The organism is Chitinophaga solisilvae (assembly GCF_009928525.1).
Classification (GTDB): domain Bacteria; phylum Bacteroidota; class Bacteroidia; order Chitinophagales; family Chitinophagaceae; genus Chitinophaga; species Chitinophaga solisilvae.
Genome location: NZ_JAABOK010000003.1, coordinates 576715 through 692057, shown reverse-complemented (window position 1 = coordinate 692057; position 115343 = coordinate 576715). Strand labels below are relative to the sequence as shown.

The 115343-nt window shown below is 47.4% G+C and carries 98 protein-coding genes (1 of these 98 running past the window's edge); 44 read left to right on the top strand and 54 right to left on the bottom strand.

Features of this window, described 5'->3' with window-relative positions:
• A protein-coding gene (locus tag GWG06_RS08745; RefSeq protein ID WP_127042820.1) for a cell division ATP-binding protein FtsE crosses the window boundary here: on the bottom strand, positions 1–606 show its 5' portion. The gene continues 90 nt to the left of window position 1, outside the view; the window shows 606 of its 696 coding nt (coding positions 1–606); the start codon lies at positions 604–606; its stop codon lies off the left edge, out of view.
• A 171-nt stretch (positions 607–777) separates the two neighbouring features.
• Between GWG06_RS08745 and GWG06_RS08740 the strand changes: the two genes are divergently transcribed.
• Together GWG06_RS08740 and GWG06_RS08735 are read left to right on the top strand one after the other, a co-directional pair.
• Positions 778–1143: a BlaI/MecI/CopY family transcriptional regulator gene (locus GWG06_RS08740; RefSeq protein ID WP_127042818.1), complete on the top strand. Its 366-nt coding sequence runs from the start codon at positions 778–780 to the stop codon at positions 1141–1143.
• 3 nt (positions 1144–1146) lie between these two features.
• A complete protein-coding gene (locus tag GWG06_RS08735) occupies positions 1147–2832 on the top strand; it encodes a M56 family metallopeptidase (protein WP_160712599.1) in 1686 nt (561 codons plus the stop codon).
• A gap of 120 nt (positions 2833–2952) precedes the next feature.
• On the opposite strand, the gene GWG06_RS08730 is transcribed toward GWG06_RS08735, so the two are convergent.
• On the bottom strand, positions 2953–4131 hold the full coding sequence (locus tag GWG06_RS08730) for an AIR synthase related protein (RefSeq protein WP_127042813.1): 1179 nt from the start codon (positions 4129–4131) through the stop codon (positions 2953–2955).
• 136 nt (positions 4132–4267) lie between these two features.
• Between GWG06_RS08730 and GWG06_RS08725 the strand changes: the two genes are divergently transcribed.
• Entirely contained in the window at positions 4268–5200 is a 933-nt protein-coding gene (locus tag GWG06_RS08725) for a bifunctional riboflavin kinase/FAD synthetase (protein WP_160712597.1), read from the top strand.
• Positions 5201–5203: 3 nt separating this feature from the next.
• On the opposite strand, the gene GWG06_RS08720 is transcribed toward GWG06_RS08725, so the two are convergent.
• From GWG06_RS08720 to GWG06_RS08705, 4 genes are read right to left on the bottom strand one after another with little or no spacing between them, the layout of a single operon-like run.
• Positions 5204–5695: a hypothetical protein gene (locus tag GWG06_RS08720; protein WP_160712595.1), complete on the bottom strand. Its 492-nt coding sequence runs from the start codon at positions 5693–5695 to the stop codon at positions 5204–5206.
• A 25-nt stretch (positions 5696–5720) separates the two neighbouring features.
• Entirely contained in the window at positions 5721–6248 is a 528-nt protein-coding gene (locus GWG06_RS08715) for a hypothetical protein (RefSeq protein WP_160712593.1), read from the bottom strand.
• A 30-nt stretch (positions 6249–6278) separates the two neighbouring features.
• Positions 6279–7274: a DNA polymerase III subunit delta gene (gene holA, locus GWG06_RS08710; protein ID WP_160712591.1), complete on the bottom strand. Its 996-nt coding sequence runs from the start codon at positions 7272–7274 to the stop codon at positions 6279–6281.
• Positions 7275–7290: 16 nt separating this feature from the next.
• Positions 7291–8016 (bottom strand): ribonuclease H-like domain-containing protein, encoded by a 726-nt coding sequence (locus GWG06_RS08705; RefSeq protein ID WP_160712589.1) that lies wholly within the window; start codon positions 8014–8016, stop codon positions 7291–7293.
• 96 nt (positions 8017–8112) lie between these two features.
• Here GWG06_RS08705 and GWG06_RS08700 point away from each other — a divergent pair, with 96 nt between their 5' ends.
• Positions 8113–9075, top strand: coding sequence for a coiled-coil domain-containing protein (locus tag GWG06_RS08700; RefSeq protein WP_127044111.1), 963 nt, complete (start codon positions 8113–8115; stop codon positions 9073–9075).
• Positions 9076–9583: 508 nt separating this feature from the next.
• Entirely contained in the window at positions 9584–9970 is a 387-nt protein-coding gene (locus tag GWG06_RS08695; RefSeq protein WP_158631667.1) for a response regulator, read from the top strand.
• Positions 9971–10199: 229 nt separating this feature from the next.
• Here the strand turns inward: GWG06_RS08695 and GWG06_RS08690 are convergent, their stop codons facing one another.
• Positions 10200–11843, bottom strand: coding sequence for an ABC-F family ATP-binding cassette domain-containing protein (locus tag GWG06_RS08690; RefSeq protein WP_127044109.1), 1644 nt, complete (start codon positions 11841–11843; stop codon positions 10200–10202).
• A 155-nt stretch (positions 11844–11998) separates the two neighbouring features.
• Between GWG06_RS08690 and GWG06_RS08685 the strand changes: the two genes are divergently transcribed.
• On the top strand, positions 11999–12664 hold the full coding sequence (locus GWG06_RS08685; protein ID WP_160712587.1) for a carbonic anhydrase: 666 nt from the start codon (positions 11999–12001) through the stop codon (positions 12662–12664).
• A 7-nt stretch (positions 12665–12671) separates the two neighbouring features.
• Positions 12672–13502 (top strand): glutamate racemase, encoded by an 831-nt coding sequence (gene murI / locus GWG06_RS08680; RefSeq protein ID WP_160712585.1) that lies wholly within the window; start codon positions 12672–12674, stop codon positions 13500–13502.
• A 161-nt stretch (positions 13503–13663) separates the two neighbouring features.
• Here the strand turns inward: murI and GWG06_RS08675 are convergent, their stop codons facing one another.
• The gene (locus GWG06_RS08675; RefSeq protein ID WP_235938234.1) at positions 13664–15709 is read right to left on the bottom strand and encodes a S9 family peptidase; all 2046 of its coding nucleotides are present in this window, start codon (positions 15707–15709) and stop codon (positions 13664–13666) included.
• A gap of 112 nt (positions 15710–15821) precedes the next feature.
• On the bottom strand, positions 15822–17207 hold the full coding sequence (locus GWG06_RS08670; protein ID WP_160712581.1) for a Gfo/Idh/MocA family protein: 1386 nt from the start codon (positions 17205–17207) through the stop codon (positions 15822–15824).
• Positions 17208–17414: 207 nt separating this feature from the next.
• On the opposite strand from GWG06_RS08670, the gene GWG06_RS08665 reads away from it, so the two are divergent.
• The 3 genes from GWG06_RS08665 to GWG06_RS08655 are packed head-to-tail and all read left to right on the top strand — an operon-like array spanning position 17415 to position 22626.
• Entirely contained in the window at positions 17415–20186 is a 2772-nt protein-coding gene (locus GWG06_RS08665) for a TonB-dependent receptor domain-containing protein (RefSeq protein WP_127039257.1), read from the top strand.
• Between the two features lie 12 nt (positions 20187–20198).
• Positions 20199–21566 (top strand): hypothetical protein, encoded by a 1368-nt coding sequence (locus GWG06_RS08660; RefSeq protein ID WP_160712579.1) that lies wholly within the window; start codon positions 20199–20201, stop codon positions 21564–21566.
• Between the two features lie 19 nt (positions 21567–21585).
• Positions 21586–22626: a phytase gene (locus GWG06_RS08655; RefSeq protein WP_160712577.1), complete on the top strand. Its 1041-nt coding sequence runs from the start codon at positions 21586–21588 to the stop codon at positions 22624–22626.
• Between the two features lie 99 nt (positions 22627–22725).
• Here the strand turns inward: GWG06_RS08655 and GWG06_RS08650 are convergent, their stop codons facing one another.
• From GWG06_RS08650 to GWG06_RS08610, 9 genes are all read right to left on the bottom strand, one after another.
• Complete coding sequence (locus GWG06_RS08650) at positions 22726–23145, bottom strand: LIC_13387 family protein (RefSeq protein WP_160712575.1); 420 nt, start codon at positions 23143–23145, stop codon at positions 22726–22728.
• A gap of 9 nt (positions 23146–23154) precedes the next feature.
• On the bottom strand, positions 23155–23847 hold the full coding sequence (locus GWG06_RS08645; protein ID WP_160712573.1) for a class I SAM-dependent methyltransferase: 693 nt from the start codon (positions 23845–23847) through the stop codon (positions 23155–23157).
• Between the two features lie 57 nt (positions 23848–23904).
• The gene (locus tag GWG06_RS08640; protein ID WP_127039244.1) at positions 23905–24474 is read right to left on the bottom strand and encodes a Crp/Fnr family transcriptional regulator; all 570 of its coding nucleotides are present in this window, start codon (positions 24472–24474) and stop codon (positions 23905–23907) included.
• Between the two features lie 155 nt (positions 24475–24629).
• Positions 24630–25394, bottom strand: a complete 765-nt coding sequence (locus GWG06_RS08635) for a succinate dehydrogenase/fumarate reductase iron-sulfur subunit (protein WP_127039241.1) — start codon at positions 25392–25394, stop codon at positions 24630–24632.
• A 62-nt stretch (positions 25395–25456) separates the two neighbouring features.
• Positions 25457–27430 carry a fumarate reductase/succinate dehydrogenase flavoprotein subunit gene (locus tag GWG06_RS08630; RefSeq protein ID WP_160712571.1) on the bottom strand — a complete coding sequence of 658 codons (1974 nt, stop codon included), beginning with the start codon at positions 27428–27430 and terminating at the stop codon, positions 25457–25459.
• Between the two features lie 20 nt (positions 27431–27450).
• The gene (locus tag GWG06_RS08625) at positions 27451–28137 is read right to left on the bottom strand and encodes a succinate dehydrogenase cytochrome b subunit (RefSeq protein WP_127039235.1); all 687 of its coding nucleotides are present in this window, start codon (positions 28135–28137) and stop codon (positions 27451–27453) included.
• Between the two features lie 190 nt (positions 28138–28327).
• The gene (locus GWG06_RS08620) at positions 28328–28891 is read right to left on the bottom strand and encodes a hypothetical protein (RefSeq protein WP_127039232.1); all 564 of its coding nucleotides are present in this window, start codon (positions 28889–28891) and stop codon (positions 28328–28330) included.
• Positions 28892–28924: 33 nt separating this feature from the next.
• A complete protein-coding gene (gene murQ, locus GWG06_RS08615) occupies positions 28925–29743 on the bottom strand; it encodes an N-acetylmuramic acid 6-phosphate etherase (RefSeq protein WP_127039229.1) in 819 nt (272 codons plus the stop codon).
• An 18-nt stretch (positions 29744–29761) separates the two neighbouring features.
• Positions 29762–30610 (bottom strand): N-acetylglucosamine kinase, encoded by an 849-nt coding sequence (locus GWG06_RS08610; RefSeq protein ID WP_127039226.1) that lies wholly within the window; start codon positions 30608–30610, stop codon positions 29762–29764.
• Positions 30611–30820: 210 nt separating this feature from the next.
• On the opposite strand from GWG06_RS08610, the gene GWG06_RS08605 reads away from it, so the two are divergent.
• Positions 30821–32422 (top strand): S41 family peptidase, encoded by a 1602-nt coding sequence (locus tag GWG06_RS08605; RefSeq protein ID WP_160712569.1) that lies wholly within the window; start codon positions 30821–30823, stop codon positions 32420–32422.
• 308 nt (positions 32423–32730) lie between these two features.
• Here the strand turns inward: GWG06_RS08605 and GWG06_RS08600 are convergent, their stop codons facing one another.
• Together GWG06_RS08600 and GWG06_RS08595 are read right to left on the bottom strand one after the other, a co-directional pair.
• Entirely contained in the window at positions 32731–34845 is a 2115-nt protein-coding gene (locus GWG06_RS08600; RefSeq protein WP_160712567.1) for a carboxy terminal-processing peptidase, read from the bottom strand.
• Positions 34846–35069: 224 nt separating this feature from the next.
• Entirely contained in the window at positions 35070–36299 is a 1230-nt protein-coding gene (locus tag GWG06_RS08595; protein WP_160712565.1) for a PQQ-dependent sugar dehydrogenase, read from the bottom strand.
• 118 nt (positions 36300–36417) lie between these two features.
• Between GWG06_RS08595 and GWG06_RS08590 the strand changes: the two genes are divergently transcribed.
• Positions 36418–37674 carry an MFS transporter gene (locus GWG06_RS08590; RefSeq protein ID WP_127039214.1) on the top strand — a complete coding sequence of 419 codons (1257 nt, stop codon included), beginning with the start codon at positions 36418–36420 and terminating at the stop codon, positions 37672–37674.
• Positions 37675–37824: 150 nt separating this feature from the next.
• On the opposite strand, the gene GWG06_RS08585 is transcribed toward GWG06_RS08590, so the two are convergent.
• Entirely contained in the window at positions 37825–38319 is a 495-nt protein-coding gene (locus GWG06_RS08585) for a YkgJ family cysteine cluster protein (RefSeq protein ID WP_127039211.1), read from the bottom strand.
• A gap of 205 nt (positions 38320–38524) precedes the next feature.
• Here GWG06_RS08585 and gcvP point away from each other — a divergent pair, with 205 nt between their 5' ends.
• Entirely contained in the window at positions 38525–41356 is a 2832-nt protein-coding gene (gcvP, locus tag GWG06_RS08580; RefSeq protein ID WP_235938232.1) for an aminomethyl-transferring glycine dehydrogenase, read from the top strand.
• Positions 41357–41499: 143 nt separating this feature from the next.
• On the opposite strand, the gene GWG06_RS08575 is transcribed toward gcvP, so the two are convergent.
• Positions 41500–42750 (bottom strand): alkaline phosphatase family protein, encoded by a 1251-nt coding sequence (locus GWG06_RS08575; RefSeq protein ID WP_235938230.1) that lies wholly within the window; start codon positions 42748–42750, stop codon positions 41500–41502.
• 320 nt (positions 42751–43070) lie between these two features.
• On the opposite strand from GWG06_RS08575, the gene GWG06_RS08570 reads away from it, so the two are divergent.
• The 9 genes from GWG06_RS08570 (at position 43071) to GWG06_RS08530 (ending at position 51838) form a co-directional block, all read left to right on the top strand.
• Positions 43071–43583, top strand: a complete 513-nt coding sequence (locus GWG06_RS08570; RefSeq protein WP_127039455.1) for a hypothetical protein — start codon at positions 43071–43073, stop codon at positions 43581–43583.
• Between the two features lie 97 nt (positions 43584–43680).
• Positions 43681–44631 (top strand): hypothetical protein, encoded by a 951-nt coding sequence (locus GWG06_RS08565; protein WP_160712559.1) that lies wholly within the window; start codon positions 43681–43683, stop codon positions 44629–44631.
• 245 nt (positions 44632–44876) lie between these two features.
• Positions 44877–45770 (top strand): hypothetical protein, encoded by an 894-nt coding sequence (locus GWG06_RS08560; protein ID WP_160712557.1) that lies wholly within the window; start codon positions 44877–44879, stop codon positions 45768–45770.
• Between the two features lie 7 nt (positions 45771–45777).
• The gene (locus GWG06_RS08555; RefSeq protein ID WP_160712555.1) at positions 45778–46698 is read left to right on the top strand and encodes a hypothetical protein; all 921 of its coding nucleotides are present in this window, start codon (positions 45778–45780) and stop codon (positions 46696–46698) included.
• 7 nt (positions 46699–46705) lie between these two features.
• On the top strand, positions 46706–47608 hold the full coding sequence (locus tag GWG06_RS08550) for a hypothetical protein (RefSeq protein ID WP_160712553.1): 903 nt from the start codon (positions 46706–46708) through the stop codon (positions 47606–47608).
• A gap of 7 nt (positions 47609–47615) precedes the next feature.
• Positions 47616–48512, top strand: a complete 897-nt coding sequence (locus GWG06_RS08545) for a hypothetical protein (protein WP_160712551.1) — start codon at positions 47616–47618, stop codon at positions 48510–48512.
• A 114-nt stretch (positions 48513–48626) separates the two neighbouring features.
• A complete protein-coding gene (locus GWG06_RS08540; RefSeq protein WP_127039437.1) occupies positions 48627–48977 on the top strand; it encodes an MmcQ/YjbR family DNA-binding protein in 351 nt (116 codons plus the stop codon).
• A gap of 75 nt (positions 48978–49052) precedes the next feature.
• Positions 49053–50945 carry a CocE/NonD family hydrolase gene (locus tag GWG06_RS08535; protein ID WP_160712549.1) on the top strand — a complete coding sequence of 631 codons (1893 nt, stop codon included), beginning with the start codon at positions 49053–49055 and terminating at the stop codon, positions 50943–50945.
• Between the two features lie 158 nt (positions 50946–51103).
• Positions 51104–51838, top strand: coding sequence for a BamJ family beta-barrel-assembly machinery protein (locus GWG06_RS08530; protein WP_127039431.1), 735 nt, complete (start codon positions 51104–51106; stop codon positions 51836–51838).
• Between the two features lie 117 nt (positions 51839–51955).
• Here the strand turns inward: GWG06_RS08530 and GWG06_RS08525 are convergent, their stop codons facing one another.
• Positions 51956–52300, bottom strand: coding sequence for a winged helix-turn-helix transcriptional regulator (locus GWG06_RS08525; RefSeq protein WP_202182976.1), 345 nt, complete (start codon positions 52298–52300; stop codon positions 51956–51958).
• Between the two features lie 120 nt (positions 52301–52420).
• Between GWG06_RS08525 and GWG06_RS08520 the strand changes: the two genes are divergently transcribed.
• The 6 genes from GWG06_RS08520 (at position 52421) to GWG06_RS08495 (ending at position 59248) form a co-directional block, all read left to right on the top strand.
• Positions 52421–53428 carry a zinc-dependent alcohol dehydrogenase family protein gene (locus tag GWG06_RS08520; RefSeq protein WP_160712545.1) on the top strand — a complete coding sequence of 336 codons (1008 nt, stop codon included), beginning with the start codon at positions 52421–52423 and terminating at the stop codon, positions 53426–53428.
• A gap of 361 nt (positions 53429–53789) precedes the next feature.
• Positions 53790–55166, top strand: a complete 1377-nt coding sequence (locus GWG06_RS08515) for a cytochrome ubiquinol oxidase subunit I (protein ID WP_160712543.1) — start codon at positions 53790–53792, stop codon at positions 55164–55166.
• 11 nt (positions 55167–55177) lie between these two features.
• Positions 55178–56212, top strand: a complete 1035-nt coding sequence (cydB, locus tag GWG06_RS08510; protein ID WP_127036094.1) for a cytochrome d ubiquinol oxidase subunit II — start codon at positions 55178–55180, stop codon at positions 56210–56212.
• Between the two features lie 260 nt (positions 56213–56472).
• Positions 56473–57432 (top strand): helix-turn-helix transcriptional regulator, encoded by a 960-nt coding sequence (locus GWG06_RS08505; RefSeq protein WP_127036096.1) that lies wholly within the window; start codon positions 56473–56475, stop codon positions 57430–57432.
• An 86-nt stretch (positions 57433–57518) separates the two neighbouring features.
• Positions 57519–58556, top strand: coding sequence for a DJ-1/PfpI family protein (locus tag GWG06_RS08500; RefSeq protein WP_160712541.1), 1038 nt, complete (start codon positions 57519–57521; stop codon positions 58554–58556).
• A gap of 2 nt (positions 58557–58558) precedes the next feature.
• On the top strand, positions 58559–59248 hold the full coding sequence (locus tag GWG06_RS08495; protein ID WP_235938227.1) for a GyrI-like domain-containing protein: 690 nt from the start codon (positions 58559–58561) through the stop codon (positions 59246–59248).
• Here the strand turns inward: GWG06_RS08495 and rnc are convergent.
• From rnc to GWG06_RS08480, 3 genes are all read right to left on the bottom strand, one after another.
• The gene (rnc, locus tag GWG06_RS08490; protein WP_235938225.1) at positions 59238–59906 is read right to left on the bottom strand and encodes a ribonuclease III; all 669 of its coding nucleotides are present in this window, start codon (positions 59904–59906) and stop codon (positions 59238–59240) included. The two genes, GWG06_RS08495 and rnc, sit on opposite strands and share 11 nt — an antisense overlap.
• A gap of 61 nt (positions 59907–59967) precedes the next feature.
• Complete coding sequence (fabF, locus tag GWG06_RS08485; RefSeq protein WP_127036102.1) at positions 59968–61221, bottom strand: beta-ketoacyl-ACP synthase II; 1254 nt, start codon at positions 61219–61221, stop codon at positions 59968–59970.
• A gap of 23 nt (positions 61222–61244) precedes the next feature.
• Positions 61245–61481 carry an acyl carrier protein gene (locus GWG06_RS08480; RefSeq protein ID WP_012788038.1) on the bottom strand — a complete coding sequence of 79 codons (237 nt, stop codon included), beginning with the start codon at positions 61479–61481 and terminating at the stop codon, positions 61245–61247.
• Between the two features lie 640 nt (positions 61482–62121).
• Here GWG06_RS08480 and GWG06_RS08475 point away from each other — a divergent pair.
• The 5 genes from GWG06_RS08475 to GWG06_RS08455 all read left to right on the top strand — a co-directional run bounded on the left by GWG06_RS08475 (position 62122) and on the right by GWG06_RS08455 (position 69951).
• On the top strand, positions 62122–63210 hold the full coding sequence (locus tag GWG06_RS08475; RefSeq protein WP_160712539.1) for an efflux RND transporter periplasmic adaptor subunit: 1089 nt from the start codon (positions 62122–62124) through the stop codon (positions 63208–63210).
• Positions 63211–63354: 144 nt separating this feature from the next.
• Positions 63355–66486: an efflux RND transporter permease subunit gene (locus GWG06_RS08470; RefSeq protein WP_127036106.1), complete on the top strand. Its 3132-nt coding sequence runs from the start codon at positions 63355–63357 to the stop codon at positions 66484–66486.
• Between the two features lie 24 nt (positions 66487–66510).
• The gene (locus tag GWG06_RS08465; protein WP_127036108.1) at positions 66511–67845 is read left to right on the top strand and encodes a TolC family protein; all 1335 of its coding nucleotides are present in this window, start codon (positions 66511–66513) and stop codon (positions 67843–67845) included.
• 214 nt (positions 67846–68059) lie between these two features.
• On the top strand, positions 68060–68593 hold the full coding sequence (locus GWG06_RS08460; protein ID WP_158631369.1) for a sigma-70 family RNA polymerase sigma factor: 534 nt from the start codon (positions 68060–68062) through the stop codon (positions 68591–68593).
• Positions 68594–68595: 2 nt separating this feature from the next.
• Complete coding sequence (locus GWG06_RS08455) at positions 68596–69951, top strand: S41 family peptidase (RefSeq protein ID WP_160712537.1); 1356 nt, start codon at positions 68596–68598, stop codon at positions 69949–69951.
• Between the two features lie 133 nt (positions 69952–70084).
• Here GWG06_RS08455 and GWG06_RS08450 read toward each other — a convergent pair whose 3' ends face one another.
• The 7 genes from GWG06_RS08450 to GWG06_RS08420 all read right to left on the bottom strand — a co-directional run bounded on the left by GWG06_RS08450 (position 70085) and on the right by GWG06_RS08420 (position 79766).
• Entirely contained in the window at positions 70085–70735 is a 651-nt protein-coding gene (locus GWG06_RS08450) for a hypothetical protein (protein WP_160712535.1), read from the bottom strand.
• Between the two features lie 47 nt (positions 70736–70782).
• The gene (locus GWG06_RS08445; RefSeq protein WP_160712533.1) at positions 70783–72177 is read right to left on the bottom strand and encodes a hypothetical protein; all 1395 of its coding nucleotides are present in this window, start codon (positions 72175–72177) and stop codon (positions 70783–70785) included.
• Positions 72178–72343: 166 nt separating this feature from the next.
• Entirely contained in the window at positions 72344–73009 is a 666-nt protein-coding gene (locus tag GWG06_RS08440; protein WP_127036117.1) for a hypothetical protein, read from the bottom strand.
• A 166-nt stretch (positions 73010–73175) separates the two neighbouring features.
• The gene (locus GWG06_RS08435; RefSeq protein ID WP_160712531.1) at positions 73176–74564 is read right to left on the bottom strand and encodes a hypothetical protein; all 1389 of its coding nucleotides are present in this window, start codon (positions 74562–74564) and stop codon (positions 73176–73178) included.
• Between the two features lie 77 nt (positions 74565–74641).
• On the bottom strand, positions 74642–77827 hold the full coding sequence (locus tag GWG06_RS08430) for a TonB-dependent receptor (RefSeq protein ID WP_160712631.1): 3186 nt from the start codon (positions 77825–77827) through the stop codon (positions 74642–74644).
• 77 nt (positions 77828–77904) lie between these two features.
• Entirely contained in the window at positions 77905–78819 is a 915-nt protein-coding gene (locus tag GWG06_RS08425) for a FecR family protein (RefSeq protein ID WP_160712529.1), read from the bottom strand.
• Positions 78820–79031: 212 nt separating this feature from the next.
• Positions 79032–79766 (bottom strand): carboxypeptidase-like regulatory domain-containing protein, encoded by a 735-nt coding sequence (locus GWG06_RS08420; RefSeq protein WP_127036125.1) that lies wholly within the window; start codon positions 79764–79766, stop codon positions 79032–79034.
• Positions 79767–79906: 140 nt separating this feature from the next.
• On the opposite strand from GWG06_RS08420, the gene GWG06_RS08415 reads away from it, so the two are divergent.
• The 5 genes from GWG06_RS08415 (at position 79907) to GWG06_RS08395 (ending at position 87730) form a co-directional block, all read left to right on the top strand.
• The gene (locus GWG06_RS08415) at positions 79907–80836 is read left to right on the top strand and encodes a ribose-phosphate diphosphokinase (RefSeq protein ID WP_127036127.1); all 930 of its coding nucleotides are present in this window, start codon (positions 79907–79909) and stop codon (positions 80834–80836) included.
• A 206-nt stretch (positions 80837–81042) separates the two neighbouring features.
• Positions 81043–81489: a GNAT family N-acetyltransferase gene (locus GWG06_RS08410; protein WP_127036129.1), complete on the top strand. Its 447-nt coding sequence runs from the start codon at positions 81043–81045 to the stop codon at positions 81487–81489.
• Positions 81490–81742: 253 nt separating this feature from the next.
• Positions 81743–85258 carry a SusC/RagA family TonB-linked outer membrane protein gene (locus GWG06_RS08405; protein WP_160712527.1) on the top strand — a complete coding sequence of 1172 codons (3516 nt, stop codon included), beginning with the start codon at positions 81743–81745 and terminating at the stop codon, positions 85256–85258.
• Positions 85259–85271: 13 nt separating this feature from the next.
• Positions 85272–86765 (top strand): SusD/RagB family nutrient-binding outer membrane lipoprotein, encoded by a 1494-nt coding sequence (locus GWG06_RS08400; protein ID WP_160712525.1) that lies wholly within the window; start codon positions 85272–85274, stop codon positions 86763–86765.
• A gap of 251 nt (positions 86766–87016) precedes the next feature.
• Complete coding sequence (locus GWG06_RS08395; protein ID WP_127044280.1) at positions 87017–87730, top strand: DUF2490 domain-containing protein; 714 nt, start codon at positions 87017–87019, stop codon at positions 87728–87730.
• Between the two features lie 197 nt (positions 87731–87927).
• Here the strand turns inward: GWG06_RS08395 and GWG06_RS08390 are convergent, their stop codons facing one another.
• The 3 genes from GWG06_RS08390 to GWG06_RS08380 all read right to left on the bottom strand — a co-directional run bounded on the left by GWG06_RS08390 (position 87928) and on the right by GWG06_RS08380 (position 92799).
• Entirely contained in the window at positions 87928–88407 is a 480-nt protein-coding gene (locus tag GWG06_RS08390; protein WP_160712523.1) for a YcxB family protein, read from the bottom strand.
• 20 nt (positions 88408–88427) lie between these two features.
• Entirely contained in the window at positions 88428–88934 is a 507-nt protein-coding gene (locus tag GWG06_RS08385; RefSeq protein WP_160712521.1) for a hypothetical protein, read from the bottom strand.
• A gap of 550 nt (positions 88935–89484) precedes the next feature.
• On the bottom strand, positions 89485–92799 hold the full coding sequence (locus tag GWG06_RS08380; protein ID WP_160712519.1) for a vitamin B12-dependent ribonucleotide reductase: 3315 nt from the start codon (positions 92797–92799) through the stop codon (positions 89485–89487).
• A 334-nt stretch (positions 92800–93133) separates the two neighbouring features.
• Between GWG06_RS08380 and GWG06_RS08375 the strand changes: the two genes are divergently transcribed.
• Positions 93134–93895 (top strand): phosphoglycerol geranylgeranyltransferase, encoded by a 762-nt coding sequence (locus tag GWG06_RS08375; protein ID WP_127034904.1) that lies wholly within the window; start codon positions 93134–93136, stop codon positions 93893–93895.
• Between the two features lie 29 nt (positions 93896–93924).
• Here the strand turns inward: GWG06_RS08375 and GWG06_RS08370 are convergent, their stop codons facing one another.
• Positions 93925–94653 carry a LytR/AlgR family response regulator transcription factor gene (locus GWG06_RS08370; protein WP_127034906.1) on the bottom strand — a complete coding sequence of 243 codons (729 nt, stop codon included), beginning with the start codon at positions 94651–94653 and terminating at the stop codon, positions 93925–93927.
• Positions 94654–94750: 97 nt separating this feature from the next.
• Complete coding sequence (locus tag GWG06_RS08365) at positions 94751–95689, bottom strand: sensor histidine kinase (RefSeq protein WP_235938224.1); 939 nt, start codon at positions 95687–95689, stop codon at positions 94751–94753.
• Between the two features lie 329 nt (positions 95690–96018).
• On the opposite strand from GWG06_RS08365, the gene dxs reads away from it, so the two are divergent.
• The 3 genes from dxs (at position 96019) to GWG06_RS08350 (ending at position 100366) form a co-directional block, all read left to right on the top strand.
• Positions 96019–97944 (top strand): 1-deoxy-D-xylulose-5-phosphate synthase, encoded by a 1926-nt coding sequence (gene dxs, locus GWG06_RS08360; protein ID WP_160712515.1) that lies wholly within the window; start codon positions 96019–96021, stop codon positions 97942–97944.
• Between the two features lie 134 nt (positions 97945–98078).
• Complete coding sequence (locus GWG06_RS08355) at positions 98079–99125, top strand: ferredoxin--NADP reductase (protein WP_160712513.1); 1047 nt, start codon at positions 98079–98081, stop codon at positions 99123–99125.
• 125 nt (positions 99126–99250) lie between these two features.
• Positions 99251–100366: a PAS domain-containing protein gene (locus GWG06_RS08350; protein ID WP_158631323.1), complete on the top strand. Its 1116-nt coding sequence runs from the start codon at positions 99251–99253 to the stop codon at positions 100364–100366.
• A gap of 6 nt (positions 100367–100372) precedes the next feature.
• Here GWG06_RS08350 and GWG06_RS08345 read toward each other — a convergent pair whose 3' ends face one another.
• The 12 genes from GWG06_RS08345 to GWG06_RS08290 all read right to left on the bottom strand — a co-directional run bounded on the left by GWG06_RS08345 (position 100373) and on the right by GWG06_RS08290 (position 109536).
• Positions 100373–100744, bottom strand: a complete 372-nt coding sequence (locus GWG06_RS08345; RefSeq protein ID WP_160712511.1) for a hypothetical protein — start codon at positions 100742–100744, stop codon at positions 100373–100375.
• Between the two features lie 173 nt (positions 100745–100917).
• The gene (locus tag GWG06_RS08340; RefSeq protein WP_160712509.1) at positions 100918–101631 is read right to left on the bottom strand and encodes an HAD-IIB family hydrolase; all 714 of its coding nucleotides are present in this window, start codon (positions 101629–101631) and stop codon (positions 100918–100920) included.
• A 144-nt stretch (positions 101632–101775) separates the two neighbouring features.
• Entirely contained in the window at positions 101776–102489 is a 714-nt protein-coding gene (locus tag GWG06_RS08335) for a pirin family protein (protein WP_160712507.1), read from the bottom strand.
• 138 nt (positions 102490–102627) lie between these two features.
• Positions 102628–103038, bottom strand: a complete 411-nt coding sequence (locus GWG06_RS08330; RefSeq protein ID WP_127034922.1) for an OsmC family protein — start codon at positions 103036–103038, stop codon at positions 102628–102630.
• A gap of 218 nt (positions 103039–103256) precedes the next feature.
• Entirely contained in the window at positions 103257–103886 is a 630-nt protein-coding gene (locus GWG06_RS08325) for an NAD(P)H-dependent oxidoreductase (RefSeq protein WP_160712505.1), read from the bottom strand.
• Between the two features lie 34 nt (positions 103887–103920).
• Entirely contained in the window at positions 103921–104445 is a 525-nt protein-coding gene (locus GWG06_RS08320; protein ID WP_127034926.1) for a YceI family protein, read from the bottom strand.
• A gap of 31 nt (positions 104446–104476) precedes the next feature.
• Positions 104477–105352 (bottom strand): pirin family protein, encoded by an 876-nt coding sequence (locus tag GWG06_RS08315; protein WP_127034928.1) that lies wholly within the window; start codon positions 105350–105352, stop codon positions 104477–104479.
• Between the two features lie 99 nt (positions 105353–105451).
• Positions 105452–106357, bottom strand: a complete 906-nt coding sequence (locus GWG06_RS08310; RefSeq protein WP_127034930.1) for a helix-turn-helix domain-containing protein — start codon at positions 106355–106357, stop codon at positions 105452–105454.
• The gene (locus tag GWG06_RS08305; protein WP_127034932.1) at positions 106350–107144 is read right to left on the bottom strand and encodes a segregation and condensation protein A; all 795 of its coding nucleotides are present in this window, start codon (positions 107142–107144) and stop codon (positions 106350–106352) included. Before GWG06_RS08305 ends, GWG06_RS08310 begins: the two co-directional genes overlap by 8 nt.
• 112 nt (positions 107145–107256) lie before the next feature.
• Complete coding sequence (locus GWG06_RS08300; protein ID WP_127034934.1) at positions 107257–108201, bottom strand: DUF3078 domain-containing protein; 945 nt, start codon at positions 108199–108201, stop codon at positions 107257–107259.
• An 84-nt stretch (positions 108202–108285) separates the two neighbouring features.
• Positions 108286–108711, bottom strand: coding sequence for a large conductance mechanosensitive channel protein MscL (gene mscL / locus GWG06_RS08295; RefSeq protein WP_127034936.1), 426 nt, complete (start codon positions 108709–108711; stop codon positions 108286–108288).
• A 78-nt stretch (positions 108712–108789) separates the two neighbouring features.
• Positions 108790–109536, bottom strand: a complete 747-nt coding sequence (locus GWG06_RS08290) for a PPK2 family polyphosphate kinase (protein ID WP_127034938.1) — start codon at positions 109534–109536, stop codon at positions 108790–108792.
• A gap of 121 nt (positions 109537–109657) precedes the next feature.
• On the opposite strand from GWG06_RS08290, the gene GWG06_RS08285 reads away from it, so the two are divergent.
• Positions 109658–110536: a DMT family transporter gene (locus GWG06_RS08285; protein ID WP_127034940.1), complete on the top strand. Its 879-nt coding sequence runs from the start codon at positions 109658–109660 to the stop codon at positions 110534–110536.
• 80 nt (positions 110537–110616) lie between these two features.
• Here the strand turns inward: GWG06_RS08285 and frr are convergent, their stop codons facing one another.
• Both frr and GWG06_RS08275 read right to left on the bottom strand, forming a co-directional pair.
• Positions 110617–111180, bottom strand: a complete 564-nt coding sequence (gene frr, locus GWG06_RS08280) for a ribosome recycling factor (protein WP_127034942.1) — start codon at positions 111178–111180, stop codon at positions 110617–110619.
• A gap of 139 nt (positions 111181–111319) precedes the next feature.
• Positions 111320–112456 carry a glycosyltransferase family 4 protein gene (locus GWG06_RS08275; RefSeq protein ID WP_127034944.1) on the bottom strand — a complete coding sequence of 379 codons (1137 nt, stop codon included), beginning with the start codon at positions 112454–112456 and terminating at the stop codon, positions 111320–111322.
• Positions 112457–112618: 162 nt separating this feature from the next.
• Between GWG06_RS08275 and GWG06_RS08270 the strand changes: the two genes are divergently transcribed.
• Positions 112619–113455 carry a transketolase gene (locus GWG06_RS08270; protein ID WP_127034946.1) on the top strand — a complete coding sequence of 279 codons (837 nt, stop codon included), beginning with the start codon at positions 112619–112621 and terminating at the stop codon, positions 113453–113455.
• Between the two features lie 110 nt (positions 113456–113565).
• Here GWG06_RS08270 and GWG06_RS08265 read toward each other — a convergent pair whose 3' ends face one another.
• Together GWG06_RS08265 and rbfA are read right to left on the bottom strand one after the other, a co-directional pair.
• Positions 113566–114789, bottom strand: a complete 1224-nt coding sequence (locus tag GWG06_RS08265) for an FtsX-like permease family protein (RefSeq protein ID WP_160712503.1) — start codon at positions 114787–114789, stop codon at positions 113566–113568.
• Between the two features lie 153 nt (positions 114790–114942).
• Positions 114943–115323 (bottom strand): 30S ribosome-binding factor RbfA, encoded by a 381-nt coding sequence (rbfA, locus tag GWG06_RS08260; protein WP_127034950.1) that lies wholly within the window; start codon positions 115321–115323, stop codon positions 114943–114945.
• Positions 115324–115343: the final 20 nt, after the last annotated feature.

The following is a 115343-nucleotide window of genomic DNA, read 5'->3' as shown; positions in this document are numbered from 1 at the left end:
ATCATGGGTAGCCATTACAATCGCTGTTCCTTCGCGGCATATGCGGAACAGGAGCTGCATAATACCATCGGATGTTTCCGGATCCAGGTTACCGGTAGGCTCATCGGCCAGAATCAGCTTCGGGGAGTTGAGCATGGCCCGGGCAATGTCTACACGCTGCTGCTCACCGCCGGATAATTCATACGGCATCTTGAAACCCTTGGTACCCAGTCCGACCTTATCCAGTACATCCGCAATTTTATCTTCCATCTCCTTATTGTTGTCCCAGCCGGTAGCGCGCAGGGCAAACTTCAGGTTGTCGTGCACGTTACGGTCTGTCAGCAGCTGAAAATCCTGAAACACCACGCCCAGATTACGGCGCAGATAAGGCACCTTCTTCCAGTCCATCTTCTTCAGATCAAAGGTCACCACCTGACCGGAACCCTCCCTTAACGGCAGATCACCATACAGTGTTTTCAATAAACTGGATTTACCAGTACCTGTTTTTCCAATAAGATACACAAACTCTCCCTTGTTCACCGTGATATTTACATCAGATAAAATCAATGAATTTCCCTGGTATATACTGGCATTCGTTAATTGGATGATAGGTTGTTCAGGCGTCATGTCCTAGTTTCTGTTTAATGTAAGCTGAGTTCTTCCGGCAAAAATAACCAATTAAAAAATAACTCGTTGTGTACAGTATCATAAAAATTCTGCTCTCCTGATCTAAAAACTAAAAAAATAGTTGTTCAACTAAAAAATTAGTTATAGATTAGCTGATATAAATGAAATGCTATGAAACAGCTTACCAAAGCGGAAGAACAGGTGATGCAGGCGCTATGGCAAACGGGGCCGGCTTTTGTAAAAGATATTATAGAAGCCATGCCTGAGCCGAAGCCTCATTACAACACCGTATCCACCCTGGTGAAGATTTTAATGGAGAAAGGCTTCATTGACTTCAAAGCCTATGGCAAGTCGCACCAGTATTTCCCGCTGATTACCAAGGACGCCTACAGCCACAAAACGGTCAACAATCTCGTAAAAGGCTACTTCGGTGGGTCTTTCAGCAACCTGGTATCCTTCTTCGTAAAAGAAAAGGAACTCAGTGTCTCCGACCTGGAAAAACTGCTGCAGAAAATCAAGGACACCCAAAAAAAGTAGGTTATGATGCCTTTAGCCGCCTATCTGTCAAAAATGATACTCTGCAGCGCCGTGCTGTACCTGTATTATCACATCGCGCTCCGTAACAACCGTTTTCACCAGTGGAACCGGTACTACCTGGTACTGATTACGCTGCTGTCGCTGGTTACGCCCCTGCTGCACATCCCGCTGCCGGCCATACAGGAGGAGCCTTCGGTGATGATGACCTACACCACCCGCATTATCACGCTGCGGGAGTCCGTAACACCGGCCGCTACACCCGCCGACTATCTTCGTACAGGGGTTATCGTTATATACAGCCTGGTAGCGTTACTGCTGACGGGCCGCCTGCTCATCAGCATCATCAAGATACGCCGGCTGATCCGCCACAGCCAGGTAACGGAAATACCGCCCTACCGTTTTGCCCGGCACAACGCCATCCAGGCGCCCTTCTCTTTTTTCCGCTACATATTCTGGGATACACATACGCCGATGGACACGCCGGCAGGCAAACAGATACTGCGGCACGAGCTGGTTCACATCCGTGAAAAACATAGTACCGACAAGCTTTTCATGGAATTTATCAGCGCCATTGGCTGGATCAATCCTTTTTTCCTGCTGATAAAAAGAGAACTGGCACTGATTCATGAATTTATTGCAGATAAAAATGCCGCCGGAGAAGAAGTATCTGATTATGCGCAAACCATTCTGCAGATGACGTTTCAGAGCAAACAGTTTGCTATTACCAATGATTTTTTTCATCCGCCAATAAAACGAAGAATCCTTATGCTCACACATTTTTATCAACCGCGATTCAGTTACCTGCGCAGAATACTGGTACTACCCGTAGCAGCGCTGATCTTCTGCTCTCTAGCCTTTGCAGCCGACAAGCATCCCTCCGCCATTCGGATGCATGTGGCAGCAGGCAACAGGGCCATCACCGTTACACCGGTCGCAGACACCAGTACACCGGTGAAGAAAAAACAGGTCAATACTCCCAAAGCAGCAAAAGAAACAAAGAAAGTAGATGAAGTAAATGAGGTATTCACTTTTGTAGAAATACCCCCCGCCTTTATTGGCGGAGAAAACGAGCTGGTGAAATATCTTTCCGCCAACATTAAGTACCCGAAAGCGGCTCAGGAAAAAGGTACAGGAGGCACCGTATTCGCCCAGTTCATTGTTACCAGGGAAGGCTACATCACAGATGTACGCACAGTAGGCGCCAGGAAAGGCGATGGCCTGGAAGAAGAAGCCATCAGAGTAGTTAAGGCCATGCCCAGGTGGCAGCCAGGTGTTCAGAACGGCCATCAGGTTGCCGTACTCTTCAACCTGCCCATCCGCTTTTCAATAACAGAAGAAAAAGCAGCTGCCGCATTACCTTCCTCCTCACGCGAAATCTTCACTTTCGTGGAGCAACCGCCGGTATTTCCTGGCGGAGAAGAAGCCCTGGCACGTTATCTCAGTAAAAATCTCCAATACCCGGCAGCTGCAGTTCAGCAAAAAGCAGGAGGTACCGTTTTCGTGCAGTTCCTGGTGGAAGCTGATGGTGCAATAAATGCTGTTACAACAGTAGGTGCAAAAAAAGGAATGGGACTGGAAGACGAAGCCATCAGAGTAGTGAAAGCAATGCCCAAATGGAAGCCAGGTAAGCAGAATGGCAGAGAGGTGACGGTGCAGTTTAATTTGCCGGTAAGATTCCAGATGCAGTAGTTACGAATTACGAATGATGAATGGCGAGTGAGGACGAAGATATAAGCGAAGAAGTAAATTTTTATCCGCTTATATCTTCGTCCTCACTCGCCATTCATCATTCGTAATTCGTAATTATATTTAGTGGTATATAAACTCGCCTGCCGCCGCTTTCACCGTTACCTGCTTTTGCTCCGCGGCCTCTACTCTTCCGATGATCTGCGCATCGATATTAAAGCTTTTGGAGATAGCGATGATATCTGCTGCAATGGCTTCCGGCACATATAATTCCATGCGGTGGCCCATATTGAATACCTGGTACATTTCTTTCCACGGTGTACCGGATTGTTCCTGGATCAGGGTAAACAGCGGTGGTACCGGGAACAGATTATCCTTGATGACGTGCAGTTTTTCTATAAAGTGCAGCACCTTTGTCTGGGCGCCGCCGCTGCAATGCACCATACCATGGATCTGCGGGCGGAACTGTTCCAGTACTTTTTTGATTACCGGCGCATAGGTGCGTGTAGGTGAGAGTACCAGTTTACCAGCATCTATTGTACCGAAACCGGGTATTTCCACTTTGTCGGTTAATGCTTTCTTTCCGCTGAAGATCAGTTCAGAAGGGATATTGGGATCAAAGCTTTCGGGGTATTTCCCGGCGATTGCCTTGTTAAATACATCATGACGGGCGCTGGTAAGGCCGTTGCTGCCCATACCGCCGTTGTAGGCAGATTCGTAGGTTGCCTGTCCGTAAGACGCGAGGCCCACTACTACGTCGCCTGCCTGGATACGGTCATTGGAGATAACGTCTGCACGCTTCATTCTGGCTGTCACCGTAGAGTCCACGATGATGGTACGTACCAGGTCGCCAACATCCGCGGTTTCGCCGCCGGTAGAGTAAATGCTGATCCCGTGTTTACGCAGTTCTTCCAGTATTTCTTCGGTGCCGTTGATGATGGCGGCAATTACTTCTCCCGGTACCAGCTGCTTGTTACGGCCGATGGTAGAGGAAAGCAGGATATTATCAGTAGCGCCGATGCAGAGCAGGTCATCCATGTTCATGATGATGGCATCCTGTGCAATACCTTTCCACACACTGATATCACCGGTTTCTTTCCAGTAAATGTAAGCCAGTGAAGACTTGGTGCCGGCGCCATCTGCATGCATGATATTACAGTAAGCCTCATCGCCGCCCAGCATATCAGGAACTATCTTGCAGAATGCTTTCGGAAACAACCCTTTGTCAATATTTTTAATGGCATTGTGTACATCTTCCTTGCCTGCCGAAACACCACGTTTGGCGTAAATATTATTATCCACCGGAAATAAATAAATAATTAAATGAAGAAATAATTCAATAAATATGCACTTCTGGCTGCAAAAGTAACAGATTCCGTGCATAATGCCCGCCGAATGTGTTACTTTTGCACCGCATTTTTGATTGTTATTGAGTTATATGCAGGTTCACAGGGACTTAAACCATTTACCGGAATTCCGTAATGCGGTTGTCACCATTGGTACATTTGACGGAGTACATACCGGCCATCGCTTCATTATTCAACAACTGGAGCAGGCTGCGGCAGACTGTGACGGAGAAACGGTGATTGTTACCTTCGATCCGCATCCGCGGGAAGTACTGATGCCCAAACCCAATAACATCCGGCTGCTGACCACCCTGCCCGAAAAAATTGCCCTGCTGGAACAGGCAGGTATTGACCACCTGGTGGTCGTTCCTTTCACTAAAGCCTTTTCTGAACTTTCTGCCCGCGAATACCTGGAAGACTTCCTGGTAGCACGTTTCAAGCCTAACACCATCATCATCGGATATGACCACCGCTTTGGCCATAACCGGGAAGGCGGGCTGGAACTGCTGGAAGCAGAACAGCAGGTATACGGCTTCCGCCTGATAGAGATCCCGCAGCAGGTAGTGAACGACCTGACCGTAAGCTCCACTAAAATCAGGAAGAGCCTGCAGGAAGGACAGGTACAGCTGGCCAACGAACTGCTGGGCTATCCCTATTTCCTGACAGGAGAAGTTATTCACGGCGATAAAATGGGGCGGCAGCTGGGATACCCTACTGCCAACCTGCAACTGCCGGACGAAAGAAAACTGATTCCTGCTGAAGGCATCTATGCCGTGCGCGTACAGCTGGCCGGCCACAGCAACCTGTTACCGGCCGTAATGAGCATAGGTTTCCGCCCTACCTTTAACGGTACGGATCTTCGCCTGGAAGTACACCTGTTTGACTTCAACGAGGACCTTTACGGTAAATTACTCACCGTGTATTTTATCGCCTACATCAGATCTAACCAGAAGTTTGATAATATCGACGACCTGGTTGTTCAGATGGATAAGGACTCTGCGCAGTCCAGAGCTATATTGGGATAGTACTCAGAATTCTTCTCCCAGCAACTCTATACGCTTACGTACTTTTCCGGGCCTGGTAAAACGGAAGCCCAGCCACAGCAATGTTGCTCCTGTCAGCAACAGGAAAGTTCCGCTGATGGTCATTATCTGCGTGAAATCTTCTGGAGCAGCTCTCCCTGCCGCCTTATCATTCATCCCCACAAATGCCATCAGGCCCGCCAGTAAAAGGAAAGCGCCCAGCAACATGAAAATAACAGCCAGGGTAATTCTGACAGGCGTATTTTTTTCTGCACGTACCATTATATCTGAAGTATCTCTTCTTCCGGATCTGAATATATACATACCTGTTCCTGCCATGGCCAGGCACAGGACGGTAATAGCCGTAAATCCGCCGGCTTCGCTCAGGAAGAGCTGTTCAAAGCTCACGAAGTTCAAAACGATCAGCCATAGCAGTATTCCGCTGATAAGGATTATCATCCCGGCGGTTCGCCGGATAGCACTGTTTTTCTTTGTCATAGGGATATAAGGGATGATTTTGTAATCAGTTATTTTTTATGCCGGCGCTGCGTTGCTTTCTGCCGGCGCCTCTGACCAGATAAAACCCCAGCCAGATAAATACAGCTGTTAATCCGAATACTAGTAAAAGGGAAATCATCAGCACCACGGGCGTTACTTCCTCATGTCCCGGCTCAGCTGCATTGATACAGATAGCAATACCTACCAGCCCTGTTATAGCGCTTAAAATAAAAAGTACTGCGCCCAGTATGGTTTTAACGATGCTGAATTTTGTTGTTGCGAGGTTAAATTCTTCTCCCAGCAGCTCCATGCTTTCCGTAGCATTTACCGGGGGTTTGTAAAACCGTATTCCCAGCCAGATGAGTACGCCGCCAACAAGCAGGCAGAGACTGATGCCTATCAGATAGGGACGCACCGAGGATTCATTGTCGAGTCCGAGATCCGGGAATAGCGTGCCTGCCAGTACCAGCAGCCCTACCAATGCAATACCTGCGCCGGCGATCATAAAAATGACAGCCAGGATAATACGACCTATGTTGTTTACATTTTTCATAAGTGGTAATAAATAGTATATGCGGCAACGTTAGTACAGTATTTTATACATCAGTTCTTTCATCAGCTCGCCGTCTTCCACCCCGCTGTCGTTGATACCAATACTGCGCAGGTTATACTGATGCAGCAGGAGTATCGCCTTTTCGGTGCCTTCCGGGCCGTATTGCCGGGCAGCGCCCATATAATCCTTTACAAAAAAGGGATGCACACCGAGGGCGGAGGCTATTTCCTTCTCCCCTCCCTTTACACCGAAGATCAGGTTCACCTTGGCGAAGAAGTTGTATAACGCCGGCAGGGTCATTTGTATAGGTGCGGCCTTGGGGTTGGCAGCGAAATAACCGATGATGCGGAATATTTTCTCTGTATTCTTTTGTCCGAGGGCGTTCTGCAGTTCAAAAACATTATACTCCTTGCTGATGCCCACATACTTTTCAATATCGCCTTCATCGATTTTCTTCTGTGCAGGCAGGTTTACCAGCAGTTTATCAATTTCGTTGGCAATACGGGAAAGGTCGTTTCCGATATGGTCTACCAGCAGGATGGCCGCCTTTTGTGTGATGGCCAGTCCGCGGCTGCTGACATAGCCTTCCACCCATGCCGGCAGCTGGTTATCGTACATTTTTTTGGTAGACAGCAATACACCTTTGTCTTTAATCAGTTTGGCGAGTTTGCTGCGCCCGTCTATTTTTCCCTGCTTATGGGCCACCACAAATACGGTAGATGACAGGGGGTTATCGATATAGGCTTCGAGTTTAAGCAGATCGCGCATAGCCTGGGCTTCCTTGAGCACCACTACCTGTCTTTCCGCAAACATGGGATACCGGCGGCAGGCGTTGATTACGGTGCTCCAGTCGGTATCTTTTCCATATAAAACGGTAAGGTTAAATCCTTTCTCTGCTTCTGTGAGGAGATCATGTTCCGCATAGGCGGTTACCTGGTCAATAAAAAAATCTTCCTCTCCTTCCAGCCAGTAAAGCGGGCGGAACTTCAGTTGTTTCCAGTCTCTGATGATATCCTGGTATTCCATGCGTATCTGTTATCGTCTATTTAATTATTTTGTATTCGTTGTCTTTCAGCAGTGGCATGCGCTTAAAGCGCAGCAGCAGCTGTGCCACAGCAATCACATCTTTCTGGCAGTAGGCGGCAATCCTTTCCAGGTCATGATCCTGCCAGTATACTTTTCCTACCATGCTGCCGTCGATATCATCTTTGGAAGAAGGGATACCGAGAACGGCTGTCAGCAGTTTCAGGGAAATATAGTGTTTGAAATCGCCGAAACGCCAGAGCTGGAGGGTATCAAGCATGGGTACTTCCCAGGGTTTGAAGCCATGCAGCTGTAAAGGCTGCGGCAAAGATAACTGATGAATCACAGACCTTCTGCAAATAAAGGGGATATCAAATTCTTTGATGTTATGTCCGGCGAACTGGAAGCGGGGATATTTCGCATAAAATTTATCTATCAATTCTAAAAAACTGCTGAGTACAACGGCTTCATCATCATGGTAAAACGATTTGAGCCGTAGCTGGTAGGTATTATTCTCCAGGGTGAAGAATCCTGCGGTGATACAAACTATTTTCCCGAATTCAGCGAAGATGCCTGCCCTGCCCGCATATACCTCTTCTTCATTTTCAGAATCTGGCGCAGTTTTTGCAATTTTGTCCAGCCAGAGCCGTTGCATTTCTGCCGGCAGGCGTTCGAATGCCGGAGCGCCAGGAGTGGTTTCTATGTCCAACAACAACAATTGATCCAATGCAATATTTGGTAACACGTAAGGAAAACAGTTTTATATATTTATAAAATAATATTATTTATTTTTGAATAACGATTTTTAACCATATAACTTACAAACATAAAACAAACAACTATGACTGAGAACACTTTTAACACACCTGCACCGGGATCTCCCGGACCAGAAAAACCGCGCAGCCGTAATGGTCTAATTTACGGTATTTTAATTGCTGCGCTGGCAGGTACCTGGATTTATATGTTGTATGACAAAAATAAATCCAGCGAGCAAATCGTACAAAAGAACGTACAGATAGACTCTATCTCTTCTTCCCGTGATGCTTTACAGCAGGAATATAATGCAGCCAACGCCCGTCTGGATGATCTGATTTCACAGAACACCCGTATGGATAGTCTGGTTAAAACCAAGGATAAGGAAATACAGGATATGAAAGCCAGAATTTCCAGCATCCTGACCAACAAAAACGCAACACAGTCGCAGCTGGCTGAGGCACGCCGCCTGATTGAACAGCTGAAATCCAGCATTGAAGGTTATCAGCAGACCATCGAGCGCCTGGAAGGCGAGAAAATTGTGCTGGCTGGCGAAAGAGACGTAGCCCGCAAGGAAAGGGATTCTGTTTCTACTGTTAAGGACAGCCTGAACAAAAAAGTAGATCTGGGTTCTGTACTGCATGCCTCCAATATTCACCTGCTGCCGCTCCGTGTTAAAAACAACGGTAAGGAAATTGAAACCAGCAAAGCCAAACGTGCTGATATGATGCGCGTAACCTTTGATCTGGACGATAACAGAATTGCTCCTACCGGTGATAAGGAAATCTTTGTAGCCATCACTGCGCCGGACAACTCCCCGCTGGCAGTAGAAGCACTCGGCTCCGGCAGGTTCACCCTGGAAGACGGTACTGAAAAATTATATACTGCCAAGAAAACCGTAGCCTATGTTACCGGTCAGAAACAAAGCATTTCTATGGACTGGAAACAAAATTCCGATTTCAAGGTAGGCGATTACTCCGTTGAAATTTATCATAACGGTTATAAAATCGGCCAGGGCAAAGTTACCCTGAAAAAAGGCGGTCTGTTCTAAGCTGACCAGTAAAAAATACAATTACCGGCTGATCCCGGTTCATATAAAAGCAAGGACCTGAGCATATTTTCTGCTGCTCAGGTCCTTGCTTTTTTTAGGTATATAGGGGCTTTTGCGCGATTTTATACCATATATCTGATATTTTTTTCACTTACATGAATTGTTAATGATTAGTTATTGGTAAAAAGTTATATATAAAAATAAAATTAAATTAACGTTCTTTGTCTTCATAATTACAAATAGCCAGTAACCCAAACACAACCGGTCAGAGAATTGAAACCAATGCTTGACCAGAACAATGTGACCGGATAAAAATGTAACAGCATAGGCCGTATATGTTGTAAAGGATGACCGATTTTTCAGGAGATGTTAAACCCTGCACGTGGTACCCGTTATAACTGATACAGCGCCATACTGCTACAACCCGGAACCCTGTTTCCTGCAATGGAATTTACTGGCTATTCCGGAACAGTTCAGAAGCCCAATTTTAAACATAAGCATGGAAGATATGAGTAAAATAGTGTACGTTGTTGATGACGACGAAATTTTTCATTTCATTATCAAAAAGATGTTGGGGCAACAGGACGATAATCTTGTTATTACATCATTCCTGTGTGCAGAAGAAGCCCTGGAACAGCTTTCCAGCAATCCGCAACCCACATTGCCTTCCCTTATTATTCTGGATATGAATATGCAAAGAATGAACGGATGGGATTTTATTGAAGCATACCGCGGTCTTAAATCATCCCTCAGCAATCATATCCCGATTATTATGTGTTCTTCTTCCGTAGATGTAAGAGATATGCAGAAAGTACAACATACTCCTGAACTGATGGCGTATATTACCAAGCCACTGGATAAAAATAAGATGAAGGTGATAGAGGAATACCTTTAATCAGGAATTACGAATTTTTAATTACGAATTACGAATGATGAATGGCGAGTGAGGAGCGAGGATAAGAGAGAATTAATTACGAATTACGAATTGCGAATTACGAATGTAACTCGAAGATAAAAGCGAAGACCGAAGCAAATACTTAAAAGTATATCGCTTCGGTCTTCGCTTTTATCTTCGAGTTACATTCGTAATTCGCAATTCGTAATTCGTAATTACATTATTCACATTATGCCAAAACAGCATTCCCATACATCTCCTCTCTGAGGTTTTTTACGCGCTCATCTGCGAGGTATTCGTCGAAGGTCATCATGCGGTCGATGATACCTTTCGGGGTGATTTCGATGATACGGTTGGCTACTGACTGCATAAAGGTATGGTCATGTGTGGTGAACAGCACGATGCCTTTGTAGTTAATCATGCTTTCGTTGAAGGACTGGATGGATTCCAGATCCAGGTGGTTGGTAGGCTCATCCAGGATCAGTACGTTAGGATCCTGCAGCATCATACGGCTGGTCATGCAGCGTACTTTTTCACCACCGCTCAGTACGGAAGTCTTCTTCATGATTTCATCACCGCCAAAAAGCATTTTACCCAGGAATCCGCGGAGGAACGGTTCATCTACGTCTGTCACGTGTGCCGGTACAAACTGACGGAGCCAGTCCAGCAGGTTTACATCCATATCTTTAAAGAAAGCGGCGTTATCGTTGGGAAGGTATGCTTTGGTAACGGTAGAACCCCATTCAAATTTACCGTTGTCGGCCTGTGCTTCCTCGTTGATAACCTGGAAGAAGGTAGTCAGCGCCATGTGGTCTTTTGACAGGAAGGCAATTTTATCTCCTTTATTTACAGAGAAGGATACATCAGTGAAGAGCTTACGGCCTTCCACTGCTTTTTCCAGTTTCTCTACGTTAAGGATCTGGTTACCAACTTCGCGCAGCTGTTTGAAGATGATACCGGGGTATTTACGGTTGGAAGGCTGGATATCTTCGATAACCAGTTTTTCCAGCGCTTTCTTACGGGAAGTAGCCTGTTTACTTTTGGAGGCGTTGGCGCTGAATCGGGCGATAAAGTCCATGAGGTCTTTACGCTTATCTTCCATTTTCTTGTTCTTATCTGCGATCTGGCGGGCCATCAGCTGGGATGACTCGTACCAGAAGGTGTAGTTACCGCTGAAAATCTGGATTTTGGCGCGGTCAACATCCGCTACGTGCGTACATACGGCATCGAGGAAGTGACGGTCGTGGGAAACTACGATCACGATGTTTTCGTAGTCAGCCAGGAAGTTTTCCAGCCATCCGATCGTTTCCACGTCCAGGTGGTTGGTAGGCTCATCCAGCAGCAAGATGTCAGGATTACCGAACAGCGCCTGTGCCAGCAGCACACGCACTTTAAGGCTACCCGGAATATCTTTCATCAGTATGCTGTGCATTTCTTCCTTTACACCCAGGTCGCCCAGCAATACGCCCGCATCACTTTCTGCCGTATAACCGCCCATTTCGCCGTATTCAGCTTCCAGTTCGCCTGCGCGCATACCGTCTTCTTCGGTAAAGTCCGCTTTCGCATATATGGAATCGCGCTCATGGGCAATTTCCCAGAGCTTTTTATTACCCATTAATACTGCATTCAGCACCGTAACTTCATCAAACTCAAAGTGGTTCTGTTTCAAAACACTCATGCGCTCGCCGGGAGTGATTTCCACGGTGCCCTTGTTCGGCTCTATTTCGCCGGACAAAATTTTCAGGAAGGTAGACTTACCTGCTCCATTGGCCCCAATCACACCATAACAGTTCCCTTTTGTGAAATTGAGGTTTACTTCGTCAAACAATACTCTCTTACCAAAAGAGAGCGTTACGTTTTTAACACTGATCATGCTGGCTATGTAAATTTTGAAGGTGCAAAGGTACGAATAGTATACGGGCTTTCCAAGTTAACAACGATGTTGGCCGCTTGCTATAAACAGCCTGATTTTAAACAGATTGTACGCATGTAAATAATCAATACGTATCTTTAACAAAATATTACGGTATGACGGATTATAATCAGGTATTCGAGAATAACAAACGGTGGGTAGCTTCCAAACTATCCAGTGATGCTGAATTCTTCCAGAAAATGGCAGATTCCCAGCAGCCGAATTATCTGTACATTGGCTGCAGCGACAGCCGTGTACCCGCCAATGAAATCATGGGCCTGGATGCCGGTGAGGTATTTGTTCACCGCAACATTGCCAACCTTGTACCCAACACCGACCTCAATGTCATGGCTGTCATCAATTATGCCGTACAGCACCTGGGGGTAAAACACATCATCGTATGCGGGCATTACAACTGCGGCGGCGTTAAAGCAGCCATGCAACCGCTGGATCTCGGACTGCTCAATCCATGGCTCCGTAATATCCGCGACGTATACCGCCTGCATATGGATGAGCTGAATGCCATTCAGGATGAACACGAACGCTACAACCGCCTGGTAGAACTGAATGTACAGGAGCAATGCATCAACGTAATCAAAACTGCAGTTGTACAGCGGCAGTACCTGGAAAAAGGCTTCCCTACGGTACATGGCTGGGTGTATGACCTGAAAAACGGATTCCTGAAAGATCTGAACATCGACTTTGAAGGTATCCTGCATGAAATACAGAAGATCTACGACCTCACCGGATCAGGTCTGATGCAGAAAGATAACAATCAATAAATTTTACATGGGTCCGATAGGCGTTTTTGATTCAGGGTACGGCGGCCTCACCGTACTCAAGGAAATTATTGCTGAATTACCGCAGTACGATTATATCTACCTCGGCGATAATGCCCGCGCGCCCTATGGCAACCGCGGCTTTGATACCATACACGCCTATACGCTGGAATGTGTTCAGCAACTGTTTGACATGGGCTGCCCCCTGGTAATACTGGCCTGCAATACGGCTTCCGCCAAGGCGCTGCGCACCATCCAGCAGAAAGACCTGCCAACTGTAGCCCCGGACCGCCGTGTACTGGGCGTTATCCGCCCTACCACCGAAATGGTAGGCACCATCACCCAAACCGGCGAAGTAGGTATACTGGCCACCAACGGCACCATCGCCTCTGAATCGTACCCGATTGAAATACACAAATTTTTCCCTCATGTGAAAACCTATCAGCTGGCCTGCCCTATGTGGGTACCGTTGGTAGAAAACAATGAACATGAAGGCGCCGGCGCCGATTTCTTCGTAAAGGAATACCTGGATAAAATACTGTCCCAATCCACCAACATCGATACGCTGGTATTAGGGTGTACCCACTATCCCCTGCTGATGAAAAAAATCCGGCAATACCTGCCCGGAGGCGTCACCGTATTAGCCCAGGGAAAAGTTGTTGCCCACAGCCTCAAAGACTACCTGAAGCGCCATCCCGAAATGGAAACCCGCCTCAGCAAAGGCCAGACACAACAATTTTACACCACCGACGATCCCGCCATATTCGACCGGATGGCAGAGATATTTTTTGGCAAATCAATCATGTCTGAATTTGTTTCTGTTGAAAGAAATAAAGATTAGGCGGGAATTACGAATGGCGGGTTATTTTTTTATTTAGTTATTTGAGATTTTGTGCCTGATCGCGATTTTCTCTGCAGCCTGTAAGCCCAGGGAGCATCACGATCAGGCACAAAATCTCAAATAACTAAATAAAAAAATAACCCGCCATTCGTAATTCGTAATTACTTATCCAGCATAAGCAAAAACGCGTACTCCATCGCTATTTCCTTCAGGGCGGCAAAACGGCCGGATGCGCCGCCATGGCCCGTTTCCATATCTGTATGGAGGAGCAGCAAGTTGTTGTCTGTTTTGAGTTCACGGAGCTTTGCCACCCATTTGGCAGGCTCCCAGTATTGTACCTGGGAATCATGCAGTCCTGTGGTAACAAGCAGGTTGGGATATGCTTTGGCTGTTACGTTATCGTACGGGGAATAAGATTTCATGTACTCGTAGGAGTCTTTATTTTTTGGATTGCCCCATTCATCAAATTCGCCTGTTGTTAACGGAATACTTTCATCCAGCATGGTGGTAACTACGTCAACAAAAGGTACCTGCGCTACTACGCCATGGAACAGCTCAGGACGCATGTTGATGACAGCGCCCATCAGCAGGCCGCCGGCGCTGCCGCCCATGGCGTACAGGTGCTGACTGCTGGTGTAGTCATGTTTAATGAGGTAGTCAGCGCAATCAATAAAGTCCGTAAACGTATTTTTCTTTTTAAACATCTTCCCGTCTTCATACCATTGACGGCCCATTTCCTGGCCGCCGCGGATATGTGCGATGGCATATGCAAAGCCACGATCCAGGAGGCTGATACGGTTGGAGTTAAACGCCGCATCCAGGCTGTTGCCGTAAGACCCGTAACCATACAGCAGCAGCGGGCCTTTACCATTCTTATTAAATGTTTTTTTGTAAACAACAGAGATCGGAATTTTAGTACCATCGGCAGCGGTAGCAAATACTCTTTCGGAAGCGTAATCTTTCGGATCATAGCCTCCCAGCACTTCCTGCTGCCGTTTCAGCTCCCGCTTGCCGGTTTCCATGTTGTAGTCATACACGGAGTTGGGCGTAATCATCGACGTGTAATGAAAGCGCAGCTCTTTGCTGTCCATCTCCGGGTTGATGCCTACATACGCATCATAGGCCGGCTCGTCAAAGGCCAGGTATTTATCTTCCTTCGTTTTATCATTGATGATACGTACCTGTGTAAGCCCGTTCTTTCTTTCTTCCAGCACCATAAAATCCTTAAACAGTGTGAGGCCGGACAGCAGCACATCTGTACGGTGTGGTATCTTTTCCTGCCAGTGTTCACGGGAAGTTTTGTCCAGCGGAGATTCCATGAGGCGGAAGTTCAACGCGTTCCAGTTGGTGACGATGTAGAATTTGTTATCACGGTGATCCACTTCATACAGCATATCCTTCTGGCGGGGCTGGAAGATGCGGAAATCTTCATCCGGACGGGATGCATCCAGAATACGGCATTCGGAAGACAGGGTGCTGCTGCTGTGAATAACGATGTAACTACCTGACTTGGTTTTACCGACACTCACATTAAAGGTTTCATCTTTTTCATGAAACACTTCCTTGTCTGCCGTACTGCCGAGTTTATGCTTCATAATGCGGTCTGCGCGCAGTGTAACCGTATCCTTGCGGGTATAGAATAAGGTTTTGTTATCGCTGGCCCAGCTGGCGGAGGCGGTTGTTTCCGGGATGGCGTCCGGCAGTATTTCGCCGGTTTCCAGGTTCTTGATATGAATGGTATAACGGCGACGGCTGACCGTATCTACGCCGTAGGCCACCAGTCTGGTATCCGGGCTTACGCTGATAGCGCCCAGATGATAGTAGGCATAACCTTTCGCCATCTCGTTCACGTTGAGCATCACCTGTTCTTCCGCTTCCAGGCTGCCTTTCTTACGGCAATAGATGGGGTATTCCTGTCCTTTTTCAAAACGGCTGTAATAGTAATAACCGTTTTTCAGATAAGGCACGCTCATATCTGTTTCTTTGATACGGCCTTTCATTTCATCGAACAGCTTTTCCCGCAGCGCTTTCTCCGGCGCCATAATGGTGTCCAGGTAAGCATTTTCTGCATTCAGCCAGCTGATGACTTTCGGGTCTTCCCGGTCGTTCATCCAGTAGTAGTTATCTATGCGTGTATCGCCATGGATAGTCAGTTCTCTGGCTATCTTTTCTGCCACAGGAGGTTTGATGGTATCCTGATTGTTCATTTTCCTTTTCTTTTCGTTACAAGACAATAACACAATTCCTACAAGCAAATAAATTCTCTGCATAGAAATGGTTTTACTCAATTTAAGAAAGAATTCCAAAGTAATAACCTGCTTAGATAACTTTCATGTTGAGCGGGTCCCACTGGATTAATTTTTTTCCGAAGTAACTGAGGTTGGTGGCCAGTGCAGGCCCTGCGGCGCGCAGGCCGAAGGTGGCGTCTTCCACTACCGGCTGGCCGGTACGCATGGCTGCGAAGAAATTTTTAAAGTGATCCAGCCGGTCATCATAACCTGCCGGTGCGGCATAGGCAGAAGAAGTTTCGGCAGCCTTTTCCCTTGCTGCTCCGTATTTCCCCTGATATTGCTGTACGAAACGTTCCTGTTCTGCCTTTGTAAAGGTGTTATAGGTATCCCAGCCGCCATAGCCGGGGGCTGCGGAGAGTTTATGTTTTTTAATCCGGAAATCGTTCCAGCCCATTTCCATCACGCCATCGGTACCTATCAGGCGGGTGTATTCGCCGCCGCCACTGCCATCCGCGAAGTTGACACGCAGTGTCATCTGGAATGCAGGATGCTCCTTCGTTGCAGGGTAGTCGAAAATAGCGACTACTACATCCGGCACATCGCGGCCATCCTTCCACTGTACCAGGTTGCCGCTGGCATAGATAGCCGAAGGGCCTATTGCACCGGTGATGTAATGTACGCCGGATATCAGGTGTACAAAGAGATCGCCGGGTACGCCGGTGCCATATGCCTGGTAATTGCGCCAGCGGAAGAAACGCACCGGATCGAAAGGCAGGCTGGCAGTATCTTTCAGGAAGGTGTCGAAATCTATTGTTTTGGGAGAGGCGTCTGTAGGAATGGAATATTGCCATGCGCCCAGTGCGCTGTGGCGGTCCATACGCGCTTCCACTACGTTCAGCTGACCAATATCTCCGGCGAGATAACGCTTACGCGCCTCCGCCATGGCGATGCTGCTCACCCGCTGGCTACCAACCTGGAACACGGCTTTGGTACGCTGCTGGGTGGCTATCACCCGGTGGCCTTCTTCAATCTGCTGTACCATCGGCTTCTCGCAGTATACGGCCTTTCCGGCTTCCATGGCGTCAATAGAAATAGTGTCGTGCCAGTGATCCGGGGTAGCTACAATGATGGCATCTATATCTTTCCGGTGCAACAATTCCCGGTAATCGCGGGTGGTGAATACCTGGTTACCATATACTTCCTTTACTTTAGCAAGATGTCCGTCGTATAAGTCTGCCGCCGCCACGAACTCCACACCCTGTACCTTCAGCGCGCAGCTGACATCTCCGAAACCCATGATTCCCATGCCTACGCAGGCAAGGCGAATCTTATCATTTGCAGTATACAACTTCTCCGGTTGTATCAGTTGCACCTGTTCCCGCTCTTTGCCCATGGCGGCCAGCTGGCCTATTCCCAATAAAGCGGCAGTACTGCTGAGGTGCTTAATAAACTTTCTACGGGATTGGTCTGACATAGTAACAAGTTTTTAATAGGAATTACATGATAGTAAAAAAATTTTCAATAATGAAGACGGAATTACGAACGGCAAACCTGATACGGGAAACACCTGACAGAAAACTTAATATAAAATTCATAATTCCTTCATAAATCCTTAACGACCTCTATAGTGCCGGAATGCAGGAAGAACGGTTATTTCGCGGCTTAAACAAGTACTGACTTTATGAGATTTTTTTTACCACTCATTCTCCTCTTCCTGTTGACTGGCGGCATTGTGAATGCCCAGGTAAAAACCAGTGTAAGAGGTATCGTAACAGACAAAAGAACCGGACAACCCCTGACCGGCGCTGCTGTGAAGCTGCATAGCGCACAGTATTCCGCTGCCGGTACCACAGGACTGGACGGCAGCTTTGTGTTCCGCAATATTCCTGAAGGGGACTATGCACTCAAAGTAAAGGATATGGGCCATGAAGAAATGGAACAGAAAATCCACTGCGACGGAGCGGTAAAAACTATTAACATCGCGCTTGAAGGAAAAGATGTGGCGCTGCAAACCCTGACGGTTAAAGGTAAAGGGGACAAAGGCAGCGAACGCAGCGCACTGAAAACCGTGCAGCAGGCAGACATGGTACTCAACGCCGTATCTGCACGCGCCATCGAGGTTTCACCAGACATTACCATCGCGAATGTGATGCAGCGTGTTTCCGGCGTATCTCTCGAAAGAGGTAACAACGGTGACGGCCAGTATGCCATCATCCGCGGGATGGATAAAAGATACCAGTATACGCTGATCAACGGTATTAAAATACCCAGCCCTGATAATAAAAACCGCTACGTGCCGCTGGACATCTTCCCGGCCGATCTGGTAGACAGGCTGGAAGTCTATAAAGCGCTTACGCCTAACATGGAAGGCGATGCCATCGGCGGCGCTACCAACATGGTGATGAAATCTGCCCCTGATCGTTTTGTGCTGCATGCCAACGCAGCCATCGGTTATGCACAATCGCTGTTTAACCGCGACTTTACTTCTTTCAGTACCAGCGGCGTTAACAAAACATCTCCACGCACCCGCTTTGGCAATACCTATGAAGCCGGCAATGAAGACTTCACGACTAACCCATTACATTATACTACCCGCAAAGCTCCTCCTGCCAGCGTTTTCGGCATAACTGCCGGCGGCCGCAGCAAAGACAAAAAATTCGGCGCCCTTGCAGGTCTGAGCTACCAGAACACCTACAGCTCCTATCAGACCCTATACCTTTCTACCATCGTAAACAAGAACAATAACGAGCCTGTATTTGACGGAGTGCGGAACCGCGAGAACTCTGTCCGTCAGCAACGTACAGGGCTACACGCCAAACTGGATTATCAGTTCAATGATAACCACAACATCTCCTTGTATGCTGCCTATATGAACCTGGGACAGTATCAGACAAGAATAGACTCTGACACCAGCCTGGAGCTGGGCCGCACCGGTCCGGGTTCCGGCAGGATTAAAAATATTTACCGCAGTGAACACACCACACAGGCTATCAGCAACTTCACCCTGCAGGGTACGCATAAACTGGCGCACCAGCTGAACATGAACTGGTCTGCTGTTTACTCCAAAGCTACTGCCAACATGCCGGATCGTGCAGCACTTACCCTGAATACCGGTGTGGAAAGAGAAAACGGTCAGCTGATCCAACGCCCTGTACTGGTGGATGTTATGGATGGTATTGTTCATGAATGGGCACGCAACTCCGATGAAGATAAAAGTGGTTATCTCAACTTCATCTACACCCCAAAAATTCTGGGTGTAAAAACTGAGTTCTCTGCCGGTGGGATGTACCGTCAGAAACAACGTACAAGCCTGTACGATATTTATAAATTACGTCCGGATTCCAGCACACAGGAATTCAAAGGTGATATAGACGATCACGCCACCAAAGTATTTGGCAGAACAGGCGCACCCGACAATTCCCTGAACTACGACTTCACTGAAAAAACCGGCGCTTACTATGGTCAGGTAAAATTCACCATCGGTCGTCTGCAGACCCTGGCCGGTGTGCGTGTTGAGCATACCAGTGGCAACTGGATGTCTGCTGACAAAACCGTAGAAGGCCAGTACGGCAATATAAAATATACCGATGTATTGCCAAGCCTTCACTTCAAATACATGCCGGATCATAAACGCAACATTCGTCTTTCCTACTACTCTGCCATCAGCAGACCAGGATTCTATGAAACAGTACCGCACCTCTACGGTGACCTGGACAATGAATACCAGGAGAAAGGAAATCCTTATCTGAGAAGATCTACCAGCGATAACTTTGATCTCCGCTATGAGTATTTCCCGAAAGCGCTGGATGAATTGCTGGCAGGCGTATTCTACAAACGAATCAAAGATCCGATTGAATCGGCTCTCATTACAGATAACCGCAGCACCTTCTTTATGAGCAGCAACTTCGGCACTGCCACCAACTACGGTTTTGAACTGGAAGCAGCGAAATACATCCGTAAATTCGGTGTTCGTGTGAATTACACCTTTACCAAATCTTCTATCAGCAGCGATAAATCACAGTATTACCGCGCAGATAACGGCGACGTAAAACCAAGGTCTGTCAGCCAGGAACGTCCTATGCAGGGTCAGTCACAGCACATCGGCAACCTCTCTTTACTGTACAAGGATAGCAAAAGTGGCTTTGATGCCCAGCTGGCATTTGTTTACACCGGCGAGCGCATTGCCATCGTTTCTCCATTCCTGGATAACGACATCTGGCAGAAAGGATTTATTATGATGGATTTTTCTGCAGAAAAAAGAATCTGCAAAAACCTCTACGCCTATACGAAAGTGGGTAATATCCTGAACACAGCGAACGAACTGTTCCTCAAAACCCGCAATACCGAAGCCTCTGCTGAAGGTATCCCCGGCCAGGAAGCCGGCAAAAATATGTTCATCCGTAAAAACACCTACGGACAAACCTACTTACTCGGTCTTCGTTTCAAACTTTAAAACATCGGCATCATGAAATTCAATACATATATACTTTCGGCTATCAGTGCAGGTTTCCTGCTTTCCTCCTGTCATAAGGAGGCAACACTGAATATTTCCAAACCGGAAATTGTTCCCAGCAAACCTATTACTTCAGATACGTTGTCCGGCAGCATTCAGGGTACCCTGCTTGCCGGTAAAACCTACTACTTTGCTACCGATATCACCATCAATGATGGTGATACCCTGACCATGCAAAGCGGCGTAAAGCTGGTGGCGCTGGGAGATGGCAGCAGTCAGCTGAAAAGTCCGCAGATTACGGTAAACGGTAGTTTCCTCAGTCTGGGTACCAAAGAAAAGCCTAACTATATCACCGTTGCGGAAGAGCTGAAAAAACCGGAGAATGCGTTCAAAGGCATATGGGGTGGTATTCAGTGTACGCCGCTGAAAGATAAAAAAGGCGGTGACCTCATCCTGAAGTGGACGCATATTGAATATGCCGGCGGTCCGGCAGCTGTAGCCACCGAAGTATACAAAGCCGGTGATCCCCGCTACCTGATTTATTTCGCCAATATGGAGAAAAATTTCATACTGGAAGATTGCTGGATCAGCGGCAGTAAGGATGATGCTATCCGTACCGACGGCGGCAAGCTCAGCATCATGCGTAACACCTTTGAGCTGTGCGGCGAAAAAGGCGGTGAAGCGCTGAACATCAAATCCGGATCTGTAGGCGATGTAGCCTATAACGTGGTAATGGGCGCTGCTACCAACGCCTTCAAGGTTTCCAATTCCGGTGATAAAACCGTGCAGGCAAATGTGAATATTTATAACAACACGATGATCAACTGCGGTTTCCGTCAAACCAAAGAAGGCCGCGGCGGTGGTATTAACTATGAATCCTTTGCCAAAGGAAAAGCCTTCAACAACCTGTTCATCAACTGCCGGGTAAGTATGCGCGTAGTAGGTGGCGCCGGTACAGGAGCGGATCTTCCTAACCTGTCTTACGGCAACAACCTTTACTACGGCAACGCCCCTACGTTGCTGAATCAGTTCAATGCTACGGATGGTGTTTCTACATTTACCGCACAGGATATTCAGGGTCAGGTCAAAGCAAACAATCCTTTGTTCTATGCCTATGATGTAGATCAGTTTGATTACACCACACTGGGCGGCACTTCCAAAGCACCGGCTGTAACCTGGAAGCAGCAGGCATTAGCGCTGCTGACACAGGGTAACGCCAACCTGCGACTGAAAAATAGCTCTCCGGCCATCGGCAAAGGGGTTACCGGCTTCTCTCCGCTGAACCCGACTACCATCACCGGAGAACTCGCAGCAGATGTGAAACTTCCGGGTAAAGACCTGGGCGCTTATCAGACAGATGGCAGCGGAAATCAACATTAATTAAATCGTACATTCAGAGATGATATACAGAAAGATATTTACCTTTAGCCTTGCAGCTGCTTCACTGGCAGCATGCAAGTCCAAACCCGCACCGGCAGCTGCCGCCACCGATGCTGTACAAGCAACCGTAGTTACCGAAAGTACACAATACGACAGCGATGATCCGGCCATCTGGGTCAATAAGGCTGACAGCTCCAAAAGCCTCATTATCGGCACAGATAAAAATTCAGATGGCGCATTGTATGTCTATAACCTGGAAGGCAAAATCGTAAAAAAGGTGGATGGCCTGAAACGCCCCAACAACGTGGATATTGCCTATGGTCTGTTATTGAATAATGAACCGGTAGACATCGCTGTTACAACAGAACGTGAAACCAATAAACTGCGTATCTACCGCCTGCCGGAAATGACACCGGTGGACAACGGCGGTATTGAAGTATTTACCGGCGAAGCAGCGCGCGGCCCCATGGGTATCAGCTTATACACGCGGCCGGCCGACAAAGCCATCTTTGCCATTGTAAGCCGCAAATCAGGACCTGCTACTGGCTACCTGTGGCAATACCAGCTGACAGACAGTAACGGCCATGTAACGGGAACGCTTGTACGTAAATTTGGTACGTACAGCGGTAAAAAAGAGATAGAAAGCGTTGCCGTAGATAATGAACTGGGCTACGTGTATTATTCCGATGAACAGACCGGTGTACGCCGCTACCACGCCGATCCAGCCAAAGGAGACACTGAGCTGGCACTCTTCGGCGCAGGAGATTTCAAGGTGGACAATGAAGGTATCAGCATCTACAAAACAACGGACAGCACAGGTTATATCCTGGTATCAGACCAGGATGTCAACAGCTTTAACGTTTATGACAGAGCTGCTGCCAAACCTGTACTGCTGGCCCGTGTTCCGGTATCGGCCATCAACAGCGACGGTTCAGATGTACTGAATGTTAATCTGGGACCGCAGTTCCCGAATGGTATTTTCGTAGCGATGAGCACTGACAAGACCTTTCACTTTTACGACTGGCGGAAGATAGCAGAGAGAATTACGCATTACAAATAATGAATGATGCATTCACAGAAAGACATCAGCGAAGATGTTGCAGGCAGTGAATAATGAAAAGAAAAAGGGTGTTGTGTTAAGCACAACACCCTTTCCTTTTTATGCATTAAACAGGAGAAGCAGCCAGGCTGCCAGAAAGCATATCCAGGCAATGAAAAGCAGTGTCAGCACAACATGGAACCAGTACTTTGCAGCGATCCATACATAACCGCCAATAATAAGGATGGTGAGTAACGGAATGAAAGGATCTGATTGCAGCAGGGAAGGATATTTCACTGCCAGGTAAAAATTTACAATTCCTGTAAACACTGCGCCGATACTATGTGTGGCGTTGAACCCTATCCATGATTTCCACATGTTCAGCTTATCTGTCAGCAACAGGGTATCATGTTTCATATCAGCCTCCAGTTTTTCATTGCGCGGAGATAATTTGTTGGTGGTAAGTGTGGCTTTGAGGTGCAGCAGTCCCATCAGGCTGATGATGGCTGCGCCGGTTTTCCAGAGATATATAGCAATCATAATAATGGATTATTGTAGTTTCTGTCCGTAAATAAACAGCACGCTGCCTTTCATATAATGCTGCACAGATAAGGTTTTGCTGTCAAACAGCGCGCATGTTTGCTGCCGGGATAAAACGACACCGAACTCATTGAACAGACGCAGCAGCTCCATAAATAATCTGCTGATAATGGTTTCATTCGTCATGGTATAGAAATAGAATTTCCCTCCTGGTTTTAAAACGCGCAGCATTTCATGAAGGAAGTCCTGTTTGTTATCGAAGAGGTGGATAGTACCAAAACTGCAGATGGTATCATAGCTGCTATCATCGAAGGGCAGCTGAAAAGCGTTGGCCTGTAATAAGGTAATATTGGATGGTATGGCTCCGCAACGGGCTGTCAGTCTTCCTTTCGCGATCCTGAGCATTTCCAGTGACCTGTCCAGCAAGGTGCATATGTGTGTGGTCCGGCTGTATAAATCTGCTGTTTGCGCCAATCCGCCGCAGCCGATGTCCAGTACATTTCCGGCGGACTGCAGGACAGGCATGGCAGCGAATTTTTTAAAATCATCGCGGTTGACATTCCAGCATAGTTTATTAAAAAGCATTGTGCTGACAAGACGTTCATAAAATATTGCTTTATTGTCGTATGCCGCGCCGCGGGTGTTTTCCAGGGCGGAGAGGATGCCTGGCGCCGCTTCTTTGAATCTGTCCGTGTATTGCATCACTGTGATTTATATGCAAAGCTATGTCACAATGAAATGCCGGAAAATGAACCTGGGTTAAGAAATGCGTTTTCTGATACGACTCAGTGCCTGTGGGGTGATACCGATATAAGAGGCGAGATATTTCAGCGGGATATGTTTTATAAGATGCGGGGCTTTATTAAACAGTTCCAGGTAGCGTTCCTCAGCGGATCTGGTCAGCAATGAAAACTCCCTGTCTGATTTGATCAGCAGCAGGGCTTCAGCGGCCAGTCTGCCTATTCTGTCAACGATCCTGATTTCTTCATATGCTTTTTGCAGATCATCATAGTGCATACGCCAGAGATGCGTTTCTGTGAGTACCTGTCCGGAAAAACGTGAGGGCTGCCGGGTGATAAAGGAGCTAAAAACGCTCATAAACCAGCCTTCAAAGGCAAAGCCACAGGTAGTTTCATGTCCTTCCTGATCTTCCACATAAAAGCGTAGCATACCACGGTCCACGAATGTCAGGTAGTTTTCTGTTTCTCCTGCTTTCAGATAAAAAGATTTAGCCGGATAAACTTTCTTTTCAAATCCGGCTGAGAAAGCGCGCCAATCCTCATCGGAAATATCTACCTGTTTTTTAAGGAACATGTGCATTTGATGCATGGCTCTGTCTATTTTAATTACGAATTACGAATTACGAATTACGAATGAAAAGCGAAGACCGAAGCGATAATACTGTTCAGTATCCGCTTCGGTCTTTGCTTTTATCTTCGAGTTACATTCGTAATTCGTAATTCGTAATTCGTAATTCAACAGAATTACTTTTCTGTTGTCAACCCTGCACCAATAAATTCGCGGTTGAGGCGCGCGATATTGGTGAGAGAGATTTCTTTCGGACATTCTGCTTCGCAGGCGCCGGTGTTGGTGCAGCTACCGAAGCCTTCCTTATCCATCTGTGCGACCATGTTGAGGGCGCGTGTTTTTCTTTCCGGGTGACCTTGCGGCAGGAGGGCCAGCTGAGATACTTTCGCGGAAACGAAGAGCATGGCGGAAGAGTTTTTACAGGCGGCTACGCAGGCGCCGCAACCGATACATGCTGCTGCTGCGAAAGACAGGTCAGCGTTATGTTTATCGATAGGGAGACAGTTGGCATCCTGCGCGTTACCAGTGTTAACGGAGATGTAACCACCGGCTTCGATGATGCGGTCGAAAGCGCTTCTGTCAACGGTAAGATCTTTCAGTACCGGGAAAGCGCCTGCTCTCCATGGTTCAACGGTGATGGTATCGCCATCTTTAAAGGCGCGCATGTGCAGCTGGCAGGTGGTAGTACCATCCCACGGGCCGTGAGCGCGGCCATTGATATGCATAGAGCACATACCACAGATACCTTCGCGGCAGTCGTGGTCGAATGCTACCGGCTCTTTTCCATCGTTGATCAGTTCTTCATTCACAACGTCGAACATTTCCAGGAATGACATTTCTGAAGAAATGTTTTTCGCCTGAATAGTTTCAAAGCCACCCTGATCGTTTTTGCTTTTCTGCCTCCACACTTTTAATGTGAGGTTCATGTTATAATGTTCCATAATCCCTGGACAATTATTTGATTTATAATCCTGGTTAATTGTATGCAATCAACCAATAACCATTATTTGTAGCTACGCTGAGTAGGTTTACATTCTTCGAACACCAGTGGTTCTTTGTGCAGTTCGTACTGGCCGTCGCCTTTGTATTCCCATGCAGCCACATAGCTGAAGTTAGCGTCATCGCGTTGAGCTTCGCCGTCCGGAGTCTGAGACTCTTCGCGGAAGTGGCCGCCACAGGATTCGCGGCGGTTCAGTGCGTCGAGGCACATCAGTTCGCCCAGTTCGAGGAAGTCTGCTACACGGCCTGCTTTTTCCAGTTCAGGGTTGAACTCTTTTTCGTTGCCTGGTACGCGTACATTCTGCCAGAATTCTGCGCGCAGCGCTTTGATTTCTGCGATGGCTTCTTTCAGACCTTGTTCGTTACGTGCCATACCGCACTTGTCCCACATGATCTTACCGAGTTTTTTGTGGTAGAAGTCAACAGATTTGGTACCCTTGATGGTCATGAATTTGTTGATGGTTTCTTTCACTTTATTTTCAGCTTCCGTGAATGCCGGGTGATCGGTAGGGATAGCTTTGGTGCGGATTTCATCTGCGAGGTAGTTACCCAGGGTGTACGGGATCACGAAGTAGCCGTCTGCCAGGCCCTGCATGAGTGCAGAAGCACCGAGGCGGTTAGCGCCGTGGTCGGAGAAGTTGGCTTCACCGAGGGAGTACAGGCCGGGAACGGTTGTCTGGAGTTCGTAGTCAACCCACAGTCCGCCCATGGTGTAGTGAACCGCCGGGTAGATACGCATGGGTGTTTCGTAAGGGTTTTCACCGGTAATTTTGGCGTACATGTCGAACAGGTTACCATATTTTTCGGCTACAACTTCCTTTCCGAGTTTAATGATTTCTTCTTTGGAGATGTTACCCATCTGGCGTTTACCGGCTTCGATGTTACCGTAACGTTCGATAGCTGCGGCGAAGTCGAGGAATACCGCCTGTTTGGAGGTACCTACGCCATAGCCGGCGTCGCATCTTTCCTTTGCTGCACGGGAGGCCACGTCACGGGGAACGAGGTTACCGAATGCAGGGTATCTTCTTTCCAGGTAGTAATCCCTTTCATCTTCAGGGATGTCGCTGGCTTTGCGGGTATCGTTCTGTTTTTTGGGCACCCAGATACGTCCGTCGTTACGCAGTGATTCAGACATCAGCGTCAGTTTGGACTGGTGATCGCCGGATACCGGGATACAGGTCGGGTGGATCTGTGTAAAGCAGGGGTTGGCGAAGTACGCACCGTTTTTGGTGGCTTTCCAGGCTGCTGTTACATTGGAACCCATTGCGTTGGTGGACAGGAAGAACACGTTGCCGTAACCACCGCTGCAGATCAGTACTGCATGGCCGAAGTGGCGTTCCAGTTCACCTGTTACGAGGTCGCGTGCAATGATACCACGGGCTTTGCCATCGATCTTTACGATTTCCAGCATTTCGTGGCGGCTGTACATTTTCACGTTACCGAGAGCTACCTGGCGTTCCAATGCGGAATAGGCGCCGAGGAGCAGCTGCTGGCCTGTCTGGCCTGCCGCATAAAAAGTACGCTGTACCTGTGTACCACCGAAAGAGCGGTTACTTAACAGGCCACCGTATTCACGGGCAAAGGGAACCCCCTGTGCCACGCACTGATCTATAATATTACCACTCACTTCAGCCAGGCGATGTACGTTGGCTTCGCGGGCGCGGTAGTCACCACCTTTTACAGTGTCGTAGAAGAGACGGAAAACGGAGTCACCATCGTTCTGATAATTTTTAGCCGCATTGATACCACCCTGGGCAGCAATACTGTGCGCACGGCGCGGACTATCCTGAAAGCAGAATGCTTTAACCTTATACCCCAACTCACCCAATGAAGCCGCTGCTGAAGCGCCAGCCAAACCGGTACCAATAACAATCACTTCAAGACTGCGCTTATTGGCAGGGTTCACCAGCTTACAATGTCCTTTATAATCTTCCCATTTATTGTTTAATGGTCCGGCAGGAATTTTTGCGTTCAACATATATCCTTACTTTACAGAAGTTATTTTTTTAAATAGATTACAATCGGAATAATGGCAAAGCCAACAGGGATAAGGATACCAAAGATCCATACACCTACGAAGTTGATTAAACCGTTGTACTTTTTGTGATTCAGACCGAAAGTCTGGAAAGCGCTCTTGAAACCGTGGATCAGGTGGAATGACAAACCGATCATACCGATAACGTACAGTATTACCAGCCATACATTGCTGAAGGTTTCATAAGATAACGCGTACAGATCTTTCAGTGGTTCTTCCACACCGGCATAGGAACGCACAGGCATTTCAGCATAGTGGAATTTACCCCAGAAATTGGCGAGGTGAATCACAATGAAGATAAAGAGAATGCTTCCCATGATAGCCATCTGACGGCTGAACCAGGAAGATGTCTGATTACCCGGATTCACGGCATATTTCACCGGACGGGCGGCCCTGTTGCGGAAAGTAAGCTGCAGTGCAATGATGGCATGCAGCAAAATCACTACTTTCAACCCCCAGGCGATAAACTGAATCAGGCTGTTGTGCCCCATGAACTGGGCATAAATGTTGAATGCCTTGCCCTCGTCATTATACAGCAGCTGGAAATTACCCGCCAGGTGCACAATAACAAAGCTGCAAAGAAACAAACCGGTAGCACCTACTAATAACTTCTTACCGATAGAGGTATTAAAGAACTGTGACCACTTCATAAGTAAAATTCTAAGCTTCCTAGTATAAAATGATGATTGAAATGTCGCGCAAATTTAGCGCAGGAAAAATAAAAACCAAATGATATTTATCAGGTTTTTAGTCAAATAAGAGTAGAGGTCAATGCATAAAATAATTGATAATCAATACTTCATGCATAATATCTTTCATTTTGCAATGAAAATTAATTAATTATTCCAACCGTTTCAGCATGATATTGTCTATCATATTATACAAATGCAAGGGCTGATATGTTCGCCATTTATCGTCATCCAGCAGATGTATATAGTGGTGGAGCCGTGCTCTCTCGAACTCCTGGCGGGTGGCTTCCGGCATATTCAGGCTAACAATCCATCCCCCATCATCTTTGATATCATCCCACCATTCTTCGTAATAGCAATCATCGGAGGAGTGGAAATTCATCACATTTTCTGTGATGAGAATGAATTTACGGATGCCCTCTGCGATCAGCACATCAATGATTTCCCGTTTCAGGGTCATGATATCGTTATCAATGGCATCGTTCCATTCTCCCAGCAGTTCTATGATAGCAAAATTGAACTGATAGTCTGCGTACAGGATCTTCATGTATAGGTTACGGGAACCAAAGTCGTCCCACTGCGGATGTACGTAGTAATTATATACGGTATTGGAGAATTCAAATTCACTGTATTCCCGTCCATAGAACGGCGATAGCTCGTCTTCTTCAGCAGCATACAGGTGCCGCCAGTTATAATATGGTTCTATTGTATGCATATATCCTTCTTACGCTGCAAATTTCGGGGATAATCATGCTTTTGCAAAATCGTCCACAGCTTTCTTCACGCTGCCTGCCTTCAGCAGCAACTGCTGCGCCTGTTCGTAATCCGTGAGCGACAGCTTCTCCATCAGCATTTTCACGCCTCTGTCTACCAGCTTTTCGTTGCTCAGCTGCATGTTTACCATTTTGTTATCTTCTACCCGCCCCAGCTGTATCATCACTGCGGTGGAGATCATGTTCAGTACCAGTTTCTGGGCTGTACCGCTTTTCATACGGGTGCTGCCGGTAACAAACTCAGGGCCTACCACCACTTCCACCGGGAAATCGGCCGCGGCAGATACCGGGGACCCCGGATTACAGCTGATGCTGCCGGTAATAATGCCATGGCTCCTGCATTTATCCAGTGCGCCGATAACATAGGGCGTGGTACCGCTGGCTGCAATGCCCACTACTACGTCTTTATCGGTGATATTATACTCCTGCAGATCCTTCCATCCCTGCTCCCGGTCATCTTCTGCGAATTCTACCGCCTTACGGATGGCAGAATCGCCGCCGGCAATGATACCAATAACCAGCCCCTGCGGTACTCCGAAGGTGGGCGGGCATTCAGACGCATCTACAATACCCAGACGACCGCTGGTGCCTGCTCCCATGTAAAACAAACGGCCTCCGGCCAGCATCCTGTCGGCAATGGCCGCCACCAGCTTTTCTATCTGGGGAATAGATTTTTCCACTGCCAGGGGAACTGTCCTGTCTTCTTTATTAATATTCGTCAGTATTTCCTGGATACTCATCTTTTCGAGGTGACGATATACAGAAGCCTGTTCAGTTACTTTTTCAAATGCCATATATGAAGTGTTGTAAGATTAACTATGAAATACGATCAGGCCATCCATGGGCGTACGGAGTATCTTGCCCATAGGGAGTTCGTACAGATCGCACAGCTCGCGGATCACGTCCTGGAAATGCCAGGCGATGCCGCCTGTGAAATGCAGCGCCGTTGTCCAGCTTTCCCGGTATTTATAAATATGATTAAAGAAGAAGTCATTCAATCCGTCTTCCAGGATATTTTCGACCAGGAAATGCTGCCGGTTTTCAGAAAGGAAGCTGGCAAACCTGGATAGGTACCGGTTGGCCAGGGGTTTCCGGTATATGTTCTCCAGTATTTCGTCCTTACTGGTATTGAATTTCTGGTCGAACCGCGCCATCAACTCCTCATCGAAGGTATTGTAGAGGTAATACTGCAGTACCTTTCGGCCCAGATAGGCGCCGCTGCCCTCATCGCCCAGGATGAAACCGAGACCGGGATTGTTTTTCACTATTTTCTCTCCGTCGAAGTAGCAGGAGTTAGACCCCGTTCCCAGGATGCTGGCAATGCCCGGCTCGCGGCCGCAGAGTGCACGGGCAGCGCCCATCAGGTCGTGGTTTACATCTATCAGCGCTGCCGGCCACACACTTTTCAGGCTGTCGGTTACCAGCTGGATATTTTTAGGTTGTGATAATCCGGTGCCATAGAAATAGACTTCATCTATATGTACACCGGCCGGCAGTTGCGGTAACAACTCCCCTTCCATTATTCCCGTGATCTGCGCGGCAGACTGGAAATAGGGGCTTACGCCCTGTGTATTGAAAACAGCAGGCTGCTGGTCGCCCAGCAGGGCCCATTCCGTCTTTGTTGATCCGCTATCAGCTATCAGCTTTACTCTTGCCGCCATACCCTGTAATTTATGAAATTAAAGAATCGTAAAAGTTTGCACCCGATTTATGCTATTTTTGTCACAATTTAAACAAAAGGGTTTCATAAAAACAAATAGCCCCCTTGAAGTTTAAGCTATGATGATGCATGCACGCAACGGATTTCTTTCCGCCAGCGGCTTATATTACATGGTAAGATTGGTCATAAACAAGCGGATAATTATCAAAATATGTCTAACAGGAAGCTGAATGTTTTTTTACCTTTTCTCTTTGCAGTTGTCTTAGCCTTAGGAATGTTCCTGGGGCATAAAATGCCCGGCTCCAACACCGGCGGCGCTACTGTATTTTTTGCCAAACCCGCCAAAGGCCCGTTGCAGGAGGTAATGGACCTGGTGAAGTCCAAGTACGTAGATACCATGGACACGGAAAAGCTGCAACAGGAAGCAATAGAAGGGTTACTGTCACACCTTGACCCACACTCCGTATACATTCCGCCTTCCCAGCTGCAGGCTGTCAACCAGGACCTGGAGGGCAACTTCGAAGGTATCGGCGTGGAATTTAATATCACCGCAGATACTGTGAACGTAATCGCTGTACTGAGCGGAGGCCCTTCTGAAAAAGCAGGCCTGCAATCCGGCGATAAAATCATTAAGGTAAATGACAGCCTCGTGGCCGGCAATGGCATCACCTCCGAAAAAATCCGCAAATTACTGCTCGGCCCCGCCGGTTCAGTCGTTAATACCACCCTCCTGCGCCAGCAGAAACTGATACACGTACCTATCAAACGCGGCGTTATTCCGCTCTACAGCGTAGATGCCAGCTATATGATTACTCCCGGTACCGGCTATATCAAAATCAGCAAGTTCTCTGCCACCACTTTCGACGAATTCCTGAAAGCCATGCGCAGCCTGGAAAGACAAGGCATGAAGAAACTCATCATCGATGTGCGCCAGAACCCCGGCGGATTTATGGATGCCGCCACCCGGATCCTGGATGAACTGCTGACAGATCAGCGCCTCATTCTCTATACCAAAGGAAAAGCGTATCCGCGCACCGACTATAAAACCAAACGCCCCGGCATGTTCGAGAGCGGCCCGCTCGCCATCCTCACCGACGAAGGCTCTGCCTCCGCCAGTGAAATCCTGGCCGGCGCCATCCAGGACTGGGACCGCGGCACCATCATCGGACGCCGGACCTTCGGGAAAGGACTCGTGCAGGAACAATATGACCTCGACAACGGCGGCGCCCTGCGCCTCACCGTGGCCCGCTACTTCATACCTTCCGGCAGAAGCATCCAGAAACCTTACAGCAAAGGCAATGACGCCTATGACGAAGACATTATGGAACGCTTCAACCACGGAGAACTGGTCAATAAAGACAGTATCAGAATCACTGATACCGTTCCGTATACCACCGCCTCCGGACGCCGCGTATACGGCGGCGGCGGCATCACCCCTGATGTTTTCGTACCCTTCGATACCGCCCGTTTCTCTAAAACACTAACGGCACTGTATACACGTAATACCATCAGTAACTTCGTATACCAGTACTATACTTCCCATAAAGAAGATTTTAAAAGATATAAGGACGCCGGCGACTTCGTACAGTCGTTCCAGTTAAGCCCTGCCCTGCTGAACGATTTCCGCGAATTCGCGAAAAAAGACAGCATCCCTGGCCTGGATAAACTCTCCGGCCACGATGATACTGAAATCAGAACGCGCCTTAAAGCCATGATGGCAAGACAACTGTACAACAAGGAAGGCTTCTACGAAACCATCAACACCACCGACCCGGTTGTGAAGAAGGCGCTGGAGACCCTGGACAAACAGTAGTTATTTTATTATTTTGCTATTTGAGATTTGATTGTGGAGATTTGATTGTGGAGATTTGATTGTGGAGATTTGATTGTGGAGGTTTGATTGTGGAGGTTTGATTGTAGGGATTTGATTGTTGAGGATGGTATAATTTCAGCGCATATTATAGATTATGTAATAGAAAAGCGGAGAGGTGAATCACCTTTCCGCTTTTCTATTATCATTACAAATAAAAAGGGAGAGCGAAGCGGATCTTAAATTTGATCTTCGCTTCGCTCTCCGCTTTCATTCGCAATTCGTAATTCGTAATTCGTAATTTGACTTAACTACTGGTTCTTACGCTGCATTTTAGGCAGTGACATCACAATCAGGTCGTTCATGACGTTTACGGCTTCGTCCAGGTAAATGTCTTTGGTTCTTACTTTCAGCCAGTCTTTGTTACGGGCTATTTTAGAAGAATCGTTACCCAGTTTGTCCATATCGGATTTGATGTTTACGATGCTGAGCTCTTTCACTTTATCATTAACGGCATCGTATTTTTTCAGGGCAGCAGTATTTGATTTTTGTTCTGATTTATAGGTCTGCAGATTCAGGGAATAAGTTTCCTGTTTCTCCATTTTCTTCAGGGTACTCAGATTTTCGTTCAGCATTTTGAAGGCGGTGCTGGAAGACATTCTTTTTTCGCTGTTCTTTTTCAGCGCTTCTGTAGGCACCGGGTTGATCCATGGAGTGAAGGCTGCGCGGGGAATTTCATCCCATGCCAGCGCATCGCTGTCTTTGCGCTCAGCTACTTCATAATATGGATCCGGCAATACTACATCGGAGGCAACGCCTTTCAGCTGGGTGGAGCCACCGTTTGCGCGGTAGAATTTCTGCTGGGTAAGTTTCAGTGCACCGAGGCTGATGCCGTCTTTTGTCGGATAGAAATCATCCAGGTTGAAGAGGCGTTGTACGGTACCTTTACCGAAGGTCTGGGAGCTGCCGATAACCACGGCGCGTTTATAGTCCTGCATGGCAGCGGCCAGGATTTCAGATGCAGAGGCGCTGTATTCATTCACCATGATAGCCAGTGGGCCATCGTACTGTACATTTTTATCACGGTCGCGGAGCACCACGGCATCGCCGCCTCTGGATCTTACCTGTACTACCGGGCCTTCCGGAATGAAGAGGCCGGCCATCTGTACAACGTCCTGGAGGGAGCCACCGCCGTTGAAGCGGAGATCGAGGATGATGCCTTCTACTTTTTCTGCTTTGAGCTTAGCTACTTCTTTAGCCACATCTTCTGCGCTGCGGGCGCCGTTGCGGTCGTTGAAGTCAGCGTAGAATTCTGGCAGGTAGATATAACCTATTTTATGCTGTCCATTAATGATGGCAGATTTCGCGAATGTTTCCTCTGTAACGATTTCATCACGCACGATGGTAATATCCTTTACCGTACCGTCCACGCTTTTCACTGTCAGTTTAACGGGGGTACCTTTTTTACCGCGGATGAGCTTCACGGCATCTTCTACCGGGTATCCGGTGATATCTACCGGTTCAGCATTTCCCTGTGCTACTTTCTGGATAACGTCGTTAGCTTTCAGTTGTCCCTGTTTCCAGCTGGGGCTGCCTGTAACGATGCTGATTACTTTGATCCTATCGCCTTCTTCCTTCAGCTGGGCGCCGATACCGAAGAATTTACCGGCCATCTGTTCTTCGAAAGCGCGTTTTTCATCCGGCGGGAAGTAGTCGGTATGCGGATCCATGGTAGTGGTGATCGCATTCACATACAGGTTGAAGCGGTCATTATCATTCTGCCTGTTTTTCAGGCGCTCAAAATAGCGGTCATACAGTTGTTTCACCTTAGTACGCGCTTCTGCTTCCAGGTCTGCGTCTGTTTTGGTTTTCGCACTGTCTTTGTTTTTATCGCGGAGCTCCTGCAGGTCGGTGAGTTTTTCCAGGGTACGGTATTTCAGTACTTTGCGCCAGGCTTCCTTACGGGCATTTTCATCTGCCGGAAAATCCAGTTTCTCCGGATCCAGCGTCACTTTTTCGTCGGCAGTAAAGTCGAATGGTTTGGCAAGAATTTCCGGATAGATAGCCGCTGCTTCTGCCACTCTTTGTTTGATGAGGGTGTTGATGCTGCGGAAGCAATCCAGGGAAGCGCCCTTCAGTTCATCGTCGATATGTGTTGACAATGGCTGCAGTTTGTTGATATCTGATTTGAGGAAAAATTTCTTTTCCACATCCAGGCTGCGCAGGTATTTATTGAAAACCTCTTTAGAGAAGGCGTCATCAATTTGTTTAGGTTGGTAGTGTCCTTCTTTCAGCATTTGTCCGACCAGGTTCATAATCACTTCATAACGGCCCGGAGGGTCTTCGCTATGTCCCAGCTTATTAAAGGCCAACACTCCGGCGGAGATGCTGAGCAGCACTACCGGTATTATCACTTTCAGTCTCATATGTATCTCAATTGAACGTAAACGTTGTCTGACCAAATATAAAATAAAATCGACCGTCGCCGGAGGATTTTATTCCTTTTAACAAAAAATTGGGCCAAATGGTTAGCAGGCAGCTTTTAGCGGTCTGGCCGGAGGAATAGCGGCTGTGGGCAGGGAACAGACAGTATGTTGATAGTCAGCTTTCAGCGGCTTTTTTTCCGCTGAAAGCTGCAGCAAAAAATTTTTTATCTGGCGGGTATCAGCTTATACACCGCCCCTTTGAAACCATCTTTGGTAGAGGAGCTGGTGAGCATATAAATTTCGCCCTCTTCATCTTCTCCCCAGCTGAGGATGAAGGGATTATCCTTAGGGCGATCAGTCAGTTCCAGGTCCGCCCGTTCCCATTTACTGCCTTTAGGGGCCAGCACAAAGGTTTTCCCGTTGTAATCGCCAAAAACGTACCCCCCTTTCAGTGAGGGAATAGCCTTGCCGCGGTAAACATAGCCGCCGGTGATACTGATCCCCAGATCGTGGTCGTATTCGTGGATTGGTGCAATCAGTTTGCTTTTGTCAGCACCGGCGGGCACATTGAAATCATGATACCCTTCCATGATGCGCCAGCCGTAATTTCCACCTTTAGTGATGATATCCACTTCTTCATAGAGCGCTTGTCCTACGTCGCCGGCAAAGAGTTTGCGCGTACTGCGGTCAAAGGAAAAGCGCCAGGGGTTGCGCAGGCCGTAGGCCCATATTTCAGGCTTTGCGCCGGCAGTTTTCACGAAGGGGTTATCTGCCGGGATCCTATACGGATTACCGTTTACATCGATGCGCAGAATTTTTCCCAGCAGCGTGCCCAGATCCTGTCCGTTGCCGGCAGTACCGTGCTTGTCGCCACCACCGCCGCCATCACCCAGCCCTATATACAGATAGCCATCAGCGCCAAATTCCAGCTGGCCGCCGTTATGATTGGATTCCGGCTGGTTGATTTCCATCAGTACGCGTTTGGATGCCGGATCTGCCACATTGGGATCTGCAGCTGAAGCGGTAAATTCCACAAGCCGGCTTTTATGGTCCAGCACTTTTTTCACGGGTTTCTCCACCGGCGCGCTGTAGTAGACATAAAATTTACGGTTCTTCTTAAAGTCAGGATGGAAGGCCATTCCCAGCAGGCCTCTTTCATCGTACGCCGGGTTTACCTTCACCATATCGCTGCTGACATCCAGGAATGGCTTCGGCAGCAGGGAGCCGTCTTTTTTTACGATCCATACCTTTCCTTCTTTCTGACAGAAAAATAACCTGCCCGTACCATCGCGCGGAACGGCCATATTCACCGGCGAGATAAATTTATCAGTAATCAGTGCCAGTCTGACTTTACGGGCGGGCGGATCCTGTGTGGCATTACCATCTGCCGCAACGGCAGCATCCGCGAACATCAGGGGAAAGAGAGCGCCCCATAACAACCCTTGTAGTTTCATATACGTGTAGGAATTTAAACAATAAAAATATGTTTTTCATCGCTCCGTACTGATGGCTTTTTGCTTTTTCTGTTCTTGTTTTTGCCTTTTTCCTACCTTCGTAAAAAATCTTCAGAGCTTGGACAATTCGGCATCAAACAGGAACGACCCATACGCATCACTTCGTTATAAAGAATTCAATTACTACCTCGTTATCCGCTTTGCATTTGTATTTGCGCTGGCTATGCAGTTCGCCATTGTAGAGTGGAAGGTGTATGCCTTATCCGGAGATCCGTTTTCCCTGGGGCTGATAGGACTGGCAGAAGTTATTCCGGCTGTCCTGCTGGCGCCTTTTGCGGGGCACCTGGTAGACAAGCGGGAGAAACGCGATATGCTGCTGAAATGTGTTGTTGCCTATCTGGCCATCAGTACCGGCCTGTTCCTGCTCACCTGGGATAAAGCGGTGGAAGGCATTTCCACGCATCATGTGCTGCTGATGATTTATGTGCTGGTATTCTTTGGCGGTGTTGTCCGCTCTTTTGTAAGCCCCTCGAATTTTTCGCTGATGTCATTGCTGGTGCCGAGGGAACTTTACGCCAACGCCTCTACGTGGAGCAGTTCTGCATGGCAGATCGGCGGCGTGCTGGGGCCTGCGCTGGGTGGCTTTTGTATCTACTGGTTCGGGGTGCACTGGTCCATGCTGCTGGTAGTGATTATTTTCCTGGCGCCTTTATACAGCCTGATACAGATAAAGCCCAAACCTGTTTATTATACGCCGAAGGGAGAAACGTTTTTTGAAGGGCTCACCAGCGGGATGCGTTTTGTGTGGAAAACCAAGGTGGTGCTGGGAGCTATGGCGCTTGATATGTTTGCGGTATTATTCGGAGGCGCGGTAGCCATGCTGCCGGCTTTTGCTACAGATGTACTGCATGTAGGCTCGCTGGGTTACGGCCTGTTACGTTCTGCTCCGGCAGTAGGCGCGCTGATTACCATGTTCATACTGGCGCACAAACCGCTGGTCAATAAGCCGGGTCTCAAGCTGCTGGCAGCCATCTTCGGCTTTGGCCTATGTATCATTGTTTTCGGTCTTTCGACCAGCTTCTATCTTTCTATGGCTGCATTACTCATCAGCGGCGCGCTGGATGGCATCAGCGTTATCATACGGCAAACCATCCTGCAACTCAAAACGCCTGATGACATGCGCGGGCGTGTTGCCTCTGTCAGCTCTATGTTTGTGGGCTCCTCCAATGAGCTGGGCGCCTTTGAAAGTGGCTTTATGGCCCGTCAGATCGGCCTTGTTTCCTCTGTGGTATTCGGCGGCTGTGTAACGCTGGGCGTAGTGGTAACGACTTATATTATTTCGCCGGCCATGCGGAAATTAGACCTTAAGCCCTGATGCAGGGAATTACGAATTGCGAATTGCGAATTACGAATGTAAAAGCGAAGAGCTAAACGTAGATTTAAGCGGATATTTTTAAATTATCACCTTAAATCTACGTTTAGCTCTTCGCTTTTACATTCGTAATTCGCAATTCGTAATTCGCAATTATAATTTCATTTCTCCTTTCAGCTTCTCCAGCACATAATACACCGCCGGACATATTACACTATTTTCATAAGTAATATTGGGGCGTTTGAAGAAATCATAGCTATCGGTATACGGGTAGTTGGCACAATCGCCGGGGCGGGCATCGTAGATGCTGCAGGCGTTGTCTGCGCCGAGGAAAGGGCAGGGTGAGGATTTGACAACATAGTCTTCGTCCTTGTCGATGCGGAGGTAGGTATCGATGAAGGCGCCTTCCTTCATGCCCAGGTATTTGGCAATACGTTTAATGTCGGGCGCTTTGAATCGCGGGCTGATAGATTTGCAGCAGCGGCCGCATTCGAGGCAGTCAATCTGACTGAATGCTTCCTCATGCAGCTCAGGCAGGAGCTTCTCTACCCCTTTACCGCGGCGGGTTTGCAGCTTCTGCAGAAACTGTTTGTTGGCCTTTTGCTTATCTTTGGCCTTTTGTTCCCAGTCTTCTAATATTTTACTCATCACCGCAAAGATAAGCAAATAGCTGCTGGACAAAACTATGACATTGTAATTGGGATCTGCGCAGATATTAACCATCAATTATCATGTTTTTAGCCGCTGTTCCCTACTGTTTGGCGATTGCTTAAAATCTGCATAGCTTTGCGCATTCTATTTCAAACTACCTGCTTACATCATGAATCTTTTTGATATTCAACAAATTGAATTCGTGCACCGTCACATTGGGCCGAATGAAGCCGAGACTAACCAGATGCTGGAGACCATAGGAGTATCCAATCTGGACGAGCTGATTAATAAAACTGTGCCAGGCGCTATCCGCATGCAGCAGCCGCTGGCCTTACCCGCAGCGATCAGTGAAAGTGATTATCTCCGCCAGCTGAAAGATGTTTCTCTGAAAAACAAGGTAATGCGCAATTACATTGGCCAGGGGTATTTTGATACCATTACGCCGAGCGTAATCCTGCGTAATGTTTTCGAGAATCCGGGATGGTATACGCAGTATACGCCGTATCAGGCGGAAATTTCCCAGGGTCGCCTGGAAAGTCTGCTGAACTACCAGACCATGGTAAGTGATCTGACCGGTTTGCCGATTGCCAACGCCTCCTTACTGGATGAGGCTACTGCTGCTGCAGAAGCCATGACCATGTTCTTCAACGCGCTGAACAAGGATCACGATCATGTAACCAGGCCTAAGTTTTTCGTTGATGCTAACGTATACCCGCAAACGGTAGATGTAATTTATACCCGCGCTACGCCGCTGCAGATTGAAGTGGTGGTAGGTGATTACAAGACTGCTACTTTCGACGAGTCTTATTTCGGTGCACTGATACAGTACCCCAACAATCTGGGTGCGGTAGAAGATTACCAGGCGTTCATTGAACAGGTACATGCTACCGGCGCTTTCGTTGGCGTAGCTACCGACCTGCTGGCGCTGACATTGCTTACCACTCCGGGCGAACTGGGTGCAGATGCGGCTTTTGGTTCCGCTCAGCGCTTCGGTGTTCCGTTGGGCTTTGGAGGTCCGCACGCAGCATTCTTTGCTGTAAAGGATGACTTCAAACGTTCTATTCCCGGCCGTATCATTGGTGTCAGCATCGATGCACAGGGTCAGCGCGCACTGCGTATGGCGCTGCAAACCCGCGAGCAGCATATCAAACGTGAAAAAGCAACTTCCAATATCTGTACTGCACAGGCATTGCTGGCTAATATGGCGGCTATGTACGCTGTTTACCATGGCCCTGCAGGACTGAAAAATATTGCTACCCGCGTATCCCTGCTGGTTAACGCACTGGCAGAGAAGCTGCAGGCAAAAGGACTGAAACTCGCTTCCGGCAACTTCTTCGATACAATCGTAGTGGAAAATGCCGGCGACATAAGAGCGGCCGCAGAAGCTGCCGGTATCAACTTCCGCTATTTTGCAAATGGTCAGACAGGTATCTCCCTCGATGAAACCGTTACCATAGGCGATGTAAATGATATCCTGCAGGTATTCGGAGCCGGAAAAGTGGATGCAGCAAGCATTTCCGCCGGCAATACCGGTATCCCTGCTTCCTTGCAGCGTACCTCCCCTTACCTGACACACCCCGTATTCAACAGCCACCACAGCGAATCGCTGATGATGCGCTACCTGAAATTACTGGAGAACAAGGACCTTTCCCTGAACACCTCCATGATCTCCCTTGGTTCCTGCACCATGAAACTGAATGCAGCTTCTGAAATGATCCCGCTGAGCTGGGCACACTGGAGCAAAATGCACCCGTTTGCACCGGCAGATCAGGCAGGTGGTTATCTGCAGATGACCAATGAACTGGGCGAATACCTCAGCACCATCACCGGATTCGACTCCTGCAGCCTGCAGCCTAACAGCGGCGCCCAGGGCGAATATGCGGGTCTGCTGGTTATCCGTCAGTACCACGAAAGCAGAGGTGAAGGACATCGTAATGTGATGCTGATTCCGATCAGTGCACACGGCACCAACCCGGCTTCCGCAGTGATGGCTGGTTTCAAGGTGGTTGTAGTAAAAGCGCTGGAAAACGGATACATCGATGTAGCGGATCTGAAAGCAAAGGCAGCAGCCCACTCAAAAGATCTGGCTGGTATCATGATTACCTACCCTTCTACCTACGGTGTTTATGAAGAATCTGTAAAAGAAATCTGTGCTACCATCCACGAACACGGTGGCCAGGTTTATATGGACGGCGCCAACATGAATGCGCAGGTAGGTCTGACTGCTCCCGGCCTCATTGGTGCAGACGTATGTCACCTGAACCTGCACAAAACCTTCGCCATACCTCACGGTGGCGGCGGTCCCGGCATGGGCCCCATCTGCGTAGCCAAACACCTGACACCGTTATTACCGGGTCACGTAACCCTGAACAATGGTCAGCTGTCTAACGCAGTATCTGCAGCGCCTTATGGTTCCGCCAGCATCCTGCTGATTTCCTATGCGTACATCCGCATGCTCGGCGCGAAAGGCGTTAAACAGGCATCTGAATTTGCTATCCTGAATGCCAACTATATGAAGGCAAGACTGGAAAAAGCATACGATATATTGTACACCGGCGTTAACGGCACCTGCGCACACGAGTTCATCGTAGACCTGCGTCCGTTCAAAGCCTCTGCCGGCATTGAAGCGGAAGATGTGGCAAAACGCCTCATGGACTACGGCTTCCACGCTCCTACCATGAGCTTCCCTGTAGCAGGCACGATCATGATTGAGCCTACAGAAAGTGAAGACAAAGGAGAACTGGATCGTTTCTGCGATGCCCTGCTGGCTATCCGCGAAGAAATCCGCGCTGTAGAAGAAGGCAAGGCCGACAAACAGAACAACGTGCTGAAACATGCGCCGCATACACAGTCCGTAATTACCGCCGACGAATGGAACCTTCCATACAGCCGTCAGCAGGCCGCATATCCGCTGGAATACGTTAAAGCGAACAAATTCTGGCCTTCCGTTAGCCGTGTCAATAACACCCATGGCGACAGAAACCTGATTTGCACCTGCGAGCCGGTGAGCGCGTATGAAGAAACTACAGCGTAAAGAATTACGAATTACGAATTGCGAATTACGAATGTAGTTCGAAGATAAAAGCGAAGACCGAAGCGGATACTTTAAGTATGATCGCTTCGGTCTTCGCTTTTATCTTCGAACGACATTCGTAATTCGCAATTCGTAATTCGTAATTACTGCAAAGTATGTTCCAATACTTCCACCTTCCCATCTATGGGTTGCGTGATAGTCAGTCCCAGTATTCTGGCGACTAACGGGTATACATGTATGTTTTCGAAGGTGGGGATGCGGGTGTTTGACCGGAAGGCGGGGCCCCAGGCCATGAAGATGGCGTTCATGTCTGTCAGGTTATTATCGAAGCCGTGGTGGCCGGGCGGTACGCGTCTGCCGATGTCAAAGACATGGTTGGCTTCTGCCACGAGGATGATATCGCCGATGCGGTTGTATACATCTTCCTGGCCGTAGTGCCATCTGTCAGGCGTTTCCTTTTTGAGCCATGCGGTGTAGTGGTGTTGATGTTGTTTGAAGATGTTGTAGGCAGCCTGGATGTCGGCTTCATTGTTGCCGTAGTACATCATTTTTTCGCTGCTGACTACCTTGCGCAGTGATTTTATGGCAGGCGAGTCCGGTAATGTAATCGGGTGGTCCTGGTCGATACTCAACATGCCGTGATCTGCCACAACGATGAAGTTAACCGGGAGATGGAGTTTATTTACTTCCTGTACCATTTTACCGATGGCGGCGTCCACAAACTGAACGGCTTTGCGGGTACTGTCGGAGTCCGGGCCGTAGGAATGGCCGCTGTGGTCCACTTCCGGGAAATAGAAAGTGATGAGATGCGGGCGCTGATCTTCCGGCAGGGAGAGCCAGTTCACGACCTGCTGAATGCGGGAGTCGATGCCTGTTTTCTCCTGGTACCTGAAGTAGTAGGTAGGTCTTACGTTCTGGATGGCGCTTTCAGAGCCTACCCAGAAATAGCTGGCGCTGATCATCTGTTGTTTTTCGGCCAGTACCCAGAGCGGTATACCACCGTACCAGGTGCCGTCTTCCACGGTATTGCGGTTACCTACCCGATAGATAGAATCGCGTTTGCGGTCATAGAAATGGTTATCTACCAGGCCGTGGTGAGCGGGATACATGCCGGTGGCAAGGGTATAGTGATTAGGAAAGGTGAGGGTTGGAAAGGAGGGCTGCATAGCGGTAGCCCGTACGCCCTGTCCGGATAAACGCAGCAGGTTGACAGCATTGTGTTTCTCTGCATAATCATAACGGAATCCATCGATGGAGATCATGATTACATAGGGTTTCGACTGCTGGGTAGCGCTGTTCTTACGGTCTTCCGTGATGTGTTGTGTTGTGTCCTGCGCCATTAATGCGCTGCCGCCAAGCAGGAAAACGAGCGCCGGTAAAATGAATTTCTTCACTGGTATTTTTTTACAATTAGCAATGATGGATTGAAGTGAACAGTAGGATGGGTTAAAGATGGGCTGTAATTTAGATAACATTTCCCGGTTCGCCCGCCGCCATGCGTTATAAATTCATTAAAACCCGTTTCTGGATAAATATATCCGCTCTCGTTCCGCTGAAATCATCTCCCGAAACAAATAATAATATTTTATCATAATAATGTCAAAAGTCAGACAAGACAGGCAAAATAAAGATCAACACATAAAAAATTATATATATAAATTTAATTAATTAATTGTTTATCTATATATTAGCCAACTGAAAAACCATTCGAACTATGTCTGACTACACATTTATTACAACTGAAGAGAATTTTCTATTACAGCAAGCGTTGAAAAAAAACAAGCAACAGCTAACCAAGTTTGCGATGATAGGCTTTGGGTTGTTATTAATTGCTGCTATCATCCCTCAATTATACTTATACACACATAATAACCTGGGAGATGCTGACGAGTCATTGTTCTCCTACAAAAACATCTGGTTCTGGGTATGGCTGATATGCTTTGTGATTGCCCTCGTTTTCGCGCTCATAAAGGTAACGGATATACGTTACTGGGCATTGAAGAAAGACCTGGTAGCCTTACAGAAAGGAACGCTGCACGCCCCGATGGAAGCAGTTTACCTGGAAAATAATGATTCGCAGACCAACATCATGATTTTACTTGAAAACAAAAAGAAAAAATTATTTTACTGGATGCGCGGCGCGCTGGAAGGCTACCGTGCGGGCCAGGAGGTAGAAATCACCTATGCGCGTTATTCCCGCGTGATTATTTCCATATCGAAAAAATAGTCTTTACACCTGTTCACCTATATTTGCATGCCTGTACGTTATCCGTAACGTACAGGCATGTACGCTTTTATATAACCTGTTCCTGTACAAGTGAATGATGAAACCAGCTAAACGTTTACTGTTGGCGCTGAGCGCAACAGTATTTACCCTTGCAGCCTGCAGCAAAAAGAATAATACCGGAGCAGCCTATCCTACGGAACCTGTTACAGACATACCCGGATATTACATCAGTAAATTGAATAAGAACGACAAGTCGTCTGACAGTTTCGTGTATAATTCCCGGGGGAAACTGATCCAGATATGGGGAGCCTACAGCCTTGGTGATGGGTGGGATTATGCCTATACCGATTATATTTATGGCCCTGACGGCAAACTCATCGAAACCAGACTCTATAACCGGTCTAGCATAAACGGGCCAAGAACGCTATGGATACTCCGCCAGTACAAAATTACAAATGGAAGAATCCATTGTGCTACCAGCTATCCTGACGGATCTGGCGATGGGTGGACAAGCAGCGTAGCACTTAATGCTGCCGGACAGTTTTCACTGCTGGGCAGTAAAGACACCCTTCCCGGCAATGATGGTATTACTCATAAACCCATCCGTTACCTGTCATACAGGGAATTGCGTTACCAGAGCAGCAACATTCATCAATTTGTGTCTGATAACTTTACAATCAGTGAAAACGTTAACCCGGATTATACCCTGGTAAGGAATAACCTTGAATACACTTACGGTAAACGGCCAAATGCCATGAACAGGCTGATAAGCAATGATCCCGTACTTGCCTGGTGCTTGTATGAGCGATTTATGCACGATGAATACATGGCCTTTTTCGGAGGCAGCACTATGCTGGAAAAGTCCGTTCAGACAATAAAAACTAAAAAACTAGACAGCATTTTTACAAATTACTATACCTACAGCGATATAGATACAATAGGAGGCCCCATCTGGAAAACAATGAAGTTCGACCGCAGGGATGCGTATTCCCATGGGAAACTGACTTCATCCTATAAATATTCTGCTACCTACATTAAGTTGCAGTAACAGCAGTTTTACAGCAAATTATACATCCCTGTATATTCATGTGTATACAGGGATTTTCTTATAGAAGATAATTATAGTGGCAGATTTTTTCTGCTGACAACCTTATTATACCGGACTGAAACACTGTATTATAGCGTATCTCCGGCCGGATTACACTGCGGCTAAATTCCCCTGTACTCAGGCCATAACTATTAAATGCTACTTTTGCCGCTGTCAATACTTTACTTATCATCACTTCAACTGAGATGAAAAAAAACAACTTCATTCTTTTAGTCACCATCTTATCAATTGTCATAGCTGCCTGCAGTAAAGTCGATGAAACTACCACACCGGAACCGGACCCTGACTTTGCGGCACCGCTTTTTCATACGCTCGCAACAAATGGCGTACCTACAGATAGCTTTGTATACAACGGAGGCAAACTGGTTGAATTATGGAACCGCGAGCCGGGTGCAACATCCTATAACCTGTATTATGAATTTATCTATGAAAATAATAAAGCCGCAGCCTATAATATATACATACAAGACGGTGGTAGTTTCAGGCTCAAAACTAAAGCTGTCAGCAAAAGAACCGGTGAGATTGTAAAAATTTACACACAGCATTACGGCCCCGGAGGAACAAAACTTCTAAATGATTCATCCGAAGCATTGGTGAATACAAGCAACCAAATACTCAGGATCGGCTCACCGGATACGCTTCGGTTATCTAATCCATTAATGGGCTCCTATAAGGTTGTGCACTATCAGCAATACACTTACGAACAACATACATTAAAATCATCCTATACTCATTCTTACCGCTCAGAAACAATAGATTTTCCTGCAAGTCTATTTACCTGGCACATCACCGCAACGCATAGTAACACCAGGAATACTATGTATTTCCTGATAGCCAATGACCCTGTCCTCAAATTGTTCCTGAACAAATATAATATCTTCTTCACAGGTCCTACAGCCATCACTTCCTACTACATCACCAATAATAAAGACATCGCCGTAACCAGTACCTACACTTATACCTATAACAATAATAACAGCCAATGGACAGAAATGATTGCCTATACTCCGGTAATGGGCGATCAGCCGGCCACCACCACCAAATACACCGCTACCTATAAACCTGTTACCATAAAGTAATACATCAATGAAACGTTCTTCTTTTCTTTATTCCCGCTGCTTCCTGCTTCTGGCAGGTGTGATGATGTGCAGCATGCAGGCCTGCCTCAAAAGCAGTGACGATACTGTTATTAAGCCCGAACCAGAGCCTTCGCCATACATTTCCCTTATCAACACGCTTTCCCTGGATGGCGCGCTGCTGGATAGTTTTGAATACAATAGCCACGGCAAGCTGGTAAAATTCTGGCATTATGACACCACGTCAAAATCCTATAACAGATACCATGAGTATGTTTATGGTGGCTCCGGTAATGTATCCGGTTATAACTACTTCCAGCGGGAAGCAGGCAGCTTCAAACTCAGATTACGCGGAACCTATGTCACTGCCGGCAATAAGATTACGCTCTATACGGAATCCTTCGGACCAGACAACATTTTTTTAGGTAAAGATTCTTCTTTCGTGCTTGTAAACGGAATCGGACAGGTGACCATGAGCGGTACAAAAGATACGATCGTTACCCCGGATCCTGCCATGGGCACCGTTAAGATGGTGAGCTACCGGAATTATACCTATAACATCCAGGGACTGCAATCTACCACTGGTCATTTTTACCGGTCTGCAACCAGGTGGAATGCACCCATTGAGGAAGAAACAACGGTTACCTTTGCCTATACCGACAAGCTGAATCATATGTACAGCCTGGTAGTACGTGATCCAGTCATGGGCATTTATCTCGGTAACTACCAGTACCTGACCGCAGGCATGCTGTGCCTGAGCACCACCACTGCTGTTATCAACAATACTCCGGGGATGAAAGTCACCTACACGTATACCTACGACAATAGCGATCAGTGGAAAGAAATGGCTATCAACTACCCGGCTTATGCCAGTAACCCCGCCCATACAGCCAGGTATTCAGCTACCTATAAACGTATTGACATAAAGTAATACTACCGTGAAGCATCTATCTTTTTTTTATCCGTGCTATTTCCTGCTTCTGGCAGGTATCCTTACCTGCAGCAGCTGCCGTAAAAAAAGCGACGGTGGTAACCCGGAACCGGTGAACTACATCTCCCTTATCAATACTCTTTCGCTGGATGGCGTACCGTTGGATAGTTTTGAATACAATAACCGGGGCAAGCTGACAAAATCCTGGCATTACAATGCGAAGGAAAAATCATACAACAAGTACATTGAATATATCTATGGCAACAATGGTACTGCAACCGGCTATAATCTTTTTCTAAATGAAACAGGCATCTTCCTACGGAGAGTTCAGGGTACCACTATCACTACCGGCAGTAAGACGACCATATACACAGAATCCTTTGTACCGGATGGCACTTCTATGGGTAAAGGGGCTGATCAGATCCTGGCAAACGAAGCCGGACAGGTTATCATGCATGGCACAAGAGATACTGTTGTACTACGGGATCACGTCAAAGGCTCAGCTAAAAGAGTATACTACCAGAATCTCACCTACAACAATGAAGGATTGAAATTCGCCGGCAGCCACTATTACATCACCGATACCTGGTGGGGCCCTTCCACACAGGAAGACACAGAGATTACTTTTGGATATACGGATAACCCGAATCATATGTACCGCCTGGTGGCAGGTGACCCTGTCATGAGAATGTACCTCTCTACCTACCAGTACCTGATTGCAGGCCCACTCTGTCTGAGCGCCACTTCAACCGTTATCAACAACGCTCCGCCGATAAGAGTCACCTACACGTATACTTACGACAGAAGCAATCAGTGGAAAGAAATGATTATCAACTACCCGGCAGATGACAGCACGCCTGCCCATACAGCCCGGTATACTGCTACCTATAAACGTATTGACATAAAATAATATCACCTTGAAACGTCCGTCTTTATTTTATCCGTGTTATTTCCTGCTTTTAGCAGGCATACTTATATGCAGCTGCCGTAAAAATGATGACGGCGGCTCCGGCCCTGCCCCGGAACCACCTGAAGACAGCAGCTACCTGGTTACCGCTATCCGTATCAATGGCCTGCCGAAAGACAGCCTGGTATACAACGAACGGCAGCAGGTAAAGGAAAGATGGGACTATAACCCCTCCTACCGCATGTGGCAGAACTACGTAACATTCACGTATAACGCCAACGGATATGTGAAAACAGCCAGGTACTACCATGAAAATGATAATACCACCAAAAGCCTCAGTCAGCAGGATTCTATCATATGGGAAACAGGCAGAGTAATCACCTACACTACAAAGTACCGGGAATACGGTACGGAAATTTCCGGTTATGATACCACCTCCCTGCAGATCAACGGTGATCTGCAGCTCAGCATGTCGGGCATCAAAGACACGGCCTACCTTGACTTTATCAAATGGCTGCTGTACGATGAATTCAGCTATACAGGCAATGACCTGCAGCAATTTCATTACCTGAATCATGTAATCCCTAACCGCGCCCCCGCAGTAAAACGGGAGTATACCTTCACGATGCAGTATGGTCAGCAACGGAATGCACTTTATCCGCAGTTGTCCAGGAACCCGGTACTGGCAAGGCTGGTCACCGCTTACCGCAATCCGGAAGAAGGCATCGGGTATCCGTACCTGGTAAGTCTTCACCATATTACTGCTGTTACATATCAGTTGAACGGGCAAGCAGTGCCTGTAACGGTGAATACTAAAATGAAGAATGAGCGCTACCCTGAAAGTATTCAGCTGTCCGGGTTAGGAGAAGAAATCAGCTATCGCTATAAAGTGGTAAAGAATAAATAAGCAGCAGCAGAATGAAGAGGTAATAAAACGATTGTATTTCCGGCAGCGGCCATACCCGGCAGCGGCCTTTCTTCTCCTCTTTCCCTATCTTTGTTATCCACAAGTACATATCTTATGAATATTGAGCAATTCCGCGAATATTGTCTGTCTCTGCCCGGCGTCACGGAAGAATTTCCTTTCGGCGAACAAACGCTGGTGTATAAGGTTTCCGGGAAGTTGTTTACCCTGACTGATATTGAAAGTTTCGAATCCATCAACCTGAAATGTGATCCGGATGAAGCGGTTGAGCTGCGTGAGCGCTATGAAGGCGTTACTCCCGGCTATCATATGAACAAAAAACACTGGAATACCGTTGATATGCATTCCAACATTTCTAACAAGCTGATACTGGAATGGATTAAAAATTCCTATGACCTGGTAGTGGCTTCTCTGCCCAAAAAGGAAAGGGAGAAGCTGGCTCAATAACCGCTCACCCATTTCCTGCCGGCAGTACCTGATTTTTTTGTTACTTTAGCCCACATCTAACAAAAAAATCTGTTTATGAGAAAATGGCTGCTGCTGGCCTGCGCCGCGCTGTTTATCCTACCGGCTGTTACCAAAGCTGTTAACCAGGATTCCCTCTGGATGTATGAAAATTATACCAAGAAGGAAATCTATATCCCTATGCGGGATGGTGTTAAATTGTTTACGTCTGTCTATCTGCCTAAAGATCAGTCAGAAAAACATCCTATCCTCATGTCGCGCACGCCTTATTCCTGCGCGCCTTACGGTGAAAAAAACTACCGTCAGCTGTACAAGAACCATTACAACCAATACCTGCATGAAGGTTACATCATGGTGATACAGGATGTAAGAGGTACCTGGATGAGTGAAGGTAAATTTGTGAACGTACGTCCCTTTAACAAAAGCAAAAAGGGAAAGAATGAGATCGATGAGGCCAGCGATACCTACGATACCATCGACTGGCTGGTGAAGAACCTCGCCGGCAACAACGGTAATGTAGGCGTGTTCGGTATTTCCTATCCCGGCTTCTATTCTTCCATGGCCTCTCTCAGCGGCCATCCGGCACTGAAGGCAGTTAGCCCGCAGGCGCCTGTTACCAACTGGTTCCTGGGTGATGACTTCCACCACAACGGCGCTTTCATGCTCTCCGATGCATTTGCCTTCTATACCGCATTTGACCAACCGCATCCTAAACCTACTACTGTAGGCCCGAAAGGTTATAAATACTATACGCACGACAACTATAAATTCTACCTGGAAACAGGTGCGTTGCCCGAATTCGCAAAGATTATCGGCGACAGCGTACGTTTCTGGCATGAAATGTACGAGCATCCTAACTATGACGACTACTGGAAAGCGCGTAATGTGAGCAGTGCGCTGCATAACCTGAAACCAGCCATGCTGGTAGTAGGCGGCGTATTTGATGCGGAAGACTGCTATGGCGCATGGGAAACCTACCGTGCCATTGAACAGCAAAATCCGCAGGCAACCAACCGCATTGTAATGGGCCCCTGGTATCATGGCCAGTGGGCATCCAACGATGGCACTCACCTCGGTAATGTCCGCTTCGGCAGCAATACCGCTGACTATTATGCCCGCAACATCGAGATACCGTTCTTCAACTACTACCTGAAAGGCAAAGGCCCTGAACCTAAAATTGCAGAAGCCACCATCTTCATGACCGGCGAAAACAAATGGAAAGAGTTCCCGGTATGGCCTCCGAAGGATATTGCGGCATCACCGCTGTATCTGCAGCCTGACGGCAAGCTGTCATTCGCCAAACCTGCTGTTGCCGGCAGCTACAGCGAATACATCAGCGATCCGGCCAGGCCTGTTCCCTATACGGAAGATGTACATTTCAAACGCACCATCAACTATATGACAGACGATCAGCGTTTTGCGTCCCGCAGGCCGGATGTGGCAGTATTTGAATCTGAAGTGCTGGACAAGGACATTACCCTGGCCGGCCCGGTGATTGCTGACCTCATCGCCAGTACCACCGGTACTGACGCGGATTTTGTGGTAAAACTCATTGATGTGTTCCCGGACGATTTCAGGTATGAAGAAGAAGCCTCCTCCGAGCATTACCGTGTTCCTTCTTCCACTTACCCGATGGGCGGCTATCAGATGCTTGTACGCGGAGAAATTATGCGTGGTAAATTCCGTAACAGCTTTGAGAAACCGGAACCATTCGTTCCCGGCGAACCCACCAAAGTGAAATTCACGTTACCGGATGTAGCCCATACCTTCCAGAAAGGCCACCGTATTATGATTCAGGTACAAAGCAGCTGGTTCCCGCTGGCAGACCGTAACCCGCAGCAGTTCATGGACATTTACAAGGCTACTAGCAAGGATTTCAAAAAAGCTGATATCCGCATCTATCATGATGCCGGTCATCCTTCCAATATTATACTGCCTGTTCTGCAATAACAGGCCACTATTATACTGACAGCGGTTAGTATTCAGCACTCTGGCTTTCCAATTTTGTGAAATAAAAGCTAAAAGCTGAACGCTAACCGCTAATTATTTTATATTGCATCCACTTATCAAAGCCTTATTGATTCAATATTACTGATAACCACAACTTTATGTACAAAAAATACTTATTCGCAGGCGCATTGGGATTGCTGGCCCTGCCAGGCTTCAGCCAGACAAAGCCTGCTGCCAAACCTAAGCCGGTTGCAGGAAAGCCTGCGGTTAAACCGTCTCCCCTGAAAACCAGCCTTGATTCTGTGAGTTATGGTATAGGTCTTAATATCGCAGAGAACCTGAAATTACAGGGCTTAAACAATGTAAACACCGCACTCCTGGCTAAAGCTATCCAGGATGCGCTGACCAATAAAACTTTAACACTGTCAAAAGAACAAAGTGATATGAGCATCAGTAACTACCTGCAGCAACTGAAAGCTGAAAAGTCCGCAAAGAACCGTGAGGCGGGCGTAAAATTCCTGGCAGAGAACAAATCCAAACCAGGTGTGGTAACGCTTCCCAGCGGTCTGCAATACCAGATCATTAAAGAAGGTAATGGTCCTAAGCCTACCATCAATGATAAAGTTAAAACACACTACCACGGTACGCTCATCGATGGTACCGTATTCGACAGCTCCGTAGACAGAGGCGAACCTATCTCCTTCCCTGTAAGCGGTGTTATCAAAGGCTGGACTGAAGCCCTGCAGCTGATGCCGGTAGGTTCCAAATGGCGCCTCTTCATCCCTTCAGAACTTGCCTACGGCGAGCGCCAGGCCGGACCAAAGATCGGACCGGGCAGTGCATTGGTATTTGATGTAGAGCTGCTGGAAATTGTACAGCAAGAAAATAAATAATTACGAATTACGAATTGCGAATTACGAATGAGGAGCGAAGATCTAAGCGAAGAAGTAAATTCTTTATCCGCTTAGATCTTCGCTCCTCATTCGTAATTCGCAATTCGTAATTCGTAATTATTCAGCAATAATTTCTTTTTCCATCTGCTGCTTTCCCCAATCCGCCAGCAGCCTGATAAACGGCAGCAGTTCCCGTCCCGTATCCGTCAGTTCGTATTCTACTCTCGGTGGCACTTCCAGGTATACGGTGCGGGTAATCAGCTCATCATCTTCCAGCTCTCTCAATACCTGTGTGAGCATTTTGGCGGTTATACCGGTAACGAGCCTACGTAGCTCACCATATCTTTTTATTCCATTTCTCAGCTGGTAAATAACTCTTCCCTTGTGTTTGCCGCCTATGCGCTGAAAGGCATAATCTACGGCGCATATCGTATCGGTATGATTATTTTTTTTTGTTTTCACAATTTTTAAATTATTGATTATCAATAATAGTTTCCAATTGGTATCTATAGTACCAAAAAGTGCATACTTGTCTGATGTAAAGTTAACCTTCAATTTTGCTTCATCAAAATAATTACTGTCATGAAAGCAATACAATATGATCATTTCGGAATAGACAATCTGCGGCTGACAAACATTCCCGTCCCTGTACCGGCGGCGCATGAGGTACTGATAAAAGTAGAGGCGGTTAGTCTTAATTACCTGGATATAGCACTGGTGCAGGGCGTATATAATCCGGCTAAAGCGCTGCCGGCCATCCCCGGAGCAGACAGCGCCGGCGTGGTGGTGGCCACAGGCGAGGCTGTTACCCGCTGGAAGGCGGGCGACCGCGTAACTACGCACTTTGTACAGCAGTGGCAGCACGGCAGCAACAGCGTGGCAACCAACCAGGTACGCACCGGCTCCAATACGCCGGGAGGCCTGGCGGAATTCAGCATCCAGCCGGAAACCGCGCTGATAGCCACTCCGGCAAATCTGACCAGCATAGAAGCGGCCTCCCTGCCGGTAGCCGGCACCACTGCCTGGACCGGCCTGATGGAATATGCCGCTATTCAACCGGGGCAGACCGTGCTCACACAAGGCACCGGCGGCGTTTCCCTCTTTGCCCTGCAGATTGCGCTGGCAGCGGGCGCGCGCGTAATTGCCACTACCGGCAGCCCTTCAAAAATGGAAAAGCTGCAACAACTGGGCGCACACGAAATCATTGACTATAAAAAAATACCTCACTGGCACGAAGAAGTGAAAAGGCTCACCGGTGGCGAGGGCGTTCATGCTACCATCGACGTGGCCGGCGCTGCCAGCATCGTCAATTCGGTGAAGTCTGTCCGCATGAACGGCTTCGTAGGTGCGGTAGGGTTTATCGGCGGAGCGCAGCTACCAGTAGATCTTTTCACCCTTGTCTCTTCTTATGTACGCCTGCAGGGCTTCTCCACCGGCAGCTTACAGAGTTTCAAAAATTTTGCGGCGGCCATTGAAACCAATAACATCAGGCCGGTGATTGATGCCGTATTTGATATGGAGCATGTACAGGACGCTTTCCGGCATATGCTGAGCGGTAATCATTTCGGGAAAGTCATCATTTCGCTGTAATCATCTACAGTAATACATTTCAGAAGAATGCCCCATAAAAAAACGTCCCGCTACTCAGCGGGACGTTTTCTCAAGTAAACCAAAAATCTCCTTTGAAGATAATAAATACACCGCATATCATTCATGTGTATTTTTATACTACGCGGAATATGACGATCAGCACAGCCATGATATTTATCAGCCACCGTTTAAAAACTCAACCCTCATCCCGGTAAAAGCGTTATCATACAATAAAACAGCTTCATGGGAAAAACCATCTGTGCAGACGGCTAAGTAATGAATTATTATTTAATAAATTCATGATAAACATCAGGTTCGCGGATTTACCCGGCCACTACCTTTGTAACATAATTCTGTTATTATGCCATCCGTAGAAATACTATCCAGAATACAGTTTGCCTTCACGATTGCCTTTCACTACATCTATCCTCCGCTGAGTATAGGGCTGGGAGTATGTCTTGTTATCATGGAAGGACTTTACCTGAAAACAGGCAGGCAGGTATATAAGGAAATCACCAAATTCTGGATCAAGATATTTGCACTCATCTTTGGTATCGGCGTGGCTACCGGCATTGTGATGGAGTTTGAATTCGGCACCAACTGGGCAACGTATTCCCATTATGTAGGCGATATTTTCGGTAGCGCGCTGGCAGCGGAAGGCATCTTTGCCTTTGCTATGGAATCCGCATTCCTGGGAGTATTGCTGTTTGGCTGGGACCGGGTGCATAAAGCCGTACATTATTTTTCTACCATCATGGTGGCGCTGGGGTCTATCTTCTCTGCCCTGTGGATTGTGATTGCCAACTCCTGGCAGCAAACGCCCGCCGGGTACAAAATTGAAGGCCATGACCTGGGTGCGCGCGCCGTGGTAACAGATTTCTGGGCCATGGTGAATAATCCCTCCAGCGCGGACCGCTTCGCCCATGTTATCATCGGGGCATTCCTCGCCGGGTCTTTCATGGTGATGAGTGTGGCAGCATGGTATATACTGAAGCGCCGCTTTGAACAACATGCACAGGCAATGTTTAAGGTAGGGCTGTCCGTAGCCGTGATAGCAGCTTTGCTGCAGCTCTTCACCGGCCACCGCTCCGCACATTATGTGAGCAAGTACCAGCCTGCCAAACTCGCCGCTATGGAAGGGCATTACGATAGCCTGGCAGTAGCAGATATGTACCTGGTAGGCTGGGTCAATAATAAAACACAGACAACTACCGGTATTAAGATTCCCGGCGGCCTCTCCTTTCTCACACATGGCAGCTTCAGCACGCCCGTAGAAGGTTTAAGGGCAACGCCGGAAAAAGACAGGCCCGGCGCGGTGAACTTTGTATTCCAGACTTACCATATTATGATAAGTATCGGTATGATACTGATAGGACTTACCCTGCTGGCGGTATTTTTGTTATGGAAGAAGAAACTGTTTAACCAGCGGTGGCTGATGGTCATATTTGCCTGGGCGGTGTTACTCCCGCAGATTGCCAACCAGGTAGGCTGGTACGCTGCTGAAGTAGGCCGGCAGCCGTGGGTCGTATATAAATTACTGCGCACCTCCGATGCACTTTCCAAAAAAGTAACGGCAGATCAGGTGGTGTTTTCTCTCGTGCTGTTCACCCTGGTGTATATGCTGCTGTTTGCCCTGTTTCTGTACCTGCTGAATCGTAAAATACAGCATGGGCCGGATATACAGGAGCATGATAACGATCAGTACTATAAAGATAATTTAACTGACATCCCCGCATAAAACATAACTGTATGGAAACAATACTCGGACTGGACCTGCCCACCTGGTGGTTTTTAGTGATTGGCGGATTGATCACCGGTTATGGCGTGCTGGATGGTTTTGACCTCGGCGCAGGTTCCCTGCACCTGTTTTTTAACAAGGAAGAGAGCCGGCGGCTGGCGCTGAATGCGATAGGCCCTGTGTGGGACGGCAATGAAGTATGGCTGGTGATTGCCGGCGGCGCCCTGTTTGCGGGCTTTCCGTTGGTGTATGGCGTTATTTTCTCTACCTTTTATATTCCTTTCATGCTCTTCCTGGTAGCGCTCATCTTCCGTGCTATCTCTATTGAGTTCAGAAGCAAGGAGCCCTGGAAATGGTGGCGGCAAATGTGGGACATCAGCTACTGCGTGTCCAGCACCGCTATCACCCTGCTGCTGGGGCTGGTACTGGGCAATCTCATTCATGGCCTGCCCATTAACAGGGAGCATGAGTTCACCGGCAGCCTGCTTACTTTCTTTAACCCTTATGCCATACTGATTTCCTTTACTACGCTGTCATTGTTTATGCTGCACGGCAGTATTTACCTGGTGATGAAAACAGAAAACAGGCTGTACGCCAAACTCACCATCCTGGTCAACAACTGCAGTAAATTCTTTATTCTCTGCTTCATACTAACGTCTATGGCTACACTGATTTATGTGCCGCATATGACGCATCAGTTTAAAAATCATCCTGAATTATTTATTGTACCGATGATTGCGGTACTCATATTACTGAATATCAAAAGAAATATCGACAGCAGGAAATATTACACCGCCTTTGCCTATTCCTGTATTATTATGTCCTGCCTGCTGATTCTGTTTGCTGTGGGGTTATATCCGAATATTGTGATTTCCACTACTGACCCGGCTTACAGCATCAGTATCTATCAGGCTGCCTCTTCAGTAAAGTCATTGAAAATCATGCTGCTGATTGCAGCCATTGGTACGCCGCTGGTAATTGGCTACAGTATATTTGTTTTCTGGACATTCAGGGGAAAGGTGAAGCTGGGAGAGATGAGCTACTAGTATTTTTTGAATATTGCCATAAAAAACAGGCCCCCGCAAGAAATTGCAGGGGCTTACCATTTAACCTATATTCTGTACTGTAGCATCGTGTTGAAGACATCTCCTGAAATACTATTCTCTCATAATCAACTCTTAACACAAAAACGGAGACGTGTTATGTATTAAAGACGGCGAATTATCGGGAAAGTTTAATGACCACGAAAAAAAAAGTGAAAAATAATTTCAGGCAACCGAAATTAGCAGCCTGAATCTATAGCTGCATGAACCGTATCGACCGGCTTACTGCCATCCTTATCCAGTTACAGGGAAAAAAAATTGTGAAGGCGGCAGAAATTGCTGACCGTTTCAATATCAGTCTGAGAACTGTTTACAGAGATGTGAAAGCCTTACAGGAGGCTGGTGTGCCTATCGGAGCGGAAGCCGGTACCGGCTACTATATCGTGGACGGGTATCACCTGCCGCCGGTCATGTTCTCCAAAGAAGAGGCTGCCGCCCTGCTTACAGGCGAAAAGCTGATGGAACGCTTCAGCGACCATTCCAACCGGAAGCAGTTCGGCCTCGCCATGGAAAAAATCAGGTCCGTACTGCGGGGGAGTGAAAAAGATTACCTGGAATCGCTGGAAGAAAATATTGCCGTTATCAGCAACGGTATACCTACCGAAGAGGAAGGCTTCCCCAATAAATTCATGTCAGATATACAACAGGCGCTGGGCCTGCACCAGGTTATCAGCATGGAATACTTTTCCTTCCAGGAAGAAGTGGCTACCCGCCGGGAGGTAGAGCCGATCGGCATTTTCCATAGCGCCAACAAATGGCATCTGATTGCGTGGTGCCGGCTGAGGCAGGGGTACCGTGACTTTCGCATAGACCGTATCCGTAAACTCTCTGTTACTTCTACCTATTATAAAAAAGACAACCGCCTGTCTTTACAAGAATACCTGAAGCAGAAAAAGCAGCATTCCCCTGATGATCCTATTTTAATAAAAATCTCCCTGGATAAGGACCTCATGCGGTATGTAAGGGACCAGAAATATTATTTCGGACTGATGGACGAAACCGTAAAGGGCGACAGGGTGGAGCTGACTTTCCTGCAGCCTTACCTGAACCAGATGGCCAGATGGCTGACCATGTTCGGTTCCCGCGTGGATATACTGGAGCCGGAATCCCTGCGTCAGGTCATGCGCGACCATATCGCTGACCTGCAAAATCACTATCTCTGATTTTTTTTCTGATGCCCGTTTTACTGCTGACATAAGGTTGTCACTTGCCCGTTGTTGCTTTGTATTGTCAATAAAATCAAAGCAATATGAAATCACTTCGCAGCTGTTATGTATTTGTGTACGATGGCTATGCTGACTGGGAACCGGCGCTGACTGTTTACGGGCTTCATTCCTTCACTGATGTAAAGGTTATCACCTTTTCCCTGGATGGCAGGGCTGTCACTTCCGGCGGCAATATTACGGTACAGCCGCAGCAGAGCCTGGCGCAGGCTATGGAAGCGGATATTGACCTGTTGCTGATCCCTGGCGGAGGTACTATCCTGGAAGAAGTTAACCAGGCCATACTACCGCTGATCCGGCAGCAGCTGGCAGAGAATAAGGCGCTGGCAGCCATTTGTGACGCTACCGCCCTGATTGCACAGCAGGGTATCCTTGATCATGTTACACATACCGGCAACCATCCGGAAGTACTTAAAATGATGGCGCCGGCCTATAAGGGTAGCAATCATTACCAGCAGACGCCCGCTGCCACCGGCAATAATATTATTACTGCCAGCGGTACCGCCATGGTGGCGTTTGCCCATGAAATCTACCAGTATTTCGATTTGCTGAAAAATGAACAGCTCAGTTTCTGGCTACAGTTTTTTCTGATGACAGGCACAGGTCCTGAAATCGGCGCTGTACCATCCTATCCTTTCTTTTACCGTACTTACCGGATCACTATGCAGGAACTGTTGTCCCTCGTACGCGTAGTGGCCAGGGAGATTTACCAGCAGGCCATAGCGGCGGATCTGGAAATATCCGGCGGCGTAGAATGGCATTACGAGGGCTTTGACGGCACACCTGATAAGGAGTTCACCCTGAAAATAGGTGTTCCGGTAACCGCCGTAAAAGCAGTACCAGCTCCTTATACCTGCGAAGTATTGCCGGTGTTCGATTGCGTCAGCACACAGCATACCGGCGAGTGGAGCAGGCTCGGGGAAACCTACGGCCAGCTGATATCAGGCATACAGGCGCTGGGACTGGAAATGACCGGCCTTAACCGCGAGCAGTACCTGCGATATGATTTTGAGCATCCGGCGCAAAACATGACCAATATTCAAATCGGTATAAAAAAATCTTAACAATGAAACACAATATTACCCTGGGATGGCTACTTGTCCTGGGGTTTCTTATTGATCACGAAATAACACTAACGGATATGACTAAACTGGATTTAACCAAAGCATTCAAAAGCTATTATTCAGCTACCATTGAGCCACAGGTAGTGGAAATCGGTAAGGGGCTGTTTCTTACTATTCAGGGGAAGGGCGACCCCAACGGGGAAGCCTTTGCTGAAAATGTTGCCGCACTTTACGGGGTAGCTTACGGGATCAAATTTCTATGCAAAGCTGAAACACGTGATTTCACGGTAAGCAAGCTGGAAGGTTTCTGGTGGGTAGAAGATACCACGCAGGATCCGCTGACTATTCCGCGGGAAGAATGGCGGTATGAGCTGGCTATCCGTATGCCGGACTATGTTACCACACAACATTTCACAGCGGCGGTATCTACGGCGGAGAAGAAAAAGAAATCAACCCTTTTCAGGCAGGTAGATTTAAAAACGATAGAAGAGGGGAGCAGTCTGCAGTTGCTGCATGTAGGCCCTTTCAGCACGGAGCCGGCGTCATTGAAAAAAATGGATGATTTCATGCATAGTAAGGGGCTGACCTGGAACGGCCGGCATCATGAAATATATCTGTCTGATTTCAGAAAAACGGAGCAGGAGAAGTTAAAAACGATATTGCGGCATCCGGTGAAGGCGGTTAGTCAGTAAGTCCGAGTTGCTGAATTGCCTGCTGGGCAGCAATCTGGCTGGCATCTTTTTTATTGAATGCCTTACCGGTACATATGAGTTCCCCATCAACAACGGCTCCCACAGTAAATATGCGGCGGCCGTTGTCCATTTGTTCTTCCAGGAGTTCGAACTCCAGGACTTTGCCGTTTTTGTTGGCCCAGCCGTAAAGTTTGTTTTTATGGTTCATTTCCACGCTTTCCAGCATCTCCATATCGATGTATGGCATGAGGATACGTTTGTGAACGAACTGCTGGGTTTTATTATAGCCGCGATCGAGGTATACAGCACCTACCAGGGCTTCGAGGGTATTACCGAAGATCTGGCTGATTTTGAGAAAGCTGTTGTATTTATCGTAGATGGTGAGTTTCCTCAGGCCCATTTTAATCGCAATATCGTTGAGCTGCTGGCGGTTAACGATTTTTGAGCGCATCTCTGTTAAATAGCCTTCAGTTTTGTAAGGGTATTTTTTAAAGAGATAGTCTCCCACTATGGCGCCGAGTATGGCGTCACCAAGGTATTCCAGCCGTTCGTTGCTTTCGAGGAATTTCTCTTTGCTGGAACGGTGGCTCAGGGCAATCTCATAGAGCGCAAAATTTCCCGGCGGGAAACCCAGCAAGCTGTGAAGCTCTTTGTACAAGTGCCTTTTCCTGGATAATAGTCGATATAAAAAGCCTGGTAATAATTTCACACAATCAAGATCAAGGAACAAATTTTTTGAAAATCACAGAGGCATTATGTCCGCCAAACCCGAAGGTATTGGATAATGCAGCTCTTACTTCTCTATGTTGTGCGGTGTTAAAGGTAAAATTTAATTTCGGGTCCAGCTGAGGGTCGTCGGTAAAGTGGTTAATGGTAGGAGGAACAATGCCGTCGATGATAGACATGATTACGGCTATTGACTCAACTGCCCCGGCGGCGCCCAGTAAGTGTCCGGTCATGGATTTGGTGGAGCTGATATTCAGATTATAAGCGTGCTCACCAAATACTTTCTGGATAGCTTTTACTTCGGCGATATCTCCCAGCGGGGTGGAAGTACCGTGAACGTTGATGTAATCAATATCATTCGCCTGTAAACCGGAATCTGCCAGCGCCTGCTTCATTACATTCATAGCACCCAATCCTTCCGGATGAGGGGCGGTGATGTGATGCGCATCAGCGGTAGCGCCTCCGCCGGCCAGCTCTGCATAAATTTTAGCACCTCTTTCCATCGCATGATCCAGGGATTCCAGCACCAGTGCTCCGGCGCCTTCACCCATCACAAAGCCGTCGCGGTCCAGGTCAAATGGACGGGAAGCGGTTTTGGGATCATCATTTCTTTCTGATAATGCTTTCATGGCGTTGAAGCCACCCACGCAAGGCTCATTGATCACATTTTCTGAACCACCGGTAACAACCATATCCGTTTTTCCGTAACGGATACTGTACATCGCCTCAATGATAGCATTGGTAGCGGATGCGCAGGCAGATACAACAGAAAAATTAGGCCCTCTGAAGCCGTGGCGGATAGAGATATATCCGGCAGCGATATCGAGAATAAGCCTGGTGATGAGGAACGGGCTGAAGCGGGGAGTGCCGTCGCCTGTATGGAATTCTTTCAGCTCCTGGCTGAAGTTGATCATACCACCCACACCGGTGCCCCATATTACGCCTACACGATCAGCATTGATCTTGTCCTTGTTAATATTGGCGTCCAGTATCGCCTGATCAGCGGCTATTACCGCAGTTTGTGTAAAGGGGTCCATCTTGCGGGCCTCCTTCTTATCCAGGTAGTTAGTAGGATCAAAATTCTTCAGTTCACAAGCAAAACGGGTTTTGAACTTGGAAGCGTCAAATTGACGGATAAAATCCGCGCCGGATACACCGTTCGTCAATCCGTGCCAGGAATCGGCCACGGAATTGCCGAGCGGTGTAAGAGCGCCTAAACCTGTAACGACAACTCGTCTTGGTTGCATTAAAACAATTCTGATTAGTAGGATTATTTTACATGTTCTTCCAGGTAAGCAACTGCCTGGCCAACAGTAGTAATAGTTTCAGCTTGTTCGTCAGGAATGGAGATGTTGAATTCTTTTTCGAATTCCATAATCAGTTCTACCGTATCCAAAGAGTCAGCGCCTAAGTCGTTGGTGAAGGAGGCTTCAGGAGTTACCTCGGCTTCGTCAACGCCCAATTTGTCAATGATGATCTTTTTAACTCTTGATGCAATGTCTGACATAATTTTAAGTGTTTTTGGTTTAAAACTTGACTGCAAAAATATAATTTTTATTGAATTGCCAAGAGATAGCCCGAATTTTAAACCTCCTTCCTTCCGGCCAATCTCCGCAAACCCAATACAGCCAACATATTCATCACTTTGTTAATAAAAGATTTTATGTAAGACACCCGCTAATAAGGGTCCATTATGGGGGTTAATTACAACCTCCGGGAAGGGAATTTATGGATTTTGGGATTTTTTAATGTCCGGATCTGACAGGTAGCAAAAATGACGACATATGACAGAATCGGTCAATTTGTCTGATTTTCCTGGTTTATCCCTGTACATCTAAAAAATCTATCCATCACTCCGCTGCTGTTCTCCGCTCATTTCAAATCCATAAATCGAAAAATCCCCAAATCCTCAAATTCTCCACTCAACCGCCTTTTTCACCACTTATCTAAAGCCTTAACGCTATTTAACAGTCGCCGCACCCATTCACTCATCCCATTTATTAAATTTGTCCGGCTTATGAGAAACAGTCAGTTTCCTGCAGACAAACCGTTTACTGCAACATCTGTAAACGCTTGAATGTTTAAAACATACGTGTCCGGTATTTATCAATTAAAGAGAAACGCATAAAAGGCCAAAAGCTACAAACATGTCCAACACCAAAAAAACAGTCCGCTCCATTATTATATTGGTGGCTGCTGCTATCGTGATTTTTCTGGTTTATAAAAAAATAGCCGGCAGCAAGCAGGCTGCCAAAGCGCAGCAAGGAGCCTCCGCCAAAGGAGCCGGCCCCGCCAAAGCGCCCGTTACCGACGCATGGATTGTAAAAACCAGCGCGCTGGCACAGGCCATAGAGGCGAGCGGGACATTACAAAGCAATGAGGAAGTGGAAATAAAACCGGAAATCAACGGACGTATCATACAGCTCTACTTTAAAGAAGGTACCAACGTCAGAAAAGGCGATCTGCTCGTCAAATTATATGATGAAGACCTCCGTGCCCAGCTCGAAAAGCTGAAATTACAGCAACAGCTTGCCAGAACAACCCTGGAACGCCAGGAAAACCTCCTTAAAATAAATGGTATCAGCCGCCAGGATGTGGACGTTACCCGCAACCAGGTCAGCGCATACGGCGCCGATATAGAATATACCCTCACCCAGTTGCAGAAAACATCGCTCCGGGCGCCCTTCAGCGGTAAGCTCGGCCTCCGCAACGTCAGCGAGGGCGCAATCGTTTCCTCCGCCACCATCATTACCACCCTGCAACAGATCGATCCCCTGAAAATGGATTTCGCCGTGGCAGAAAAATACCGCAACGTCATCAAAAACGGCGACCACGTCAACTTCACCGTGGCCGGCGACAGAAATCAATATGCCGGAAGCATCTATGCCATCGATCCGAAAATTGATCTCACCACCCGCACCGTGAAACTCCGCGCCATCATACCCAACAACAACGGCCACCTCTTTCCGGGTTCCTTCGCCAAGGTAAACATCACCCTGAAAGACCTCCCGGATGCTCTCATGATCCCATCCCAGGCTGTTATTCCCGGTACCCGCGATAAAAAAGTGATTGTCGCCGACAGCGGCAAAGCAAAATTTGTTATCGTCGAAACCGGCATCCGCACCGAAAACGACGTACAGATTACCAACGGTCTCAAACCTGGCGATACGGTTATAACAACAGGTATTTTGCAGCTGAAACCAGGTATGGAGTTGAAATACAATAAAATCCAATAAATGGAATTACGAATTGCGAATTACGAATTACGAATGTTGAGCGAAGACATAAGCGAAAAAGTAAATTCTTAATCCGCCTTGATCTTCGCTCAACATTCGTAATTCGCAATTCGTAATTCGCAATTCTACTATAAAATAGTTCCAATGAGTTTACCTTCCTTATCTCTCAAACGCCCGGTACTGGCCATTGTGATGAATATCATCATCGTGATATTCGGATTGGTGGGCTTTTCCTTCCTGGGAGTGAGAGACTTCCCGGCTATCGATCCGCCTATTGTCAACGTACGTACTTCGTATGCCGGAGCCAACTCTGATATTATTGAAACACAGATCACGGAACCACTGGAAAAATCTATCAATGGTGTTGCCGGTATCAAAAATATCTCTTCCAGCAGCAGCCAGGGTAGCAGCAACATTACCGTGGAATTTGAGCTGGGTGAAGACCTGGAAGGCGCTACCAACGATGTGCGCGATAAAGTATCGCAGGCACTCCGCAGTCTGCCGCCCGATATTGATGCTCCTCCCGTAGTCTCCAAACAGGACGCCAACTCAGATGCGATCATCTCCATGACGGTACAGAGCAATACCCGCAACCAGCTGGAGATCACCGAATACGGTACCAACGTACTGCTCGAGAAACTGCAGACCATCCCGGGCGTGAGCGCCATCCAGATATGGGGAGAGAAAAGATACGCCATGCGCATCTGGATGAATCCTGCCAAATTATCTTCCTACAGCCTGACACCTACCGATATACAGGCCGCCCTGCAAAGAGAAAACGTAGAGCTGCCCTCCGGTAAAATTGCCGGTAACGCTACCGACTTTACCGTACGCACCTTCGGCAGGCTTGTCAGTGAAGATGATTTCAACAACCTCATCATCCGCAACATCAACGGCAGTGAAATACGCATCCGCGATATCGGGCAGGCGGTGCTGGGACCTGAGAATGAAGAAACCATGCTGAAAGAATCAGGCATCCCGATGATTGCCCTGGCCCTCATTCCGCAGCCTGGCTCCAACTATGTGGCTATTGCCGATGAATTCTATAAAAGATTTGAACAGCTGAAAAAGGATATTCCGGAAGATTTTACCGTGAATATCGCCATGGATAATACCCGCTTCATTAAAAAATCTATCGAGGAAGTAGAAGAAACCCTGATCGTTGCACTCACCCTGGTGATACTGATCGTATACCTCTTCTTCCGCGACTGGCTGATGGCACTACGTCCGCTGGTAGATATCCCCGTTTCCCTCATAGGCGCGTTCTTTATTATGTACGCCTGCGGATTTACCATCAACATCCTCACCCTGCTCGCGATAGTACTCGCTACCGGACTCGTGGTGGATGACGGTATTGTGGTCACGGAAAATATCTATAAAAAGATAGAAGCAGGAATGCCCAAAATGCGGGCGGCCCGCGAAGGCTCCGAAGAAATATTCTTCGCGGTAATTGCCACCTCCATCACGCTGGCATTCGTGTTTCTTCCTATCATCTTCCTGCAGGGCTTCGTCGGACAACTGTTCCGTGAGTTCGGTATCGTAGTGGCCGGCGCGGTTATCATCTCCGCCTTTGTATCACTAACGTTAACGCCTGTACTGAATGTGAAGCTGGGACGTAAAACACATACCCACTCCTGGTTCTATACCAAAACAGAACCATTCTTCCGCTGGATGGAAGAAGGTTACAGGCAATCGCTGGAATCGTTTATGCGTGTACGTTGGATCGCAGGACTCATCATCGCAGGCTGCCTGGTCATGATCTATTTCCTGTTCCGGACATTGCAGTCGGAGCTGGCGCCACTGGAAGACAGAAGCCAGTTCAGGCTTTCCATTACCACACCCGAAGGCACCTCTTTTGACTACATGGATAATTACGTGGATCAGCTTACAAAATTCATGGCCGATTCCATACCCGAAAAAAAGATTATCCTCAGCGTAACCTCTCCCGGATTCAGCGGAGCCGGCGCCGTAAACACCGCTTTCGCCAACGTGATGCTCACCGAACCCAAAGACCGGCAGCGTTCCCAGAAAGATATCGTGAACATGGTGAACCGCAATATGGTACACTATCCGCAGGGTAAAGTATTTGCCATCGAAACACAAACCATACAGGTAGGCCGCAGATCGGGGCTACCCGTATCCTTTGTACTGGAACATATCAACTTCGATTCACTCACCGCCGTGCTGCCTAAATTCATGGAGGAAGTGAGCAGCAGCCCCATATTCCAGGGCACCGACGTAGACCTGAAATTCAATAAGCCGGAGCTGCGTATTCATATCAACCGCGAAAAAGCCACACAGCTGGGCGTTTCCGTACAGGACATCTCATCTACCTTACAGCTGGCGCTCAGTAACCTGCGCTACGGTTACTTTATCCGCAACGGTAAACAGTACCAGGTAATGGGCCAGGTGTTTCGCGCTGACCGCGACGATCCCATGGATCTGCAGAACATCTACGTACGCAACTCCCGCGGAGAAGCCATTCAGCTCGATAACGTAGTGAGCATAGAAGAAGAAACCAGTCCGCCGATTATTTATCACTTCAACCGTTATAAATCAGCGACCATTTCAGCAGGACTTGCCCCCGGCAAAACTATCGGCGACGGCCTGAAAGAGATGTACCGCATTTATAACAAACTGCAGAACGAAAAAGTAATCGACGATACCTACTCCACCGCTTTGTCCGGCGCCTCCCGCGACTATGCGGAGAGTGGCTCCAACACTATGTTTGCGCTGGGTCTTGCCCTGGTATTGATATACCTGGTACTGGCCGCGCAGTTTGAAAGCTGGATAGACCCGCTCACCATTATGCTGACGGTGCCACTGGCATTCGCCGGTGCATTACTGTCATTGTGGATATTCGACCAGACCTGGAACATCTTCTCCCAGATCGGTGTAATCATGCTGATAGGGCTGGTAACCAAGAATGGTATCCTCATCGTGGAATTTGCGAATCATCAGCGGGACAGCGGCCTGGCTAAGTCCGACGCCGTAATACATGCATCTGTTATGCGCCTGCGCCCGATCCTGATGACCAGTCTGGCGATGGCACTGGGCGCATTGCCTATTGCCTTATCACTGGGCGCTGCGGCCACCAGCCGTATTCCACTGGGTATCGTAATTGTAGGCGGTATTATATTTTCGCTGGTACTGACGCTTTTTGTTATCCCATCCATGTACACTTTCCTTTCCCGCAGAGGTTTGAAAAAACCTGATGAAGAAGAGATGGAAGCGGATGAAAACGGAGAAGCACAAATAGCATCAGCTCATGCTTAGCATATTTTTTTATCAGACTTTTTTATGAAGAGAAAAATAATTTTACGTTGTTTCCTGTTCGCCATATTGCTGGTAAACGCTGTTGCCGCGCATGCACAAAAACAGGTACTTTCTCTGGAACAGGCTATAGACGTAGCTTTGAAAAACAACTTTGACATCAGGCTGGCCAGAAATACGGCTGAACTGTCGGCTAACGATTACGCCTATGCGAATTTTGCATTCGTACCCAGGCTCAACGCCACTGCCGGTACCACCTGGAACAATACTGCCACCAAACAGGAATTTGCCAACGGCAGCAAGCGCGATACCAGCGGCATCAAAGGCAATAACATCAGCGGTAATGTTACACTCAGCTGGACGCTCTTCGACGGTTTAAAAATGTTCGCTACCCGCGACAAATTATCCGCTATCAAAGATCTCGGAGAACTGGGCATTAAAAACCAGGTACAGAACTCTGTAGCCACTATCATTGGCGGATATTACAATATTGTGCAGCAGAAACAACAGCTGAAAGCCATTGCAGAGCAGATGTCCATTTCAGAAGAACGGGTGAAATTATCAGATGCAAAATTCACTACAGGGCTGGGGCCTAAGACAGACCTGCTGCAGTCCAAAGTGGATTACAATGCACAGAAAGCCCTGTACCTGCGGCAGCTCACACTCATTGAACAAAGCAAGGCGCTGCTGAATCAGTTGATGGCTGTTCCTGCAGGCGCTATCGAATATGATGTACAGGATTCCATTCCGCTGAATACAGACATCTCTTTCGCCGCACTGCAACAGACAATCGCCAACAACAATACCGCTATCAGGCTGCAACAGCAGAATGTAGCTGTATCCTCCCTGACGCTGAAAGAGCGCCGTGCAGATTATTTCCCGGTTGTGACTTTCAACTCCGGCTATAACTATAACCGCAATACTTCCAATGCGGCCTCCAATAACTTCAGCCCGCGCTTTAACCGCAATGGTGTTTTCAACTACGGCCTTACAGCTTCCATTCCCATCTTCAATGGTTTTAATGTAAAACGCCAGGTACAAAATGCCAGAATTGATCTTGACTATCAGAACATCACGCTTGATAATGTAAAATCACAGGTAGATCTTTCTCTTTCAAATGCTTTCAAAGATTACGAATACTATAAAAAAGCCCTGGCACTGGAAGAAGAAAACAATCAGCTGGCATCAGAAAACATGATGGTGGCTCTGGAACGTTTTAAACAGGGCGTATCCACCACGATAGAAGTAAAACAGGCGCAGCAAAGCCTGGAAGACTCCAACTACCGCCTGATACAGGCGAGGTATAATACCAAGCTGGCGGAAACGGAGCTGGGGAGGTTGAATGGAGCGCTTGTTAAGTAGAAATTACGAATTGCGAATTACGAATTACGAATGCGAAGCGGAGATATAAGCGTATATTAAAACTGATAAGCTATTGGTTATCCATTTTAATATACGCTTATATCTCCGCTTCGCATTCGTAATTCGTAATTCGCAATTCGTAATTATTTTTCTTAACATTCCTGTAACATTGCCGTCTTATATTTATAACCGGAAAATGCTACAACCTCGAGTTATGTCTGATAGCCCTCCTAATGCACTTTTTGAAAAAATATTTGAGGAGAACAATGCCAGGGTTTACCGCTTTGCATTCAAACTGACGGAGGATGCAGCAAGGGCGCAGGAAATCACGCAGCAGTGTTTCATCCGGCTGTGGGAAAACATGCACCAGGTAAAGGAAGGGCAGGATGTATTTCCGTTGCTGTTCGTTTATGTGAAGCATCTGGTGATTGATGAAAGCCGTAAACTGTATCGCGAAAAAAAGGCTTTGTCCAGGGCGGCCCTGGAACAGACCGGACGCAATGATACCAGTGGTGAAAAGATGTTTCTGCACAAGGAGTTTCACTCTCAGTTGCATAAGCTGGTGGAAAAAATGCCCGAACAACGGCGTAATGTGTATATGCTGAGCCGCGACTATGGTTATAGCCATAAGGAGATAGGCCAGCAGTTATCAATATCTCCCGCTACTGTAAAAAATCATCTTACCGCTGCGTTGCAATATATCCGCAGGGAGTTGATCAACCATTTTAATGCTGATACAACCCAATAAGTATGAGATACTTTCTTCCCGCGTTCCTGTTACTATGCTGCGCCTGCAGCAAAAAAGACCAGCCGGCTCCCAACCCCGTACCTACCGGCCCCGTTACTCAGCAGGAAATAAACCAGTGGATACTGGACAGTATGCGCACCTTTTACCTGTGGAATGACCGGCTTCCGGCAACTGCAGACGCAGCAGCAGCCACCGCGCCGTATTTCAGCAGCCTGCTTAACACCGCAGACCCCTTCTCACAGATTTATAATCCCGGTAACTGGGCTACCTATCCCCGGTTTATGCTGTCTAATTACGGAATGGACTTCAGCGTTATTCCGTGGACAGGCGCACCGGATGGCGCCATCGGCGTAGTACGCTTTGTTATTCCGGGCTCCAATGCTGCCAAGGCGGGGTTTGTCAGAGGCAGCTACTTTACGCGTATCAATAATGTAGCGGTAAACAGCAGCAATATCGCTTCACTGACCGCCAAAATCCTGAGAGATGCTACCGGCATTTTTACACCTGCCGCGGTTAACGGCAGCACGGTCACAGAAGCTGCGCCGGTAACTGTTCCGCTGGGCATCGCCGCCACGGAAGAAGCCATCTATGCGCAGAAGATCATCAACCGCAACAATAAAAAAATTGCCTACCTGTTTTACAATTCCTTTAATGATGCTGTCAATAACAAGCTGATAGCCGCCTTCCAGGATTTTAAGAACCAGGGAGCAGCGGAACTCATCCTGGACCTGCGGTATAATACCGGCGGCAGCCTGGCCGCAGCGGCTATCCTGTCTGCACTGATAGCGCCACAGGTAACCGGAGAAACCTCCTTTGTTCAGTACACGGGCAACAGTACGCAGGGTACCCGTAAGCTGAGCTTTACCGGCACCATGAACTATCCTGAAACCGGCAGCATTATTCCGTTCAGCAGTCTGCAGCCCGCACGGCTGGCGCTTCCCCGCGTTTATATTCTTACTACGCACGCTACCATATCAGCAGCGGAACTGGTCATCAATAACCTGAAAGTATATACGGAAGTGATACAGATCGGGCAAACTACCTATGGAAAAGATAAAGGTTCCATTACTATTAAGGATGGCCGTGGCCGCATCACCTGGATCATGCAGCCTATCGCTTACCTGCTGGCCAATGCCGGCGGAGCCGGTGGCTACGATGGAGGTATAACACCGCGATATAGTGTAGATGAGCTGGGCAGCTTGCCCCTGGCTGAAATAGGCGATGAAAAAGATGTATTGATTGCAAAAGCGGTATCATTGATCACTGGCAATACAAGAACAGTTCCGGAACAGGTTACATCGCAAAAGGTTTACTACAGCTCTGCCGCCAGGGTGCGGGATATCATTCTTCCTCACTAAAAAAATTGGGGTCAACATTCAAGGACAAAACTTGTTTCCTGTCATTTTAAAAAGCATATTGTAAAAACAATGTGCAGTTATTTCTGTCTGTCAAAAAGTGAAAAATTCGCTGAATAGGGCTTTCAGTAATATTTTAAGGCAGGTGGGATGCTCCCAGTCCTTTTGTGGAAAGATGTGTTGTCACACTCTTCACCACTGTCCGGTTACCGGTTCCCAGTAATTTCAGTTCACCGTATTTACCTGCCGGGTAATCTATCTGTATATGTTGCAGTATACCGGAGCTGTCGCGCTTATCTTTCCCGCCGTAGGTAAGTCCGGGCCACAGTTTATTCTCCGGATTTTCCATCTCTGCAAAGCGGTTACCAACGGGGGCTTTCCCCAGCACAATAATATATCCGTTTTCCTGCATGCTGACATGTATCGGCAACCGTTCCGTACCGGCAGCATAGATGGTAGAACCGCGGGTGATGATGATTCCGCCGGCATTACTTTTTTCTTCCGGCAGAATCTTTATTACCGATCCTGGTTCAATGCGCAGTGATGCTTCATTACTTACATATACCCAGCCCTTGATATACCAGGGGTGGCTGGCATTAAGCAGGGTGTTGCCGGTGATGGCATGCGAAAGCGTATCGGTGGCAGGAATGGTTTCCCGTTTCAGGGGATCGGCCTGTAAGGATGTATCTTCTTCCTTTTTACATCCTGCAATGATAAGGCCTGCCATAGCCAATACCAGACACCACTGTAATCGTCCTTCAAAAAAACGGTTGCGCCGGTGTATCATAACTGGTAGCGTTTGGGTTATACATAGATTCAACAGATAAAAAATATTTACCTCAGCCGCGTCCAGCCGTTCGCCCAGGTAGTATTGCCCAGGGGGAAAGCACCGGCGTTTCTTGCAGCTGAAAGAGATAAGGGTACGTAATTGGATGGCTGAATACGAATGAATGGCGCCACCAACTGAATATTTGCATTCGGATTAGGCGTTTCATAACCCAGATTATTACCCGGCGGCGGTGGCGTAATTTTAATGACCGTACTTCCTGTCTGTTTCGCATAGGCGTTCACGAAACCATGCACAAACGTATTCTGCAGAAAGGAAATGCCATTTAAAAACTTGTAATAAGTGCCGGGAATACCTGGAGTAGAATCAATCAGTATACCGTTGGTATATCCCAGGAAAATGCTGTTTTTGATTTCAAATTCCGAGTTCCTTCTCAGGTGGGCGCCGGCGCCGTAACGCCCTGTCAGTCCGCTCGGCAGCGTACGGAGGCTGGCGGCTATAGCGGCCGTTGGTAATCCGATGATGGTCAGGTAATTGAATTTAGGATGCGTAACAGGTACGCTGCTGCTGGAAAACGGATCATTATCATCCTCAATACCATTTGATCTGCTATGATCTGAACGGGTTGTATCTGTTAATCCGAGGGCAAAGGAAATGGAGCCCATATACCCTCTGTCTGTATCAAACAGATCATCACGGGCATCTACAGCCACCAGATGTGAAGCATTTACATTGCCGCCGAACCATTCAAATGCATCGTCCAGTGGTTTGAATACTTCCACATAATCGATGGTAGTGCCGGCGCCGACACCCGCCATGGTTAAACCGTTGATTTCATTGTCCAGGCTTTCTTCCCAGCCGGCGTATTCGATCCGCACATATTTCATGACGCCCGAATTATCAAGATGGTTGGTACCGCCATAGGTAACATCGTTGGGATAAGCAGGGGAGATACCTTCTACCCGCGTAGTGGCAGGTGCATTGGTGGGTGCATTACCCAGCAATATGATACCTGCCCAGTCACCGGGAACAGGATTTGTGTTGTAACGTTCAGAAGTAAAAATAATGGGGCTGGCAACAGTACCTTCAGCAAATATTTTAGCGTTTTTTGAAACGATGAGTCCTCCGCCAGGCGTGCCGGTAGTAGTGCTTACATCACCTACAATAAGGGTTCCTGGCTGAATCACCAATACATCTTCCGCATCCAGATACACCAGTCCGCTCAGGTGCCAGGTAAAGGCATTCGATAACCTGATGGTATCCCGTATGGTATGCCCGGTACCTAATGTGCCGGATAATACATTGGGAGTCCCCAGTTTCATTGTTCCCGCTGTAACAGCGCGGTTTTCTACAGTGCCTGCTTCTTTTCTGCAGGAAGAAAACAATACGGCTGATAAAATAGCCGTCAAAAAAAGGGCTAATCCGAGGGGTTTCGTTTTCATGATAGTAATTTTCCGCAATCCGTTAATGGATGAATGATGCTACAATCAGTTCCTGTCGGTAAAATCCTTCAACTGGCAATGGGTTAAGAAAGCAATGGATGAAAATTTATAATTAAGCCTGCATAAGTCAGGAAGTAATAGCCTTGATAGAGAACAGGCGGATATATTACAGCAATTCAATAGCATCTGCAGTAATAGCCCCTGTGGCATCGTCCTTAAAGGTAACGATGGTATAAGAACCCTGTACCAGCGCCGGCAGCCAGATGTGTTCTTCTCCGGTACCAAACGGGATAACATTTCCGGTAGCAGGATCAATATATTGCATGGTATAGTAAACAGGCATCTGATCGGCGTCAATACCTTTTCCGATTGTCACAACCGTATTCAGTTTGCCAAACTCCACATTCTTCACCAGGGAATGTTTCACCATTGTTCCGGAGTTGATGTCGTAGGTGAACAGCTGTACATCCACTGCCTTCTGTTTGTAAAAATTGCTTGGCAGCAGATACAGCTGGAATGCCAGAGAATCCGCTCCCATAGAAGGTTTGTCTTTAACAAAACCTTTGATATTAAACTGCGTGCTGTAAGCAACCCTGAAGCGCTGCACGTCATTCTTCTGAATAGTAATAACAGTATCTGCAATCAATTCTGTAGTACCATATTTAAAAAAGCTCAGTTTTCCTGTTTTCCCTGCCAGCAGCATCGATTCACGGGAAGCGCCGCCGCCAATGGTATCCAACTCTTTGCCATCAAAGAAAACAGCTATCGCAGGCGTATTTTCGAACTTAACAGCAGATGTTACCAACTTACCAAAATAATAATCCTGTGACATGTTATCTCCCTTACGGCAGGATACGAACGCCAGGACAATGAAAATAAAAACTGATGATTTTAAAACAGATAAACGCATAATAGAGTCAGTTACCTTTTTTTGAGAGGTAATAACGTATAAGAAGAACTTATACGTTATTACCGGATAAAAATTCAGGAAATAAAAATTATTTCAGCTTAGACCAACCGTTAGCCCATGTAGTAGCACCTACAGGGAATGCACCGGCATTTTTCGCAACAGAAGAACCGATTGGAACCAGGTTAGCTGGAGAATTACGGTTAAATGGAGCGAGTAAAGCGATGTTTAAGTTCGGGTTAGCAGTTTCGTAACCGTTGTTACCAGCAGGAGCGCTGATTTTAGTGAATACGTTAGAAGCTTCAGTAGCCCATGCGTTCACATAACCGTGTACGAAGTTAGCGTTGGCCAGGGAAGTACCGCTGGTGAATTTACCATAAGTGTTACCCAGGTTAGTATCGAATACGATACCGTTGTTGTAACCCAGGAAGATAGAGTTGGTAATTTCGAACTCAGTGTTTCTTCTCAGGTGAGCAGCACGACCGTATTTACCGGTAGCAGTACCACCGCCAGGCAGAGATACAGTGTAAGACTGAGAAGCTCTTGCTGCGTTAGGCAGACCAACGATAGTTACGTAGTTGTACTTAGCGTGTGTGTTAGGAGTAGCAGTTGTACCACCGGCGTTGTTATCGCTTTCAAAGCCGTTAGACTGGCTCTGGTCAGCACGGGTAGTATCAGTCAGACCTAATGCATAGGAGATAGTACCTTTGTAACCGTTGTCTGTATCAAACAGATCATCGTAAGCGTCGATCGCCAGCAGGTGAGAAGCATTAACAGCACCACCGAAGAATTCGAAGGCATCGTCGTTAGCTTTGAATACTTCAACGAAATCGATGATAGTACCGCTACCAACACCAGCCAGTGTTAAACCATTCAGTTCATTGTTCAGAGACAGTGCAAAACCAGCATACTCAATGCGTACATAACGCAGGATACCAGAGTTGTCTGCATCATCAGTACCACCGTAGGTAGCATCTGCAGGAGCCAGGTCAGTAACACCTTCTACTCTTGTAGTAGTAGGAACGTTAGTTTTGGCTTTACCTAACAGTACAACACCTGCCCAGTCACCTGGCTGAGGGTTGGTTGCTTTTTCAGAAGTAAAGATGATAGGGTTAGCAGCTGTACCATCAGCGAGGATTTTAGCGCTCTTAGTGATGATCAGACCACCGCCGGCAACACCGGAAACGGAGCTGGTATCACCCAGAATTTTTGTACCAGGCTGGATGATCAGTACGTCAGAAGAATCTACATACACCAGACCGTCCAGGTGCCAGGTAATACCGCTGGTTAACAAGATGGTATCTTTTGTAAAGTGGCCGGTTCCCAGTACACCGCTCAAAATTGGTGAAGCTGGAACATCCTGACTAGCGCTAACAGCACGGCCGTCAGCAACCTGACCTTCCTTTTTGCAGGAGGAGAAAAGAGCAGCAGACAGTGCAGCTGCAGATAAAAGGGCTAATCCAAAGGATTTTGTTTTCATTTTTGTTGTTTTTTTGAGATGTTAAAAACGGGATACCTGATCAGGATATTTAACAAGAATGCGCATGTACGTTTAGACTAGAATTTATAGCTCACCGTTAAGCCTACTGTGCGTCCCGGTGAAGTTTTGTAGTTGATTTCATCTTCGCCCCGCTGATACAGCATCTGTTTGGATGACGGCGTTTTCTTTCCTTCTTCAATTTCATTATCATCACCATAACGGTTTCTGTAAATCATATTGAAACTGTTCAGCAGATTGGAAATATTCAGTTTTACCTCTCCTTTATTCTTCAGTACTTTCACCGCCAGCTGTGCATCCAGCGATTCCAGCGGACGTTCAAACAAAGACAGTGCATAGATTTCATTGGCACGATACATCCTGTTTGTTACATAGTTATATACCAGCGATACGGAAACCGGCTTGGTATCGTAATACAGTCCTGCGTTCACCATGTAGTTACTGGCGCCGCTCTGCGGACGTTTTTCTTCCGGCAGCAATTCTTCCGTTATCTTGATTTTATTCGGATTCTCCGGATCCAGGCCGTTCCACTTGATGATAGCCGGTGTCACATAAGCATCCAGGTAAGTAAAGTTGCCATACAATGTCAGATCACGTATTACCGGAACCGGGATGAATTTCAGCGATTTGCGTATTTCTACTTCCACGCCGTAGTTCTTTGCCAGTTTGTTATTCTGTAATCTGAATACGTTGTTGCTGGCTTCACGGTATATCTCCATCGGGTAATCCATCTTCTTGTAGAATAAGGATACAGACATGATTTCGCCAGGCCCCGGATACCATTCGTAACGGAAATCGTAATGCTTGATAGTGGTAGATCTCACGAGGTTGGCAGTATAAAGGCCACCCAGTTCAAAATCATATTCCCGGAAGAAAGACAGCTCTCTCAGATCTGGCCTGATGATACTGGTAGCATAAGCCAGACGCAGATTCATGGAAGGTGTTACACTGTACGTCAGGTTTGCGGATGGAAACAAACGGAAATTAGGTTCCAGGTTTTTCAGGTCAGAATAATCCAGTTTGTTATCATTACCACGTGATGCGTTGATCGTACTGAGTGTTGAATCCAGCACAGCATTCACGTTATTGAGGTTATAGTATTCACCGCGCACGCCCCATACCAGTCTGAATTTATCGCCTATTTTATTATCCAGCATGGCATACACGGCGTGCAGCGCTGCTGTTTTCTGATAGTTGTCGCCAAATTTATCCAGGGATGTTATAACGCCATTATCAGGCGTGAAATAACTTCTTAAAGGAAGATAATTATCGAAGCTGCGGATAATGTTACCTGTGTTGAATACATAGAACAGACGGTCTTTACTCCATCCGGCATATCCCAGCTTGAAACTGTTGTCGATGGCCACTTTGCCGGCATTGAACTTAAACGGTGCCTGTGCAGACACATCCCAGGTATAATTGTTTTCGAGTGCGCGTACCCAGGAGCGGAGGGCGCCGCCCTGTACGCCCAGTGTATACAGCGATCCGATGTTATAGTTGTTCTTATCAGATTCATCTGCACGGATGTAATCACCAATCAGCACGTGGTTGTCCGGCCGCTGACGATCCAGTTTTACGGCACTGCCCATCCAGCGCAGTTTAATACCGTGTGAGCCGAGGGTATGTTCACCGCGTAACTGATTCTGCCATAAACTGGTTACAGACATCTGATCGAAATATCCGAGTGTATGGCTGCTGTAGGTACTGGTGGCAGCGGTTCCTATCAGCAGCTGCTGATCCAGTGTACGCTGATATAATGATTGAAAGCTGATACGGTTTTTATCGTCCCGGTAACCGATACCAGCCATAGCTCCCAGGTTGGTAGTGAATCCGTACAGGGTGCCATCCAGTGCGGCATATTCCTTTTCTTTCGGCGCTTCAAAACCGGCCTTACCCATTCTTACGTCCTGTGTCTGTAAGGTATTGCGGTAGTTGGCAGCAGCGATGATACCAATCTGGCCGCGGCCCTGTCTGGGTAATATATACCCGCCGGATACCTGGTAGTTCTGCGATGGCTGTGCATTGAAACGGGAGAAACCCCAGTTGTTATTGAACCCGCCGCCTTTAGCTTCGTTGGCATTGAAAGCAGTGACCATATCGGCTCTGCTTTTCCAGTTGAACTCCCCCAGCATTTTGCGGTGATTGGAGGCTTTGGCAAAATATTCCTTTCCTTCCAGTGGCATGGTCAGAAAGGGTTTACCGGTTGTTTTATCGTTATAGCTGCCGCCTACACTTACATTCAGGAAGTTGCGGGAAGGGATGTCCAGCGTGGTCACTTCTATCAGACCGCCGCCAAATTCGGCGCTGCGGTCAGGAGTAAGGGTTTTCACGACAGTAACATTTTCAATGATGTTAGCCGGGATAATATCGAAGCTGAAATTTTTCCTGTTCAGCTCTGTGCTGGGCATTACCTGTCCGTTGAGCATGGCCTGGTTGTAGCGTTCGCTCAGACCGCGCACTACTACATATTTATTATCCAGTGTAGCCAGTCCCGTTACTCTTTTCAGTACATCGCCCACGCTTTTATCAGGAGTGCGTGCAATGAGGTCTGCGCTGATACCATCTGTTACGGCTGCATTGTTTTTCTGCAATGCGTACAGTCCTTCTACGGATGATTTCTTATAATTGCCGGTAACTGTAACTTCTTTCAGTCTTGAGCCACTGCTTTTCATCACCACGTTCAGCGGAGTGATACCCTGGGAAGTTACTTCCACATCGGTCACTATACGGCTGTCAAAGGATATATAGGAAAAGGAAATATTGTATTTCCCCGGTTCCAGCTGCAGCTCGTAAGTACCGTCTACATTGGATATAACACCTTGTCCGCCTTGAACGGAAATGGTTACGCCGGGTAATGGTTCATTCTTTCCGTCAACAATTTTTCCGGTTACCTTTCCATTTACTCTTACGGCAGGTCTTTCTGCTTTTCCTTTGCGTACAGCAATGGTATTGGTATTGGTCAATTCAATGTCAACCGGTGTGTTATAATCCAGGTATTGCAATACTTTTCCCAGTGTGGCCCCTTCAAACTTCACGGATGCGAGCGGGCATTGTTCCAGGTATTCCGGATCATAGATAAAGGTGTAATGTGTCTGACGTTGCAGTGATTTTACAACCAGTGCGGCATTGGTTTTAGTAGCGTCCAGCTGGATCTTATCTGCCAGCGAGGTATAGGACTGCGCCTGCAGTATGAAAGGCGTAGTTCCGGCAATAAACAGGAACAGGAAAACCATTTTCAAAGGCATACGTTTCCCTGTACAAAATCTTTGTGTAGATTTTTGCATACTTACTTTATTAAATTGTGGTTTTAGTTGTTAGTCTGCTACTTTTTGCATGCCTGGTAAGTACTGTCATCTACACGTTTAAATGTAATGTTGTGTACGTATTCCAGTGTTGATAAGATTTTTTCGAGTGACATATCCCGGTTAAATTCGCCGGAAATTTTCTTCTTTCTCAGATGTGTATCTTCCAGAATAATGTTATAACCGTAACGCTGTTGTAATTTGGCCAGCGCGTCTGCCAGCATGGTATTATCAAAAAATATCTTTCCTTTTTTCCAGTCCAGGATTTCGTGCGGTGCAAAGGCCGTCAGTTCCGGCGCCTGACCATTGCTGTATTGCAGCATCTGGCCTGGCAGCAGTATTTTATTAAAGGCATGCTCCTTGCTCACGGCTACCTTTCCTTCAATCAGACTTACCTGTATACTGCCATCTGCCTTATTGGAAGTGGATATATTAAAAGCGGTGCCCAGCACGGTGGTAGTAAGGCTGCCGGTATGTACGCTGAACGGACGCTGCTCATCTTTCACTACCTGAAAGTAGGCTTCTCCCTGCAGCCACAATTCCCGCTGCTGATGATTATACTGCTGATGATAAATAACGGAGGAATGCGTATTCAGCCAAACCTCGCTGCCATCAGTCATAGTGAACAGTTGTATGTTATTGGTAGTATTGGTCAGTGTATCCCACTTCAAAGCCAGCGGCTGCTGTGGCTGCTGATGCTGCCAGAAGAAGGCCACTACGGCAATGGCTCCGATGATTGCCGCTGCTGCTGCGCCATACCACAACCGGTGTACTTTGGGTTTCATTACCACAGGCTCATTCGCTTCCGCCCATTTCTCCATCATAAATTCATCGAGCAGCGTGGTGTCCTCTCCGGAAAGCCAGGCTTCTGCCTGTGCAGCTTCCTGCGTTGTACAATGTCCTTTAAAATATTTTTCGAGTAACTGCTTGTCCATATCCCTTTCCGGGTGTTTACATAAAGAGTACGTTTCTGGAAGAAGGGGTTCCTAGTCATTTTTGAGGGTTAACAATTTGGTAATAATAGAGAAAATTAATTACGAATTACGAATTGCGAATTACGAATGAAGCGAAGATATAAGCGATAAAAAAATCTATCGCTTATATCTTCGCTTCATTCGTAATTCGCAATTCGTAATTCGTAATTAATTTATTCCTCCTTCTTCCTCACTCCCTTACTCCGCTGGTATTCTTCAAATGACTGCTTTATATACAGCATCAGGTCGTATTCGGAGGCGTTGTTGAGGAATTGGTATCCGGGGCGGTATTTATACATAAATGAGTCCAGCTCCGGGCTCTGTAGCTTGGTCATTTTAGCGACCAGTTCGGGAGAATATCTGTAGTCGATAAATTTTTCTTTTTCCCAGTAGAGCAGCTGATCCCGGAATTGTTCCTTCCGTTTGCGCGCCTTGCTGGGTACCAGGTAGGTCAGGGCTGTGATAGGATTGGCCGGCAGTGTTTTCAGCACATCCATAGCGCCTGGTTTGTGGTAGTTGAAGTAGCGGCCGTATTCGTCGCGGGTGGCGAGGGAGTCTTTACGGTAGTTGCTTCCCCTTACATTTACACCCTGCAGCTCAAATAGTCTTTTCTGCATGTATACATCCATGGTGGAAGACATGCCGGGCGTGACAATCCGCTTCTGCGCGTAGCTCAGCATGGAAAACTCCAGCGTATCTCCGGGCATGGATTCAATGTAGTAGCGGCCGTTCTCATTGGTGAGAACGCCCGTTAAGGTTCTTTTATTGACCACCGAAACAAAGGGTAAGCCCGTTTTTGTGTCCTGATCTGCTACCATACCTGACAGACGAACCTGCGCGAAAGCGCCCTGCAGGCCGACAAATAAAATGAATGACAGTGCTCCTATATATGCTGTAAAACGAATCATGAATGCTGGTAATCTTTCAAATTTAATGTTCCCCCCGCAAATGAAACGTTAAAATAGGGAGGAAACGGACTTGCTCAAATACAAAATTATTAATAATCAGCCTTATAAATAGCTTATTTTTACTTCAATTCACTATTATCATGCCACAGAAAATCATTTTTGCCACACAGCATTATCAATACCTGAAAGATAGAATACTGGCTGTTCCTGCAGCACAATGGGAAAACGGTCAGCTGGAAATACGCGACTTTCCGGACGGTGAACACTACCACCGCATCGTCAGCGATGTCAGCAACAAAGAAGTGATTCTCGTAGGGGGCACCATCGATGATAAGGAAACCCTGGAGCTGTATGACCTCGCCAGCGGCTGTATTCAGCTGGGCGCCCACTCGCTCACCATTGTCATACCTTATTTCGGCTACTCCACCATGGAGCGGGCCGTGAAATACGGGGAAATTGTGAAAGCCAAAACCCGCGCGGTATTGTTCTCTTCGCTCCCCAACACGTCGCGCGGCAACCGCATTGTGATGATCGACCTGCATGTAGATGGCATTACCTGGTATTTCGAAAATGATATCCGCCCCATGCACCTCTATGCAAAGGATTTTGTAAAGGAAGCCGCCCTGGAACTGGCCGGCGGCGAGCCTTTTGTGCTGGCCAGCACCGATGCCGGCCGCGCAAAATGGGTGGAATCGCTGGCCAATGACCTCCATGTACCCGCCGCTTTCGTTTTCAAACGCCGCCTCTCCGGAGAAGAAACCGCCATCACCGCTATCAGCGCCGATGTGAAAGATAAAACCGTTATCATCTATGACGATATGATCCGCACCGGCGGCTCTCTCATCCATGCAGCAGAAGCCTACCGCGATGCAGGTGCACGCCACATCTGTGTAATTACCACCCATGGCATTTTCGCAGGCAACGGCTTTAACAGAATCAAGAACAGCGGCCTTATCAGCCGTGTTATCTGTACGGATACCCACCCCAATGCCCTCCTCATAGAGGACGAAATGCTACAGGTGAAATCCGTTGCCCAACTTATCGTGAACGCTTTAAATACTAAAAACTAGGTAATCCGGGAAGATGGCAAAACGCGCCATACTGTGCCCATACTGCATTTCAGGCAATCCGCGTATCATTGCCCATGCTGCATTGGCAGGCTATTTGTTATCACGCCTTACCGGAGAACCTGATGCGAACCTTTATTGAAACACCGCCCGCAGCGGCTTTAATGACTACATTCGTACCTTAGCTTTTCACCATTGAAAATAATGACATGCTTGATTTTCGTATAATCGAATACGGTAGTTGCGACTATCACGATATGGTAGCCCTGCGCGATGAAGTACTCCGGAAACCGCTGGGACTCACCTTCTCAGACGAATACCTCCGGCAGGAAATGAACGACATCCTCATCGGTGGCTTCGATACCGCAACCGGCAATACCACTATCGCCGGCTGCTGCATCCTGACACCTGTCAGCGATACAACCGTACAACTCCGCCAGATGGCCGTTTCTCCCGCCCTGCAGGGTAAAGGCATCGGCCGCGATATCATCGCATTTGCTGAACAATACGCTGTCAGCAATCATTTCAACGAACTTATCATGCATGCCCGCAAAGAAGCTACCGGCTTCTATCGTAAGCTGGGCTATGAAATACACGGAGAAGAATTTACCGAAGTAGGGATAGCCCATTTTGAAATGAAGAAAACACTGATTTGAAGGGAATTACGAATTTTAAATTACGAATTACGAATGTGATGCGCAGACCGGCACGTATGTTTCAAACGCTTTATCCGCACAGTTCTCCGCGTTTCATTCGTCATTCATCATTCATAATCCGTAATTTCTTGCTATCACTACATTGTAAAAAGCATTTCGATTGTATTGTTATATTGATATGCAATACCAATGTAACAATAGACAGCCAGACAATACTGTCGCAAAAATTTGTAACCAAATCAAAGAATATACGATGAGAAGCCAAGTACTAGCCTGGTCGGGGCTGTGCTATGCCCTTTTCTGCTATACCTCCAGCAGCGCATACACAATTCCCGAGGGGTATCTCACCGCTAAGCAACAGCCCGCGGATACCACTGTCCCGGTAGTGATTAAACCCGCTGCTGCCGACTCGTCCGTTAAACAACAGCCTAAGCAGGATACCACCGCTAAACCCGCGAAAGACACCAGCGCCAGACCTGTGAGCGATTCCTCCAGACCTGTGAAAGATACCGTGCCTCCCGCTAAGGATACCGCTAAACCAAAGCAGGACACCGCCCTCATTCTGCCGCCGGATGATGCTACCGTGAAAAAGGAAATCGGTAAATTCTCCCTCAACGGTTTGGTAAAAGATGAAAAAGGTACCCCCATCCCGGGCGCCATCATCAAGAACAAAACCGCCGGACTCAATGCACAAAGCTCCCCCGATGGAAAATTCACCATCAAGGCGGGCCTGAAAGATACCATCACCATCTCTTCGCCCACTTTCGGCGACCAGACCATCGCCATCGAAAAACGCGAACCGGTTACCATCACCCTCACCCCCCTGAACAGTAACAAAAAAGTACTGGGCGAAGTGGTGGTTACCGCACTGGGTATCAAAAAGAATCCCCGCTCTGTCGGATACGCCATGCAGCAGGTAAGCGGCAGCGCCGTGCAGGAAGCCAAGGAAGTCAACTTCGTCAACTCATTATCCGGTAAAGTTCCCGGCGTACAAATCAATACCAACACAGGCTCCATGGGTGGTTCCACCAAGGTAACCATCCGTGGGGTCAAATCCATCCTGGGCGATAACAACGCCTTCTTCGTGATAGACGGAGTGCCCATGATGAACAACAATACCAACCAGGGCGGTCAGCTCAACGGCGGCGGTGGTTACGACTACGGCAGCCCGCTGCAGGACATCAACCCGGAAGATATTGAAAACATCTCCGTACTGAAAGGCGCTGCTGCCACCGCCCTCTACGGCAGCCGCGGCGCTAACGGCGTGATGCTCATTACCACCAAAAAACGCCAGGATGCTGAAAAAGGCATCGGCGTTACCTACAGCCTCAACGCCCAGATAGATCAGGTATACAAGCTGCCTACCTACCAGAACGAATACGGCGGCGGCGCCAGCCCCCGCTTTGATACCCTCTGGTACAACAAAAATCCGGAAGGCTTTAAAAACTCACCTGCCTACAACGACCCCGCCAAAGGCGGTTACGATCTCATGCCGCAATACTACGAGGACGCCTCCTGGGGTCCCCGCCTGGATGGCCGCCTGATCCGCCCGTACTGGTCATGGGATAAAAATAAAAATAACCAGTACTTTGGCCAGACTACCCCCTGGGTAGCCCAGCCCAACAACGTGAAGAACTTCTACAGAACCGGCTTCACCCTCACCAACAATATATCCATGGCCGGCAGCAACGACAAAGGCGGCTTCCGTTTGTCATACGGCAATATGAACCAGTCCTTCGTACTGCCAAATGCCTCGCTGAACCGTAATAACCTATCCTTCAACGGTAACTACGAAGTAACCAAAGGCGTTCGCGCAGTGGCCTCCCTGAATTACAGCGCCCTCAAAGCGAAAGCCCGCCCCGGTACAGGCTTCACAGGCCCGAACCCTACATTGCAGTTTACCATGTACGGCCAGCGTCAGCTGGACATCGACATGGAAAAACGCTACAAATACGACGACGGCTCCCAGATTACCTGGAACCGCAAATCCTGGGATAACCCGGCAATCGTTTCCAGCAACGGCCCGTACTGGAACCGCTATATGGACTACGAAACGGATAGCCGTAACCGTATCTTCGGCTTCGCCGGCGTTGACGTGGAAGCCAATAAATGGCTCTCCTTCACCGGCCGCGTTTTCATGGATGACTATAATACCCTCGAAGAGGAAAGAACTGCCAAAGACTACGTAGTAGGCGGATACATCAAACGTATACGCACCTCCCGCGAAATGAACTACCAGATCACTGCGGATATTAAAAAAGATTTCGGAAAGGAATTCCAGCTCAACGCTTCCGTGGGTGGTAACCTCATGCACCGTCAGTGGACTACCACCGGCGGCAGCACCGTAGGCGGCCTCACCATGAAAGATGTTTATAACCTGGCTAACTCCATTCAACCGGCACAGGCTATTGATGAGTTCTACGAAAAACAGATCAACTCCGTTTTCGCTACCGCCAACCTCGGTTATAAAAACCTGCTCTTCCTGGATCTGACCGGCCGCAGCGACTGGAGCTCCACACTGGTCAAAGGTAACAACCAGTACTTCTATCCGTCTGCCTCCCTTTCCTTCGTGTTCTCCGATCTGCTGAAAGACTGGAAATGGCTGTCATTCGGTAAGTTAAGAGGAAGCCTCGCCGCCGTAGGTAACGATGCCGATCCTTACCGCATCTACGATACCTACGAACTGATTCCGCCATTCAGCTCCTACCCGGTAACACAGTTCACCGCCACCAAATATAACCGTGACCTGAAACCGGAACGTACTACGGAAGTAGAAACAGGAGTGGAGCTGAAATTCCTGGATAATCGTATAGGCGTTGACTTTACCTTCTATAACCGCACTACCCGGAACCAGATCATCAACCTGGCATTACCGGCAGCTACCGGCTTCACCAGCGCATTTGTGAACGGCGGCAGCGTGCAGAACAGAGGTATCGAAATAGGCCTGAATCTGAATCCCATCCGCCTGAAAAACGGCTTCCGCTGGGATATCAACGCCAACCTGGCCCGCAACCGCAACAAACTCCTCAACCTGGATATTGCACAATACAACACCTCTCTGCCGGTATTGTACATCGGTACCGACCGCCGTACACAGAAAGTATCTGTAGTAGCACAGGTAGGCCAGCCCCTGGGAACTATCCTGGGTACGGATTACACCTACCTCAACGGAGAAAAACTGGTGGACAGCAAAGGCCATTACATTCCTACCAGCACACCGGTACCTATCGGTAACGCCTATCCGGACTACGTAGGCGGTGTTACCAACACCTTCACCTATAAAGGCTTCTACCTGTCAGCACTGGTTGACTTCCAGCACGGAGGTAATTTCTTCTCCTATACTAACCTGTATGGTGAGAAGTCCGGGCTGCTGCAAAGCACAGTGGAAAACGGTATCCGTGACAATGGTATCATCGTTCCCGGCGTAACAGCCGACGGCAAGCCCAACACAGTTCGTATTACAGCACAGGATCACTTCAGCGCCAACGGCGGTAACGTCATCAGTAAAGCCAACCTGTACGACGCCAGCTATATTTATCTGAGAGAAGCAAAAATCGGATTCAATCTGCCTGCATCCTGGTCAGAAAAGATCGGTGCGCAAAATGCCCGCCTTTCCCTCTATGGACGTAACCTGTGGCTGATTAAATCCAATGCGCCCAATGTGGATCCGTCCAACATCATCAACTCTTCCTCCAATATCCAGGGTATTGAAGGAGGCGCTTTGCCATCGCTGCGCTCTTATGGCTTAAACCTGAATGTATCATTCTAAATTTTTCCGGAAGATGACACACAAGATTTTTAAATATAGCATCGCCTTCTTTTTATTGACAGCCGTTGTTTTCAGCAGCTGCAAGAAGCTGAGCGATATCAATCACGACCCGACCAAACCTACCACCGCCGATCCGCAATACCTGCTCGCAGGCGCGCAGAAAAACGCGATGGATATATTATACAGCGGCCTGCAGAATGGCTATATTTCCATGCATTACGCCCAGTACTGGTCAGGTAACTCCCGTACAGACGACAGCCGCTATAAGCTGGACGAAGGCAACAATGCTACCTTATGGAATAATATGTACAGGATTTCCTTACATAACCTGAATGAAATTGTGCAGCTGAACAAGGATAAAACCAGCGACCCGAAAATAGCCGCCCAGAGCGCTATCGCGAAGGTGACTGCCTGCTGGATCTACCAGGTGCTCGCAGACGCCTATGGTAACTTACCATACAAACAGACCTTCCAGCTCGGTTCCGGTAATATTATCCCGGCCTATGATGATGCCCAGGCTGTATACAGTGCCCTGCTGGATACCTTACAGGCGCAGGCAGCCATCCTGGACGATCCGGCTAAATCTGACATAGCCACCGGCGATGTGATCTATAACGGCGCACCTAAAGCCTGGGGGAAATTAGCCCACTCGCTGATGCTGCGCATGGCCATCAGGATGTCCGGCGCTAACCTTCCCAAAGCCAGAGAGATCATTGAAGCCCATTACGCCAAAGCATTCACATCTAACGATGATGATGCCCTGTTTAAATATGTAAATGCAGCACCCAATAAATTTCCATTCAATGAATCAGAACGCCCCATCGTCGATTTCTTTGTGAGCGGCACCCTGGTAGATTATATGCAGGGCCTGAACGATCAGCGCCTGCCGATATTCGCGCGCGTTTCTGATGATAACAAGGACTATAAGGGAATGCCTTACGGCTGGGCCAGCGCAGATGCCGCCAGACCCAAACCCGGTAACTTTTCCATTCCCGGCAAACAGATATACAGCGCTACCATGCCCGGTATTCTGATGACCTATTCAGAAGTGGAATTTATCCTGGCAGAAGCTGCTGCCCGCGGCATGAGCGTAGGCGGAGATGCAGCCACACATTACGGCAACGGTATCACCGCTTCCTTCAACTTCTGGAAGAAGCTCACAGATGACAGAAGCATTTCCGATGCCAGCATCAGCAGCTACATCAGCAAAGTGCCCTACAATCAGGCCGACTGGAAAAATGTAATCGGCACCCAGAAATGGCTGGCCCTTTACCCGCAAGGTTTCCAGGGCTGGTTCGAAAGAACCCGCCTGCAGTTCAGCAAACCTGGCGGACAGCCGTTGTTCATAGCGCCCGTATCCGGTACTATGGACCCCAGCGCCCCCATGGTGCCTTTCCGCCTTACTTACCTCATCTCCGAACAAACGCAGAATAAAGCCGCCTACGACAAGGCCGTTTCCGCTATCGGAGGAGACACCAAAGGCACCAAACTCTGGTACAACAAATAACAACTGATCATAACTCTCCTCAACTAAAACACAAACAACAAAACCCCGCCAGATATCTATCCGGTGGGGTTTCCCATTCCTACCCACCTCCCATACCACCCAAAAGATCCCAAAAGATCCCAAAAAATCCTTCCTGAATATCCCTCTCACATCTCCTCCCCAAAAATCTGCCCCAAAATCTCCGCTCCCCATTCGTAATTCATAATTCGTAATTCGTAATTATCTTTATCCCTACCTATATTTAGCGATTTATGAGGAAAGTACTGTTATTACTGGCCATACTGGCTCTTTCGCGCTATGCTTCCGCACAGCGTACAACGCACGCGTATCAGCATTGGTATACGTATTTCGGCACGGTGAAGATCAATAGTAAATGGTCCGTTCCATTTGACATACAGGGTCGTATCCGGGATGGTATCAGCAACAAGGGGCAGCTGCTGATGCGGGCAGGGTTGCAATATTCCATCAGCAGGCAGCATCACGTGCTGCTGGGCTACGCCTATGTACCTACCTACAGTGGCGTCAGCGATACCTGGTTGCCGGAGCAGCGTATTTTTGAACAATATATTTACAAAGCGCCTAAAATTGATATGACGCATCGTTTCCGGCTGGAGCAGCGCTGGGTGGCACAACCTGCCGTTCCGGAGGTTCACCATGCTATCGGCGACTGGAAATACGGTAACCGCCTGCGTTATTTCAACCGCACCCAGCTGGCTATCCGGCAGCAGCACAAGCCTACCAGATATTATGTAGCGCTGCAGGACGAAATCTTCCTGAATCTCTGGGGTAATGATATCAGCAACCTGTTTTTTGATCAGAACCGTTTCCTGGCCGCCTTTGGCTACCAGTTCAGCCCCCGCATAAAAGCGGATATCGGCTACATGAACCAGTTCATCCAAACCACATCCGGAGCCCGCTCCATGAATCACATTCTCCACTTCAGCGTATTCCACACCCTCAACTGATTCATTTGATTATTTGAGATTTGGTTATTTGATTGACGGATTTTGAAATTTTTTGATTTCGGAATTTATAAATACAGCGAAGATCTGAACGTAATTATTTGCTTAAATCTTCGCTGCATTTATAAATTCCTAAATCAAAAAATTTCAAAATCCGTCAATCAAATAACCAAATCTCAAATAACCAAATAATCAAATAATTAAATGATCTTCTCTTTGGCCATGTCGGCGAATCCCCTGTAGGCTTCTTCGGTTTTGAAGGCGCTGATGGGGATGAGGAAGAAGGTTTTTTTGTCTCTGTAGAGGAAGAAGAATTTTTTTGTTTCTACTATCCGGGAGAAGTTTTTCCAGCTGATAGCGCGTTGATGATCGCTGGTACGGGTAGAGATGACCAGTCCTTCGTCGGAATACCGGAGATGTATATCATCTTTGAAGGTGGCAGCTTTGTTGTAGATGGAAATGGGGAGCAGGTACCAGAAGACCCAGCCCAATACGAGCACCATGGCAGAAATACCGGTGAGGGCGCCAGGAGTTACCAGGTTGAAGGAGTAGCCGGCAATGGTGGCCAGCAACAGAATGATAATGGTATTACGGAATACCTTTATTTCGCCACGCTGCATAAAATGATAGCGTAATGCATGCAATACATCCCCTTTATTATAGCTAAACTCTAAATGCATCTACGCGTGGCAAAACGATTTTATCTGTTTACGGAAATTGACATCGGGTTGTCCATTTCATCACGGACAGTTACAGGTGCATCTTTTTTCCGGCTGCGCTTTATGTCAGATAAAGTTTCTTCACTGAAACCCGGAAAATTCTTTTTGATGAACAGGAAGTATTGCTGCAAGGTTTTAGGATCCACTTTGAATGGAAACGCCAGTTCCTTACCACTTCCTTTCAGGAAATCGTTGGTATTTATTTTAGTTTCGTTTTGCAGGTACCATTTGTATAGGTCCACAATAGCTTTTTCCAACTCTGCTTCATTTACCTTCTCTCCTGTTTCAACCCGTGGAAATAATAATACAAATTCTTCTACCCGTACAGGTTTGGATTTATCATTATTCCTGGCATTATTACGGTTATCGTTGTTATCTCCACCGTTTTTAACTCCCGGATTATCTCCGCCGTTTCTGAATCCAGTGCTGGCATTTGCTGATGTGGCTGCGGCCAAAACTACCAACAGCATTAACAACAGCTTTTTCATAAGGCATCCAATTTTTCGAGTCTAAAAATACAAATTATATTCTGAGATTTCTAATCCCTGGAAAAATATGCGTAGAAACACGCTAAAAAACAAAAGCAATGGGCGAACCATTGCTTTCGAGAGTCATTTACAGTGCATGATGAGTCATGCGGTGTAGGAATATTTGGTTTTTCATAGGACAGTAACCATAATAAAAATTAATACAATAACAAATATAATAAAATTGTATGATGATGAAGACAGAACAGCAAAAATTAAATAAATTCTAATATGAAGACATATTATTGCATTTTAATTTTTTTAGGGGGCTGTTTTTAGATAAATGTAAATTACCCTGATAGCCTATCGGGCGTCAGGAGAAATAGAAGACCATAAAAAAGAAGGGAAAAACGGGCATTTCTTAAAAAAAGTAAGGGCGCCTAGAAAAGCGCCCTCAATTTGTTACTATCCTATGAAAACCCTATTTGAATACAAAGGTAAGTGCATGTTATTTTTCTTTGAAATTTTAAAGGCACAATAACATATCATTAACAAGAGTTGCAACATGCATTTAGCTACAACCCATGCTGTTACCGCAATTCAGACACTTGTAACATGTTCCTGACCGTACCGTAATGTGTCCGCAGGTATTACATGCAGGCGCATCACTCTGCATACTCCGCATATAATCCTGTGTGCTGTTTTCCTGCTGCTGCTTAACGCCAGCCGGCTGTCTTACCGGCTTCGGTGCTGCATTCCCCGCAGAAGTAACGCGCACGCTCGACAATGGCGGAACCGCTGCCCGGCTGTTATTTTCTTCATCCTCCTCTTCTCCTGTATTACCCGGAGCATCCAGTATATGCACCAGATCCGTACGTCCCAGGTACTCATAGCCCAGCACCCGGAAGATATAATCCACCAGCGATGTAGCCGATTTGATATTCGGATGATCTACCATTCCTGCCGGCTCAAACCGTGTAAACACAAACTTATCTACAAATTCTTCCAGCGGAACACCATATTGCAATCCTACAGAAACAGCGATGGCAAAGCAGTTCATCAGGCTGCGCAAGGTTGATCCTTCTTTCGCCAGATCAATAAATATCTCTCCCAGCGTACCATCGTTATATTCTCCGGTACGCAGAAATATAGCCTGCGAACCCACTTTGGCTTTCTGTGTAAACCCGCCCCGCTTGGAAGGAAGCGTCTGCCGCTCCACAATCCGCGATAACTGACGTTTTAATGTGGTATCCTTACTGGCCAGCATCCGCCTGTTAACTTCTTCCAACAGCTCATCTATCGTTAACTGCTCCAGATCCAGTATCTGCGCCTGTTCTGTGGCGCCGGCATCTGCTTTCTTCTTCTTGTCGCTCTTGTTACTCAGCGGCTGACTGAGCTTACTGCCATCTCGGTAAAGCGCACAGGCCTTCAGTCCCAGCTCCCAGCTCATCATATAGGCATCCGCTATTTCATGTACTTCCGCTTCATTAGGCAGATTAATAGTTTTGGAGATAGCACCGGAAATAAAGGGTTGCGCTGCCGCCATCATCCTGATATGCCCGTGCGGATGAATAAATCTTTCTCCATGCTTGCCGCATTTATTGGCACAGTCAAACACCGGCAGGTCCGCCTCTTTCAGATAGGGCGCACCTTCTACCGTCATGGTACCGCAAACAAAATCATTTGCAGCTTCTATCTCCTCGTCTGTAAATCCAAGTTCATGGAGCAGACTGAATTCAAGATTAAAATATTGCTCCGCCGTAAACCCAAGCCGTTGCAGGCAGGCTTCTCCCAATGTATACACGTTAAATACAAAAGAGATGTCGAAAGATGACGCTACCGCGGCATCCAGCTTCTTCAGTTCTTCGGCAATAAATCCTTTTTCGCTCAGCGACTGGTGATTGATATAAGGCGCTCCGGCAAAACTGCTGCTGCCTTTGGCATAATCCACAATCGCCTTGATTTCGTTCGGCGCATACCCCAGGTTACGCAATGCGGTGGGAATAGACTGGTTGATAATTTTAAAGTATCCGCCACCTGATAACTTCTTAAACTTCACCAGCGCAAAATCAGGCTCCACACCGGTTGTATCGCAATCCATCACCAGCCCGATGGTACCGGTAGGAGCAATAACGGTAGCCTGCGCGTTGCGGTAACCATATTTCTCTCCTAACTGCACGGCCTCATCCCAGGCCCTGGTAGCAGCTTTCAACAGATCTTCGGGACAATACCGCGCATTGATGCCACGGGGTTTTATTTCCAGTCCTTCATAGGCATCGGTAGCATCATAGGCTGCTGCCCGGTGATTGCGCATTACGCGTAACATATCCGCCCGGTTATCTGCATACCGGGGAAAAGCGCCCAGATGCGCCGCCATTTCTGCAGATGTTTTATAAGCCACGCCGGTCATAATAGAGGTAATAGCGCCGGCCAGTCCTCTGGCTTCTTCACTGTCGTAGGCAATACCACTTACCATCAGCAGGGAACCGAGATTGGCATATCCCAGTCCGAGCGTACGGTAGTCATAGCTGAGCTGCGCTACCTCCCTGGAAGGGAACTGCGCCATCAACACGGATATTTCCAGGACTACTGTCCACAACCGCACTGTATACTCAAATCCGGGTATATCGAAACGGCCCGCATCTTCATCAAAGAAGCGGCGCAGGTTCACAGACGCCAGGTTACAGGCGGTATTATCCAGGAACATATATTCCGAACAGGGGTTGGAAGCGTTGATACGTCCGCCCTGCGGACAAGTATGCCATTCATTGATGGTAGTATCGTATTGGGTGCCGGGATCTGCGCAGCGCCAGGCGGCATAGGCTATCTGATCCCATATCTCCCTGGCCTTAACGGTTTTCATGGGCTTACCGTTGGTACGGGCTTTCAACTCCCAGTCACTATCCGCAGCCAGTTGCCGGAAGAAACTGTTCGGAATACGAACAGAATTATTGGAGTTTTGTCCGGATACCGTTCTGTAGGCTTCTCCTTCATAGTCTGACGAGTAACCTGCAGCAATCAGGGCGCCTACTTTCTTTTCTTCTTCTACTTTCCAGTTGATGAAGTCCATGATTTCCGGATGGTCCAGGTCGAGGCATACCATCTTGGCGGCCCGGCGGGTGGTACCACCGGATTTGATAGCGGCAGCCGCGCGGTCGCCAATTTTCAGGAAACTCATCAGCCCGCTGGAAGTACCGCCGCCACTGAGTTTTTCACCTTCTCCGCGGATATGTGAGAAATTGGTGCCCACTCCTGAACCATATTTAAAGATGCGTGCTTCCCTGATCCAGAGATCCATAATGCCGCCGTCATTCACCAGATCGTCCTCAACGCTGAGAATAAAGCAGGCGTGGGGTTGCGGGCGTTCGTAGGCAGAAGTGGACTTCTCCAGCTTACCGGTATGCTGCTCCACATAATAATGTCCCTGCGGCTTTCCTTTGATGCCATAGCTTTCAAACAACCCGGTATTGAACCATTGCGGGGAATTGGGCACACAGGCCTGATTCAGCATGCAATAGGAAAGTTCATCATAAAAAATCTGTGCGGATTTCCCATCGGCAAAATAACCGTATTTTTCGCCCCATGCGCGCCAGCAATTGGCCATGCGATGTACTACCTGTTTCACGGAAGTTTCTCTTCCCAGGCTGCCATCTTCCTGTGGTACACCGGCTTTCCGGAAATATTTCTGTGCAAGTATATCGGTTGCAATCTGCGACCACGAGGCAGGTACTTCCACATTATTCATCTCAAATACAATATCTCCTCCAGGATTACGGATTACAGATGAGCGCAGGTCATACTCAAACTGGTCATACGGGCTCACTCCCTCTTTCGTGAAATGACGGGAGAAAGAGAGTCCATGCTTTTCATTTACTGGATTTTTCATGCGCATGAATTTTTCTTCAGATTAAAATAATTAGTACTTACAGGCGGGTATTCTAAATTAATTTTTAAATGCAGGGAAAAGGTTTATTATTATACACAGATTGTGGATAATTGCCAGAACACTTTACGGGCAAGTTTGTTATTCATCGAAACTGATACAAAAATCCGGCTCAAAATTTGTCGTTAACAAAGATTTACCCTGGTGTGTTAATTATAATGTGATAAGTATCAAGAAGTTCATGAATAGAAAATGAATTGAATGCATATTTATTTAGCAATGTGGGTTATTAATAAAAAAATTATACTTTTGCGACAACCGGAACAATGCGCTATTGATGTACAATAAAATATACTCTTCGTTCATCGAAAAAAAGGCTAAGAAAGAAAAGGCATTCGCGGTTTTAATTGATCCGGATAAGGTAACTCCTGCTGGAATAATTGAGCTGGCGGCTAAGTGTACTGCAGCCCGGGTAGACTATATCTTCCTTGGAGGCAGCCTGGTAATAACCGATCATTTAGATGAATGTGTACAACAGTTGAAAGCCAGCTGTGATATTCCTGTTATATTATTCCCCGGAAGCCCTTCCCAGGTTTCAAGATATGCAGATGCCCTGCTTTACCTCTCCATGATTTCCGGCAGAAACCCTGAACTACTGATAGGACAGCATGTGGTATCGGCTGCGGCCGTTAAAAAAAGCCAGCTGGAGGTTATTTCCACCGGCTATATGGTGATAGACGGCGGCGCACCCACTACTGTTTCCTACATCAGCAACGCCACGCCTATTCCTGCCGACAAGGCGGATATAGCCATGTGTACAGCCATGGCAGGGGAGATGCTGGGGATGAAAGTTATTTATATGGATGCCGGCAGCGGCGCCCGTAATCCTATTACAGAAACCATGATCAGCAGGGTAGCCAGCCAGGTGGAAGTACCTATTATTGTGGGCGGAGGTATCCGCGATGCAGAAAAGGCTTACCTGAACTGTAAAGCCGGTGCGGATATTATTGTGGTAGGTAATGCTATTGAACACGATCTTTCCCTGATAAAGGAACTGGCAGATGCCGTTCACTCTTCCCAGAAAGCTTTTAGCCGCTAGTCTTTCCGACTAACGGCTAAAAGCCGGAATTACAGGCTCATCATTTCTTTAAACTTCACCGCTTGTCTGCGGCTCACTTCAATTTTTTCGCCTCCTCTCATTTCCAGTAACAATCCACCATTGAAGTAGGTGTCAATTTTTTCGATCATCCGCAGGTTCACGATATGTTTGCGGTTGGCGCGGAAAAACACTCTTTCGTCCAGTCTTTCTTCCAGTGCGTTGAGCGACTTCAGGATCAGCGGCTTGTTGGTTTCGAAATACACGCGCGCGTAGTTGCCCACACTTTCAAACAGGCGTATTTCCTGCAGTTTCACAAACCAGCAGCGATCACCGTCCTTTACAAATACCTGGTCGTTTTCAGACAGGAGCGTGCGGATACCACCGGAAGCGAGCAGGCGGTCTTTTTCGTCCTGCTGATGCAACTTATGGATAGCATCCGCCAGCCGCTTGGGTTCTACCGGTTTCAGCAGGTAGTCCAGCGCATTGTATTCAAATGCTTTCAGCGCATATTCGTCATATGCGGTGGTAAAGATTACCTGTGGCGTTTTTTCCAGTTCGGCCAGCAGGTCAAACCCGGTTTTATCCGGCATCTGAATGTCCAGGAACAGCAGGTCAGGATGTAGCGTTTCAATCTTCTCTATACCATCCTTCGCGTTCACAGCTTCGCCTACCACCACAATTTCCGGATGGTCTGCCAGTAATTTCTTCAGTTCACTTCTGGCAAGGCGTTCATCATCTATTATCAATGCTTTTTTCATTGGCAATATGAAGTTTGGTTGATGACTATTTTTTTATCAAATAAATAAAGCCATAGCAGGCAGGGCCGGCTACAGCGGTTTCCGTTATAACAAGTGATCAGAGCAATGGCATCACCACACTGGCGACCACCGTTTCTTCATCTTTATTCCTGATGTCAAAGGTAGCCCTGTTGCCAAACAGAAGGCTCAGACGCTGCCGGGTGCTTTGTAAGCCGAAGCCGTGGCCGTTGAGACCTTTTTCCACCATTTGCCCTGTATTTTCTATAGTAATCTGGTGTTCCATTCCTTTCAGCCGGGAGGCAATATATACCGTACCTCCGCTGATAACCCTGGAAATCCCGTGCTTGATCGCATTCTCCACCAATGTCTGCAGCATCATGGGAGGGACCTGTAGTGACAGCGTATCCGGATCAATCTCGTATTTCACCTGTAACCGCTCTTCAAAGCGGATATGTTCAAGTGCAAGGTAATCCTTTACAATGTTTAATTCATTTTCAAGGCTCACTGTTTCAGCCTTTTCAATGGCCATAGAACTGCGGAGAATATTGGAAAGCTCTGTGATAGCGGTTCTTGCGCGCTGTGGATTTTCATCAACCAGTGCCCGTATGCTGTTTAACGCATTAAAAATGAAATGCGGGTTCAACTGCGCCTTAATGGTTTTGAGTTCCAGTTCTTTCACCGTGGATTCCAGTTTCAGCCTGTCTACCTGAGAGGTTCTGTTCCGTTCTATATAATGCCATGTAAAATAAATTCCCCACCAGATGATAGAGATGGCAAAAGATGACAGCAGCCCTCCGCTCATCATAATATTTTCCAGGAAATTCTTTCCCTTCGGCCTTTGCCCTACCAGGTATTCTAATGTCTGGTTATAGGCAAAATACCAGATGATACTGGTACCGACAACCGCTGCCAGGAATAATATGCTTTGTTTCTCCAGGCTGTAACCTTCCCAGTCACCCGACCTGTTGATAAGCGCCCGGAAAACATGAGTGGATATGACACCGCAAATGGCGAAAATGATCGTCAGAATCACCACTGCACGTAAATTTGGCGTATTCAGGGTGAAATTGAAAAATATATTTATAATCAAATATACAGACCACCCCACCAATTGGCTCCACCAATATTTGGATACCTTTTTTAACATTCAATCAAATTAGTAAACTTCCCCAGTATACCAAAAATACCGTTTGGCTCCCCCCGGCCGAACCTAAATATTATAAATGGCGAATCGTCCGGGTAAATGGCGAATGGCCCCACCCGAATGGCGGATACTGTGAAAGTGGCGCATTTCCCTTTGGTATTTGGCTACGGAACGCATAATTTATGTACTTTTGTTGTTAAACAAAAACCCTGAGCCATTATATGAATATCACGGCCGGTCCACTTTTAAGCCAGATAACATATCCAGCTGATTTGAGAAAGCTGAGCAAAGAACAGCTTCATCAGGTGTGCGATGAACTCCGTCAATACATCATTGACGTGGTGAGCGTACATGGTGGCCATTTTGCAGCCAGCCTGGGTGTAGTGGAACTCACTGTTGCACTCCACTACGTATTCAATACCCCCTATGACCAGCTGGTATGGGACGTAGGGCATCAGGCATACGGACATAAAATCCTGACCGGCCGCAGGGACGCATTTCCAACCAACCGGAAATACAAAGGCCTCAGCGGATTCCCGAAAAGAGATGAAAGCGAATACGACACCTTCGGTGTCGGACACTCTTCCACCTCCATTTCCGCCGCACTGGGTATGGCCATGGCTTCCCACTACAAAGGAGAATTCGATAAACAACATATTGCCGTAATCGGTGACGGAGCCATGACCGCAGGTATGGCCTTCGAAGCACTGAACCATGCCGGCGTAGCCAATGCCAACGTGCTCATTATCCTCAACGATAACTGCATGTCCATTGACCCTAACGTAGGCGCCCTTAAAGAATATCTTACCGATATTACTACATCGCCGACCTATAACAAATTACGCGACGATGTATGGCACCTCCTGGGTAAGCTGCCTGTAGGCAAGAAATTTACCCGCGATATGGCCTCTAAACTGGAAGCCAGCCTCAAAGGCGTCGTGTCCAAATCCAGCAACCTGTTCGAATCCCTGCAGATGCGCTATTTTGGCCCTATAGACGGCCATAATATCACTAAACTGACAGATACCCTGCAGGACCTGAAAGATATTCCCGGCCCCAAACTGCTCCATATCGTTACCACAAAAGGAAAAGGATATGCCCTGGCAGAAAAGGACCAGACCACCTGGCACGCTCCCGGCCTGTTCGACAAAATCACCGGCGAAATCTTCAAAAAACAGATCGACAGACCACAACCACCTAAATATCAGGATGTTTTCGGCCATACCATCATCGAACTGGCTGAAAAAAATGATAAAATTCTCGGCATCACTCCCGCCATGCCTTCCGGCTCTTCCCTCAAATTCATGATGGAAAAAATGCCGGACCGCGCATTCGATGTGGGTATCTGCGAACAACACGCCGTTACCCTCTCCGCCGGTATGGCCACCCAGGGTATGCGCGTGTTCTGTAATATCTACTCTTCCTTCTTCCAGCGCGCCTTTGACCAGGCCGTTCACGATGTGGCTATCCAGCACCTTCCCGTTATCTTCTGTCTCGACAGAGCAGGACTGGTAGGCGAAGACGGCCCTACACATCATGGCGCCTACGATATCGCGTATATGCGCGGTATCCCCAACGTCATCATCAGCGCCCCCATGAACGAAGAAGAGCTGCGTAACCTGATGTACAGCGCACAACTGCCTGAAAACAACAGCCCTTACGTTATCCGCTACCCACGCGGACAAGGTGTAATGCCCGAATGGCGTACTCCTTTCAAAGCCATCAAACCCGGTACCGGCCGCAAAATCCGCGATGGTAAAGATATAGCCATCCTCTCCATTGGTCACGTAGGTAACTTCGTTACAGAAGCCTGCAAAGAACTGATAGCAGATGGCCTCCAGCCCGCCCACTACGATATGCGCTTTGTGAAACCGCTGGATGAAGCCATGCTTCATGAAATCTTCCAGTCATTCGACAAAGTCATTACTGTAGAAGACGGCGCCGTTAAAGGCGGCTTCGGCAGCGCCATCCTCGAATTCATGGCTGCCCACCATTACAAGGCAGACGTGAAAATCATGGGTATCCCCGATACCATCATTGAACACGGCAAACCGGAAGAACTCTTCCGTGAATGCGGCTACGACGCCGCCGGCATTGCCCGCACTACCAGGGAAATGCTGCGGGAAAAAATTACAGTAACGATTTAAAATAATTACGAATTACGAATTGCGAATTACGAATGAGGAGCGAAGACATAAGCGAAGAAGTAAATTCTTTATCCGCTTATGTCTTCGCTCCTCATTCGTAATTCGCAATTCGTAATTCGTAATTCCCCTACATTATGTATTTGCAACTGAGGATTACCGACATCAGGAAAGAAACACCCGGCACCTTCACCTATTACCTGGAGCCTGTTGCTCAGGAACCTGTCAGTTACCTTGCCGGACAGTTTCTGACCTTCATCATACAGCTGCATGGGAAAGAATACCGCCGTTCTTATTCTTTCAGCTCTACGCCCGGTATTGATCCATATATGCGTGTTACCATCCGGGAGAAGGAGAATGGCGAAATTTCAAGGCATATCCTGCGCACCTGGAAGAAAGGCGATGTAGTGACCTCCCTGGAGCCTTCCGGCCGTTTTACATTTGAACCTGGTACCAATGGCGCCAGAGATATTTTTCTGATGGCTGCCGGCAGCGGTATTACACCTGTTTTTTCACTGCTGAAACAAATGCTGCACGAAGAACCTTCTGCCCGTATAGTACTGATCTATAGCAATACCACGCCGGAAAGAACCATCTTCCTGCAGGAACTGCAGACACTGCAGGAGCAATACAGCAACAGGTTGCACTGCATCTGGCTTTTCAGCAACGATCCGGAAAGTCAGCATACCTACCGCCGGCTCAATAACATCCTGCTGGAATTACTGGTCACAGAACACCTGTTGTACAACAAGCCGGAAGCACAGTTTTTCCTCTGCGGCCCGCCGGAATATATGCGCATGATTCTGCTCACCCTGCATTTTATGGGCTTCCGGGAAGACCAGCTGCATAAGGAAAATTTTGTCGTGAATACGGAAGCCCGCCTGGCCAGAACTACCCTGCCCGCAGATACCTCGCTCAAACAGGTGAAGATATGGCTGCGCCATGAAGTATATGAACTGCAGATTCCTGCTAACCAGACCATCCTGAGTTATGCCCTGGAACATAATATAGCACTGCCTTACAGCTGCAAGGGCGGCGTATGCGGGTCCTGTACTGCGCTGTGCACCGGCGGGAAAGTATGGATGCCTGTCAATGAGGTGCTGACCGATAAAGAACTGGCGGAAGGCCTGGTGCTTACGTGCGTCGGCTACCCGGCCAGTGAGCAGGTATCACTTGAATTATAAAGTATCATAATGCAGATAAAATTGTCAATCACTCATCTTCATCTATTATTTTTTACCTGTCATTATTTTTCATAATTTTTGATGAAAAGCAGGTAATGCGTGTCTCCCCAATTAAGATTGCATGTTTGTGTTTACTATTCCTGGTCATTGTCATCAATGCATACCTGATTATCGGGAATGAATTCTCCATTGTCAAAACCGGGCTGATCGCCTGCGAAATCGTTACCGGTATTGTCTTCCTGCTACTATCTATCACACTGCTCCAAAAAAATTATCATTTTATACAATACGAAAGGTTATTCAGTCAGCATCCCGTGCCCATGTGGATCTATGATAAGAAAACACTGCATTTTCTTTCCGTAAACCAGGCAGCCTGTGATAAATACGGCTATACCCGGCAGGAGTTCCTGCAACTAACGCTGGCGGATATACGGGAAAAGGAAGAAGTAGAAGCCCTGATGGAAAATATCAGGGACAGATGCAACGGTGTTGAATACCGGGGTATCTGGAAACACCGGAAGAAAAACGGCATTAACTTCTTTGTGGAAATATATGCGCACTCTACCAGCTATTATGGCCGTCCGGCACGCTTTATCATGGCGAAAGATGTGGACGAACAGGTGAAGGTGGCACGGGAAGCGCATCAGCTGGGCGTACGCTATGAACTGCTGGCACAAGCTACCAACGATGCCGTATATGACAGAAACCTGCTCAGCAACACCGTAAGCTGGAATCATGGACTGGCGAGCCTCTTCAGGCATTCGCCCGAAGAAGAAACGGATATCTTCGACTGGTGGAAAAACAATATACACCCGGCAGATTGCCCGCAGGTCATGACTTCACTGGAGCAATGTTTCACACATAACCGGAATTACTGGTCGGAACAATACCGCTTTCTTTGTGCAGACGGTTGTTATAAATATGTGGTTGACCGTGCTTTTATCATGTACAGCAATAACACGCCCATGCGTATGATCGGCATGATGCAGGATATAGACAAGCACGTGAAACAGGCTATGCGGCTTGAAGAACAGAATAAAACGCTGCGCGAAATCGCGTGGATCAATTCACATGAAATCCGCCAGCCGGTGGTTTCCATACTGGGTATAACCCGGCTGTTCGACACCAGTAATCAGGACATACATCTCAACTCCCGCCTGATGGAATGGCTGCACCAGTCTACCCAGCAGCTGGATGATATCATCCATAAAATAGAACACAAGACAAAAGAAATTCAGTAAGCGAGGCTATACATCGCAGGTGATAAAGTGATTAAAATCGTCTTTTAATTCGATAAACAGTTTCTGGAATATTTCCATACGGTGCTGTATGGTCTGGTAGTCGTCAACCGGACGATCATCATGTACTACCTGTGGCTGGTCTGATAATTTTTTAGAGCATTGTTTGATATCGTGGTACATCTCGTCGGCAACTTCCCGTTGTCTTAAAAAACGGTTCTCAAAATGTTCCACTTTCGACATGATTTCGCGGGGGGCAGTACTCAGTACAATCTGCTCCAGTCTTTCCCGCATCATCTTCACTTCAGTTCTGACATCGTTCACTTCTTCTTTCCATGCATTCATCTGCTGCTGCTCTGCAGGCTGTGTTGTAATTTCCATGGTGTATTGATCAATTTAAATGATGAGATAATATATTTTCATCATTACCAAACGCTGTATTCAATATCCATTAATGTTTTACATCAGGCCGATCTTTCTCTTAAAGACTGATTCTAAGTTACAATCTTTTTCGATGCAACAATCATAAGTTTTCCGCACATCTTTTTGATGATTTATAAGTAAATACCGAACTCCGGGAAGAAAGTCATCGCCTCCAGGATGCCCCCTGCGCCGCTGTGTCCGGCCTGCAGTACATTCTTCATTCCGGTAGTGCGTACTACCAGTTCCGGCTCGGCTTCTCCCACTACCACGCCTTTAAATCCCATTTCAAACATGGAGTAGTCGTTCATGGAATCGCCGGCTACCAGCACCTGCTGATGCGGCAATGCCATAACTCCCAGCAGCTGCTGCAGTGTATTGCCTTTACTCACGCCACGCGGCAATATATCCAGGTATTTTCCTGCCGATAACAGCAGGTCGCAATGCAGGGAAGCAGCTACTTCCCTCGCCGCCTCAATATCTGTAGCGTCATCGTAATAGTAAGAACAGCGGTATTGCTGATGCGCTTCCTGGTGCAGCAGCCCCTCCACTGCTTTCAGTTGCTCCCTGACATGATCGCCGGGCCACAGGCTGGCAATGCCCGACTGCACAGGCTCTACCGGCGCCAGTGAAGCCAGGTGCGTAACCGTAGCCCCCACATCACAGATGATGTATTCCGGCTTAGGAATGGTTTCATCTTCCAGCAGCCGCAGTACACTTCGTATACCCCTTCCCGTTACAAAAACGAGTTGAATATCATTTCTGCTGCGTATTAATGTGTATAATTCTTCCCGGTGCGCTTCCGAGCCACCCAGGAATGTTCCGTCGAGATCCGTTGCCAATAACATAATTAATCCTCCGTGCTGGTAAAATATAATGTTTGCAGATGAAATACAAATACAGTTCCATCTCTTAACATAAATAAAAAGAGACCAGCGTTACCGCTGATCTCTTGTCAATATATAATGGGTTAATAAATGACCTGTTGAATATTAGTTCAGCATTGGTACATCTATCAACAAAAACTCTGCCGGTTTCAGCACTTCAAGCTGTGTGGTATCATAATCTTCAATACCAATAGCATCGCGTGTTTCCAGCACTTCTCCTGCAATCTTCACCTCTCCGCTCAATAAAAACAGATAGCAGCCGTTACCTTTCTGTTTCGGTGTAATATCCAGCTGCTGGCCTGCTTCGAGCTTACCCAATGTAAACCAGGCATCCTGATGTATACTGAGGGCGCCATTACTGCCATCAGGTGAAACTATCTCCTGCAGCCCATTTTCAGGGAAGGCAGGTGAAAATGTTTTCTGATCGTGGCGGGGTTTGATATTCCTTTCTTTCGGGAATACCCATATCTGCAGGAAGTTCACATCTTCTGTTTTGGAAGCGTTGAATTCTGAATGCACCACTCCGGTTCCTGCACTCATCACCTGCACATCATTTCTGCGGATGATTTCCTGTTTACCGGTGTTATCGCGGTGTTCCAGCGCACCATCCAGTACAATGGATATAATTTCCATATTGTCGTGCGGATGCGCGCCAAAGCCCATTCCACCTTTTACTATATCATCATTCAATACGCGTAATGCGCCGAAATGAATTTTATTGGGATCATAATAATTGGCGAAACTGAATGAATGATGGCTTTTCAACCAGCCATGATTTGCGTAACCTCTGTCTGCTGCACGATGAATAATCTTTTTCATAACTTAATTCTCCTTTTGATTTACAATACAAAGGTCGTATAAAAGGCAGGGGAAGAAAATGGACCATATGAAGAAAAACGTGGACAAAAAAAGGGAGATGCCCTGCACCTCCCTTTCTACATCATATTGCTGCTGATATTACACCAGTGTAGCTTCCATAGTGATTTCCGTATTCAGCAGCTTGCTGATAGGGCAGTTAGCTTTTGCATCAGCTGCCATTTCAGCAAATTTAGCTGCATCCAGTCCGGGTACAGATGCAGTCACTACCAGGTGGCTGGAAGTGATAGCGCCATTCTCCAACGTAATAGTGCATTTGGTATCGATATTACCGGGGGTGAAGCCGGCTCCGGAGATTACGAAACTCAGTTTCATAGTGAAGCAGCCAGCGTGCGCTGCAGCCACCAGCTCTTCCGGGTTAGTACCTACACCCTCTTCAAAACGGCTGCTGTAGGAATATTGCGTGCTGTTTAATACGGTAGACTGGGACGTTAATGTTCCTTTACCTTCTTTACCGGTACCTTGCCAGTTGGCAGATGCAAATCTTTTCATGTTAAAAATGCTTTATTATTTGAGGTGATTAATCCTTTCATTGAAGGGCCACAAAATACAAAAGAATTGCGAATTACGAATTACGAATTGCGAATTGCGAATTACGAATGTAGAAGCGAAGAGCTAATCGTAGATTAAAGGTGATATTTACTTATCCCCGTCAATCTACGATTAGCTCTTCGCTTCTACATTCGTAATTCGCAATTCGTAATTCGTAATTATATCAACTCAACCAGTTTCTCTATCGGCTTTCTCACCTTAATTGCATGTTGCATTGGATCATCTTCCTGTCTGAAGCCAAGCCCGGCGATAACAACGGTAGCAAGGCCTTTCTCTTTCAGTTCCAGTATTTCGTCGTATTGGGAGGCATCGAAACCTTCCATAGGGCAAGTATCAATACCTTCTGCGGCGGCAGCGGTGAGCAGCGTGCCCAGCGCCAGGTAAGCCTGTTTGGAGGTCCATGCAGCCGACTTTTCAGGTGTCAGGCTGTTAACTGTTCCTTTCATCATGGCCCCGAAGCTGGCAAGATCTTCCGGGTTGATGCTACGCACCTGGGCGATATGATTCGTATATTCGTCTACGTGAGATTCATTAAAATTGTCCACTCTTGCAAAAATGACCAGGTGCGATGCATCAGTGATCTGTGGCTGTCCCCAGGATGCGGCTTTCAGTCTTTCTCTGACAGCCGGGTTTTCCACCACCAGTATTTTATACGGTTGTAAGCCGTAGGAAGAGGCGGAGAGCCTTGTTGCAGCCAGTACCCTGTCCAGTTGTTCCTTGCTTAATTTCTTTGCCGCATCAAATTTCTTTGTTGAATAACGCCATTCCAGTTGTTCTATGATGTCCATTGTATATAGTATTTTTAGCCGTTTCCGGTAGTTATTATTGTTTAATCATCTGTACACTTGCCAGCAGTTTCACTTCATCGCTGAGTAAAACGCCACCGGTTTCTGTTGTAGCGTGGAAAGTAAGACCGAAATCCTTACGGTTGATTTTACCGCTCAGTTCAAATCCGGCTTTGGTCTGGCCCCATGGGTCCACCACTTCACCACCGAATTCAACGTTCAGCTCTACCGGACGGGTATTGTCGCGGATGGTCAGGTCGCCAATCAGTTTGTAATTCTCACTGTCTACTTTCTTCACTTCTTTAGATACAAACTGCAGCTTGGGATATTTGGCGGCATCAAAGAAATCGCCTGCGAGCAGGTGCTCATCACGTTGTGCATTCTGCGTGGTAATACTATTGATGTCTGCTTCGAAAGAAATGCTCGCATCGCTGAAATCATTGCCTGCAGTGGTCATGGTAGCATCAAATGTTCCGAACTGACCGGTAACGGTCGTGATCATCAGGTGCTTCACTTTAAATTGTACATCGCTATGTGCGGAATCTATTTTCCAGGTTGTCATATATTTCGGTTTAAGTTGTTATTGGTAATTTTTAATTCAGAAAGCCCATTTTACCGGCATTAAAGTCGTCGATGGCCTGATTGATTTCTTCCGGTGTATTCATCACAAACGGACCGTATGCTACAATAGGCTCATTGATTGGCTCACCGCTCAGCAACAGTATGGTCGTGTCTTCCAGCGCAGTGATGTTGATGTCTGTACCTTCATGGTCAAACAATACTGTTTCTACACTTTTCGCGGCGTTGCCGTTGAAGTCCGCTTCTCCATGAAATACCACCGCTATGGTGTTGTAATTTTCAGGGAAGCTGGTGGTGATCTTATCGCCTTTCTTCAGTTTAATATCCAGCACATGCAGCGGCGTGAAGGTTTTGGCTGCGCCTTTGATACCATTGTATTCTCCGGCGATTACGCGTACATATCCTTCTTCGCTGACGTTTACTACCGGTATTTCGGCTTTGGTCAGGTTCTGGTAACCAGGCTGACTGTTTTTAAATGCTTTGGGAAGATTTACCCAGAGCTGCGCCATTTCAACCTTTCCGCCTCTTTTGCTGAATTCGGTCTCGTGTTTTTCTTCATGCACGATACCTGCTGCGGCAGTCATCCATTGCACATCGCCGGGAGCCAGTTTACCATGGCTGCCAGTGGAGTCGCGGTGTTCCAGTTCCCCCTGATACACTACGGTTACGGTTTCAAAACCTTTGTGCGGATGCTGATCCACGCCACGGGGCCTGGTGGTCGGCGGGAAATAAGACGGCGCGCCGTAATCCATCAGGATAAAGGGGCTTACCATATTATTGGTGGAGCGGGTGCCGCCCGGCAATACGCTCTGTACCCTGAATCCGTCGCCCACCATGTGAGGGGCCGGCGCTATCAAAATCTGACTTACATGTTTTATTGTGTTTTTCATATTTGCCTCCTAAGACAATACAAAAGTACATGTTACAACACCCATCGGAAATGGATAAAACGCATTACCTGATGGACTTTTTTCAGAAGGGGGCTAAAATCATTGCTGGTGGCTGATAGTACGGGAAGCCTCCTTGAATTCGGAGGGGCTTTGAGAGGTATATTTCTTAAAAAAGCGGCTGAAATAGTGCGGATCTTCAAATCCCAGCTTATAGGCTATTTCTTTGGCAGTAAGGTCTGTATTATAGAGGTAGCGCTGGGCTTCAAGGATGACCCTGTTACGGATGTGCTCCCCGGCAGTAATACCGGAAAGCTGCTTGCTGATTTCATTCAGCAGCACGGGTTTTATATGCAGCAGGTCTGCATAATCAGATACGGTTTTTAATTGCTGGTAATTTTCTTCGATCAGGTTTTTGAATTTCAGGAAGACAGAACTGTTATGCTGGGCATGTTGTTCCGGTGAGATGCCCACACTTTGCCCCTTTATCCGCGACACCAGCACCAGGAAATAACGCAGCAGGCCATGCAGGGCCATTTCATACTCCGGTTCGCGGGTGGCAATTTCCTTCATCATCAGGCGCACAATAGCTTCTATATCGATGGATTGATCCTGATCCAGGGTGATAACGCTACTGAACTGGCTATTGAAAAACAGGCCGGAATTAATACCGGATACCTGTGTCTGGTCTTTCAGGCACATAAAGGCATCCTGAAAGGCAATCATATAACCTTCTATCCTTTCGCTCATCTGCAGGGTGTGTACCTGTCCGGGAGCCAGAAAAAAGAGGGTATTTTTCTTTACTTCGTGGGTAACAGTATCGATGGTGTGAAACAGCTTACCTTTCTTGATCCAGTATATGGTATAAAAATCGTGGCGGTGCGGCACCCCGATACGGCTGAAAAAGGTTTCACCCAGTTCACAAAGTCCGGACACCACAAAGGTAGGATCTGCCTGCGCATATTTCGGCAGGGACACAATTTCTATATTTTCACGTTTATCAGCCATCGATCAGCGTTGTTCCTGCCGGTTCTTCCTCGCGGTCAGCAGGGTCAATGTATTCAACAATAAAATTATTTCTTCCTTCTCCCACCATAATACCCAGGTGTTTCATCTGCACCAGTTCCAGCATGCTCAGAAACAGGAAAATAGCGTGTACGCGGTCTTTACAGTGATCGAATATTTTTTCGAAAGCCAGTGTTCTTTCCGCTCTAGCCAGTTCTTCCATATACATCCTGGAGCCTTCCATAGTGTAATCGTACTTATACACTACGTGCTGGGGCTTATGATCGCGCTCTTTCATGCGCTGCATCACCTTTTCAAAGGTTTTGGCCAGCTTAAAGAGGGTGAGGGTCTGTACTTCGGTACCTTCGCTGGTAGCTTCCCCGATTTCCGCCAGTTCTTTAGCGATATTACCACGCTTGATCTGCAGCATACGGTCGGCTTCCATTTCCGCCAGTTCGGCGGCAGCCTGCTTATAGCGCTTGTACTCCAGGATTTTATCAATCAGTTCCATCCTGGGATCTATCTCATTCCCCTGTTCGTCAACTTCCTTGCGGGGCAGCAACATCTTTGCCTTGATACGCATCAGCGTGGATACAAACAGGATGAATTCACTGGCCAGCTCAATATTCAGCGACTCAATATGATGGATATAGTCCAGGAATTCCTGCGTGATAGTATTAATGGGAATGTTGTAAATGTCCAGCTCATCCCGTTCTATAAAGAACAACAGCAGGTCGAAAGGACCTTCAAATTGCGGCAGCTTGATTTTATAGGAAACTTGTTCGCTCACATTATTTATTTTAATGACATTCCTGATTAATGCCACAAAGCAGTAAGAAATCAATCCAGGTTGATATCTGTACTGCTTTGTGTACTATCAAAAGTAAGGAAATTCCCGGTAACTAGAACTTCGCGGCAAACCCGACTCCAATCACCTGTTTGATCTGAAGAGCAGGGCCTTTGATGCCGGTGTCTTTATTTTCAAACTGTTTCACATCATCATCATAAATCATATCTACAGTCAGCAGTGCTGAAATCCACTTATTTACCTTGAGTTCCAGGGCGTTGGTGAAAAACACGTCGATATTCTGCGGATTACTCAGATAATCAGAGAACAAATCCAGCCGGCCTTTATAGGTAATGTTTTTAGCCACTGTTTTGATATAGTTGGCAGAAAGATAAGCACCGATTTCATATTTGAAATGCTTGCCGGTGTCTACACCATAGGCGCCCTGGCTGGACAGATATTTATCCATCACAAACACAAAACGGGAAGTAGCAGGAGAGAGGAACAGCGAAAATTCGTTGTTCGGCTTATAATCAAAACCCGGAGACAGGAGTACATACGCCGGAGAGAAGAATTTGGACGTCAGCGTGGCAGAATCCTTGTCATACAGGTAACCGTTGGTAAACTGGGTACGCAGGTTTACCAGCCCGCTTACATACCAGTGCCTGCCGATATCGTAGCCGTATTTGGTAGTGAGGTCAATACGGTCGTCGCTTTTACGGCCACCGAGGCTGGTGGTATTGATATATCCGTAAGCGAGGTCCGCGATGTTGTCCCATGACCGGCGGCCGTTCTTGTAAAACGCATACGCATATACGGTAGATCCGAGGGAGAAGGAAAAGTTATCACCACCCGCAGCCCAGTTGCTCAGGGATCCCTGGTTAATGTTGATATTCAGATTCAGTCCTTTTCTCCACAATCTGGGAATAGTATCTGTAGGATCTTCTTTCTTGATCTTCTTCATGGCTTCTTCCCGTGAAGTCTTCATCCAGTCATTCTGCGCCTGAGCGGCCATAAAGCACATCAACAGACAGGCTATGGATAAAGTAAATTTTTTCATCAACTTGTTTTTTAAAGATTAGATATAAAGTACCATCAGCTTCTCATGGGATGAGAAGCTGATGGCATGGGGATATAAAAAGATTTATCTGGATTTTTTCAGTTCGTCGCGGATTTCCATCAGGAGTTTTTCCTGTGCTGTAGGTTCTGCCGGAGGGGCGTCTTTCTTGTTGGTGAGCTTGTTCATGAATTTCACCAGCATAAAAATACACAGGGCAATGATGATAAAATCTATCACACTCTGGATAAAAGCGCCGTATGCAAATACGTTGGCGCCTGCAGCTTTCGCTGTTGCCAGTGAAGGAAAATCCGTGCCCTTGCTCTTGTCGAGATAGGCAAATTTGTCGGTAAAATTCACACCTCCAGTTACTACACCTACCAGCGGCATAATGATGTTATCTACCAACGATGTAACAATCTTTCCAAACGCAGCACCAATAATCACACCCACAGCAAGATCCATCACATTGCCTTTCATGGCAAATTCTTTAAACTCTTTGATGAACGACATAATGCAAGGTTTTAATTTGGTTAAAATATTGACGACAAAATTAACATATTCACATGGAACCGCTTCATTATTAACTCATTATTTCTTCAACCGCGGGTATTTCATTTTCAGCGATGCCAGTGTATCCCTTAACGTTAGGGCCACCAGGTATTCCTTATACCAGTTGTTATCTGCCGGCACAATATGCCAGGGAACATCATTGCAATACCTGAATGCATCTTCGTAGGCATCCATATATTTATCCCAGAGTTTCGCTTCTTCAAAGTCCTTCTCATTATACTTCCACATCTTCCGGGGATCTTCCGTACGTTCTACCAGGCGCTGCTGCTGCGCCTCGCGGGACACATGCAGATAGAACTTCAGGATGGTGGTATTATTATGCACGGTTAACAGCTTCTCGAAATCATTGATAGCTTCCATCCGCTTGTAGGCGGTTTTATCATCTATCCATTTATGCACGCGTTGAATCAGTATATCTTCATAATGCGACCTGTTAAACACCTGGATCATTCCTTTTCCCGGCGCCTGCTTATGTATGCGCCACAGGAAATCATGATCCAGCTCTTCTGTGGTAGGCGCTTTGAAAGAACTTACGGTACAGCCTTGCGGGTTCAGTGTGCCGGTTACATTTTTAATGACGCCGTCTTTTCCGCTGGCATCCATTCCCTGAATCACCATCAGCACAGCATGTTTATGTTGGGCGTATAACAGGTTTTGCAGTTCGTCCAGTTCGGCTAAAATGTCCTGAGTGGCGGCCTTGATCTTGTCTTTCTCCAGTTTCTTGGGCGCGGTAGTGCTAATAGTTGACAATTTGATTTTACTCATGGCTTTACAATCTTATCATTGAATTTAACAAAATCAGCAGAGAAGTGTTGCATAAGGGGCTTTAATATTTTGATTTAATTCCTTTATATGCTGACCTTTGTGTTTCTAAAAAGATGCCATCTTGAATCAAAAGTTAGCCCACTGGGGCATTTTCCTGATGCTATCACTTACATGGGGTAGCTCTTTTATTTTAATGAAGATCGGACTGGAATCGTTTACACCTTACCAGGTGGCCAGCTTGCGGCTGGTGGCTGCGGGCATCGCATTACTTCCCTTTCTTCCGAAGGCGCTGCGGCAAACGCCCGTCAGCAAGCTGCCGGTCATTATTCTTTCCGGTATCCTGGGCAACGGCCTGCCTGCTTTTTTGTTTTGTATTGCGGAAACGGAGATAGACAGCTCTTTGGCAGGAATCCTTAATTGTCTGGTTCCACTGATGGCGTTACTGTCCGGATTGATTATTTTCAGAAGCCCCATTCAGAAGGCGCAGCTAACCGGCGTATGTGTAGGGCTGGCAGGAGTTATCCTGTTATTTGCGTCAAAGGGTATTCATACCGGCGGCCACTGGTACTATGGCCTGCTGGTTATTCTGGCTACGGTGAGTTACGGTGTAAATATCAGTCTGGTGCATCACTATCTGAAGGGGTTTGCCTCTGTGCAGCTGGGGGCTATCGCTATGTTTTTCTGCGGATTGTTCACCCTGCCTGTATTGATATACACAGATTTCTTTCCGCAGTTTTCCCGTCCGGATGCGCCCTGGCGTTCACTTTCAGCGGGCATTGTATTAGGTGTGATGGGTACGGGTGTAGCGGCCGTTTTATTTTATCTGCTCATTAAGCGGGCTGGTTCCATGTTTGCTTCTATGGTAACATATGCGTTACCGGTAGTAGCTATTGGCTGGGGGCTACTGGCGCATGAAGCCATTACGTGGATGCAGATATTATGTATGGGTATTATTCTGCTGGGAGTGTACCTGGTGAACCGGGCCAAAGCCGGCAGCTGATGTTATTAAAACAGTATCGGAGCTGGCAGCAGCTGCAAGGCTGCTATCAGCTCCGATAATATACTTTTCAGACGGCTGTTTTAGATAGCCATGATTTCTTTTTCTTTTGCTTCGCAGTGTTTATCAACCACTACAATGTTTTTGTCTGTCAGCTGCTGAATATCTGCTTCAGCATCTTTGGCGGTATCTTCACTCAGTCCGTCTTTCTGCATTTTCTTGATAGCTTCGATAGCATCGCGGCGGATGTTTCTGACAGCTATTTTAGCCTGTTCGCCTTCACCGTTTACTCTTTTAACAAATTCCCTTCTTCTTTCTTCAGTGAGTGGTGGCAGGAAGAGACGGATAATTACACCGTCGTTCTGAGGATTAATACCAATGTTGGCAGCAATGATAGCTCTTTCAATTGGCTGCAACATGTTTTTCTCCCAGGGTTGAATGGTCAGGGTGCGGGCGTCGGCAACAGCTACGTTAGCTACCTGGTTGAGCGCGGTAGGCGCTCCGTAGTAGTCAACATGAATGCCATCCAGTATTTGTGGATTGGCTTTACCAGCTCTGATTTTTGTGAGTTCCAGTTCCAGGTGCCCGATAGCTTTTTTCATCGAGTCCGCTGCATCCTCGAGGATAAGCGTTAGATCATCTTGCATAACATAAATAGTTAAGTGCCTGCAAACCTACAGGTTTTCTTTTAATCATCAAAGTAACGGATACAGGAACGGACCGTATATCTGATGGTTGATTTACAGGCAAGCCGGTAACAGGCTTGTGTTTTCTGGTTGCTGAAAATTATTTATCCTGCAGAATACCGCCGGTAGTTACGCGCAGCACTTTAGGAGCGGCGCCCTGGGCAGCCGGTTGTGTGATCGTGGTAACGGTGGTTTTAACAGCCATTTTCCGTTTGCGGGCCAGGTAAAGTCCGCCGGTGAAGGTGGTGGCAGCAGCAACTACCAGCAATGTGAGCCAGGTAGTACCCATATCCTGCAGGAGGAAAGCCGCAACAATAAATGCCGCATTTACCCCTACAGATACTAATGTTGTTTGTCTGTGATCCAGTTTCAGGTCCAGCAGGTAGTGGTGTATATGATTTCTGTCAGCAGAAAACGGTGATTTACCTTTCAGCATGCGCACTGCAAATACCCGGAGCGTATCAAACAGGGGCACGATAAGTATAGCGATGGCCACCGCAGGAGTAGCGCCTACAGGCATTTTACCGGCGGGATTACCCGCTACATCGATAAATTTAAGTACCAGTACGGCATTGACGATACCGATCAGTAACGAGCCGGTGTCGCCCATGAAGATGCGGGCCGGAGAAATATTATAGATCAGGAAACTGGCAAGACCACCTGCCATGGCAAAGCCGAGCACTGCGTAGGTGATTTCTCCCACATGCAGGAAGTAGGCGCCCAGGATGGCGCTTACCAGCAATCCGATGCTGCCGGCATGACCATCTACCCCATCTATCAGGTTAAAGGCATTAATCACCACAATAAAGGTGAAGTAGGTGAGCATCAGGCTGATATTGGCAGGAAGGGCATAGATACCCATAAAGCCATACATACTGTTTATCTGAAGATTACCGAGATAGATGATAGCAAACGAAGCCATCAGCTGACCGATCAGCTTTTTAAGCGGAGACAGCCCTACCAGATCATCCTTCATACCAACCATGAAGATGATAAAAAAGGCGGCCATCATGTACTGGAAAGGAGAATTCTGCAGCGCCGGCACACACACCGCTGCTGCAATAATGAATCCGGAGAAAAATCCGATTCCCCCGAGTGCTGGTATACGCTGTTTATGCGTTTTTCTTTCGTCCGGTTCGTCGTATAAGTGTTTTAATTCCGCAACCCTGATGAGTATTGGAATAGAAAAATAGGTTACAACAAAGCTTAGGACGGTAGCAATTAAAACATTCTCCATTAGTGGGGCTTATTTTACAAAGATATTAATTTCAATGAAATGTGTAACGAAACGTTAAAAAAATACAAAGTTTTAATACTTTGAGATCGCAAAAAAAATACCTTTACCGCCACAAAATCTCGAAATTCTATTAGTTTTGCGGCACTAAAATCAACAAGTATCATGCCACAGCTCAAGGATATTGCTACCCAGGTCAGAAGAGATATCGTCCGAATGGTTCACGGCGTACAAAGCGGCCACCCGGGAGGCTCTTTAGGATGCGCGGATTTCTTTACTGCCTTATATTTCAAAGTGCTGAAGCACACGCCCCAGCCTTTTGATATGGATGGCCGCGGTCAGGATCTTTTTTTTCTGTCCAACGGACACATCTCCCCGGTATTCTACAGCGCATTAGCCCGTTCCGGGTATTTTCCGGTAACGGAGCTGAACACTTTCCGCAAGCTGAACTCCCGCCTGCAGGGCCATCCTACCACGCATGAACACCTGCCTGGCATTCGCATGGCCTCCGGCTCACTGGGTCAGGGCATGAGCGTAGCCATCGGTGCAGCGCTCACCAAAAAACTCAATAATGATAATACCCTGGTATTCTCCCTTCACGGCGACGGAGAACTGGAAGAAGGCCAGATCTGGGAAGCAGCCATGTTCGCTCCCCATCATAAAGTAGACAACCTTATCATCACGGTAGACGTTAATGGTCAGCAGATCGACGGCACCACGGACGACGTTGCCGGCCTCGGCGATATCGGCGCCAAATTCGAAACCTTCGGGTGGATGGTACTCCACATGGATGGTAACGATATGGACAATGTGGTGGCTACCCTCGAAAAAGCCAAAGGACTCACCGGCCAGGGCAAACCTATTGCTATCATGATGAAAACCATTATGGGTAAAGGTGTGGACTTCATGGAAGGCCACCACGAATGGCACGGTATCGCTCCAAGCGACGAACAACTCGCCAAAGCGCTCGCCCAGCTCCCTGAAACCCTCGGCGACTACTAATCATTTGATTATTTAATTATTTGAGATTTTATACTAATCAAGAAGCCCCCTGAATGGTTCAGGGGGCTTCTTGATTAGTATAAAATCTCAAATAATTAAATAATCAAATGTCAGGTGGCCTTGAGAGCGATGGCTTCTACGGCAGCACGGCGCGCAGGATACCAGCTGGCCGCCAGCCCGATAACAACAATTGTGATAAAGACCAGGAGAAAGTCTGCCGGATTCATACTCACAGGGTAAGAATCTACCAGGAAAGAGGTACCCTCCAGTTTTATAATACCGAAATGCTGCTGTATCAGGCAGAAGGCAATACCCAGCACAAACCCCAGCAGAGCGCCGATACCCGCAATAATAAGCCCTTCCGCCAGGAAAATACGCATGATAAGCGACTTGCGCGCCCCCATCGCCTTCAGTATGGTAATATCCTTCTGCTTCTCAATCACCAGCATGTACAGCGAACCTATCATGTTAAAGGCTGCTATAATCATGATAAAGCTGAGGATGACATACACTGCCCACTTTTCTGTTTGCATGATGGCATATAACGACTGATTCTGTTCATACCGCGTTTGCACCTTGTAACCCTTACCCAGCAGCTGCTGCAGTCTCATTTTAAGCTGGTTGTCATTAGCACCGGGAACAGCGGCTATTTCCAGGGCCGACATTTCATGATCTCCCAGCTCCAGCAGCCTGCGCAGGAAGTCAATGTGGGTAATTACATATTTACTGTTGAATTCCTGCTGAATGGCGAAAGTGCCCGCAGGATATAATATGCCATTGTTAAGTGCATCTTCAGGGGTAACGAAGGCATTCACTTTTCTGCGCGGCACATACACGGTAACCGGCGCCAGGCTATGCACTACATCCACCCCCAGCGCGCCTTCCAGCTCCAGCCCCAGCACAGCACGGTATCCGATGCTATCGCCGGTATCAAAGCGGCCACGCACAATATTGCTTTTTACGTCTGTAACACTATTATAGCTGCTGTCTACTCCTTTCAGTACCGCAATCGTTGGCTCGTCTCCGTAGCGCAGCACGGCCTTCTCTTCCACCACTGCTGCATAGTGGGCTACGCCAGGCACCTGCGCTATCTGCTGCAGCTGCGCCGGTGTCAGCACAATCGTTTTGCCGCTGGCCGGAGCTACTTTTATGGCAGGATAAAAAGAAGAATACAGGGATTTCACCAGTCCTTCAAATCCGTTGAATACACTGAGAATAACAATCAGCGCCCCGGTGCCTATTGCAATGGCAGCCACGCTTACCCAGGCAATAATGTTGATGGCATTTGTAGACTTTTTAGCCCTGAAGTAACGGGATGCAAACTGCCAGACCATAATGATGCTTGAATTACGAATTGAAAATTTACGGATTTTGAAATTTTGGAATTTTGGAATTTATTAAATGCAGTGGAGGCAATAGCGAAAATCTCCGCTGCATTTAATAAATTCCAAAATCAAAAAATTCCAAAATCCCTAAATCTCCAGCTATTATTTGTTTTCGCCCTTGATATTGGAGTCGTCTTCCTTGATCTTTTTGAACAGCTCTTCCATTTTGAAAACATAATCCAGGGTATCGTCCAGGAAGAAGGACAGCTCCGGCATTCGGCGCAATTGCTTGCCTACACGTAACCCCAGGGCTTTTTTAATTTCACCCATACGGTCTTTGATACGCTCCAGCATCTCTTCAGATGATTTAATCTGGAACATGCTCAGGTAAACCTTTGCCTCCAGCAGGTCAGGCGTCATCTTCACAGCAGCAATGGAAATCATTCCACCATCCACCACATTAAACCCCATACGCTGAAACACTCCACTCAGCTCTTCCTGTAATAATTGTCCTATTTGCTTTTGCCTTTTAGTTTCCTGCATTGCATTCAATTTAATCGTTA

What these genes read in the sequence shown, in the direction of transcription:
- GWG06_RS08325 (WP_160712505.1), bottom strand. Translation starts at nt 103,886, where the DNA reads ATGGACATCATAGAACAACTGGAATGGCGTTATTCAACAAAGAAATTT.
- GWG06_RS08405 (WP_160712527.1), top strand. Translation starts at nt 81,743, where the DNA reads ATGAGAAGCCAAGTACTAGCCTGGTCGGGGCTGTGCTATGCCCTTTTC.
- GWG06_RS08320 (WP_127034926.1), bottom strand. Translation starts at nt 104,445, where the DNA reads ATGACAACCTGGAAAATAGATTCCGCACATAGCGATGTACAATTTAAA.
- GWG06_RS08565 (WP_160712559.1), top strand. Translation starts at nt 43,681, where the DNA reads ATGAAACCAGCTAAACGTTTACTGTTGGCGCTGAGCGCAACAGTATTT.
- GWG06_RS08420 (WP_127036125.1), bottom strand. Translation starts at nt 79,766, where the DNA reads ATGATTCGTTTTACAGCATATATAGGAGCACTGTCATTCATTTTATTT.
- GWG06_RS08655 (WP_160712577.1), top strand. Translation starts at nt 21,586, where the DNA reads ATGATATACAGAAAGATATTTACCTTTAGCCTTGCAGCTGCTTCACTG.
- GWG06_RS08660 (WP_160712579.1), top strand. Translation starts at nt 20,199, where the DNA reads ATGAAATTCAATACATATATACTTTCGGCTATCAGTGCAGGTTTCCTG.
- GWG06_RS08330 (WP_127034922.1), bottom strand. Translation starts at nt 103,038, where the DNA reads ATGAAAAGATTTGCATCTGCCAACTGGCAAGGTACCGGTAAAGAAGGT.
- GWG06_RS08265 (WP_160712503.1), bottom strand. Translation starts at nt 114,789, where the DNA reads ATGGTCTGGCAGTTTGCATCCCGTTACTTCAGGGCTAAAAAGTCTACA.
- GWG06_RS08585 (WP_127039211.1), bottom strand. Translation starts at nt 38,319, where the DNA reads ATGAGTAAAATATTAGAAGACTGGGAACAAAAGGCCAAAGATAAGCAA.
- GWG06_RS08520 (WP_160712545.1), top strand. Translation starts at nt 52,421, where the DNA reads ATGAAAGCAATACAATATGATCATTTCGGAATAGACAATCTGCGGCTG.
- GWG06_RS08725 (WP_160712597.1), top strand. Translation starts at nt 4,268, where the DNA reads ATGCAGGTTCACAGGGACTTAAACCATTTACCGGAATTCCGTAATGCG.
- GWG06_RS08460 (WP_158631369.1), top strand. Translation starts at nt 68,060, where the DNA reads ATGTCTGATAGCCCTCCTAATGCACTTTTTGAAAAAATATTTGAGGAG.
- GWG06_RS08465 (WP_127036108.1), top strand. Translation starts at nt 66,511, where the DNA reads ATGAAGAGAAAAATAATTTTACGTTGTTTCCTGTTCGCCATATTGCTG.
- GWG06_RS08335 (WP_160712507.1), bottom strand. Translation starts at nt 102,489, where the DNA reads ATGAAAAAGATTATTCATCGTGCAGCAGACAGAGGTTACGCAAATCAT.
- GWG06_RS08415 (WP_127036127.1), top strand. Translation starts at nt 79,907, where the DNA reads ATGCCACAGAAAATCATTTTTGCCACACAGCATTATCAATACCTGAAA.
- GWG06_RS08505 (WP_127036096.1), top strand. Translation starts at nt 56,473, where the DNA reads ATGAACCGTATCGACCGGCTTACTGCCATCCTTATCCAGTTACAGGGA.
- GWG06_RS08645 (WP_160712573.1), bottom strand. Translation starts at nt 23,847, where the DNA reads ATGCAATACACGGACAGATTCAAAGAAGCGGCGCCAGGCATCCTCTCC.
- murQ (WP_127039229.1), bottom strand. Translation starts at nt 29,743, where the DNA reads ATGGCATTTGAAAAAGTAACTGAACAGGCTTCTGTATATCGTCACCTC.
- GWG06_RS08640 (WP_127039244.1), bottom strand. Translation starts at nt 24,474, where the DNA reads ATGCATCAAATGCACATGTTCCTTAAAAAACAGGTAGATATTTCCGAT.
- GWG06_RS08310 (WP_127034930.1), bottom strand. Translation starts at nt 106,357, where the DNA reads ATGGCTGATAAACGTGAAAATATAGAAATTGTGTCCCTGCCGAAATAT.
- GWG06_RS08455 (WP_160712537.1), top strand. Translation starts at nt 68,596, where the DNA reads ATGAGATACTTTCTTCCCGCGTTCCTGTTACTATGCTGCGCCTGCAGC.
- GWG06_RS08700 (WP_127044111.1), top strand. Translation starts at nt 8,113, where the DNA reads ATGACTGAGAACACTTTTAACACACCTGCACCGGGATCTCCCGGACCA.
- holA (WP_160712591.1), bottom strand. Translation starts at nt 7,274, where the DNA reads ATGGAATACCAGGATATCATCAGAGACTGGAAACAACTGAAGTTCCGC.
- GWG06_RS08450 (WP_160712535.1), bottom strand. Translation starts at nt 70,735, where the DNA reads ATGATACACCGGCGCAACCGTTTTTTTGAAGGACGATTACAGTGGTGT.
- GWG06_RS08425 (WP_160712529.1), bottom strand. Translation starts at nt 78,819, where the DNA reads ATGGACAAGCAGTTACTCGAAAAATATTTTAAAGGACATTGTACAACG.
- GWG06_RS08625 (WP_127039235.1), bottom strand. Translation starts at nt 28,137, where the DNA reads ATGAAGTGGTCACAGTTCTTTAATACCTCTATCGGTAAGAAGTTATTA.
- GWG06_RS08620 (WP_127039232.1), bottom strand. Translation starts at nt 28,891, where the DNA reads ATGCATACAATAGAACCATATTATAACTGGCGGCACCTGTATGCTGCT.
- mscL (WP_127034936.1), bottom strand. Translation starts at nt 108,711, where the DNA reads ATGTCGTTCATCAAAGAGTTTAAAGAATTTGCCATGAAAGGCAATGTG.
- GWG06_RS08540 (WP_127039437.1), top strand. Translation starts at nt 48,627, where the DNA reads ATGAATATTGAGCAATTCCGCGAATATTGTCTGTCTCTGCCCGGCGTC.
- GWG06_RS08390 (WP_160712523.1), bottom strand. Translation starts at nt 88,407, where the DNA reads ATGCATTTAGAGTTTAGCTATAATAAAGGGGATGTATTGCATGCATTA.
- GWG06_RS08605 (WP_160712569.1), top strand. Translation starts at nt 30,821, where the DNA reads ATGTCTAACAGGAAGCTGAATGTTTTTTTACCTTTTCTCTTTGCAGTT.
- GWG06_RS08435 (WP_160712531.1), bottom strand. Translation starts at nt 74,564, where the DNA reads ATGAAAACAAAATCCTTTGGATTAGCCCTTTTATCTGCAGCTGCACTG.
- GWG06_RS08720 (WP_160712595.1), bottom strand. Translation starts at nt 5,695, where the DNA reads ATGACAAAGAAAAACAGTGCTATCCGGCGAACCGCCGGGATGATAATC.
- GWG06_RS08685 (WP_160712587.1), top strand. Translation starts at nt 11,999, where the DNA reads ATGACGGATTATAATCAGGTATTCGAGAATAACAAACGGTGGGTAGCT.
- GWG06_RS08690 (WP_127044109.1), bottom strand. Translation starts at nt 11,843, where the DNA reads ATGATCAGTGTTAAAAACGTAACGCTCTCTTTTGGTAAGAGAGTATTG.
- GWG06_RS08515 (WP_160712543.1), top strand. Translation starts at nt 53,790, where the DNA reads ATGCCATCCGTAGAAATACTATCCAGAATACAGTTTGCCTTCACGATT.
- GWG06_RS08395 (WP_127044280.1), top strand. Translation starts at nt 87,017, where the DNA reads ATGAGGAAAGTACTGTTATTACTGGCCATACTGGCTCTTTCGCGCTAT.
- GWG06_RS08380 (WP_160712519.1), bottom strand. Translation starts at nt 92,799, where the DNA reads ATGAAAAATCCAGTAAATGAAAAGCATGGACTCTCTTTCTCCCGTCAT.
- GWG06_RS08535 (WP_160712549.1), top strand. Translation starts at nt 49,053, where the DNA reads ATGAGAAAATGGCTGCTGCTGGCCTGCGCCGCGCTGTTTATCCTACCG.
- GWG06_RS08610 (WP_127039226.1), bottom strand. Translation starts at nt 30,610, where the DNA reads ATGGCGGCAAGAGTAAAGCTGATAGCTGATAGCGGATCAACAAAGACG.
- GWG06_RS08495 (WP_235938227.1), top strand. Translation starts at nt 58,559, where the DNA reads ATGAAACACAATATTACCCTGGGATGGCTACTTGTCCTGGGGTTTCTT.
- GWG06_RS08275 (WP_127034944.1), bottom strand. Translation starts at nt 112,456, where the DNA reads ATGGAGAATGTTTTAATTGCTACCGTCCTAAGCTTTGTTGTAACCTAT.
- GWG06_RS08410 (WP_127036129.1), top strand. Translation starts at nt 81,043, where the DNA reads ATGCTTGATTTTCGTATAATCGAATACGGTAGTTGCGACTATCACGAT.
- GWG06_RS08340 (WP_160712509.1), bottom strand. Translation starts at nt 101,631, where the DNA reads ATGTTATTGGCAACGGATCTCGACGGAACATTCCTGGGTGGCTCGGAA.
- GWG06_RS08570 (WP_127039455.1), top strand. Translation starts at nt 43,071, where the DNA reads ATGTCTGACTACACATTTATTACAACTGAAGAGAATTTTCTATTACAG.
- GWG06_RS08740 (WP_127042818.1), top strand. Translation starts at nt 778, where the DNA reads ATGAAACAGCTTACCAAAGCGGAAGAACAGGTGATGCAGGCGCTATGG.
- GWG06_RS08665 (WP_127039257.1), top strand. Translation starts at nt 17,415, where the DNA reads ATGAGATTTTTTTTACCACTCATTCTCCTCTTCCTGTTGACTGGCGGC.
- GWG06_RS08480 (WP_012788038.1), bottom strand. Translation starts at nt 61,481, where the DNA reads ATGTCAGACATTGCATCAAGAGTTAAAAAGATCATCATTGACAAATTG.
- murI (WP_160712585.1), top strand. Translation starts at nt 12,672, where the DNA reads ATGGGTCCGATAGGCGTTTTTGATTCAGGGTACGGCGGCCTCACCGTA.
- GWG06_RS08735 (WP_160712599.1), top strand. Translation starts at nt 1,147, where the DNA reads ATGATGCCTTTAGCCGCCTATCTGTCAAAAATGATACTCTGCAGCGCC.
- GWG06_RS08430 (WP_160712631.1), bottom strand. Translation starts at nt 77,827, where the DNA reads ATGCCTTTGAAAATGGTTTTCCTGTTCCTGTTTATTGCCGGAACTACG.
- GWG06_RS08715 (WP_160712593.1), bottom strand. Translation starts at nt 6,248, where the DNA reads ATGAAAAATGTAAACAACATAGGTCGTATTATCCTGGCTGTCATTTTT.
- GWG06_RS08445 (WP_160712533.1), bottom strand. Translation starts at nt 72,177, where the DNA reads ATGAAAACGAAACCCCTCGGATTAGCCCTTTTTTTGACGGCTATTTTA.
- dxs (WP_160712515.1), top strand. Translation starts at nt 96,019, where the DNA reads ATGAATATCACGGCCGGTCCACTTTTAAGCCAGATAACATATCCAGCT.
- GWG06_RS08375 (WP_127034904.1), top strand. Translation starts at nt 93,134, where the DNA reads ATGTACAATAAAATATACTCTTCGTTCATCGAAAAAAAGGCTAAGAAA.
- GWG06_RS08385 (WP_160712521.1), bottom strand. Translation starts at nt 88,934, where the DNA reads ATGAAAAAGCTGTTGTTAATGCTGTTGGTAGTTTTGGCCGCAGCCACA.
- fabF (WP_127036102.1), bottom strand. Translation starts at nt 61,221, where the DNA reads ATGCAACCAAGACGAGTTGTCGTTACAGGTTTAGGCGCTCTTACACCG.
- GWG06_RS08530 (WP_127039431.1), top strand. Translation starts at nt 51,104, where the DNA reads ATGTACAAAAAATACTTATTCGCAGGCGCATTGGGATTGCTGGCCCTG.
- GWG06_RS08560 (WP_160712557.1), top strand. Translation starts at nt 44,877, where the DNA reads ATGAAAAAAAACAACTTCATTCTTTTAGTCACCATCTTATCAATTGTC.
- GWG06_RS08500 (WP_160712541.1), top strand. Translation starts at nt 57,519, where the DNA reads ATGAAATCACTTCGCAGCTGTTATGTATTTGTGTACGATGGCTATGCT.
- GWG06_RS08650 (WP_160712575.1), bottom strand. Translation starts at nt 23,145, where the DNA reads ATGATTGCTATATATCTCTGGAAAACCGGCGCAGCCATCATCAGCCTG.
- GWG06_RS08600 (WP_160712567.1), bottom strand. Translation starts at nt 34,845, where the DNA reads ATGAGACTGAAAGTGATAATACCGGTAGTGCTGCTCAGCATCTCCGCC.
- GWG06_RS08695 (WP_158631667.1), top strand. Translation starts at nt 9,584, where the DNA reads ATGAGTAAAATAGTGTACGTTGTTGATGACGACGAAATTTTTCATTTC.
- GWG06_RS08370 (WP_127034906.1), bottom strand. Translation starts at nt 94,653, where the DNA reads ATGAAAAAAGCATTGATAATAGATGATGAACGCCTTGCCAGAAGTGAA.
- GWG06_RS08400 (WP_160712525.1), top strand. Translation starts at nt 85,272, where the DNA reads ATGACACACAAGATTTTTAAATATAGCATCGCCTTCTTTTTATTGACA.
- GWG06_RS08670 (WP_160712581.1), bottom strand. Translation starts at nt 17,207, where the DNA reads ATGTCAGACCAATCCCGTAGAAAGTTTATTAAGCACCTCAGCAGTACT.
- GWG06_RS08300 (WP_127034934.1), bottom strand. Translation starts at nt 108,201, where the DNA reads ATGAAAAAATTTACTTTATCCATAGCCTGTCTGTTGATGTGCTTTATG.
- GWG06_RS08595 (WP_160712565.1), bottom strand. Translation starts at nt 36,299, where the DNA reads ATGAAACTACAAGGGTTGTTATGGGGCGCTCTCTTTCCCCTGATGTTC.
- rbfA (WP_127034950.1), bottom strand. Translation starts at nt 115,323, where the DNA reads ATGCAGGAAACTAAAAGGCAAAAGCAAATAGGACAATTATTACAGGAA.
- GWG06_RS08630 (WP_160712571.1), bottom strand. Translation starts at nt 27,430, where the DNA reads ATGTTGAACGCAAAAATTCCTGCCGGACCATTAAACAATAAATGGGAA.
- frr (WP_127034942.1), bottom strand. Translation starts at nt 111,180, where the DNA reads ATGCAAGATGATCTAACGCTTATCCTCGAGGATGCAGCGGACTCGATG.
- GWG06_RS08635 (WP_127039241.1), bottom strand. Translation starts at nt 25,394, where the DNA reads ATGGAACATTATAACATGAACCTCACATTAAAAGTGTGGAGGCAGAAA.
- GWG06_RS08315 (WP_127034928.1), bottom strand. Translation starts at nt 105,352, where the DNA reads ATGAAAAACACAATAAAACATGTAAGTCAGATTTTGATAGCGCCGGCC.
- GWG06_RS08355 (WP_160712513.1), top strand. Translation starts at nt 98,079, where the DNA reads ATGTATTTGCAACTGAGGATTACCGACATCAGGAAAGAAACACCCGGC.
- GWG06_RS08475 (WP_160712539.1), top strand. Translation starts at nt 62,122, where the DNA reads ATGTCCAACACCAAAAAAACAGTCCGCTCCATTATTATATTGGTGGCT.
- GWG06_RS08470 (WP_127036106.1), top strand. Translation starts at nt 63,355, where the DNA reads ATGAGTTTACCTTCCTTATCTCTCAAACGCCCGGTACTGGCCATTGTG.
- GWG06_RS08440 (WP_127036117.1), bottom strand. Translation starts at nt 73,009, where the DNA reads ATGTCACAGGATTATTATTTTGGTAAGTTGGTAACATCTGCTGTTAAG.
- GWG06_RS08675 (WP_235938234.1), bottom strand. Translation starts at nt 15,709, where the DNA reads ATGAACAATCAGGATACCATCAAACCTCCTGTGGCAGAAAAGATAGCC.
- GWG06_RS08345 (WP_160712511.1), bottom strand. Translation starts at nt 100,744, where the DNA reads ATGGAAATTACAACACAGCCTGCAGAGCAGCAGCAGATGAATGCATGG.
- cydB (WP_127036094.1), top strand. Translation starts at nt 55,178, where the DNA reads ATGGAAACAATACTCGGACTGGACCTGCCCACCTGGTGGTTTTTAGTG.
- GWG06_RS08555 (WP_160712555.1), top strand. Translation starts at nt 45,778, where the DNA reads ATGAAACGTTCTTCTTTTCTTTATTCCCGCTGCTTCCTGCTTCTGGCA.
- GWG06_RS08290 (WP_127034938.1), bottom strand. Translation starts at nt 109,536, where the DNA reads ATGAGTAAAATCAAATTGTCAACTATTAGCACTACCGCGCCCAAGAAA.
- GWG06_RS08270 (WP_127034946.1), top strand. Translation starts at nt 112,619, where the DNA reads ATGCCACAGCTCAAGGATATTGCTACCCAGGTCAGAAGAGATATCGTC.